We start from the raw sequence: 115,343 nt of genomic DNA on the forward strand, positions 1-115,343 counted from the left end.
ACGGCATCGACACCGTCGCCTTCTACATGGGAGTGGCCAACCTGCCGCTGATTCGCTCGCAGTTGATCCTGCACGGCCGCGATCCGCAGACCCCCGTGGCGGTCATCGCCTGGGGTACGCTTCCGCAGCAGACGACCGTGACGGGGACGCTGTCCGATATCGAGGAGCGGTTGGCGGAAAACAGTCAGATCACGAACCCGGCCATCATTTTGGTAGGAGACGTGGTACAATTGCGGGAGCGGATCAACTGGTTTGAATCGGCGCTTACGCCAGGCGGCACCGCTGTCAATCAATAGCTGCTGCGCCTCGTCTGGCGGCGAGAGGAGCGAATCGCGATGGGACACTACCCGATGATGGTCAATTTGACGCAAAAGCAATGCCTCGTCGTGGGAGGCGGTCAGGTAGCGGAGAGGAAAATCCGCAGCCTGCTGGGGGCCGGAGCGGATGTGGCCGTCGTCGCTCCCGCGTGCACTCCGCAGATCGAAGAATGGGCGCACGCTGGAAGGGTGCGATGGCTGTGTCGTCCGTTTGCCAAAGAGGATGTGACGGCAGAGACGGTGCTGATCATCGCTGCGACCAGCGATACCGCCGTCAATTTGTCAGTGCATGAGGCGTGTAGGCCGCATCAGTGGATCAACGTCGTCGATCGGCCCGACCTGTGTACGTTTACAGTCCCCGCCGTTGTGCAGCGAGGCGAACTGCAAATCGCGATTTCTACGGGCGGACACAATCCCGGCCTGGCGAAAAAGCTGCGCCGGCAGCTGGAGGATTGGGTGGGCCTGGAGTACGGAGAGTACACCCGGTTTCTCGGCGACATGCGGCAGCGAATTCTCCGCATGGATGTGGGAGAACGGGAAAAGCGCGCCCTGCTTGCCGAGCTGCTGGACGACCGCTTCCTGCTTTGGACGAGAAACGGCGAACTCGAGCGAAGGGATATGGAGGCGGAGCGCCTGCTGCAAAACGATGACAGAAGAAAAGAATAAAACTGCTCCTGCATTTGGCGGGAGTTTTCTTTTGCCCGGAACCCCGGGCAGCATCCATGGAGGTGAGAGCGCTATGACGACAACAGCATCCGGCGTCCCCAGATTGGGAGTGGGAGCGGTCATCTTGAACGATCGGCAGGAGATCCTGCTGGTCTTGCGGAATAGAAACCCGGAAAAAGGAACATGGAGCATTCCCGGAGGAAAAGTCGATCCGTATGAGCGGCTGGAGACCAGTGTCATCCGCGAAATCAAGGAAGAGGTCGATCTGGATGTAGAGATCAAGCAATTGCTCTGCATCGCCGAGACCATCCGGCCAGAAAGCGAGGAGCATTGGGTTTCGGCCATTTACGAAGTGGCCGTCAAGGGCGGTGAAGCGCGTAATATGGAGGAAGGCGGTGCCATTGGGGAGGTCCGATGGTTTTCCCTGCACGAGCTTCCCTCACGTCTGGCGAGCTTTACTGTGCCTGCCATCGATCAATTGCGGAAGCGGGAGCGTTCGTAAGGCGGTATCGTTTCTGTTGGCAATCTCGGCTCTTCGAGGCAGGGGAGGGGTGGGGCGCCGTCGAAACGAAAGAAGCCCCTTCGCCTCCAGCAATTTTCTTTTGGATTCTCGAAAGGATGGATTCAGATGACCCAAGCAAATGGGCGAACGATCGACGTCACTCTCGTGCAGCGACTGATTGAAGCGCAATTTCCGCAATGGGCTGACGATCTCATCTCACCGGTCGAGACATCAGGGACGGACAACGCGATATTTCGGCTGGGGGAGGATTTGGCCGTGCGGCTGCCACGCGTAGAATGGGCAATCGGGCAAGTGGAGAAGGAGCAACAGTGGCTCCCCCGACTGGCCCCGCATTTGCCGCTTCCCATTCCTGCCCCGATCGCAATCGGGCAGCCCGGTGAAGGCTATCCCTGGCACTGGTCCGTGTATCGGTGGCTGGAAGGCGAGAACGCCATCACCGGACGAATCGACAATCCGGACCAAGCGGCGACCTCCCTGGCCCAATTCGTAGCTGCCATGCAGCGGATCGATACCGCCGGGGGGCCGGCTCCCGGACCTCATAACTCCGGCCGGGGCGTGCCGCTGGCGATGCGGGACCAGGCTGTTCGGAGCGCGATCTCCTCCACAAGAAACCTGCTCGATACGGACAAAGCCGCTGCAGTTTGGGAAGCCGCCCTGCAGGCTCCGGTGTGGGAAGGCGCGGGCGTCTGGCTGCACGGCGATCTCCATCCGGGGAACTTGCTGGTCGCACAAGGGGAACTGAGTGCGGTCATCGACTTTGGCACATTGGGAGTAGGGGATCCGGCCTGTGACTTGATGGTCGCCTGGACACTTCTGCCTGCGGAAAGCCGCAGCGTCTTTCGTGCGGCGCTGCCTGCAGACGACGCCACCTGGGCTCGGGGGCGCGGCTGGGCTCTTTCCTTCGGGCTGCTCGCGTACGCCTATTACCACGATAAGAATCCCGTTCTCGCCCACATATCCCGGCGCACGATCGATGAAGTTCTTGCCGAACACGGAGGGGACAGATGAAACGGCATGTGGCAAAAAGCCGGAACACGTATAAGCCGCTCCAAACCTGATTGTCGAGTTTGGGCCGGCTTTTTTTGCATGAAAGTATCGCGCGAAAAAATGTAAATAATCAAAATAGATAGACAAATCAAATTGGATACAATATCCTAAAAGAGAGGACAAGAGGTAGGAGAGAAGCAGATGTCGACGATCAGGAATAGTAATCCGCAGGTAAAGACAGAGAACCACGGGGAGCAGTCTGGTCAAAAGGGCAGAAGCGTGTGGCTCGCGCTGAAACGGCCACTCTCGTTCGGTTTGGCCGCGGCGGCCTTTCTTTTGCTGTTTTTCGGGCTGCAGGGATACGTGGAGTACGCGCCGCGAGTGACCTTGGCGATTACGATTGGCGTCATTATCCTGTGGGTGCTCGAGCCCATTCCGTTTTCCATGACGGCCGTGCTGGTCTTGTTTGCTTTGCCCATCTCAGGAGCGGTATCGACGGAGCTCGTCCTGTCCGGGTTCGCTTCCCCTGCCATTTTTTTGATTGTAGCCGGGATGATGATCGCAAGCGCCGTAGAGCAGACATCCCTCGGCAAGCGCCTGGCCTATCAGCTCCTGTACTGGTTTGGTGAGAAGAAAGGTGGCGTGCTGGCCGGCATTATCCTGATTCCCCAGGTGATGGCTTTCTTTATCCCCGCGGCTGCCGTCCGAACGGCTATGCTGCTGCCGATCGTATTCTCGATTACCTCGATTTTGGGGGTGACGGAAAGGGACGTGCAGGGGAAAAAGCTGATGATGGGCGTGGTCGTCGGCTGCGGAGTGAGCGGCACCGCCATTTTGCCCGCCGCGATCGGCAACGTGATCACGGTCGATCTGATCCACACTTACTTGAAGCAGCAAGTGACGTATTTGGACTGGCTGGTGCTCGCCCTGCCGATGTGGCTGATCCTGATTCCCGCTTCCTGGTGGGTGCTCCATCGCTGCTTTCCCGTGCCGGACGAGATTCCGGTGGGGCTCAAGCGGAAGATGAAAGCGATGATCCGTGAGCTGGGACCCATCACCACACAAGAAAAGCGGCTGCTGGCAATCCTTTTGGCCGTTTGCGGCATGTGGGCGCTCGAGGGGGTGCACGGCTTGCCGCCGGTGATTCCGGCTTTGATCGGGGCGGTGCTGATGGCGTGGCCAGGCATCAAGGTGGCGGATTGGGACAAAATTCTCGACATCAAATTCGCGCCGCTGATCATGCTGGGCGTTACGCTGTCGCTGGGCAGAGCGCTCTACGAAACGGGCGTCACCGATTATTTGTCCAAATGGATGGAAAATGATCTCACGCTGTACCTTTTCTCCAATCCCGCGCTGGCGGTGCTGACAGTGGCGATTCTTACGCAGCTCATCCACAAGGTGACTTCCAACGTTTCCACGGCAGTCATCGCTACCGTCCCGGTCGTGATGGCGCTCTCCGCCCACGCAGAGGGTGCTCCGGCCCTGCTGCTGGCATTTGTCACAGGCGTGACGTGCCTGTTCGGCTTTTTGCTCGTGGTCGAGACGATCCCGGGCGTCATGGTGCATGGCACGGGGTGGGTGACGCAGCAAGACTTTTTTAAGCCCGGTTTTTGGTTGACCCTGCTGACGACAGCCGTTACTTTTTTGATGGCGATGACATGGTGGACTTGGCTTGGGTACATGTAATTGACCTTGTGGGGAGGCGATCACTTTGTTCATGATTTTTAATGGATCCAATATCCGGTATCCGATTTCGATTGAAAAAAACAGCGAAAGTCTCATCGAGGGGGACCCATGAAGAGAGGGAATGCCGAAGATGGTCTCAATCCATTGGCTATCTCGAGACCAAAATGACCAAAAAGACCAATATGACCATAACGAAAAATAGTCGAAAAATTCTATACAATACTTTTTGCAAGCGCTTTCAGTCAAAGTCTGGGAAATCCTGTGGGAAAGGGGGGATACGCGTTCCGATCAAGGCCGGTTTACAGGGAAGGAAGGTCCATCTAAAAAAATAGCTGGGGGTGCTTCACCTTGAAAAAAGGAAGAAAAGGTTTTTGGGCAGTATGTATTTCCCTTTCGCTGCTTGCTCTCGCGGGCTGCGGCAGCAGCTCGACGCAAGGGAACGCAGCCGCGTACACGAAAGAAAATCCGCTGATCGTCAAATTTTCTCACGTCACCACGGCTGACAGCCCGAAAGGAAAGGCATCCACCAAATTTGCCGAGCTGCTCGCGGAAAAGACCGGGGGCAAGGTAAAGGTGGAGGTGTATCCCTCTTCCCAATTGTACGGAGACAAAGACGAGCTGGAGGCGCTCCAGGCCGGAAACGTTCAGGTCATCGCGCCCTCCGCGACCAAGCTGGTCGGCTTCAACCCCGCTTTCCAGGTCGTGGACATGCCGTTTTTGTTCAAAAACCACGAAGCGGTGCTGAAATTTTGGGACGGCGACCTGGGCAAAAAGCTGATGAGCTCGTTGGAGAGCAAAAATCTGAAGGGACTTGCCATGTGGGAAAACGGGTTTAAAGTTTTCACCTCGAACAAGCCGATCAGCAAGCCGGAGGAGTTCGCGGGACAAAAATTCCGGACGCAGGCCGGAAAAGTGCTGGAAGCCCAGTTCAAGGCGCTGGGAGCTGGCGCGGCCACCATTCCGTTCGGGGAGACCTACACCGCCTTGCAGCAAGGAACGGTCGATGGGCAGGAGAACACGTGGAACAACATCGACACGCAAAAGTACGAGGAAGTGCAAAAGAATCTGCTCATCTCCAACCACGGCCGAATCGACTACATCGTGCTGACCAACAAAAAATGGTACGACGGTTTGCCGGAAGACATCCGCAAGGCTTTTGACGAATCGATGGCGGAAGCGACCAAATACGAGCGGGAGCTGTCCACGGAGCTCGACAAAGGCTCCGAGGAAAAGCTGAGGCAATCCGGGAAGTTCAACATTATCGAGCTGAGTGACGCCGAGCGCGAAGGCTTCGTCAAGCTGATGGAGTCTGTATACAGCGAATTTGAAAAGACGGTCGGGAAAGACATCATCGATGGCGCCAGACAATTGTAGGCAAACGGGAGGACAATGACGATGTCAAAATGGCGGGAAAGGTATGCCGCATTCGAAGATTGCTTCGCCGGTACACTGATCGTGATTGGAGTCGGTCTGATCTTTTACGGAGTGGTTTGCCGCTATGTCTTTAACAGTCCGAAGGCGTGGATCGATGAAATCTCTACGTACTTCGTCGTGTGGGGAACGCTGGTCGGCATGGCGGTAGCGCTGCGGGAAGGTCACCACATTCAGGTGGATATCCTGTACGACCGCGTACCTCCTTCCGTCAAAAAGGCGTTTAACATTTTCTCAAACGCACTTGGCGTATTGTTCTGCTTTTTCTTCATCTTTTTCGGCGGAAAATTGCTGTCGCTGTACTGGGATACCCAGCAGCAATCCACCGACACGGGGATCTATCTCTGGATTGTGTACCTGGTCATTCCGCTCAGCGGATTGATGCTGGGCTACCGCTTTCTTGACAACCTGCTGTCCAACCTGAGAAAAGAGGTGAAGCTCGAGTGGAATGGATAGTCTTTCTCATCTTCTTCCTGCTGCTCCTGTTGCGCGTGCCGGTAGCGATTTCGCTCGTCGTCGCATCTGCGCTCGCCCTGCTGGACAGCGGCTTCAACCTGGACGTGCTGCCGCAAAAGATCTTCTCCTCGCTGAACGTCGCCACGTTGATGGCCATACCGGGCTTCATTCTCGCCGGTGTGCTGATGTCGCGCGGAGGCATTTCCAAAGCGCTGATTGATGCACTGAGAGCATGGGTAGGTCACTTTGCCGGGGGGCTCTCGGTTGTGACGATTCTTGCCTGTGCGGTGTTCGCGGCCATCTCCGGCTCCAGTCCGGCGACGGCCGCAGCCATCGGCGCCATCATGATACCGGGAATGATCGAGGCGGGGTACAGCAGGCGTTATGCCATGGGTCTGGTCGCCGCCTCAGGGACGCTCGGGATCCTGATTCCTCCATCCATTCCGCTGATCGTTTACGGGACTGTGGCGGAGGAATCCATCGGCAAGCTGTTTATGGCCGGTTTCCTGCCTGGACTGTTTTTGACGGCGGTCCTCGTCGTCGTCGCTGTCTTTTACGCCCGTTGGAAAAAATTCGGCCGCCTCCCGAAAGCGGGCTGGAACGATCGGCTGAAGCTGAGTATACGGGCATTGCCCGCCGCGTTTCTGCCCGTTCTGATTCTCGGCTCCATTTACCTCGGAGTCGCGACGCCGACCGAAGCGTCCGTGATCGCCTGTGTCTACTCGCTGCTAGTCGCCGTGTTCGTCTACCGTCAGATCGGGTGGAAGGATACGCGCACCATTTTGCGCGAGACTGTGAACACCAGCTCGATGATCTTTTTCATCATCGCAGGTGCTACCGTTTTCGGGCTGTACCTGACCAATGAGCAGGTGCCGCAGAACATCGCGAGCTGGATCATGGAAGGCGACGTTAACAAGTGGACCTTCCTGATCGCCTGCAATTTGCTGTTCTTTGTCATGGGCATGTTCCTGGAGCCGACGTCCATCATCCTGATCACCCTGCCGATCTTCCTGCCGATCCTGAAGCTGCTGGGGATCGATGTCATCCACTTCGCGATCATCATGACGGTCAACATGGAGCTAGGGATGGTGACGCCGCCCGTCGGTCTGAACCTGTTCGTCGTCAGCGGAATCGCCAAAGCGAAGCTGGAGGAAGTCGTCAGGGGAGTCATGCCGTTCATCGGATTGATGATCATCGTCTTGATCATTATCGTCATCTGGCCGCAGCTGTCGCTTTGGCTGCCGGTAAACATGTCGAATTGAGAGATGGGAGATATAGGGCTGTTGCCGCAATTGATCGTGTCCGGTGAAAGTAAAGTATTTGACTGGAGTCGTTGATCTAACGCGGTTTTGTATGGAATCGCCGGCTTTTGAAAAATAGGTTTTAGATTTGATGCGTTAAAAGAATCAGTGGCAGACCAAGACTAGAAAATAAGTCTTCGGTCTGCCGCTGTTGTCATTCAACTAACGTTCCCGGGAACTTCTGCAACCGCCAGCTCCCGACCCGAGAACACTACCAACATGGACTCGCCGCGCGACGGGCAGGAAGGCTGTCCGTTATGGCCTGCCGCTGAACCGCTCAAGCGCTTCCTCGGTAACGGGAGCGAAGAGGTTGACGAGGTTGCCGTCGGGGTCGCGAAACAGTGCAGAGCGGTTCCCCCAAGGCATCGTGGCCGGTTCCTGTACCCACTCGTCGACAAGCGGTTTCAAGCGCGTATACTCGGCATCGACGTCGTGGACGCGAAACTCGATGATGACGCTGTGGTTGTCGGCCGCGCGCGCGGAACCCGCGCCGAACAGTTGCACCGTCTGGGAATGGCCGATAGCCAGTGTACACGATGGGAGAACAATTTCAGCGAAGACAGGTGCGGGGCGCTTCGCCAAAACACCAGTGACTTTCTCATAGAACTCGACGAGTCGATCCAAGTCGTCAGTAATTATGCGTACAGAAGCGAAATTCACGAGATATCATCCTTTCAATAATTTAATGATACGATACCGTATCGTATCGTAACATAATGACCTGGAGAATACAAGTGACCGTACGGCACCAAGGATGCTCTCATGGTATAATGTGAAGGAATTTTTTTAAGGCAACGAATTCAAGTCTACGTAATTTTATGTTGGAGGGAAGATGGTGACTTCGTCCAAGAAATCTGAACGTGTGCCGTCGGCCAAATCGAATAGACGCGTCGAGCGTTCACGACAAGCCGTCCTGACCACTGCGTTTGAGCTGCTCAGCGAAGGCGGTGTGGCTAGCTTCTCCGTCGACGAGGTGGTGCGTCGTTCCGGGGTCGCGAAGACGACCATCTACCGCCACTGGCCGACGCGTGAAGCACTGGTGATCGACGCCTGCTCACGGATGATTGCCGAGCAGGAAACGCCCGACACCGGCTCACTCGAAGGTGACGTCACGGCTATCCTGATGGAAATCGCGCGCCTGCTACCGACGGCGAATTGGTCCTTCGTCCTGCCGTCAATCATCGACACAGCCGAGCGCAATCCGGAGTTCGCGGAAATCCACAGCCGGATTCAGCGCGGACACGCCGCCCCCCTGCGAGAGGTCCTACAGCGCGCGGTAGGCAAAGGCGAGCTGTCAGCACACGCCGACGTGTCAACGATCGTCGCAGCCCTGCTGGGGCCGCTCTTCTACCGCCGCTGGTTCTCACGAGAACCGATCGACAACCAGTTCGTAAAGGCGATCATCAAACGCGTACTCGCTTCACTTTAATAGCCGCTGCGCGGATACTTTGCTGACGGTGCTTCGCGAGCAATTGGACCTCACCGGGGCGAAACCGGGCTGCGAGAACGGGGATTGTGGAGCATGCACCATCATTATCGATCAGATGCCGCAAAAATCGTGCCTGGTGTTGGCCGTGGAGTGCGAAGGCAAAAAGATCACGACGGTGGAAGGACTTCAAAATGCTCCGATTCAACAAGCTTTTCTTAAGAAGTGGGCGTTTCAGTGTGGCTACTGCACACCCGGCTTCATCATGAACTGTCACGCTTTGATCGAAACACATCCTCATGCAAACGAGCTAGAGGTGGAAAATTGGCTGCAATCCAATATTTGCCGATGCACCAGCTACCAGGAAATGAAGGAAGCTGTACGGTCTGTCCTTTCGGGGGAGCAGCTTTGAAAATTTGCCCAACATGCAGACGAGGTGACATTCTTTGCTCAGAATTGTGTATGTGAATGAACAGGGAGAACAGGTGGTAGAAAACGTACAAGAGTCAGGCGTGTACTTTAAAGAAAAGCTGGGGGAATATTCTTCAGAAAGATTTCCCGTCGGAAACTGCCGTATCATCAAGCAAGCCGATACGACGTGCAAGACCATTCAAGAACTCCTGAAAAATGGCGAGAAGTTTATCGTCACCAAAATAGATACAGATGGAGATGGTGACGAAGGAGTCTATACATCGTTATCAAATGAAGACATCATGAGGATTCAAGAGGCTGTCGCGCATGCAAAATAAGCAGTCGAGCCCATTCTCGACTGCTTTCTTTTTTGATTCGCCAGGATGGGTAATTGTGGAAATGTCTTTCTGCGGTAGCTTATGATAAAGAAAAGGCGGTATGTTTCGCCTGTATGGTTGGGGGGAAACGGGTAGTGGACGATCTCTTGAATACCGCTGTCGGAATATTCTTTTTCATGGTCGTGAAGTACACCTTCTCCCATGAAAAAAACTCCTGGAAATACAAAGTGGTCGAGTACGCGTCCATCAATCTGCTTGTGTTCGTTTTTCGCTCGATCGGGCGATTATTGGGGCTATGAATCACTTCATCTCCCGTGGAGGAGGAGACGGCTTTGCCTGATGTTATCCAGCTTGGACCCGTTTTGGTCAAAATGAGCGTGCTCGCGGTTGCAGTGGCGATCGTACTCGCCTTTGCAGCCGTTTCTCTGCGGCTGCGCCGCCAACCAATGCGCAGAAGGACGGTACTGGAGACGGCAAGCAGCAGTCTCTTGGTCGCCTTTTTGGTTTGGAAATTCAGCTACGCCCTGTTTTATCCTGCGAAAGTGATCGCACAGCCTGTCGTATTGCTTTATTTCAACGGTGGAGATCGCGGGTTTTGGCTGGCTCTGCTGGCGGCGCTCGCCTACTTGAGGGTCCGGGCAAGAAAAGGGGAAGTGCCCGCCCTGGTCTGGACAGACGCCATCGCGATCGGAGGTTTGACTGGCTGGGGGGCATGGCACGCGTTCACATGGGGGGTGGAAGGGCAAGAGGGAGCGTACTATCTTCAGCAGACTGCGATCGCCATTGTTTTCCTGCTGCCTGTGATTCGGAAAGGGAATCGCACAGCAGATGCAGCTTCCTGGCTGCAGCTGGTGGCCTGGTTTGGCGTCAGCCAGATGTATGCGGGATTCTTTTCACCCGACTACTTGCCGGTGGCGGCAGGGTTGTCCAAAGCGCAGGTGCTGTACGCTTTCGTTTCGCTCCTCATGGTGATCCTGGCGGGCCGCTCTCAATCCGTGCAGGAAAGGGAAAAACATGGCATCGACGAACCACTTGAAAGGACGCCGCCGGCCCGATCATGGAGATGGAGACAAAGAAATGCTATCCTTGCCGTAGCGGCTCTCGCCTGCTTGCTCGGCTGGGGAGCTTTCACGCAAGGAACCATACCCGTCCGGCCGGCAACGCAGACAGTGGGCATCCAAAAAGGGGACCTCGCCCCGGAAATCGACTTGCAGACGCTGGAGGGGAAACCGCTGAAGCTCTCCGACCTGCGTGGCAAGATCGTGATTCTCAACCTGTGGGCGACGTGGTGCCCGCCGTGCCGGGCCGAGATGCCGGATATGCAGGACTTTTACGAAGCAAACAAAGAAAAGGGCGTCGCGATTCTCTCGGTAAATCTGACTTCAACGGAAAAAAGCGCGCAGGATGTGGCCGCATTCGTACGGGATCACGGAATCGCGTTTCCTGTCGTGCTGGATGTCGACAAACAGGCGGCGAGGCAGTACCTGGCGATCTCCATTCCAACCAGCTACGTGATCGACAGCAGCGGCGTGATCCGGGAGAAATGGATCGGCCCGATGGATCTGGCGCAAATGGAAAAGCTGGTTTCCGCAGCGGAGTAGCGGAAGAGGGCATTCCGTCGGCATATTCCCCCTCCTTTTCCGCATACTAACACGGAAAAGGAGGAGGGAAATGGTGGAATTCCATTACACGGTGCAGTCGAACAAGTCGGTGGAGGAAGTCATCCAGGCGCTGGATACCCAGCTGAAGCGCGAGCAGTTCGGCATCCTGTGGCAATTGGATCTGACTCAAAAGCTGAGGGATAAGGGGATCGAGGACTACACGCGGCCTTTTCACATATTGGAGGTATGCAATCCGCACCAGGCGGCGAAGGTTCTGAGCCGCAATGAGCTGGTCGGTTACTTTTTGCCCTGCAAGATCGTAGTCTACGCGGATCAAAGCCACGTGCACATCGGATTGCCCAGGCCGACCGCGCTCATCGGGTTTTTAAACAGCACCGAGCTGTCCGAGATCGCGGAGGAAATCGAAAAAACGCTGATTCGCGTCATCGAACAGTCCAAATGAACACCGGGACGAACAAGAAACAACCGACAGCCATCGATCCACGCGGGCTGTCGGTTGTTTTCCAGTCGCAAGCGAAGGCCTCACCTGTTTACAGTGGTGGTAAGCACAAAGCGGAAGCTCTGTTTCGCTGTCCCGCTGTCAGCCGTTCGGGCTCCCCTCGGGCTGCTTGGCGCCGTTCTTTTTCTCCAGCGGGAGAAATTTGTTCATGATTCCAAAGATTCGTTTGGACTCTTTGGTCATCAGCGGTCCCAAAATAGCCAGGATGAGCACGTAAAGCGCTGCGAAAGGCTGGAGAATTTCCATGAGTGCCCCGGCTTTTCCCAGATTGGCCATGATGATGGAAAACTCACCGCGAGAGACAATCGTCAGTCCGATGTTGGTGGAGGCTTTGGCTGGCAGTCCTGCGCTTCTTCCGGCGAGCAGTCCGGCGACGACGTTGCCGAAGATGGTGACGATCACCGCTGCGATGGAGAGCCACACAGCACCTCCCAGCGACAGAGGGTCGATGGTCAGGCCGAAGCTGAAGAAGAACATGGCGCCGAAGAAATCACGAAACGGCAGGATCATGTGCTCGATTCGTTTCATGTGCTGGGTTTCCGCCAGCACGAGCCCCACCAGCAAGGCACCGATTGCTTCCGCGACATGGATCGTCTCGGAAAAGCCCGCAATCAGGAACAGGGCGGAAAAGACAGTGATCATAAATACTTCATTCGACTTGATATTCAAGACGCGATTGAGGAGAGGTACGGCTTTGCGCCCCACGATGATGATGAGCAGCATGTAGCCGAGTGCGATCAAGGCAGAGCTGAGGACACCCATGAGGGAGGTTGCTCCGCTCAGGACGAGGCCTGACACGATGGAGATGTAGACGGCCAGAAATATGTCTTCGAACATGATGATCCCCAGGATCATCTCTGTTTCGCGATTGGCTGTACGTTTGAGGTCGACCAGCACTTTGGCGACGATGGCGCTGGAGGAAATGGTGGTGATGCCTGCAATGATCAGGACTTCTTTCAGAGGAAAGCCTGCGGCAAAGCCGAACAACAGACCCAGGGTAAAGTTGATGACGATGTAAATCGTGCCGCCGATGGCAATGGATCGGCCGGCTTTGATCAGACGGCCGACGGAGAATTCGAGACCCAGATAAAACAAGAGGAAAAGCACGCCGACACGGCCCATGAACTCAATGAGTGGTTGGCTTTGGATAAAACGCAGATCAAACAGCCCAATGTCGGGAGCATGGGGCCCCACGACCATCCCGACAAGGATGTAGAAGGGAACAATGGAGAATTTCAATTTCACGGAGAGGAAGCCGGCAAGCGCGATCAACGCGAGAGCGAGACCGACTTCGAAGACGATGTGCTCCAATTCACTCACCCCCTGTGCTAAGTGTGGATTTTAGCGCTTTCACCTGCTTTCGTTCGCCGGCAACGACCAGCGTAGCCCCTGCCGAGAGAACATAGTCCGGACCTGGATTGATGGTTTGCCGATGGTCCTTTTCGATGATGGCGATGATTGTCGCGCCCGTTTCCTGACGGATGTTCAACTCGCCGATGGTTTTGCCGATGCAGCTGGATGTGGAATCGAGTTTGTACCATTCGATGATCAGCTTATCCAAGGCCACTTCCACTGTTTCCAGCGCCGACGGCTTATACGTGAGGCCGCCCACAATCGCGGAGATTTGCCTGGCTTCGTCGTCGTCGAGGGTCACCATGGAAATGGTCTCGTCCGGATCATCCTTGTCAAAGTGGAAAAGCTCTCTTCGTCCGTCATCGTGAATGATGATGACCAGTTTGTCTCCACCCCTTGTTTCTACCTGGTACTTTCTGCCGATTCCCGGCAAATCTGATTCTCTGATCGAGAACATGCGAAACCTCCTTTAGCCGTGTGTCTGTCCACAGTCCGGAAAATTTGGAATGATCTCCATTCCGATGTTATTTTCGGAATGTCCTCCTCATCAAAGATTTACTTCCTGACAGAAGTATTACGATATAATTATATACTAATGACGACATAAAAGCTCGAAAATGAAACATTTATATAAAAAATTGACACAAGTTTAAGGTGAGAAAACGATGGCAAACAAACAATATCGCCTGAACGAAGCAGAATGGCGTTTTATTCAGGAAATGCGCGGAATGGATATGGAGGGAATTCTGGACATAGTGATCGCCCTCCGCTCCGAGGCCAGGGAGCTGGAAAAGAAGGCGGAGCTCGTCCGACAGATGAAGAGGGACAACTGGGAGAAGGAACAGGAAGGGCTGCAAAAACGGGTGGACCAGCTCCGGCTGTTTGAGGAGGAGCTGCGCAATACGTGGCCGCAGGAGTAAGTAGGAGGGAGTGGAAGCCTCAAATGCTGGAGGCTTCCTTTCGTTTGCCGACCCGTACGGAAAAAATATCTTCATGGAGCAGACTTTCTGGACGCTCTTCTGATGAAATTTCAGGAAATGACATATTTCCTGTCACGGATCCCGCCTCAGCCGGATCATCCTTAGTGAGAACAGATTGATGAGGTGAATGGTTTGAATGACATCGAAATACTCCCGACCACGCTTGCCAAGAGCCGGGAAGCCACCTGGAAGTGGCTGATGCAGCAGTACGGGGAGAATGTCTTCCATCTGCTCTGTCTGACTGTCAAGGATCGGGCAGCGGCAGAGGATCTGACGCAGGAAGTGTTTATCAAGGCGTATCGCAGCCTGCACACCTATCGCGGAGAAGGAGAGATCAAGCATTGGCTGTTTAAAATTGCCATGAACGAAGCCAAAAAGCACTTCCGTTCCTGGTCGTTCCGCCACATGTGGACCACGGTGGACGAGCGTTTGTCCAGCCTCTTGGACCGGCACGCAAAAGACAGCGTGGAAGAGGAAGTGGAAAACAGGCTGAATCGCGAAGACACGTTGCAAATGATCATGACCCTGATGCCCATGTATCGCCAGGTGCTGATGCTGCATTACTACGAGGATTTTTCAATCAAGGAAATCGCTGAAATCCTCTCGGTGTCCCAGGAAGTCGTACGGACCAGATTGCATCGGGCGAGACAGCAGCTGAGGAAGATCATGACGAGGGAGGAAGGACGATGAGGGAGGAGCGCCAGATGAAGGAGTTCATGGAATCAGTCAAGGGGCACATCCGGGAAAGCTATCCGTTTGACCTGGCTGCGCTGGAGGAAAAAACGACGAAGAAGCTGCATAGGCGGGCTCGAAGGCCGAAATGGGGCAAAATGGCGTGGCCGGCCGCCATGGCCGTTTCCATTGCCGTCTTGTTTTGCATCGGAGATCCGCTCCACCTGCGCGGCGGACTGGTCGATAAGAGTGGCTCCGCCCAGGCGTCTGCAGCATTCGAATGGGTGCAGCCTGACATGGGTTTTTCCCAAGCCCTGCGAAGCGGATACCCGATTCTTCCCGCTGTGAAGATGGAGCAAAACGGCTACGTGGTCGAAATCAAGGATGCAATGGTGGATCCGAAGCGAATCACGTACACCATGCTGGTATCGGGAGAAAGAATGGAGGAGATCGCCAGGGAAAAGGATGGAGAGAAGCAAGCTGACTTCCTGTACGGGCAGCTCTCTACCTCTCTCGGCGGCATCAGCAAAACGGGACGCGTATCACCGGATTGGAGGCTGATCGACGGCTCCCACTATCTCATACTCAAGGCGGAGTTCAGGCTGGGCAGCGGGATGGAAACGGCTTTGCAGCAACCGAACCCGGTTCTTCCGGTGCAACTCGTGAAGCGATCGAACCAGGGAACGGAAGTGCTTGCGGAAATACCCCTGACGCTTCCGGAGGATCTGGCCTCCGCAAGAAAAAGCATACAGCCGGCAGCCAAAAACGAGGCTGAGCTGGGGGGGCAGGACCTCCTTCGGGGCCTCGAAGTGAACCGGATCGACCTGTACCCGACCATGATGAGTGTGCAGCTGCAGGCGCAAACAAAGAACGGCTATGTGCTTCGCAGTCTGTCCAATCCCCGCCTGGTCGATCAGGATGGAAAGGAGTACTCGCCGTCAAGCCTTGACCCTTCCTTGCAACGAAAAGGGAGCGATTCGGCGGAGTACCAGCTGGATTTGATTCCTTCCTTGTACTTTGAAGCCCCTCCAAAAAAGCTGGCGCTGAAGTTCGATGGCGCTACTGTTTCTACGGTGAAAACGGGGAGCTTTTCGTTGAAGCGGGAGGGGACATTTCCGATGGAGGCACCGTTTGGAAACAAAATGGGCAAAATCCTCCGGGTGTACTATGAAAACCAAAAGCTGCATGTAGCGATGCCTGGTGAGGCGTTGACCGAGGAGACCGAGCTTACAGTAGACGGAGTAGTAGCCGACAGCGAGGTCTTTGAAAATGGTGCCTTTATCCGCACCTTTCCCGTCCCGCCAAAAGAGGTATATCTCATCGACACGAAAAGAAACGACGAACAGGAAATCAGGATGGATGGGCTTGTCCCTATACTTGACGGGAACTAAACGAAAAAGGAGACTCTTCGTAGCGCCGAAAGGGACCTCGATCAAGGTCATCGTGGAGAACAAAGAGCTTTCGGATGAACTGGTTATCACGGTGAAGTAGCAAAAAAGACTGTTGGCAGCCTTAGGTTGCCAGCAGTCTTTTCTTTGTACAGATAGGAATTATAAAATTCCTATCCAGTATAAGGGCAACATAGCGAGACTTCGAACACAGTGAGAGAGCGAGACTTGTGCCCTTTGGGTACCGCGGCTCCGCCAAAAGGCATGGCGTAGCCAGGTTTTCTAAGATGGTGAATCAAGAATCAAGCCGTAATCGGCTCGGAATCCGCTTTCGCTTTTTCGGGATGGAACTCGTCCTCCTGCTTGGCGATCACGACGGCTGCGACGCCGTTTCCGATCAGGTTGGTGATCGCGCGCGCTTCCGACATGAAGCGGTCTACGCCCAGCAGCAGCGCGATGCCCTCGACCGGAATCATCGGGAACGCCGCCAGCGTCGCTGCCAGTGTGATGAATCCGGAACCGGTCACGCCCGCTGCGCCTTTGGATGTGATCATCAAAATGCCGAGCAGCGTCAGCTGTTGCCAGATGCTCAGATCGACCCCGTAGGCTTGGGCGATAAACATCGCGGCCATGGAGAGGTAGATCGAGGTGCCGTCGAGGTTGAACGAGTAGCCGGTCGGTACGACCAGACCGACGACAGATTTGGAGCAGCCGTACTTCTCCAGGCGAGCCATCATGCGAGGCAGGGCGGACTCGGATGACGAGGTGCCCAGAACCAGCAGGATTTCTTCGCGGATGTACGAAATGAACGAGAAAATGCTGAATTTGTAGTAGCGGGCGATGCTGCCCAATACGAGAACGATAAACAGGAACATCGTGATGTACACGGCGGTCATCAGCAGGCCGAGCCTGGAGAGCGAGCCGATCCCGAATTTGCCGATCGTGTAGGACATCGCGCCAAACGCGGCGATCGGGGATACTTTCATGATCATGTTCACGACGCCGAAGAAACCGTGGGCCAGCTTGTCAAACAGCTTGATGACGGGCTGGGACGCTTGCCCCATCGCTGCGAGCGAGAGGCCGAACAGGACAGCGAAGAACAGAATCGGCAGCAGCTCGCCTTTGGCCATTGCGCCGACCACGTTGTCCGGAATGATGCCGACGACGAAGTCGATGAAGCCGTGATTGCTCTCTGCGGCAGCCTTTGTGTATTGCGTGACGTCGCCGCCGGTCAGGCCGGTCTTGTCGAAGCCCGACCCGGGTTTGATCAGGTTGACGACCAAGAGGCCGATCGCCAAGGCAATCGTGGTAACGATTTCAAAATAGAGCAGAGCCTTTCCGCCGATTTTCCCTACCTTTTTCATGTCGCCCATCCCGGCTATGCCGTTCACGACAGTAAAGAAGACGATCGGCGGGATGACCATCTTGATCAGTTTGACAAACACATCCGCCAACACTTTCAGTTCTGCCCCGAATTTGGGAGCGAAATGTCCGACGATAATCCCCAGAATAATGGCAATGACCACTTGCACGGTCAAATTCTTGAAGTTGATCCGCATGTGACCTCGTCCTTTCTCTTTTTATGTGAAAGCGCTTCACCTGTCATAGTTGGCATTGTATAGAATGGACGGGCTCTTTGATAGAATACGGTCATATTGGTTGTTTTGGTCGTTTTGGTCTTGCCAAAAATGGGAGGATTGTCCCACGGATTTCCAAGAGAAAAATGTCCGCATTGACATACTCTCGACATGAACCTTAGGTAAAGTAATACATGTACATAGCACGTACGTAAGCAAAATGACAACCGGGAGAATGGAGGATTTAGCGTGTTGAAAAAACAGTATCTGGCGATTGCATCTGCTCTGGTCCTGACAGTTGGTCTGCTTCCGTCAACAACCGATGCGAAAGTAGGCAGCCAAAATCTGAAAGCAAGCTACAACAATATCAAAGTACTTTATAACGGCAGCCAGGTTTCCACTACGATCGAGCCATTCATCGTAAACGGAACCACCTACATCCCTCTTCGCATGATGGCGGATGTTTTCAACAAAAACATCGCGTGGAACGGCACGACCTACACGATCAACGTCAGCGACAAGGCTGACACCAACTACGAATCCCAGCTGGCAGCGAAAGATGCGCAAATCAAGACGCTCCAGGACAAAATCGACAGTCTGAATGCGAAAATCGACGATCTGAACGACGAGCTGGATGATGCGGATAAAGACAATGACGACGTCGATGACGATCTGGCGGATCTCGAGGATTACCTGAATGACGAGTTCAGCGATTATGACGATTTCGAAGATCTGGACTTCACTGTAGATGGCGATGAGGACGAAGTGGAAGTCGAAATTGCTATCGATGTGGAAGCTTACGAAGACGAGTACGACGATCTTTCCAAGAGCGACCTCGAAGATTTGGTCATTGACGTAGTGGAAGCCGTTTGGGATGAATTCGGTGATGATGTAGATGTAAAAGGCACGATCGTTGACAGTAGCGACGACGATGATGAGATCTACGATTTCGAAGGCGATCCAGACGACGAAGCAATCTACCTGGACGACAAAGAAATCAACTAACACCTGCCAAAAAAGCCTTGCTCCCTATCAAACGGGAAAGCAAGGCTTTTTTCCTATTTCCAAAAAGAGCAAATCCAAATATAAAAAGAAAGAGGTAAACTGATAGTATAGAATGAGAGAAGAGCGATGCGAGAGAAGTGATCGCGAATGGGGAAATGATGATATGTCTATTAGTCGGAGACGTCTTCCATGAAAAGAATCCTATTAGTAGAAGATGAGCTCGTAATTTCGCGGGTACTCAAGGCCTATTTGCAAAAAGAGAATTACGAAGTCTGGCAGGCGGCGGATGGACGCGAGGCGCTGCAGATGTTCGATGAAAAAAAGCCGGATCTGGTGCTGCTGGATGTCATGCTGCCGGAGCACAACGGTTGGGAAGTGCTGCAGTACATACGGGAAAAGAGCGCCTGTCCCGTCATCATGATCACGGCCCTGGGGCAGACGAATCAAAAGCTGCAAGGATTGAATCAAGGGGCCGACGACTACATTACCAAGCCGTTCGAGGCGGAAGAGGTCGTCGCGCGGGTGAATGCCGTATTGAGGAGGTCCGCCATCCTCATTAAAGACCAGGAGACGCGTATCTACGGCAGCCTGAAAATCAACTTTCAGTCGCACAATGTTACCCTGCATGGCCTCGAGCTGCTGTTCCATCCGCGAGACTTGTCCTTGCTGCTGTTTCTGGCGCAAAACCCGAACCAGACCTTCACCCGGGATCAGCTGATCGACCAAGTGTGGGGAATGGACTACGGAGGCAGTGATCGGGCAGTCGACCTGGCGATCAAGCGAATCCGCAAAACGCTGGAAAACTGGCCACCGTCCGAAGGGGAAATCAAGACGCTGCGAGGGGTGGGGTATCAGTTCTGTGTTTACAAAAAATAGCGAACCCGTCTCTCTTCTCCGCTACTGGACCGTCCGTTACCTGATCACGCTCTGCTGTGGCCTGATCATTATCGGGGTCGTGTCGGCTTACTGGATCAAATACGCGGCGACCGAAAAGCAGCTGGAAGTAACCAGGCTGTTTGCTGAAGAGGTGGCGGATCGAGTCGTCGACGACAACGGGCATGTGCTCGTGGGCGACACGCTGCGCCAGGTGTTGGACAATCGGCGCAAATTCATGGGCGTCGACCGGAATCTGCTGCTGTTCGTGCAAAACCAGCATGGCGAGCTGATCTACAGCAGACCGGGACAGCTGCCGCCTTTGCTCCAGCAGGACCTGCCTCAGCTTTTGCGAAATGCCGAGCAGGCAGACAAGCTGAAGCAGCGGAACGGCGACGTGCTGTATGTAGTCAAAAAAGATTTGGAGTATGGGGACAAGGTGTTGGGTAAGGTGATCCTGCTCTTCCCGGAAACGGACATCAAGGTCGGGAAGGAAGAGCTGCAGTACCTCGTGATCATGCTCGGGAGCCTGGGCGTGCTGGGCTGGGCGGTCATTTACTACCATTCCCGCAAGCTGTCCGAGCCGATTCAGGATGTCGTGACAGCAGCCAGACAGATCGTGGAGGGCAATTACGACGTAGCCGTGAACAAACAGATCAAGGAGCGGGAAATCCACGAATTGGTCTACACCTTCAAAGAGATGGCGGATCGGCTGCGCCAACTGGAAAGCATCCGCACAGAGCTGCTGGCCGGGGTGACGCATGAATTGAAAACGCCGGTGACTTCGATCAGCGCACTCGTTCAGGCGATCAATGACGAGGTCGTATCCGGGGAGGAAGCTCGGGAGTTCCTGGAGATTTGTCTGAAGGAAACCAAGCGCTTGCAAAAAATGGTAGAAGATTTGCTCGATTTCAACTCATTTGCAGTCGGGGCCATCGCGGTTGCCTCCGAAGAGCAAAATTTGAACAAGCTCGTCCGGGAAATCGCCTCTCAATGGAAAATCGTGCAGGACTCCGATGGGGCTACGCTCTACACCAATATTCCGGAGAAACAGACGACCATTCTGGTGGACCCGGGGCGCGTCCAGCAAATCTTGATCAACCTGCTCAACAATGCCCGCCAGGCGATCGGCGAAGGGGGCAAAATCGAGCTCGAGCTTTACGAAACGGCTTCCGATTTGAGAATCGATGTGAAGGATAATGGGCAGGGCATTCCGGAGGAGGAGCAGTCGCTGATCTTTGAGCGTTTCTTTCGGGGCAGCAACAAGAAGGATAAAGTGCGGGGCTTGGGGCTGGGTCTGTCCTATTCCAGGATGATCGCCAAAACGCTGGGAGGGGACTTGATTCTCAAGGAAAGCTCGACAGCAGGGTCCACATTCACTTTTATCTTGCCGAAATCGATAGCCGAACAGAAGGCCTGCTCCTGACAGCTAAACTGTCGGGGAGCAGGCCTTTTGTATGCGTGGATGCGAGGCTGGATCGGCTTAGCTCTCGCTGCTGGCGGAGGCTTGCGCGCTGGTTTGCCCGCACGCGGAAAGCCATTGGTGGAACTTATTAAGCGCCAGCTTCTCATCCAGCGCCTGCCGTGCCAGGGAAATGCCGTCTTCCAGCGAGCCGGCATTTCGGGTGACCCACAGCCGCAGGCCGCTGTTCAGAATCACCATGTTGCGATAAGCGGGATCCGCTTCGCCTTGCAGGACTGCTTCCGCCGTTTGCCACTGCAGCTCGGGAGTCCAGGAAGTCTCGGGCACGTCCGTTTGCAGATCCAACGAAGCGGGATCGATCAGGAAGGAGTGAAAATCCCCGTTTTCCACGATCAAGGCCCGGGTAGGCTTGGCCACGGTCACATCTTCCGAGCCTTCCATTCCCTGCACGACGATCCCTTTCTCGACGCCCAGACGCAGAAGGAGCTGGGCGACTTTTTCAAATACCGTGCCGTGGTAGACTCCGACAGCCATGTACGGCGCGTCGGTGGGGCGCATCAGCTTCTCCACGGTGTTGAACAGCGTCCGGACACCGATTTCCAGCCGCAGCGGACGCATCTTTTGCAAAGCCGGGCAGCGTTCTTCCGTAGGGACGAACATGACCCCGGATTGCGCTGCGGCAAACTGCAGCCGTTCGCTGGCGGAGCGGTGCACGGCGATTCCCTTCACCTGCAGCACATCATAGAGAGTGTTCCCCCACTTGGGCGGCAAGCTGGGGCTGCTGTGAAGCGTGACGGGAAGTCCGCAAGCGGCCAGCACGAAGGCAGAGGGGAAGGTGGCCATGAAAGAGGCGCGTCTTCCATCGTAGGGTCCGGCGCAGTCGATGCTGTTCGGAAAAGACAGGGAAGCGGCCGTTTCCCGATAGACATCGACGAATGCGACGATCTCGTCGGCAGATTCCATTTTGATCCGCTCGGCCATGAGGAAGGCCCCCATCTGGGCCGGAGTGGCCGTGCCATCGCGGAACATTTCGGCGGCCTGAACCGCTTGCTCATACTCAAGGTCCTTCGCTCCGCGTTTGCCGCGGCCCACTTCTTTTAACAATTCAAACATTTTGCTCTTCACCTCTCCCGGATCAGTCGGTAGACCTGGACGATGGATCTGGCTACTTCCGCCATTATTTTTTCGTTCATCCTGATTCCATTATATAGGCGAGTCCTTCGTTCTGGAAAGTGTGCGTGACGGATGGCCGGGTGCAGGCGCCTGATTTCGGATGCGTGCGGACATACGATGTGGAGGTCGTCGGGGGGGAAGTGTTCATCCTCATCCCGACGACGTGCTGGTTGGCAGGTAGAAACCCGCCTGCGGGTGTTCCGCGAGAGCTTCACTGTCCTTGGTGGAGCTCTTTGATTTTCTCCATGAGCGCCTGCCCGATGCTGGGGGCGAATTTGTCGTAGACAGGCTGCAGCGCCTTGCGCCAGGCTTCCCGTTGTTCCTCGGTCTGCTCGTGAATCTGCATGGTCCCGAGCTCCTTCAGCTTTTCAAACTGGCTTTGGTTCATGGACACGGCAAGCTCGTTGTTGAATTTGGTCGCCTCTGCTAGCGCCTCCTCGATCGCCTTTTGGATGTCGGCGGGAAGCTGGTTCCAAAAGGTTTGATTCATGATGACGACATAGCCCAAATAGTTGTGGTTGCTGACCGTCATGTGCGACTGGACCTGATACAGCCGTTTGGTGTAGACGTTGGAAATGGTGTTTTCCTCGCCGTCGACCTCGCCGGACTCGAGCATCCGGTACAGGTCGTTGAAGTAGGAGCCGACGGGCAGGGCACGGAGCGTCCGAAACTGCTCGTCCAGCACTTTGCTCGGGATAATGCGGATCCGCTGTCCTTTGAAATCTTCCGGCATGATAATGGGGCGGTTGGAGGTGATCTGCTTGAAGCCGTTTGCCCAAAATGCCATTCCTTTCATGTTGGACTGATCCAGGGTAGCGAACAGCATTTTCCCGATATCCCCGTAAAAGACGCGCTCCACGTCTTGCTGATCGCGAAAGACGTAAGGCAGCTCCAATACGGCCCACTGTGGAATCGTGTCGGACAGGTATGAATAGGCGGGCGCGATCATCTGGATTTCCCCGTTCACCAGGGCGGGAATTTCCGTTTTTTCGCTGTGCAGGATGCCGTTTGGAAACACCTGAACCTCGACGCGGTCGTTCGTCTTTTCCTTTACGAGCTGGGCGAATCGGTTGACCGCGAGCCCCTTCGGCGTATTTTCCGCGACGACGTGGCTGAATTTGATGATGATGCGCTCGGAAAGATGCTCCTGTTCTTCGTCGTAACCCCATTTCGCGAACGACAGATCTTGCCCGAAGCCGATCGCCAAGGCACTGACGAGGCCGAGCAGCACGAACAGGGCGATGCTCGCAAAAGATTTCATTCGGGACACCCGCCTGTCATCAGTTGATTTGCTGGGAGTACTGTAACAAAATATAGAATAGCAAGCAATCATCGTTGGAAGGAAGAGCCTGTTGTTTAAACGCCTGAAAATTAAGTGGAAGATCATGCTGCTGTCCGTTGGCATCGTCCTGTTTTCCCTGCTGATCGGCGGTTTGATCATCGTAGGCGGGATCATTCGCATGACAGAGACGCAGCTGGGCCAACGCCTGATGACCACCGCCCGCACCGTGGCGGAAATTCCGCTCGTCCAAAAAAGCATCCAGGAGCCCGATGGCTGGACGACGATCAATCAGACGGCCCGCAGGCTGCGTATCGTCAACGATGTGACGTACATCGTGGTGCTGAACAAAGACCGCGTCCGGTACTCCGATCCCCTGGACGAGCGTATCGGCACGGTTTTTCGTGATCAGGCGGTAGAGGCGGCGTACGGGGAGCATTCGTACCTGCAAAAAGTGAAGGGCGAGCTGGGTACCGCTCTGCGTGCCTATGTCCCGATCATGGACGACCAGCATCAGCAGGTGGGAGTCGTGGTCGTCGGGAGGGTCATGCCCGGTATTTGGGAGATCATGAAGGGGGAGCGCGGCAATATTGCCATTACGTTCTTTCTCTCCCTGCTGTTTGGAGTATGGGGCTCCTATCAGCTGGCCCGCCACATGAAGAAGCAGATGTTCGATCTGGAGCCGGAGGAGATCGCCCGGATCCTCGTGGAGCGGACGGCCACCTTTCACGCGATGCACGAAGGGGTCATCGCCATCGACAACCAGGAGCGGATCACCATTTTCAACGACCGGGCCAAGCAAATTTTCGGCATCGACGAGGATGTGGAGGTGCTCGGAAAACCGATCCGCTCGGTGCTTCGCGATACGAGACTGCCGGAAGTATTGGAGCAGCAAAAAAACTTCACAAACACCGAGATTCACGTCGGGAATACGCTGCTCTGGTCCAACCGTTTTTTGATCAAGGTCGAAAACAAGGTCGTAGGGGCCTTGGCCATATTCCAGGACCGCACCGAGGTGACCCGGATGGCCGAGGAGCTCACGGGGGTCAAGGAATTCGTAGGGGCGCTGCGCGTGCAAAACCATGAGCACATGAACAAGCTGCACACGATCGCGGGGCTGCTCCAGCTCCAGCAGCATGAAAAGGCCCTCGCCTATCTGTTTGAGGTAAACGATCAGCAGGAAGAGCTGACGTCCTTTTTGACGGCCCGGATCGCCGACGAAAACGTGTCCGGCCTGCTGCTTGGCAAAGTAAGCCGCGGAAGGGAGCTGGGCATCCGTGTGACCATTGACCGGATGAGCCATCTGGAGCGGTTTCCTCCCTATATGGATCACCACAGCTTCGTGCTCATACTCGGCAATCTGATCGAAAACGCTTTCGACTCGCTGGAAAAAAGCGGTCGGCCCGACAAGGAAGTCACGATCAGCATCGAGCAGGACAGCGAGATCTGTTCGCTTCTGGTCGAAGACAACGGGATCGGGATGGACGAAGAGACGCGGTCACGCATGCTGGAGCGCGGCTTCTCGACCAAGGAAAGGGAGCATCGGGGCATTGGGCTGTACCTCGTCAACCAACAGGTCAAAAAGGGAAGAGGCGAGCTGGTCTGCCGTTCCCGTCCCGAGGAGGGAGCCAGCTTTCTGATCTCGTTTTCCATGAAGGAGGTGGATGAATAATGGACAAGGAGCTCATCCGGGTCGTCGTCATCGAGGACGATCCGATGGTGCAGGAAATCAACACGCAGTTTATCGAACGCATCCCGGGCTTCCAGGTCGTGGGGGTGGCAGCGAACGGCGCCGAAGGGGTCAAGCTGGTCCGAACGCTCGCGCCCGACCTGGTGGTGATGGACGTATTCATGCCCGTGCAGGACGGGATCCAGGCGCTGATCGATCTGCGCTCCACCGATCAGGCCGTTGATGTCCTCGTGATCACTGCCGCCAAGGACAAGCCGACGATCCAGGCCATGCTGCGCAACGGAGCGGTGGATTACATCATCAAGCCGTTCCAGTTCGACCGGATCAAGCAATCGCTGGAGTCGTACCGCCTTTATCGGCAGCAGCTCGCTATGGGCGAGGAAGCGTCGCAGGAAGAGGTGGACCGACTGCTGTTCCGCAGGTCTCAAGATCACGCAGGAGGGACTGGAGGCCAAAGCCGGGAAATGGAGCCGTTGCCGAAAGGGCTGCATGCGGTTACACTGGAGCAAATCGAGCGGCATCTGGAAAATGAAAAACAGTCGCTGTCGGCTGAGGAAGTGGCGGAACGCGTCGGGATCGCCCGCGTGACAGCCAGACGCTATCTGGATTACCTGGAGAAGGTAGGAAAGGTGCGGCTCGATATCAGCTACGGCGGGATCGGGAGACCGACCAACCGCTACATGCGAGTTTCTCAAAAATAATCGGGAGGTGGGCATCCGGATGATCGACTATGAAGCCATTCTCGGCTCGCTGTTCGATATCGTCCATGTCACGGACGCCGAGGGCAGGACGCTTTATTGCTCGAGCGGGTACAGGGAATACTTCGGGATCGACCCCGAGGAGATGATCGGCAAGCCCATCGAGGATTTTTACCATCGTGGCTATTTTTCCCCCACGATCACGATGCGGGTCATCCGCGACAAGAAAAAGGTGCAGACGATTCAGACGACCGGGCAAAGCCGCAAGCTGTTCGTGGAAGGGACCCCGATCTGGGACAAGGATGGAAACTTCAGCGGGGTCGTCAACACCTCGATCGATATCACCGATCAGGAAAAGCTGCACCAGGAGCTGAATGAAATCAAGTACATCGGGACACTTTACCAAAGTGAAATCACCAAGGAAAGGGGCAGGCAAAAGGGAAGCGCTACCCTCGTCTACCGGAGCCCTTCCATGCAGCAAGTCGCGGCCATGGCGGAAAAGCTGGCGCAGGTGGAATCGTCCATGATCCTCCTCGGGGAGTCCGGAGTCGGCAAGGGCGTGCTCGCCAAGTACATTCACGAGTGCAGCCCGCGGACGGACAAGCCGTTTGTGCATATCAACTGCGGGGCGATCCCGGAAACGCTCCTGGAGTCGGAGCTGTTCGGCTATGAAAAAGGGGCCTTCACGGGAGCGGACAAAGACGGCAAGTCCGGGCTGATCGAAAAGGCGAATGGAGGCACGCTGTTTTTGGACGAGATCGGGGAGATGCCCCCGGGACTGCAGGTGAAGCTCCTGACCGTGCTGCAGGAAAAGACGATCACGCCTGTCGGCAGCTCCGTTCCGCGAAAAGTGGACGTGAAGCTGATTACGGCAACGAACAAAAACCTGCGGCAGATGGTAAAGGAAGGGAAATTTCGCGAAGACCTGTATTACCGGATTCACGTCGTGCCGCTGGAAATCCCTCCGCTTCGCGAACGCAGGGAGGAGATCCCGCTGCTCGTTCACTACTTTCTGGAGGTCTTCTGCGAGAGATACAGCCTGCGGCGCCAGCTCAGCGAATCCTGTTACCGCATCCTTGAGGAGTACGATTGGCCGGGCAATGTCCGCGAGCTGGAAAACGTAGTGGAGCGTCTCGTCGTGACTTCGCACGAGGAGCTGATCACTCCCGCCCAGATCCCGCGCTACATTCACAGTCAAGAGAGCAGCGAAACAAGCGGGGTAAAGGTAGAGAGGGTCATGCAGATGCAGGAAGCGATGGAAGAAGTGGAGCGGCAGCTTTTGCAGCGTGCCTTCGAACTCCACAAGACCACCACCAAAGTAGCGGAAGTACTCGGGATCAGCCAGCCTTCCGCGAGCCGAAAGCTGCGCAAATGGGTATTCTCTCGTGAATAAGTTGTATTCATGGAGGAATAGCGGAGAGTCTCGGGGACGCCGGGATCGTTGCGAATGTTTATGCAAAGCTGAATAACACGGGTCGCCCAGTTCACCGTATGCCAGTTGGCATCGTTTTTGCAAAATTGGAACAGGAAACAGAAACTGAAAACTCGTACAGGGGGCACACATCATGAAAAAGCGGGTCACCGTCCTGATTGGTTCCTTGCTCGTCGCGGCAGGCTTGCTTACGGTCGGCAGCGAAACGGCAAGCGGCTTCTCTCCGGTGAATTCCGGCTCACAACAGGCCAAGCCGGCCACCTTTTCTCCCGCATTGTCCGGGAAGACAGTCAACAGCCAGCAAGTACTTCGTCTGAACATGGAGGAACCGGCCACACTGGACCCGACCTTTGCAGAAGACACGGTGTCGGGTACTGTCATTCGGGCGATCTACGACGGACTCACCCGTCTGGATGAAAACGGGAACCCGGTAGGCTCGCTCGCATCCGATATGAAGCTCTCCGCGGACAAACTCACTTATACCTTTACCCTGCGCGACGCCAAGTGGTCGAATGGCGATCCGGTCACGGCGCACGACTTCGAATTCGCCTGGAAGCACGCTCTGGACCCGAAGACGGGCTCTCCGGTCTCGTACCAATACTACGTGATCAAAAACGGGCAGGCCTTCACGTCAGGCAAGGCCAAAGAGGAGGAGGTCGGGGTGAAGGCGCTTGACGACAAGACACTGCGGGTCACCCTGGAGCACCCGACGCCGTTTTTTCCGACGTTGGCCTCTTTCCTCCCTCCCATCAACAAAAGGGTGGCAATGGCCAATCCGAAATGGGCGAGCGATCCGAAGACGCTGGTCAGCAACGGTCCGTTCAAATTGGAGACGTGGGAGCATAAAAATAAAATCGTCCTGGCGAAGAGCGAGTCGTATTGGGATAAAGAGGCTGTCAAGCTGGACCGCATCGAGTTTTCGATGATCGCAGATACCAACACCGAGCTGTCCATGTTCCAGCACGGTGATCTGGATTGGGCGGGCGGGCCGATCAGCGGGCTGCCGGTAGATGCAGTCGTCCCGTTGAAAGAAGAGGGCAAGCTGATGACCAAGCCGAAAGCCACATCCTACTACATTCGGTTCAACACTGAGCGGCCGCCGTTCACGAACGTCAAAATCCGCAAAGCGTTTGCCTACGCCATCAACCGCCGGGAGATCGCGGACCATATCGGGCAAGCAGGACAGACTCCCTTGATGGGAATCACACCGATCACCGCAAGTCTGCGGCCGGAAGGCTTTTTCGCCGACAACCAGCCGCAGGAGGCCAAGAGGCTGCTGGCGGAAGGCATGAAAGAGCTGGGGATCACGAAAATGCCGGAGATCACGTACCTGTACAACACGTCGGATCGCAACAGGGCGATCGCGGAGACTCTCCAGGCGAAGTGGAAAAACGTGCTGGGCGTCGATGTCAAGCTGGTCAACAAGGAAACCAAAGTGTATCTGGCCGACCAGGAACAGGGCAATTTCTCTATCACCCGTTCGAGCTGGACCGCCGATTACAACGATCCGGTCAACTTTCTGCAGAAGTTCGTCGAGAAGTACAGCTCTTCCAACATTACACGTTGGCACCATCCAAGATACGCCGAGCTGATCCGGCGTTCCTGCGCGGAGCCGGATCCGGAAAAAAGAAAACAACTCCTGTTGGAAGCCGAGACGCTATTGATGGAGGAAATGCCCCTTACCGGGATATTCAGCGACGTGAATGCCTGGGTGCAAAACGACAAGCTAAAAGGCGTGCGGATCGATCCGCTCAGCAAAATCGATTTCAAGTGGGCCTACAAGGAATAAGAGGAGAAATGCGGGATGAACAAAGGAAAAGCATTGCGCGCTGGAGATACGATCGGGGTGGTGGCCACCTCGAGTCCGGCGACGGAGGAAGTGCTTGTCAAATCGATTGCCGTCTTGGAATCGTGGGGATACAAAGTAAAGGTAAGCGGCACTTGCCGGGAGACGTATGGGGGGTATCTTGCAGGAACGCCTGAGCAGCGGGCGTTTGAGCTCAATGCGATGTTCGCGGATGACGAGGTGGACGGCATCATGTGCATGCGCGGGGGTTACGGGGCCCCACAAATTCTCTCGCTGCTCGACTACGACTGCATCGCCCAAAATCCGAAGCTGTTCATCGGATACAGCGACATCACGGCGCTGCACGCGGCATTTGGACAACAGGCAGGCTTGGCTACGCTGCACGGACCGATGGCGACCTCCGATATCGCCCACGGGCTGAACGACTGGTCCAAGCAGTATTTGATGCGGGCGATGACCCGTCCGGAGCCGCTCGGCCAAATCCTCAATCCGCCGGGAGAAGAGCTCGTCTGCCTGGTCGAGGGAGTGGCCAGCGGACCGATCGTCGGAGGAAACCTGGCGCTTGTCGCAGCCTTGATGGGGACTCCTTTTCAGCTAGACACCCGGGGAAAGCTGTTGTTCCTGGAAGACATCGACGAAGAACCGTACCGCATCGACCGCATGCTGACCCAACTTGCGCTGGGAGGGCTGTTTGACGATTGCGCGGGCGTCATCATCGGGACGTGGACCGACTGCGAGCCGAAAAAACGGGAAGGCTTCACCGTCTGGGACGTCTTCCAGAACATCGTGATCCCTTTTCAAAAGCCAACGATCTGGAATGTTCAGATCGGTCACGGCACGACCAACATGGCACTGCCGCTCGGGGTGGAGGCGACCCTTGATGCATCGGGCTGCAGGCTGACCATCGAGGAGAGTGTGACGGTATGAGCGCGATCCAGGCAGAGCAAATCCAGCAGCGGGCCCAGGAAATGTTGCCGTGGCTCACCAGTGTGCGCCGCGATTTTCACCAGTATCCCGAGCTTGGCATGGAGGAGTTCCGGACCCAGGAGAAGATCATCGGCTATTTGGAGGAGATAGGCATCCCTTTTTACAAAGCGGCAGGCACTGGCGTGGTTGGACTGATTCAGGGCGGATTGCCGGGAGCTGCGGTAGCCTTGCGAGGGGATATGGACGCTTTGCCGATCGATGAGGTCAACGATACGGCTTACCGTTCGAAAATCGGAGGGAAGATGCACGCGTGCGGACACGATGCCCACATGACCTGCCTCTTGGGCGCCGCGCGTATCCTAAGCGAACACAAAGAGCTGCTGCCCGGCACGGTAAAGCTGTTCTTCCAGCCTGCGGAGGAGACGGTAGGCGGGGCTTTGCCGATGATTCGCGAAGGGGTGCTGGAAAACCCTCGGGTAGAAGCGTGTTTCGGCCTGCATGTCTCTCCGGAATTGCCCGTCGGGAAAATTGCCGTGAAGTACGGCCAGATGAATGCTTCTTCGGACGATCTGCACATCACGGTGCGCGGGGAAAACGGTCACGGAGCCTACCCGCACAAAGGCAGGGACGCCATCGTCATTGCGGCGCATGTGATCACGGCGCTGCAAACCATCGTCAGCCGCAATGTCGATCCACGGGAGGCGGCTGTCATCACGCTCGGGGTCATTTCCGGCGGAACGGCGGGAAACATTTTGGCGCGGGAAGTGAAGCTGACAGGGACGATTCGCACGCTGGACAAACTCGTTCGCGCATCTGTCAAACAGCGGGTCCGCGAAGTCGCCGAGCTGACCGCGAAAAGCCTCGGGGGCGAAGCGACGGTCGAGCTGGAGGAAGGCTACACCTCGCTGATCAACAACAAGGCGATGGTCGACCTCGTGAAGCGGTGCGGAGAAACCATGCTCGGAGCAGAACAAGTCCGCGTAAACGATTTCCCCATGATGGGGGTCGAGGATTTCGCTTTCTTCGCGGAGCATGTTCCGAGCGCTTTTTACCATTTGGGCGTACGGAATGAAGCGGCGGGGTGCACATATCCGGTCCATCACCCGCTCTTTGATCTGGACGAGAGCAGTCTTGCTGTCGGAGCAGCCATGCAGGCGTTCAATGCGTGGACCTTTTTGCAGGAGCGTGCGGAAAAGTAAGGACGAAAACCCGCTCATCGGGTATAGCAATCAGCTCGCGGCGGCACACTACGAACGATCTTTCATGAAAGGATGTTGTGTCGATTATGAGCATAACGATGAGCCGTCCTGTCACTGAAGTGCTGAACAAGCAGGTAGCGAACTGGTCCGTGATGTATATAAAGCTCCACCACTTTCACTGGTATGTCCAAGGGCCGAACTTCTTCACCCTGCACGCCAAGTTCGAGGAGCTGTACAACGAGGCAGCCAAGTACGTGGATGATTTGGCGGAACGCCTGCTGACGGTAGGCGGCAAGCCGGTGTCCACCATGCAGGCCTGTATCGGGCAAGCCTCCATCAAAGAGGCGGCTGGCGGCGAGACTGCCGAGCAGATGGTGCAGGAGGTAATCAGCGATTTTTCCACGCTCGTCGGCGAGCTGAAGGAAGGGATCGCTGCAGCCGAGGCGGGGAATGACGAAGCCACCGGCGACATGTTCCTCGAAATGACGGAGAGCCTGGAAAAGCACATGTGGATGCTGAAGGCGTTTTTGGGAAAATAAGGTGAAAGTACGACAAGCTGATGCCGGATAGAGACGGGCGTCAGCTTGTTTTTTTGTTCCGGCAAAAGGCGTTGCCAGGTTTTCGGAAGACGGGAAGTGCTTTTCTTGGCCGGTTTGGGACAACCCTCTTGTTCCCAAGACTGGCCCGCTGGTGTAAACTAGCTGTGTGATGAAGTAAAGAAAGCACTTTCATGATGGAAAGGATGTACATTCCTATGGCATCACCTTACGTGACGTTCAATCGCGAGCAGTGGAGAGCGCTTCGGGCTTCCACTCCGCTGACGATATCCGATGAAGAACTCGCCTGTCTGCAGGGCGTCAACGAAAACGTATCGATGACAGAGGTAGCGGATATATACCTTCCGCTGTCACGCCTTCTCAATCTGTATGTAGGGGCGACACAGGAGCTGTATCAGGCTACCCACACGTTTCTCGGCAACAAGGACGGCAAGGTGCCGTTCATTATCGGGATTGCCGGGAGCGTCGCGGTAGGAAAGAGCACGACGGCGCGGATTTTGCAGACACTCTTGTCCCGCTGGCCGAACCATCCCAAGGTCGACCTGGTGACCACAGACGGTTTTCTTTATCCCAACCGCATCCTGGAGGAGCGGGGCATCATGAAGCGCAAAGGCTTTCCGGAGAGCTACAACCTGCGGCGCTTCATTCGCTTTTTGTCTGATGTGAAATCAGGGCTGCCGGAAGTAAAAGCACCCGTCTATTCCCACTTGGTCTACGACATCGTCCCGGAAGAGTGGCAGACGGTGCGTCAGCCGGACATCCTGATCGTGGAAGGGCTGAACGTGCTGCAGCCGCCACGGGAGGCTGCTGCCGAGCAGCGCATTTCCGAAGTCATCGTGTCCGACTTTTTTGATTTCACGATTTACGTGCACGCAGACGAACACGATATTTTGCAATGGTACGTAGAGCGATTCAAGCTGCTCAGGCAGACGGCCTTTTCCAATCCATCCTCGTATTTCCGCCGCTATGCCAGTCTGTCGGATGAGGAGGCGGTGGAAGTCGCCACAGGCATCTGGAATGAAATCAACGGAGCCAACCTCCGCCAGAACATTTTGCCGACCCGCGTCCGCGCGCAGCTGATCCTCAACAAGGGCGAGGATCACATGGTGCAAAGCGTAAACTTGCGCAAGCTGTAACGAAAGGGATGGGAGGGATCATCATGAAAGTAGTCAGTGCCTGTTTAATCGGCTGCGAATGTCGGTATGACCAGAAATCTTGCCTGGATGCCCAGCTCGAGGAGCTGCTCCGGGAAGGCAAGGCAATTCCTGTTTGTCCGGAGCAGCTGGGGGGCTTGCCGACACCGCGGCCGCCTGCGGAAATCATCGGTGGCGACGGCTATGATGTGTTGGACGGGAAAGCACGGATCGTGGATCAGACGGGAGCCGACGTGACGGAGGAGTTTTTGATGGGGGCCCGCCAAGCCTTGAAGCTGGCGCAAACGGTCGGGGCTACGTCCGCCATCCTGAAGGAAAACAGCCCGTCGTGCGGGAGCTCGTTCGTCTATGACGGCACGTTTTCCGGCAAAAAGGTGACGGGGGTCGGCCTGACCGCAGCGCTGTTTCGCCGCAATGGAATTGACGTTCGTTCCGAGCAAAGCAACGATGAGTAGATGGGCAAGAGCAGAGTGGATAGGGTGTTCAGACGATTTCTGAACACCCTATCCTTTTTATTTTTCAGATAGGAATTGATCAAATTCCATTCACGGCTCCGCCATAAGGGTTGGCGTACCAGGTTTTCTAATGGGAGAAGGGCACTACCGCACGGAGAGGTTGCGAGGTACGCCTTATATCTGCTTCCCATCTGGTAAAAAAATGCGGAGCGATTCAATCAAGCTTTTAAACCGGTCAGGCTTGAGGAGATAGTAGATCCGTTTTCCCTCCCTGCACTCCTGAATGAAGCCTTCGTCCTTCAATTCCTTCAAATGATACGACAGCTTCGACGACGAGATGCCACCCAATCCGAGCTTCAAATCCTCTGGACAGATGGCATGAGCAAAAGCCGAACAGACTGGCGACTGATAATCCTCTTGTCTGCCCTCTTTCAGAAGCATCAATACTTTTAGCCGGATTGGATCGCTGAGTACTTTAGCCGCTTGGGCTACTGAAAGTTCATCATTATGTCCCATGGAAAAAATTATAGCATTCCCTTCTTGACGTTTCAACTTTTCTTGAAATATAATCACTTCGAAACGTTTCAAAAAAAATTGAAATGTAGGAGTGATCGATTCATGTCTACCGGTCCACAAACTCGGCTTCATGCTGCCGCGCCGGAAAAGGCGGCCGTCAAGCAGCGAGCCTTGGGATGGAGCTTGGCTCTGCTCGCCTTGGCCCAACTTATTTACGGTCTTGACATCAATATTGTCTACGTGGCTCTCCCGGAAATTGGCCAGGGACTCGGATTTACGAAGCAGTCGTTGCAATGGGTGGTCAGCGCCTATATGATTTTCTGCGGAGGTTTTCTGCTTCTCGGGGGACGTGCCGCAGATTTGCTGGGACATAAACGAATGTTTATTTTCGCTTTGCTCCTCTACGCGGTTTCGTCCTTGCTCGGTGGACTCGCTTGGAACGTGCTGGTCATTATCATCGCCCGCGCGATCCAGGGCATTGGTGCGGCGTTTCTTTTTCCGGCCACTTTGTCTCTGCTCAACCGATTGTTTGAAGAAGGGCCGCTCCGTAACCGCGCACTTGCCGTATGGGGCGGAGCCGGCGCCAGCGGACTGACGATCGGTTCGCTACTGGGCGGATTGCTGACCAATGCTTTTGGCTGGGAAGCCGTCTTTTACGTCAATGTGCCGCTCGCAGGGATCGTCGCTCTGGTCGCCATATTTCTCATTCCCCGCGACGAGCCCGTGGAAAGGAAGCGCCGCTTTGATATACCGGGAGCCGTCACCGTGACGGCAGGCGCCACACTCCTGGTTTATGTTCTCGTGCAGGGGCCCGAATTCGGTTGGACTTCCCCGTATATCATGGCATGCGCCGCTCTTTCCTTGATACTCCTGGCGGTCTTCGCTTTTATCCAGGCACGAAGCGTCGATCCGTTAATGCCGCTGCATCTATTTCGCAATCGCAGCCTGGTTGCAGGCTCCGTCATTACATTCATTTTTATGGGAACGTTCGGTGCGCTGCCGTATTTCCTTACGATCCTTTTTCAAAACGTGCATGGATACAGTGCGCTGAAGACCGGACTTGCCTTTCTCATCCCTGCTCTGGCCATTGCAGCGGGCACTCAGCTCGGCGAACGGCTGGCCACCCGTTGGGAGGCACGCAGTACGCTGCTGATCGGCATGCTCGTCGGAGTAGTCGGTACGCTGCTGATGCCGGTTGGCGCGCATGTCGGCAGCAGTTACCTCATCATCGTTCCGGGACTCATCCTATCGGGTATCGGCCAAGGGATTACATGGACCGGCATGTGGGTCGCCGCCTCCAGCGGTGTAGCCAAGGAAGAGCAGGGCGTAGCATCCGGTATTGCGTCGACTGCGCTTAATATCGGCAACGCCGTAGGTCTTGCCATTCTGATCGCCGTTGCCAACACCGGTATCCAAGGAAAAACCGGCGAGGCTCTGCTCGAAGCCATCTCGGCAGGTGAGCGGACAGCCATTTATCTGGCGGCGCTCGGCATCCTTCTCGGCGCGATTGTCGCCTTGTTTTTGCCTCGAAAGCGGTAAATTGTCATTCCGCGGCCAAGACCGTAAGAGGTAAGAACGCGGTTTTGGCCGGCACTCGCAAAAAAGCAAGCAAGCGGCCCTATCGCAGACGATGCGAATTGAGCCGCTTGCATTTCCTGCTGCATGCAGGGACGAGGCGAGGTGGCAGATCACTGGCGCCCTTTTGCGAGGATCCGGAAGGTGACGCCGAATTGATCCGTTACATTGCCGTAAGCGGGGCTGAAGAAACTTGCCTGCATCGGATCATTCACTTGACCGCCCTCTTTCAGTGCTTCAAAATATTGGATAGCTTTGTCTTTGTCAGGAGTTTGGACAACGATGGTCACTTGGGTCCCCTTCTGGTAGCTGCCGCCGGTAAAATGGTCGGTGAGATGAAGCTCCGATTCGCCGATTTTCAGGATGGCAAAACTGATCCATTCTTTCTTTTCCAAAGGCAGCGGAGATTCCGGATTTTCCGGCATATCGCCAAATCGCAGCGTGTAAACCACCTTGGCATCCAGCGCTTTCACGTACAAATCAATTGCCTCATTCGCGTTGCCGTTCATCTCAAGAAATGGGATCAAACTCGTACTCACAACAATCCTCTCCTTTTTCACCATGGTTTTGGCCGGGATACCGGCAGAGTATTTTCATATTGGCCGATTTCCCTTGTCACTCACTATGTCGGGTGTCAGCGAGGAAACGTGACCGGATCGGGAAAAAATTTTTCAGGTAGGCACATGTACATCTCCGGTCACATCTGTGGAGTTTCGTACGACATAGGTAGTAAAGAGGATGAAAAGGAAGGAATGGCGCGCATGAACGATCACAACTGGCTTGTAGAACAATTCGAGGCCCATCGGAATCACCTGCAGGCCGTGGCTTACCGGATGCTCGGATCTCTGAGCGAAGCGGATGATGCGTTGCAGGAGTCATGGATACGCCTGAGCCGCTCCGATACCAGCCGAGTTGAAAACATGGGGGGATGGCTGACAACCATCGTCTCGAGAGTGTGTCTGGATATGCTGCGATCTCGTAAATCCCGGCGGGAGGATCTTGCGATGGGAAGTGTTCCGGAACCGGTTGCCGGCCCCCAAGACGGAAGCCACCCCGAGCACGAAGCGCTGATGGCCGATTCTGTCGGTCTTGCGATGCTTGTGGTCCTCGGGAAATTGACCCCCGCCGAACGCATTGCGTTCGTATTGCACGATGTTTTCGCATTGTCTTTCACGGAGATCGCTCCCATTATCGGGCGGAACGAGGTCGCAGCCCGACAGCTTGCGAGCCGAGCGCGCCGGCGTGTTCAGGGGGCCGAGCCCGCATCGAAGACAGAGGAGCACATGCGAAAACAGGAGCTTGTCGATGCGTTTCTGGTCGCTTCGCGTACCGGAGACTTTGAAAAGCTTCTTTCGGTATTAGATCCAAATGTCGTACTCCGAAACGACACGGCTTTCGCGCCCGTCGCCAACTCGCCGGTCGTACATGGTTCGCAAGCGGTGGCCAAGCAATTTGCCGGTCGTGCCCAGGGCGCGCGGGCGGTGCTCGTGAACGGGTCTGTGGGCGTCATCGTGGCTCCTCGCGGTCGACTGCTCTTCGCACTCGAACTCAAGGTAGTGGATGACAAGATCACCGAGATTGAGATGATTGCCGATGAGTCACGCCTTCGTGAACTTGACATAGCTGTTTTGAGCCACGACTAGAGACTAGACGAACGAAACAAAGAGCTGCAATCGCACAAAAAAAGGATCGGATAGCACAAAGCGCATTGTCGTGTTCACAGACAGTGCGTTTTTTAGATTATCGTCCCTGGGCTAGATACAAAGAACTAGGGAACCGGCTATCTTCAGATTGACTTTTTAGAAAATTTGGTAAATGGTTCCCGTGAAAAATCAGTTTGAAAGCTTTATTATCAGTGGTAGATACTTCCAAAAATCTGCGGGAGACAGCCATATCCGACCAGGTGGAAAGGAGGACCGTTTTTATCCCTTTTGCAATCTAGCAATCTGGAGGTGATGTTGCAGTGAAGAAGACTCGTTGGATTCGCACTCTGTCGATCCTAGTTTTGCTCTGTACGTTGACCGCAGCAGGAGCAGCCGATCTCGGTTTGGCCAAAGAAAAGAAGAGGGGCAGCGTTGTCCAGACCGGCATCGAAAGGCTGCTTGAGAATCCGAAAATGCTGAATGGGAAAAAAGTGGGGCTCATTACAAACCCGACCGGGGTTACGGCAGACCTGACGCACGATGTGGACGCCCTGCTGGAAAAAAACATCGATCTGGTGGCGGTGTATGGTCCGGAGCACGGGATTCGGGGAACGGAGCAGGCGGGATCAGCTCCCGGCACCTACGAAGATCCAAAGACAGGACTGCCGTTTTACAATCTGTACGGGAAGACGCCGGAGGAAATCGCTCCGATGTTCCGCGATGCGGATGTCATCCTGTTCGATATCCAGGATGTCGGCTCGCGCTTCTACACGTATATTTCCACGATGGCGTACGCCATGAAAGCGGCAGCCTTGGAGGACAAGCCTTTTATTGTGCTGGATCGGCCCAATCCTATCGGGGGAGAAAAGGTGGAGGGACCTGTGCTCGACCCCGATTACCAGTCGTTCGTAGGCATCTATCCGATACCGGTCCGTCACGGCATGACAGTGGGAGAGCTAGCCACGCTTTTCAATGAGCAATTCTTTGAAAAAGAGCTGGGGAAAAAGGTCGATCTGCAAGTCGTCCAGATGAAGGGCTGGAAGCGGGACATGCTGTTTGACGAGACGGGACTCCCGTGGGTGCTGCCGTCTCCCAACATGCCGACTCCCGATACGGCCCTGGTATATCCGGGCAACTGCCTGTTCGAAGGCACCAATCTGTCCGAGGGACGCGGAACCACCCGGCCGTTCGAGCTGATCGGGGCCCCCTATATAAAAGGATGGGAGATCGCGGACCGAATGAATCGCCTTGATTTGCCGGGCGTGTCCTTCCGGGAGGCATACTTCAATCCTACGTTCTCCAAGCATGCCGGACAAAACGTCGGCGGGCTGCAGCTCTACGTGACCGATCCCGACAAATACGACCCGATACGCACAGCTCTTTCCATCATGGTGGAATTGAAAAAGCTGTACCCGAACGATTTTGCCTGGCGCAACGACAACTGGATCGACAAGCTGATGGGAACGGACGAGGTCCGCAAAGCCATCGATGACGGGGCATCCGTGGACAAAATCATCGCGAAATGGCAAAAAGAGTTGAAGGCATTCAGGCAGCTGCGCGAGTCGTATCTGCTCTACCGTTAGGAGTGATTCCCATGAAAAAACGGGCCGCCATTGTCGGTCTATGTGTCAGTTTGGCGTGGGGGGCCATGGCTTTTCCGGCCATTGCCGCCAAGCGTGGGGACGGGGAAGCGCCGGCCATCGAAAAGAAGGAGAAGAAGACCAAGCCTGTCAAGCATCCGCTTTCCCATCCGTGGGACAAGCCCGGCCAATCCAGCGGCAAGCTGCATCCGGGGAAGCCTTCGGCGGCAGGCATGTCAGCTGCACCGCTGGAGGAGATCGATTCGCTTATCGAATCGTCGATTGACCAAGGCGTGATGCCTGGCGCGGTCGTGCTCGTCGCCCGACGCGGTGTGATCGTCAAAGAACAGGCGTACGGCTTCTCCGCGAAATACGCCGATGACGAAAAAACGCCGTTGGATCAGCCTGTTCGGATGAAAACGGACACCATTTTCGACCTGGCTTCGGTAAGCAAGCTGTTTACTTCCACGGCCGTCATGCAGCTGTACGAGAAGGGACGGTTCGACCTGGACGATCCGGTCGCCGACTACCTTCCCGAGTTTGCGGAAAACGGCAAGGAAAAGGTCACTATCCGCCAGCTGTTGACTCATACCTCCGGCTTTGAGCCGTTCATTCCGCTGTATACAATGGGAAGCAGCCGGGAAGAAAGAATGGAGATCGTCTTGCGCCATCCCCTCGTCAACCGTCCAGGTACCGAATACGTATACAGCGATCTCAATTTGATCACGCTGGGGGCACTGGTGGAAAAGCTGACGGGCCAACGCCTGGATGAGTACGTCCGCAAGCACATCACGGAGCCTCTGGGCATGTCCGATACGATGTACAATCCGAATGAACGCCTGAAAAAGCGGATCGCGGCTACGGAATACCAGCCGTGGACAGACAGGGAATTGGTTTGGGGCGAAGTGCATGACGAGAATGCCTGGTCGCTGGACGGCGTGGCGGGTCATGCGGGAGTGTTCAGCTCCGCCCGCGACCTGGCTGTCTTTGCGCAAATGATGCTGAATGGCGGGAAATACGGCGGGAAGCGGATTCTGTCCGAGGAATCGATCAAACTGATGACGGAAAACCAGATTCCGGAGTTTCCGGGAGATGACCACGGTCTCGGCTGGGAGCTGAACCAGGGCTGGTACATGGATGCCTTGAGCGACTCCAAGACGCTGGGGCATACCGGTTATACCGGCACCTCGATCGTGGTCAGTCCGAACAATGAAACCATTTGCATCGTCCTCACCAATCGCGTACACCCTACGCGCAATACCGTCTCTACCAATCCGGTCCGGAGGGGAGTCGCCCGCCTGGCAGCGCTGGCGATCCCGGTCGAGATCCCTTGGAAGGACGGAGCCTGGTTTGCGGGTGTCGGCGACGAACAGCAAAATACGCTGACCGCCGAGGTAGACCTTGCCGATGGGGGGACGATCACGTACGATACCTGGTACCGGCTGGAAAACGAGTCGGATTTCGGCTATGTCGAAGCGTCCGCGGACGGCGAGAACTGGACAGAGGTCGGTCCCGCCGCAACGGGTGAAAGCGACTGGGAAAGCATCTCGTGGGAGCTTCCTTCCGGGACCAAGGAAATCCGTTTTCGCTATGCCACAGACAAGACCGTGAACGGACGGGGATGGTTTGTCCATGCTCCGAAAGTGACGGATGAAGCAGGCGATGAGGTGGATGTCGAGTGGATGGCGGATGGCTGGTCGCAAGAGACAAATAAAAGGAGATGAGGCCATGAGTGTCGGGAGAAAAAAAGTCAGCGCCGCTTTGTTGGCGCTTTCCATGCTGCTGAGCCAAGCCTTTTTTTCGCAGGGCGTACAGAATACAAACGCACAGGAACAGGGTGAGGTTGTGGATCTGGTCATCAGTCTGAACGCTCCCGAGGTAGATACGGGCGTAGAAGAGGACACGGTCCAGCTGCAGGCGCTTCATGTTTACCGGGACGGTCATTTTGAAAAAGCATCCAAAGACTTGGAATGGAAAACATCCAACAAGAATGTGGCGGCTGTCGATAAAGAGGGTACCGTACGCTTTGCCAAGCACCCGGGAAGAACTTTCATCTCCGTGACCGACGGCACGTTCGAAGACCGTATCGCCTTCGACTATAAGGATCGCGGGGAGCAGAAGGTATCGGTCGTCAAGCAGAAAGGGGAGCGCTACCGGATCATCGACAAAGCGATTGCGGGCATGACATTGGAAGAAAAAGTGGGGCAGATGATGATGCCCGATTTTCGCAAATGGAACGGCAAAGACGTCACGAGCATGCTGCCGGAAATCGAGGCTCTGGTCAAGAAATACAAGGTCGGCGGTGTGATCTTGTTCCGGGAGAATGTGGTGAACACGGAGCAGACGGTACGCCTCGTCCATGACTATCAGCTGGCGGCTGAAAAATACGGGCTCATGGTGACGATTGACCAGGAGGGCGGGATCGTCACCCGATTGCAGCAGGGGACGGACATGCCGGGCAACATGGCGCTGGGCGCTACCCGCTCGAAGGAGCTCGCCTTTCAGGTAGGGGACGTCATCGGCAAGGAACTGGCTGCCCTTGGGATCAACACCAACTTCGCTCCTGACATGGATGTGAACAATAACCCGGACAACCCGGTGATCGGTGTCAGGTCGTTCGGGGAGGACCCGCAGCTGGTCAGCGATTTGGGGGTCGCTTATATAAAAGGGCTGCAGCAAAACGGCATCGCCGCTACGGCCAAGCACTTTCCCGGCCATGGCGATACCGCCGTCGATTCCCATCTGGGCTTGCCGGAAGTTCCCCACGACAAAGACCGTCTGTCAAAAGTCGAGCTGTATCCGTTCAAAAAAGCGATGGAGGCGGGAGTGGATGCGATCATGACCGCCCATGTCACTTTCCCGAAAATCGACGACACCAAGGTGATCTCGAAGAAGGACGGGACGGAAATTGCGCTGCCTGCCACGCTGTCGCCCAAAGTCATCACTGGGCTAATCCGCGACGAGCTGGGCTTCGACGGCGTCGTATCCACCGATGCCATGAACATGCAGGCGATCGCTGACCACTTCGGTCCGGTAGACGCGGCAGTCCGGGCCGTGAAGGCGGGCGTGGATATCGTGCTGATGCCGGTCGGTTTGGAAGAGGTGACGGGCGGTATCCTCCAGGCCGTGAAAAATGGAGAGATCAGCGAAGCGCGGATTGAACAGTCCGTCAAACGGATCCTGACGTTGAAGGTGAAGCGGGGTATCTTCAAAGCGGAAGAGCCGGAGGGAGTGGACGCGCAAATCAAGCGTGCGCAGGCGATAGTCGGCTCTGCGGAAAACAAGCAGGTGGAAGCTGAAGCGGCCGCCCGCTCGGTGACCCTGGTCAAAAACAGCGGCGTGCTGCCGCTTGCGCTCGAAGATGACAAAAAGATTGTCGTAGTCGGGACGACGTATGCCGACAGCCTGGCTGACGCGGTGAAAAAACACCATGCCCATACATCGGTGGTCCAAATCGCCAACGGGGCGCTCAGCGCCGAGCAGAAGAAGCTGGTAGACGAGGCAGACGCCGTGATCATCGGCTCCTATACGTTTGATGTAAAAGGACGGTCGCCGGACAACGCTCTGATGAGCATTTACAACGGAATCATCCAGGAAACCGATAAGCCCGTAATCGGTATCGGCATTCGCAATCCGTACGACATCATGGCTTATCCGGAAGTGGATGCTTATCTCGCCCAGTACGGTTTTCGCAATGCCAGCTTTGCGGCCGCGGCAGCCACCATTTTCGGCAAAAACAACCCTACGGGAAAACTGCCGGTCACGATTCCGGACGGCAAGGGCGGGGATCTTTACGAGTTCGGCCACGGCTTATCCTACGAGCGATGAGCATCTGATTGGGGAAAAAGATGGGAGCGCTTTGGCGCAAAGGAGATCCGGTCGAATGGCCGGGTCTTCTTTTTTTGCCGATAAACAAAAAAAATCCAAAAGGCGGCAGCCATATTTTTATTTTTTCCTCACCTTGTCACGATTTGTGCTTTTTGGAGCGTTTTAGTTATGTATCATTCAACAAGACAAGCAAGGAGGTGAACAGCTTGGAACGACCCGCCCTATTAACAGGCCAAACGGAGCCTCCCTCTTCGGATATCGAATCCGCCATCCGGCAAGTGAAGTCCGGCGACTCCGAGACGTACACCGTGATCATTCGCGCCTTCGAAAAGAAAATCTATACGTATTGCTTCTGTATCTTGAAGAGTCGCGAAGAAGCGGAGGATGCGGTGCAGGACATTTTTATCAAGGCTTATCAAGAGCTGGACCGATACGAAAAACGGGTGTCTTTCTCCGCATGGCTCTACAAGATCGCCTATCATCACTGTCTGGATCAAATCCGCAAGCAGAATCGCTGGCAGCGGCTTGTATCGCGCTATCAGGAGCAGGTGTCTTCTTCTTCCTATATGAGACGTCCGAACGATGCGGTTCAGGAGCTGCTTCAGCATTTGAATCAGGAAGAAACCAACCTGCTTCTGTTGAAGGCGGTCGAACAGTATTCTTTTGAAGAAATCGGACAAATCACAGGATGCAAACCGACAACGCTGCGCAAAAAGTACGAACGGCTACGCAAAAAACTGATCGAACATCACAATCTTGGAGGAGGAATCGTCTATGGAGAAATGGCCGGAACTACATAAGGAGCAAGATATTGAGAACAACATTCGGCGCGCGATTCAACAAGTAGAGATGCCTGTAGACAGCTTTAGCGACCATATCATGAGACGGATTGGAGAGAAACGGATGAAACATAACAACAGCAAACTGATGAAAAAAGCAATGGTGGCGACATCCGCCGCAGCCGTACTGGGACTCGCTGCGATCGGCAGTGCCTCTGTATCCCCAGCCATGGCCGAATCGCTCAAAGGCATTCCACTCGTGAGCAATCTGGTCGCAGAGCTCACCGGAAAGACGTATACGTACGGCGATGAGGAAGCCTGGAGCATGGGAGAGGATTCGGGCTTGGCATACAAGGTGGACGGCTCGGACAGAAGCCAGGTCATGGTCAATGCGAATGGCCAGCCTCAAAACATCCAAATGGAAGTTCAGTGGAACGACCTGAAGGATGCCTATAAACAACAAATGGAAGCCGCCCTGCAGAAAGTATTTCAGGGAGAACCGGTTCAGGCCAAAACAGTGGACATCACGATCCAGTACGGAGATTTCCCCGAGGGATCTTCCATAAAAAGCGGTGCGGTCTATCTAAGCACGAGAGTGAAGAATACGACGGTCGTTTTGGAGGACGGCAAGCTGCACAGAGTCGTCAAGAGCCTTGCCAATGGGGAGGTCGATCCCGCCGCTCTCAAGACGGCAGAAACCGTCTTTGACGGCACGGCGTTAGACGGCTTGAAGAAAGGGCCTTTGGATCATCTTTCCTTTATCATGGAAAACGGAAAAGAAATGTACGAACTGTTGTTTGACAACTCGCAATTCAAACCGGTATTTGTGGTGGTAGAAAAAGGGACAAACCGCATTTTGAAGGTCGCGGCCAGCGATCTGGAAGATCAGCCGAACGAAATGGCGAAATATGCCGCCGTGATGGAAGGATACACCGAGGACCAGTTGCTGGCCAATGCGGCGATTCAGGCCAAGCAATTGCTGAAGCTCGATCTGACGGGCTACAAAGCGGCCAAGGATCCGAAAAGCTTCTCTGTAGTCCGATTCACCAAAGAAGGCGCCCCAGCAGTGCTCGGCAAATACAACCACAAGGGACAGTTTTACGCTCTACAATTGGAGGAGTACAGCATCGGCATCTAATGAAATATGCACGATGGGGTGAGCAAGGCCGAAGAAAGAAAGCGTGGCGAGTGTGCGCGGATGCGCAGCACTCGTCTTTTTTTTTTTGCGGTTGTAGTGGCAAATCGAACCCGTTTTTCACTCCGGCCAGTTACAATCTCGCAAGCAGCACCGATACATCCTCCGCGCTTTGCTGGATGTCGTGCCAGTCATGCCAGACAGAGACGACAAAATAGTAGGAAAGCATGGCGGGGAGGAATCGGAGGTAAGCCTCCAACGGGTACTTGCGCAGGATGGACCAGCAAAGCCAGATGTACACCAGCATGATGACCGAAAAAACAATCTGATTCCCTTTTTGCACAATCGAGTGGATTTCCTGTTGAACGGCGAGAAGCTCCCGATGATTTCCTTCCTCTCGTGCGAGTGTTCTTTTGAGGCTCCCTTGTGAAGTGAGGAAGGTGAATTCGTCTGTCTCTTCCCCATCGACAACCTTGTCGTTTTCGACTCGATACATGATTCCGGTAAGGATCGATCTCTCTGATGAAGACTCCAGGGTAAACTGGCTAAGTTCATCCCGATACCCATGCCAAAGGGCCAGTGTACAGAATAGACCAATGACGATGGCGATCAACTGCCAGTACGTTTTCGATTCGACGTGGATTTGAGGGAGTGAGTACATGCTATCATACCTTTTTGAATGTTTCCCATATAATACCATATGGTAATTCTTTCCTGTAACCTTTTTTTGGCAGGCAAAAAAGAAGGCCGCCCTATTCAGGCAGCCTGTCGCCATTCCCCTCACGACTCGTTCAGCAGCTTTTCGAGCTTTCTTTGCTGCTCTCTTCGCTTCAGCCGCACTTCGTGGGCTTCGGCATCCAGTGCTTTCAAGAGCGAGTAGCACATTAGCACCATGATGATGGCAAAAGGAAGGGCAGCGACGATCGATGCGGTCTGCAGTCCCTCCAGGCCGCCGCTCAGCAGGAGGACTACCGCGGTGGCCGACTGGAGAAGGCCCCACGTAATTTTCACCCGGGTAGACGGATGGAGGTCGCCATCGGACGTAAGCATGCCGAGGACGAAAGTCGCGGAGTCGGCTGACGTGATGAAGAAAACGACGATCAGGAAGAGCGCGACGAAGCTCAATATCTGTCCAAGTGGAAGCTGCTCCAGGGTCAGGAACAAGGCGGTGGAAATGTCCTGCTGCACGGCGGCGCCGATCGGGGCACGGTCGAATATTTCCAGGTGCAGGGCTGTACCGCCGAACACGGAAAACCAGATAAAGCTGAGCAAACTGGGGACGAGCATGACGCAAACCACAAACTCCTTGATGGTCCTCCCTCTGGACACTCGTGCGATGAACATGCCGACGAAAGGCGCCCACGAGATCCACCAGGCCCAGTAAAACAGCGTCCAGTTGGCGACCCAGTTGCCATGCGTAAACGGGGTGAGGCGCAAGCTCATGGAGACGAGGTTGTTCAGATAGCTGCCAAGTGTGCTCGTGAACGTATCGAACAAAAACGCAGTCGGTCCAAAAAGGAGCGTCAGCACGAGCAGGCAGAGAGCCAGGACGAGGTTGGTGTTGCTCAGCAGCTTGATCCCTTTGTCGAGCCCGGACACGGACGAGACTAGGTACAGCACCGTGATAATCGCGATGATGACGATCTGGACGAGAGGGGTCGAGGGAAGTCCAAAGATGTGGGACAATCCTCCGTTGATTTGCAGCGTGCCCAGTCCCAGGGAGGTGGCGACGCCAAAGGCGGTAGCGATTACCGCGAGGACGTCGATCGTCTTGCCGATCGGTCCGTTCACCTTCTCTCCCAACAGGGGGGTAAACGTCGAGGAGATCAATCCCTTTGCGCCTTTGCGAAATTGAAAATAGGCGAGGCACAGTGCGATGATCGCGTAGATGCCCCAGGGATGCAGGCCCCAGTGAAAAAAGGCGAAGCGCATGGCGGTTTGGGCGGCCTCCGGGGTCTGTCCGGTCACGCCAGCAGGCGGCGCGAAGTAGTGGGAGACCGGTTCGGCTACTCCCCAAAAAACAAGGCCGATCCCCATGCCGGCGCTAAACAGCATGGCGAACCAGGTAGGGAGGGAGAATTCGGGCTCGTCGTCATCATCCCCCAGGGTGATTTGCCCGTATTTGCTGAACGCCAAAAAAATGCAGAAGATCAGGAAGCCCAGTGTCACAATCAGGTAAAACCAGCCGAAATTGGTCGTGGTCAGGTCAAGGATTCGGGTAGCGGCTCGGGCGAACAGCTCGGGACTGATGACGCCAAAGAGGACGATGATGAGGACGATGATCAAGGAAATGGTGAATGTCATGAAGTGCCTCCTGATTGCCGGAAGTTGACTCGGATAGTTTAGGGTCCCGCATCGTCTGCATTATTATTCCAATTTGGAAAAGCTTCTTGGTCCAGCTGTTGCGTCGGGGGCGGAAAAAGGGGAAAACGCTGCGGCTCTTGGGCCACTTGCAAGGAAGCTTGGACTGACCAGCTCCATTCCAAAAGAGGAACGGCGTCCAAAAGCAGCGGTTTCGAAGAGGTTTCTCATGGTTGGACGCTCAGGCGTGTTCCTCTTTTTCCATTCCGCTTGAGCGGTGCCCCAAAGGTCTTCGCTTTTTTCCCCTTTTTCCGGGAGCGGCACTACTTGGGAAAAAATGCCCTTCCCGCTATTGTTTGGCGAACTGCGCAGCTTTGGCCAGCTTGCTGTTTTGCACTTCCACAACGGCCGCTTTCAGCAACTCGCCTTTGCCAAAGCGGGACGCATAGTTTTCCGTGATCAGCTTGAACGCGTACCGGTGCACGTACATGTTCTCCAGCTCTGGATCGTAGACAGCGTCGTCTTGATTAAACCGATTCGCAAAGCTTCTTCAGGACCGAACCGAGCCTGTCTAGATTTTGTTCATTTGCTTCTTCGCAGATGGGTTTGAGCTTGTGGAAATCTTCTTCGGTTTCGAAAGTCTGCCGGAACGTCATCGCGGTTCCGCCGTCCACGTCCTCAAAGGTGGATGCAAGCAGAAAGTGAGGCTTGGACTCGTGCTGCACCACAATGCGAGCAGGCCCGATTTCACGAAAGACGTTTCGGTTTGGAAAGCTGGCTCCGTTGGGGGCGTGCATCGTCAACTCCCAGACGCCGCCGGGTCTTGGATCGAAAGTATGGATCGTATTGGTGAAACCGTTGGGGCCCCACCATTGGGAGAGGAGCTCCGGATCGGTCCAAGCCCGGTATACCAAATCGCGCGGGACATCGAACTTCCGCTCTGACAGGAGCTCGAAAGTATCGGGGTTGCTTTTGCCGAGAGACTTGCCGAGAAGATCCAGCATGTCCTTCGTTCCTTGTTCACGCATTTCCGGTGTATCGGATCCCTCCAAAAACGCTCCCTGCTCGGTATAGATCAGTTTGACGCCGTCGCTGACCGGGATGAGTTCGATGGTCGCGACGGAAACCGACAGCCGGGTTTCCCCTTTGTCCAGACTGTACGTGTATACAAGTCGTTCGCTATGCACGATTTCCTGGTAATGGGCCTCGAATGTATAGACAGGTCCACCTGAAGGCCCCCCGCGGCTGATTTCACGTCCATCGACGCGAAAGTCGAATTCCTCAGACGGCTGGAACCAGCGTGCTTTGGCGGTCCGGTCCGACCATGCCGCAAACACGCGCTCTAGCGATGCCTGATAAACTCGTTCGATTTGAAAGGTAGCGTGAGTCGTAAGTCGTTGATTCATAAAGAAACCCTCCCTTTAGAGACCTCATGTACAATTTTGGGGAAACAATGGGAACGTCACTCTCCCATTCAACCGATTAATGAAGATGCTTTTGGAAGCGGCCACGGGCTCGGGTGCGACTTGAAGCTTCCGCTGAGGTACACGATTTTCGTGGCCATATCCTTGCAGGTGGATCACCCACTCCATTCTTTGTCGCTAGCTGTTTACCGGTGCCTTCAGTTTAAAACCTGACGTCGCGTCAGGTGCAAGAGGAAAAAAGAAAAAAGCCTTGGGTGGGCTTCGGAACGGGGAAGCAGTGTACAAAAGCGTAGGGCTCTCGAGGGAGGTAGCTCATCGAGATGGTCCGTAACGGCAATGAAAAGGCCATCCCATAAGGAATGGCCCGTAGACTATGGACGAACAGCCGTTTTTTTGAAGATGTCAATCAGGCTTGTAAAACTATCGCCTGCGTGACCATTTTCCATGCCTCGTTGGAAGACTTTCAGAACAGCAGCTGGCAAGGCAATGTCAATACCGGCGTCTTCGGTCGTATGAACGACGTGCTCGACGCTCGCAAAGCCCATGGCAAGTCTGTCCACGTCGCCAGGGTGCTTGCCAGCGTCGAGTCGAGAAGTGTAAAACTCGACAAACCCAGGAAGCGAGGAAAGCGTAGCGGAAGCATACGGCAGGAACTGCTCCGCTGTAATCCCGTTCGCGTTGGCCACCGCAAGAGCATGCAGGTAGCTAAGCATCGAGGTCCAGAATATGTCCATCTGGATCTGGTAGTACAGCATGGCAAGCCCAGGGTCTTCCCCCCGATAGTCGGTGCTTGTGATCACCTCCAGAGTATTTCGATGGGCATCGAAAACCTCCCTTGAACCGCTGTAATAGGTGGAAGACTCGGGCTTGCCGATGCCTGATGGCGGCACCTGCACACCGCCAGTGAGATGACGGGCTCCGCGTTCGGCCAGCCACTTCGCCGCTTGACGGGCTTTCTGGGGGGTATCAGAACTTAGGTTGACGAAAACCTTGCCGGACAGTTGTTCCGCAGCCGGCTCGAGTATCGCGTACATCACATCGTAATCGGTCAGGCTGAGGATCACCAGCTCGTTTGCGGCTAACGCCTTGTTGACTGTGGATGCTCTGACGGCACCTTTCGCAACAAGCTCGTCAGCTTTGCCGGGGGTCCGATTCCATACGGTTACCATATAGCCGCGTTCCAGGAAGGCGCCTGCCATTGCCTGGCCCATCGGACCTAACCCGATGACGGTCACGGATTGGCGGGTCCCTCCTGCGGGTGCGTTGCCGATAGCATGGTTTTCTTTTGGCTGATTGATGTTCAATGAAAAAACTCCTTTCTGGAATGAAGTAAGACGATCATAAAGGATTCCATTAGTGTCAATGTCAAGAGACTGGCGCAGTTTTTCTATGGCGATAGCAGTTTAGGCTTTGGAATGGATACGAGTCGCAGTGGATCGGGGAAGTCAGTCTGGGAGACCTGAAAGGTACGGGTGGGCTGCTGGAGGAAATCAACGAGGTCGAAAATAAAAAATAATGGGCGGCTCATCGTGGAGTCCGCCCATCACAGCGAAGTGTTTGAACAACCCAAATCTGACCACTTGCGTCAATTCCTTTTCGCGGTATTCCCAGGTGAGGTGAGCGGATCGCCTCAAGAGAAGCTCTGTTTGTGGCCCAGCCCTCCCTTTGGCGGGCTATCGGTGTGTTCTTCCTTACATCTCTACTTCGCTTTGCATTTTCGTATAGATCTCTATTTTGCGTTCGATCATCGACTGATAGGTTAGGAGTTGATCCATCTTCGCTGCGACGATCTCCTTTTGCCTCTCCAAAATGCGAAGGCGTTGGTCAATGGTTGTACTGGTCTGAACGAAATGCTTGATATCTTTGATCGTCATCCCCAGCGCTCGGAGACAACCGATAAATTCCAGGGCTTCCAGGTCCTTTGTTTCATAGATGCGCAACCCGCTCTCGTTGCGCGAAACAGACGGCAAAATGCCTTCCTTTTCATAGTACCGTAACGTATGAATCGATAGTCCTGTCAAATCCGATACTTGACCGATCGTATAGCTCACAGCTGTTTCCTCCAAAGCGACGCATCCATAATGGCCTAAATTATAATTCCTGACTGGTAGGCCGGACAATGATTTCGTTTACCGCCGTATTCTCCGGCTGGGAAATCGCATATAGAATGGAGCTGGCTATGGCCTCTGCGGGCAATCCCGCTTGCAACGATTCCTCGATGTTCTGCCGAATCTCTTTATTTGATACCGTGTGGACGAGCTCGGTGACAACACCTCCGGGACAAATAATCGTCGTCCGAATGTTGTTCTCAGCTTCCTCTTGCCGAAGGGCTTCTGTTATCGCCCGAACGGCAAATTTGGTTCCCGAATAGACCGCCCATGATTTTCTGACGATATGCCCGGTGACAGAGGAAACGTTGACGATGTGTCCCTGTCTTCGTTCCCGCATATGCGGTAGAACTGCGCCGATCCCGTACAGCACACCTTTCACGTTGATATCGATCATTGCATCCCATTCCGCCACCTTTTTCTCATGAAGGTAAGACAGAGGCATGATCCCTGCGTTATTCACCAGCACATCGATCTGACCAAAGGTGTCGATTGCAAATTGCGCCAGTTCTTCTACCTCCTCGTGGGAAGAGACATCCGTTGCTTTGTACGCGGCCATTCCCCCTTGTTCTTTAATGGCGGCTGCCAATGCCTTTAGCCGCTCCTCACGCCTTGCCGCCAGCACGAGCTTTGCTCCATGCCGGGCAAGCAGCTTGGCGGTTGCTTCCCCGATTCCGCTCGATGCTCCTGTGATGATCACGACTTTTCCTTCCACGTTCCCCATGTGAATCCATCCCTTCTCAACCAAGATGGACTCAGTGTAGGTTCTAGAGTTTACTCTAGGTCAAGGGCCTGCCGGCATTTCTCTGACAAATTTCAAGAAGATCGTTCGATCGCAAACAGCCCTTACGTAAACGTCTCGATAAACCGCGTGGCTGCCTTGGACAGATGGCGCCCGGTTTGCCAGACGACCGCGGCGGAGGAGGAAATGGCCGTGCCCTCGATCTCGATGCCTTTGATCTGGTCGCTGCGGTGCGTCTCCCAAGCCGATCGCGGGACGATGGACGCGCCGACTTTGGCTGCGACAAGACTGACGATCAGGGAGATGTCGGGGCATTCGCAAATGACGTGCGGACTTGTGCCCAGCCGCGAGAATTCCTTGTGAATCAGATCGTAAATGCCGAGGCCCGGGATGCTGGGCATGATGAGCGGAAGGGCGGCGATGTCCCGCATATGGATCCGCGGTCGCGAAGCATGGACGGTATCGGCGGGCACGATCAGGACGAACGACTCTTCCTCCAGCGGGATCGTGGTGCAATTCGTGAGGGAATGCGGCAGCCGCACGATCGCGACCTCGATGGTGCGCCGCTCCAGCCATTGGCTGAGGAGCTGGGTGTCCCCTTTCCAGACCTTATAGGTGATCAACGGGTATTGCTGTTGAAACTGGCGAATATGCTCGGGGAGATAGTAGGCGGACAACGCGCTGACGCCGATGGACAGGCTGCCCCGAAGGCCTTCCCCTGTTTCCTTTACCTCCGAAAGCGCCTCTTCCATTTGATGGACGATGCTCAGCGCCTGGCGATACAGGGTGTGACCTGCTTCCGTCAACTCCATGCGCTTCCCGGACCGTTCGATGAGCGTGACCCCGAGCTCGTCCTCCATCTGCTTCAGCTGCTGGCTCAAGGGAGGCTGTGCCATGTTCAGCCGCTTGGCCGCGCTCGTGATCTGTCCCTCCTCGGCGATGGCGATAAAGTAACGAAGCTGGCGAATATCCATCCGATGACTCCTTCTTTCTGCGGTCGAAATTGAACCATATGAAATCGATATGAAAAGCAGATTTACTTGATATTTTTCATATTGATGCCGCTATGATAGCATAACATTCATGATTGTACATGGAACTGAAACAAAAGAAAGTAGGGAAATTCACGTGCGTATGTGGATGGAGAAGTTGTTTCACCTGCGCGCTTGCGACACGACGATCAGACGAGAACTCTTGGCTGGCTTTATCAGCTTTGTTACCATTGTCTACATTGTTGCCGTAAACGCTTCGATCTTGCAGGATGCCGGCATTCCGATGGAGGCGGGCATCCTCGCGACCGTGCTGACGGCGTTCGCCGGCGCGCTGCTCATGGCTTTTTGGGCCAATGCGCCGCTTGTGCTGGTGCCCGGAATGGGGATCAATGCCCTGTTTACGTATACGTTGTGCCACACGATGGGCCTGTCCTGGCAGGAAGCGCTGGGCGCAGTGTTTGTGTCGGGCCTGATTTTCGCCGCCATCGCCTTTACCCGTGCGGCAGAAGTGCTCTCCAGGGCCATTCCGGCTTCGCTCAAAGAAGCGATTACGGTGGGGATCGGCCTGTTTCTGACGTTTATCGGCCTGCAAAAGGGCGGACTGATCGTGACAAGTCCGTCCACCTTCGTGGCTTTGGGAAATCTGGCCAGCCCGCAGGTCATCGTCACGCTGGCGACGCTGGTCATCACGCTGATCTTGTTTATCCGCAACGTCCCCGGCAACTTCCTGATCGGGATCGCCGCCGGGACGGGGCTAGGCTTTTTGTTCGGGATCGTGGAGCCCGGCAGCGGCACAGCGATTTCGTTTGCCGAGTACGGCCATGTCTTTGCGGGACTATCGTTTGACGGCATCTGGACACTGCCGTTTTGGATCGCGACGTTTTCTTTGGCGATGGTCATTGTCTTTGAAAATATCGGCTTGATCCACGGGCATACCGCCATGGCTGGTCAGCCGCACAAATTTCGCCGCTCGCTTCAGGCCAACGCTTTGGCTGCGGCCCTCTCGGGAATCTTCGGCACGAGTCCGACCGTATCGACGGTAGAGAGCGCGGCGGGCATCGCCGCTGGGGGACGTACCGGTCTTACGGCGCTCGTCACCGGGACGCTGCTGCTTGGCTCGCTTGGACTCATTCCGCTCGTGAAAATGATTCCGAATGGCGCGATCGCCCCGGTGCTGATCATCATCGGCGGGCTCATGCTGCAAAATGTGCAGAACATCAACTTGAAAGACTTCTCGGAAGGCTTCCCCGCCTTTTTGATCATCGCGATCATCCCGCTGTCGTACAGCATCGTGGACGGCATCGCGTTCGGCTTCGTCGCGTATCCGCTCCTGAAGCTGGCTTTGGGCAAAAGGAAGGAAGTGCCTGCGCTCCTCTATGTAATCGCCGGATTGTTCCTGCTGAATCTGGTGCTGCCTGCGTTGACCTAAAGAAGAAAGAAGCAAATGCCCTGACCAAGTGGTTGGGGTATTTTTTTTGTGCAAGGAATGAATCAGTGGGTTAACCCCATGAACGTTTACGAAATGACCATCCAGCTCCGCGTCACGGACATGAAGAAGGGACAAGCCTGGTACGAAACGCTTTTGCGCCGACAGCCCGACTTCGTCCCGCACGATGGCTTTGCCTAATGGGAGCTGCTTCCCGGCTGCTGGCTTCAGGTGGCGGAAGGCGAACCCGCTGCGGGAAGCGGACCGCTTCGGCTTGGGGTGGAGGATCTGGAAGGGGAGCGGCAGCGACTGGCGAGCGAGCTAGCGGTAGAGTGGTTCGAGATCTACCAGCGCGAGGAAGTGCCGGTGAAATGGGGGACGTTCGCCGATCCCTGGGGCAATCGCATCGGGTTTTTCCGGTACCTGGACGAATCAGAGCTAAAGGAGAAGATCAAAGGCATCACGAGAGGACAAACGAATGAACGATGACAGAAGAAGGTCACCCCTTGCAGATTGCCGGCGAGGGGTTTTGTTCGTGCTGACCAAGCTCCCAAACGAAGGTAGGTGAATACCCTGTAAAAAAAGAGAGGAGTTGCATCATGAACGGATATTGGTACGGCCCTTACGCGTACGCCTCCTATCAGCCGTACGCGCAGCCGGCTGCCCATGGAGAGACGGACCAGCGCATGCAGCTCGTCCTGCGGTTAATCCTCGAAGCGATCTCGGACGAGCGGCACGACGAGCTGTTCTACGATTACTTGCTGAGTGTCGCCCCTACGGAAAAAGAGCAGCAGGTCATCACCGGAATACGCGACGACGAACGAAAACACCGCAGATTGTTCCGGCAAATGTACACACAGCTGACAGGCCAGCGACCACCGATGACAGGCGAGGGAGAGGCGTTTCAAAAACCGGCCAGCTACCTGGACGGGATCGAACAGGCGCTGATGGGCGAGCTCAAGGCGTTTGAAAAATACCGCGTGATTTACAAATACATCCCAACGCAGTACCGAGACACCATCTTTGAGATCATGACCGATGAGATGAAGCATGCCAGCTATTACAACTGGCTGTACGCGAAAAATAAATGACCCCCGAAGAAGCCCTCACTGGCCTTGTGCCACTGGGGGCTTTCCTCCTGTTTCTGCCAAAGTGCGGGCGAGGATTGCACCGTATTGTGAAAAAACGTACAATGAGGAAATGCCCAAAGAGGGCCGCGGTTCGAAAAACTCCCGCGTTATCAAAACTAGGAGGCATTTTTTATGTTTAATCTCGCTTTGGGAGTGGGATTCGCCCTTGTCAACTTCGGGTTGTTCCTGCTCTGCTACCGCCTGTTCGGCAGGATGGGCCTGTACGCGTGGCTCGGAATGGCTACCGTGCTGGCAAATATCCAGGTCGTCAAGACCATCGAGATGTTCGGGCTGGTCATGACGCTCGGCAACACCATTTACGCGTCCATTTACTTGACGAGCGACCTGCTGAATGAAAAATACGGGGAAAAGGCCGCCAAGAAAGCCGTCTGGTTTGGCTTTTTCACCTTGATTGCCACGACGATCATCATGCAGCTGGTGCTGCTGTTCGAACCGGCGGAGACGGACATCGCGCAGGAGTCGCTGGAAAAGTTGTTCGGCCTGATGCCGCGGCTCGCGCTTGGCAGTCTGTGCGCCTACTTTATCAGCCAGTTCGTCGACGTGAAAATCTACACCTGGCTAAAGAAGAAGTGCCCGCGTCCGAATCAGCTGTGGATCCGCAACAACGGCAGCACGCTGTTCAGCCAGTTGCTGGACTCGGTAACGTTCTGCTCGATCGCGTTTTTGGGCGAGTACCCGATGGGCGTCTGGTGGGAGATCCTGTTGACGACCTACCTGCTCAAATTCGTCGTATCGGCGGCATCGACGCCGGTGCTGTACATCGCCCGCAGCATGAAGGTGCCGGAGGAATAAAACAAGCCTGCCAAAAAGAGAGACACGCGATTTTGCCCGTAGAAGGCAGCGTGTCTCTTTTCTTTTCCCTTAGAAGGCGGCGGAATCCTCTTGTCCATCCAATGCATAGAAGGCCTTCATGTAATTCACGAATGTTTTGACCACCGACGATTGGATCGAGGACTCCCGGTAATGCATCCACGTATTTCGGGAAAGCTCGCTCCCGTTCTGATAAGACAAGTCGATCGTGTGGAAATTGTCTTGTTCCTTCAGGCAGGTACGCGGGATGATCGCATATCCAAAGCCGTATCGGACCATCTCTTTGCAGGACTCGGCGTTGTCGACCTGCATGGAAAGGCGGGGCGGTTGCGTGTACCGTTCTTGCCACCAGTCTTCGATCGCTTTCGGCAAGAGCAGATCGGTTTTGTACTTGATATTGGCAGAATGATGGGGCGTTCGGTAGTGAATTCTCGGCAGGCTTGGAAGGTCGTCCAGACTTATTTTTTCTTTGGAAATAACCGTGATGCGATTTCGATAGATTAAACATTTTTGATCAAACCATTGGTAGTTTCCACTGATGATGCCCACGTCCACACTTTCTTCATTTAGCAGTTGATGAATCATGGAGCTGTAGCCGGTCTCCAGCGTGATCGTCACATCCGGGTAGTCTTCCAAAAAGCTTTTGAGGATCGGAGGGAGCTTGTAGTGGGCAAAATGATTGGAAACCCCGAGTCTCAGCGTGCCTTTCACCTCATTGGCCATATTGGAGAGGTGGTCTTTTGCTTTCCGCATCTCGAGCACCAGTTTTCTGGCAAAGCTGACCAAGTATTCCCCTTCCGTCGTGAACTTTACGCCTTTTCCATGCTTGGTGAAAATCGTGATGCCGAATTCGGCTTCCAATTGCTGCAGGCGATAGCTGAGCGCCGGCTGGGAAATGTGCATGCGTTCCGCCGCGCGGGTAATGTTTTTTTCCTCGTATACGTGCAAGAGCAACTTGCAGTCTTTGTCGTCCATCCTACATACCCCTTGTCCCAAAGGTAAACAGCCTGATGAAAAAAGAATGAAAATTCTTTCATATAAAAATTTTATCACATTTTAAGAAAATGTGAATTTTACTTATTTTTTCAGACAACTTATATTTTTAAATAAGCAAGGCAGACAGTATTTTTTCTGCCAGCAGAAAAATTTAGAGGAGGAAAACCCCGAATGCAACAAGGACAGCCATTTGAGCAGGCAAGCCGATCCACCCAATCATTTCCCTACTACCGATTTAGCGGGACGCATCGCGAGATTGGAAGACAATACGGGGAAGCATGCGCACCGCTGATTCGAAAGCATCGTGACTACGCGCTGGAGCGGTTGCGCTCGAAAGTAGTGGTCCCCTCCCTGCAAGCTCTGGAGGAGGAGGCTTTGAAATACAGGCCTTACGTGCAGCAATATGCGCCGTTTTTTGATGAGGAGATCCAAGGCATTGCGCAAGGAGCGGGGATTTCCCTGGGAGAGGCGTATTTCCTCCAGTTGCGTGCGGAAATTTATCAGCATTTCGATGCGACGGATGAATGTACGACGTTCGCCGTATCGCCGGAAGCGACTCTCGACGGCACTCCGCTCATTGGGCAAAATGCGGATTTGCCCGCTTTTTATGGAGAGGTGGGCATCGTGGCGGAGTATGTTCCGGATGCTGGACCGGCTTGCCTGATGCTGACGCCGGCCGGACAAGTGTCCTACATCGGGATCAACGACTGTGGGATGGGAGTTTTCGCCAACTTCCTCGTAAGCGATGGCTGGCGGGTGGGATTTCCCCGATACCTGCTTTCACGGCTGGCATTGACGAAAAATTCTGTAGATGAGGCGGCGGCGCAGGTCAAGAGCGTGTACCGAGCCTCTTCCCGAAACCTGATCATGATGGACAAGACGGGGAGAAGCCTGGATCTGGAGACGGTTCCCGCCCGGGCTGCGGCGCTTGAGGCGACAAACGGCATCCTGGCCCACTCGAATCACTTCGTTTCCGAAAGCATGCTGGAGGAAGAGCGCAAAACCGGAGAGGACCTGGAGAATTCCCGTGTCCGCCTGGGTCGAATGCGGGCCCTGCTGGAGAGCAAACGCGGCCTGCTTGATGTCGCAGCGATGCAAGAGCTGTTGCGGGACCGCGAGACAGCACCGCATACCCTGTGCCGGATGCCGGGAGATTTCGGGGAGTCGATCACCTTTGCGTCCGTGATCGCGGAGCCGACCAAAGGAAACCTGTGGATTGCGATCGGGCCGCCGCACCAGTACGAGTATAAACGCTACACGTTTTCTTCATGAGTCAGTGTGACGGATATCGCGAAGGCCATTATTGCAGAGATGAGGGGGAAAACAAATGAAAAGATGGTTATCTACCATGCTGTTGTCGCTTACCTTGGTTGTTTCGGCATGCGGCGGCACTTCCGGCACGTCAGGTGCCGGTACCGAGGGAGGCGCACAGGAGCTCGTGGTGGCATTTAGCACGGAGCCGGTGACTCTGGACCCGCAGGACACGAGCGATGGCATTTCCAACAATGCCAACGAGCTGCTTTTCGACAAGCTGGTCACGCTCGATAAAAACAATGAAATCGTTCCGCAGCTGGCAAAGGAATGGAGTACCTCGGAGGACGGCAAGAAAATGACGTTCAAGCTTCGCGAGGATGCCAAGTTCCAGGACGGTACGCCGGTCAATGCGGAAGCGGTCAAGTATACGTTTGACCGCGTCCTCAACAAGGAGAACAAGCTCGCCCGCTATTCCTTGTACGCCGAGTTCATCGACAAGGTGACGGTGGACAGCGAGTATCAGGTCAGTTTTCAGCTGAAATTCCCGTTTGGACCTGCACTGATTTCCTTCGCCCATACGAACGGAGGGATACACAGTCCGAAAAACCTGCAGGAAAAAGGGAAAGACGTCGGAAAATCGCCGGTGGGTTCCGGCCCCTATAAGCTGAAGGAATGGATTCCGGGGACGAAGATGGTGTTTGAAGCCAATGAAGCGTATTGGGGCGGGGCTCCCAAAATCAAGACGATCGTGTTCAAGCCGGTGACGGAAAATTCGGCCCGGTCGATCATGCTGGAGACTGGTGAGGCCGATGTGATTGTGCCGGTCGTCACATCGGACGTCGAACGCCTCAAAGGAAACGACAAGCTGAAGGTGCAAACCGAGCCGAGCTCCCGCAACCTGTATATTTCCATCAACACATCGAAGGCTCCGTTCGACAATGCGAAAGTACGCCAGGCACTCAACTACGCGGTGGACAAAGAGACCATCGCCAGCAAAATCATGGCCGGACAAGCGAAAGTGCTGGATGCGGCCTTCGGCGAAAAAATTTGGGGTCACACCTCGGTAGGCGCGTATCCGTACGATCCGGAAAAGGCCAAGCAGCTGCTTGCGGAGGCGGGCATCCAGCCGGGCACGACGATCAGGCTGTGGACGCCGGAGGGTCGCTACCTCATGGACCGCCAGATCGCCGAGTTCATCCAGGGCAACCTGCAAGCCGTAGGATTCAACGTGGTCTTTCAAAAATGGGAATGGGGTGCTTTCCAGGAGGCGATCAAGAGTCCGAATGCCGAATTCGATCTGGCGGTAAACAGCTGGGGCGCTTCCACCAATGACGCCGACTGGGCGCTGCGTCCCATCCTGAAGACGGGCGGCGCAAGCAATTACGCCAAGTATTCCAATCCCAAGCTGGACGAGCTGATCGACAAGGGGATGAAGGCTTCCGACCCGGATGAGCGGAAAAAGCTGTACAGCGAGGCACTCGCTCTGATCAAGGAAGAGGCTCCGTGGATTTTCCTGCTGGAGTACAAGCAGACCTCAGGGGTGCGAAGCAATGTAGAGGGCGTATACTCCTGGAGCAACGAGCGGCTGATCCTGCGGGACGCCGTGAAGAAGTAAACTGCGAACAGAAGAGGAAGGGGAGGGGACAGGAGCCTATCCCCTCGCTTTTCCTGGCAAAGGAGGCAGCCACTTGCTCAGTTATATCCTCAAGCGCTTGTTGCAAATGATTCCTACTCTGATCGGCGTATCGATCGCGACCTTCGTGCTGATTCACTCCGTTCCGGGAGACCCGGCCCGCATGATCGCCGGAAACGAGGCGAGCGAAGAAGAAGTCGCGCTGGTTCGGGATCGCCTGGGTCTAAACGAACCGCTGCACGTCCAGTACGGGCAGTATGTCATGGGTCTGGCCAAGGGCGATCTGGGTACCTCGCTGCGTTCGGACCGTCCGGTTCTGGACGAGATCGTCTCCCGTTTCCCGACTACGCTTATGCTGACCTGTGTTTCCATGATTGTCATGGTCGGTGTCGGGCTGTTGGCCGGAATCCTGTCCGCCACGAAACCGAACAGCAAAAGGGACAACGCCACCATGATGTTTTCGCTGTTCGGCATCTCCATGCCGATTTTCTGGCTGGGGCTCATGCTGATCCTACTCTTTTCGTACTACTTGCAATGGCTGCCGTCCGGCGGAAGCGACGGCTTCCGATCTTTCATTCTTCCGGCATTGGCCCTCGGACTGTCCTCTTCTGCCATTTTGGCCAGGCTGTCCCGCTCCAGCATTCTCGAGGTGATCCATCAAGACTTCGTCCGGACGGCAAGAGCCAAGGGCGTCAAGGAAAAATGGGTGATCTACAAGCATACGCTGAAAAACGCGCTTATCCCGATCATAACGATCGTGGGGCTGGAATTCGGCCATCTGCTGGGGGGAGCTGTCCTGACGGAAACGGTATTTTCCATGAACGGAATTGGTCGATTCATCATTCAGTCCATCCAGTTTCGCGACTATCCGGCCATACAAGGCAGCATCCTTTTTGTTGCCGCAATCTTCGTCATCGTCAATTTAATTGTGGATCTTTGCTACAGCCTCGTAGATCCCCGAGTCAGATACGAGTAGGGAGGAGCAAACTCATGAGTCAGACAGAAGCAGCAGTCCCACAAGCGGACAGCCTTTCCATCGGACCGGCGTATACTGCTCGGTCCCCCTGGAAAATGATTGTCCTGCGCTTCAAGAAAAACAGACGGGCGATGGCAGGATTGTGGATGGTGCTGGTGTTTCTCATCGTGGCCATCTTTGCCCCGTGGATCGCTCCTCATGACCCGTACGCGCAAAACATGCAGGTGATGCTGCAATCGCCTTCGCTGGACCATTTGTTTGGTACGGATGAATTCGGACGCGATATTTTTTCGCGAATCATCTACGGAGCGCAAATCTCCCTCATGATCGGAATCGTCGGGGTTTTGATTTCCATCGTGTTTGGCGTGGCGCTCGGGACCGTCTCGGGCTACTTTGGCGGGATCGTGGATTCGGTAGTGATGCGGGTGATGGATATTTTCATGGCGTTTCCCAGCTTTCTGCTGGCCTTGGCCATCGTCAGCGTGCTCGGACCGGGCATGGTCAACGTCATGATCGCCATCGGAATCTTTTCGGTTCCGACCTTTGCCCGCCTTTCGCGCAGCGCTGTCATCTCCGTCAAAAACAAAGAGTACATCGAGGCTGCCAGAGCGATGGGAGGCACCCATCTGTTCATCATTTGGAAGCACATCCTGCCGAACAGCATCGCGCCGATCATCGTGCTGTCCACCATGCGGATCGCTACAGCCATTCTCACGGCAGCCGGCCTCAGCTTTCTGGGCATGGGAGCGCAGCCCCCCACTCCGGAATGGGGCGCGATGCTGAGCACGGGAAGGGAGTATTTGCGAACAGCCCCGCATGTGAGCACGATCCCGGGTCTGGCGATCATGTTCATGGTACTGGCTTTCAACATGCTCGGGGATGGCTTGCGCGATGCACTCGATCCCAAGATGAAGCTCTGACGAAAGGGAGGCGGCGACTTGAAGAACAAATTGCTTGAGATCAAAGGCTTGAAAACCTATTTCGATACGGAGGATGGCCTCGTTCCTGCAGTGGACGGAGTGGACATCACCATTTGCGAAGGGGAAACGGTAGGAATCGTAGGGGAGTCCGGCTGCGGCAAAAGCGTCACATCCCTGACCGCCATGCGCCTGACGTCTGGAAAAGTGGTGGCGGGGTCCATCGCCTTTCAGGGAAAGGATCTTTTGGCGCTGAGCGACGAAGAGATGCGGCTTTTGCGCGGCCACGAAATGGCAATGATCTTTCAGGAGCCGATGACATCACTCAATCCGGTATTCACCATCGGGCAGCAAATCGGGGAAGCCGTGGAAATCCACCTCAAGCTGGGCAAGCAGAAGGCCAGGGAGCGCTCCGTCGAAATGCTCAAGCTCGTTGGAATTCCGAGGCCGGAGCAAATCGTGGACGAATACCCCCACCAGCTGTCGGGTGGAATGAGGCAGCGGGTCATGATCGCCATGGCGATGGCCTGCAATCCCAAGCTGTTGATCGCCGACGAGCCGACGACGGCTTTGGACGTGACGATCCAGGCGCAGATCCTGGACTTGATGAGGGAATTGAAGGAGAAGCAGGGCACGGCGATTATGATGATTACGCACGACCTGGGTGTGGTCGCGGAAATGTGCGATCGGGTCATCGTGATGTACGCGGGGAAAGTCGTGGAAGAGGCTGACGTGGTCACCCTGTTTACCAATCCGCAGCATCCGTATACGAAGGGCTTGATGAACTCGATCCCCAGCCTGGAAGGCCAAGCGAGGAGGCTGTACTCCATTAAAGGAAACGTTCCCGTGCCCGGGACGATCCGGGATGGATGCAGCTTCGCTCCGCGCTGTGAATTCGCCATGGATTACTGCCGGCAGCATGCGCCCCGGCTGGTGGAAGTGGAGAGCGGGCATTTGAGCAGGTGCTGGCTCCATACGGAAGAGAGGGAGGGGAAGGGACATGATGAGACAGCCGCTGGTTGAGATCAAAAACTTGAAGAAGTACTTCCCTGTGAGGAAAGGCATTTTCAAACGGACAGTCGGCCATGTGAAGGCTGTGGACGGGCTGGACTTCTCCATCTTTCAGGGGGAGACGCTCGGATTGGTAGGCGAGAGCGGCTGCGGGAAATCCACGACGGGACGGACGATTCTGCAGCTGCTGGCACCGACGGAGGGCGAAGTGCTGTACGAAGGGAAAAACCTGACGCAGATGAAGGCAAACGAGCTGCGCAAGCTTCGCCGCGATTTGCAGATGGTGTTTCAAGACCCGTACGCCTCTCTCGACCCGCGCCTGACGGTCGGAGAGCTGATCGCGGAGCCGCTGCAGATCCATCAGCTCTACTCGGGAAAAGAAAAGGACCGGCGGGTGGACGAGCTTCTCCACGTGGTAGGCTTGAACAGCTACCACGCCAAACGCTACGCCCATGAATTCAGCGGCGGCCAGCGTCAGCGAATCGGGATCGCCAGGGCGTTGGCGCTAAGCCCCAAGCTGATTGTGGCGGATGAGCCGGTCTCAGCGCTGGACGTTTCGATTCAGTCCCAGGTGATCAATCTCTTGCAGGATTTGCAGGAGCAGTATCAGCTGACGTACTTGTTCATCGCGCATGATTTGAGCGTGGTGAAGCATATCAGCGATCGCGTGGGCGTGATGTACCTGGGCAGAATCGTGGAGCTGGCCGACAAGCAGGATCTCTACGATTCTCCTCTGCACCCGTATACCAAGGCATTGCTCTCGGCCGTTCCGGTTCCCAATCCGTTGGTCAAAAAAGAGCGGATCGTTCTGCAGGGAGATGTCCCCAGTCCGGCCAATCCGCCGTCAGGCTGCACGTTTCATCCGCGCTGCAGCGCATGTATGGACATTTGCCGGACGGAAAAGCCTGCCTTTCAAAAAGTCGATGGACGCTATGTCGCATGCCACTTGTACAAGTAATCGAAGATCAGATGGAGGTAGGAAAGTGTGAATCCGACGAAAGAACAGATCTACAGGGACGTTGACGCGCTGAGAGGAACCATTCTCTCTATCAACGATTTTATTCACGACAACCCTGAATTGGGGAACGAGGAATTCAAGGCTGTCGAGCTTTTGACCCGGACACTGGCTGAGCACGGCTTTCAAGTAGAAACGGGGGTAGCCGGACTTGCCACTGCCTTTTCCGCGATCTATCAAAACAAGCAAGGGGGGCCGGTCATCGGATTGCTGTGCGAATACGATGCGCTGGAAGGATTGGGGCACGGCTGCGGCCACAACCTGCAAGGGGCATCCATCGTCGGGGCGGCGATCGCGCTGGCTCGCAATCTGGGAGATTTGCCTGCAACGGTCGCTGTCTACGGTACTCCTGCCGAAGAGACGACGAGCGGAAAGCTGCCGATGATTCGGGCAGGCGTATTCGACCAACTGGATGTAGCGCTGATGATGCACGGTGGCGACCGGACGACGGTGGATGGAAAATCGCTGGCGATGAACATGGTCGAGTTCGTGTTTACAGGCAAGGCGGCCCATGCGGCAGTTGCTCCGGAAAAAGGCATCAGCGCGTTGGACGGCCTGCTCCTGATGTTTCACGCCATCGAATATATGCGCGAGCACGTGCGCACGGATGTCCGCATTCACGGCGTGATCACCGATGGCGGCGTGGTGCCGAATATCGTTCCCGACCGCGCAGCGGCCCAGTTTTACATTCGCGCTGCCGACCGCCCGTATCTGGATACGGTGGTAGAGCGTGTGTACAATGCGGCGAGAGGAGCCGCCCTGGCTACAGGCACGCAGGTCGAGATCCACGAAATGAAAACATGCGAAAACAAGATCAACGTGGAGAGCTTGAACCAATTGCTGCTCCAAAACGCGAGAGAGGCAGGGATCCAGGACATTTCGCCTCCCCGTTCGAGCACGGGCTCTACCGATTTTGCCAATGTCACCTATCGGATTCCTGGAGCATGCTTGCGCGTCGCATTTGTCCCTTTCGGCACTTCGAGCCATTCCACGGAATGGGTGGAGGCCGGAGTGAGCGAGGCAGGCCACACAGCCGTGATCCTCGCGGCAAAGGCGTTGGCCGGAGCCGGATTTGATCTGGCAGCCGATCCTGCGACGCTTTCCCGCATCAAAGAAGATTTCCGCCAGGCAAAGGATGCTTCGTACCTTTTGTGATAAACTGAGCAGAGAGAAACACAGTCCCCCATGCTGCCACTATTCAGAGAGGAGGTGAACCCGATGAGCTGGAAAAGAAATGCACGCATCCTCTGGATCTGCAACTTTATCATTTCGGGTTCGATGAGCATGATCATGCCATTTCTCCCGCTGTTTTTGATGGACATGGGCGTGCCTCACGGAAAAGAAGTCAGTATGTGGACCGGGATGATCTTCTCGGCCACTTTTTTGTCTGCTGCCGTCATGGCCCCTCTTTGGGGAGCGTTTGCGGACCGGTATGGGCAGAAAGCGAACCTCGTGCGGGCTGGGATCGGGATGGGGATCGTCAATATCCTGATGTACTTTAGCGCGACGCCGCTGTACCTGCTGGTCCTGCGCTTCGTGTACGGATTTTTTTCCGGCTTCATCACGGTGTCTTACTCCTACCTCTCGAAGACGACGCCGCGAGACGAGCTGGGAAAAGCCCTGGGGTTTTTGTACACCGGGGGAATGAGCGGGGGCATCATCGGGCCGTTGATCGGGGGAGCGCTGTCTGACTGGTTTGGCTATCATACCGTGTTTGCCGTGACTGGGGGCATGATGATCGTGACGGTGCTGCTGGTCAAATGGTTTTTGCCGCCGGATCAGATCGAGACGGCAAGCCAGGCAAAACAGGGCTCGTTTCGCGACGTGTTTGCCAATCCGAATCTGACCATCCTGTTTTTCGCGACCTTCGCCGTCCAGATGGCGACGATGAGCACGAATTCGATGATGTCCATCTTCGTCAAGTCGATCGTGGGTGAGGTCAACAATCTCGCCTTTCTCTCCGGCCTCGTCACCTCCATTACGGGGATCGCCAACATTATCGGCTCTCCTGTGCTCGGCCGCATGGGCGATCATTTCGGGCAAAGCAAGGTACTGCCGATCATCATGGTATGCACGGGGCTGGTCATCATCCCCCAGGTGTTCACGCATTCCATCTATCCGCTGTACGCCTGGCGGTTTTGTCACGGGCTCTTGCTCGGCGGGATGCTCCCGGCGATCCAGACGCTGATCAAAAAACGGTCCCCCGACATGATCCAGGGCAGAGCGTATGGCGTCAACTCCAGCTTTCAATTTCTGGGCAACCTGATCGGGCCGCTCGTCGGCGGCTTCATCGCCGGCCATTTTTCCGTCTCGTACGTGTTCGTGTTTGCCGGCGCTGTCCTCATCATCGGGGCGGCGGTCGTGAAGTGGAGAATCCCGCTCCGGGAAGCCAAAAAAGCAGGATAAAAGCCTCAAAGCTCCTTGCGAGGCCTGCCACTCGAAAGTGAGAGAAGCAGGGGAAATGGCGGTCTCGGAAACGGCGAAGTGTCGAAACGCAAAAAAGACGGGCAGGAGTGATTCCTGCCCGTCTTTTCCATTACAATAAATTTTTCTCGCAAAGCGGAGGGGAAATCGGCTTTTTATCCCAGCCGTGCCATGCCCATCGCCTTTTCCACGCGGTGGAGGACTTGGTTTGCCACATCGCTCGCCTTTTTCGCTCCGGCGGAGAGAATGTCGTCCAGCTCGGAAGTCTGGACCAGCTGCTCGTAGCGAGCTTGGATCGGGCGCAGCGTCTCCACGACGACCTCGGCCAGATCGCCCTTGAATGCGCCGTAGCCCTTGCCCTCGTACATCGCCTCGATCTCATCCAGCGTTTTGCCGGAGCAGAGGGAGTAGATGGTCATCAGGTTGGAGACAGCCGGCTTCTCCGCCTTGTCGTAGCGGACGGCGCTGTCGGAGTCGGTTTGGGCGCGCTTGATCTTTTTGGTGATCGTATCCGGATCGTCCAGCATGGAGATGAAGCCGCCCTGGTTCGGGTCAGACTTGCTCATCTTCTTGGTGCCGTCCTGCAGCGACATGATGCGCGCGCCAGTCTCGGGCAGGCGAATTTCCGGGATCCGGAACACGTCGCCGTAGCGGTTGTTGAAGCGAACGGCCAGGTCGCGGGTCAGCTCCATGTGCTGCTTCTGGTCTTCGCCGACCGGCACGAAGTCCGTATCGTACAAGAGGATGTCGGCCGCCATCAGCGGCGGGTAGGCGAGCAGGCCGGCCGGGATGGATTCGCCGCGGCCATCGGCTTTGTCCTTGAATTGGGTCATGCGCTCCAGCTCGCCGAGATAGGCGGTGCAGAGCATGATCCAGCCGAGCTTGGCGTGCGCCGGCACTTCGGATTGGATGAACAGGGTCACCTTTTCCGGATCAAGGCCGACCGCCAGATAGAGCGCAGCCAGACGGCGGATGTTTTCCTTCAGGACCGCCGGATCTTGCGGGACCGTGATCGCGTGCTGGTCGACGATGCAGTAGAAGCAGTTGAACTCGTCCTGCAGCGGGACGAAATGCTTCATGGCGCCCAAATAGTTGCCCAGGGTCAGGATGCCGCTGGGCTGGATACCGGAAAAAATGGTTTTCATGGGAGAATCTCCTTTCGACGAGTAAATAAAAAAGGTCCATCCGCCCTGGACAGGGACGAATGAACCGTGGTGCCACCCTTGTTATTTCGCGCATGAGTGACCACGCGCAAAATCGCTTTTTCCGTACCGATGATACGGTGTCCGCTGGTAACGTACGGACGCGACGCCAGAGCCTACTGCCGCTCGAAATCAGCGGGTTCGGTCCGGAGCTCGGAAGCCCATTCAACATCCGCAGGGCGCTGATTTGCACCAACCATCAGCTCTCTGAAGCCTCGCAAAATGCCTACTCTTCTTCCTCATTGCCATCAAATGATACCCTTTGAGCAACCATTTTACAGAGAGCGCGCAAAAAATGCAAGCGGCACTTGACTGGACAAACCAGGAAATGTAAAACTAACTTCATAGTTATATAACTTTTGAGTTAGTTTTGGGGTGGAACCGATGAACCAAGACAAAATGGGCAAAGGAGAACAGAGCCGGGCCCGTCTGCTGCAAGCCGCAGCCGTACAATTCGCCGCCGTCGGCTACCATCGCACGCGCGTCAGCGACATTGTACGCCAGGCAGGATTGACCCAGGCTGCCTTTTACCTGTACTTCCCCAGCAAGGAGTCGCTTTACCAGGAGCTGATGGACGGGTTTTTCCAAAAGCTGTGGGAGCTCTCCGACGCAGGCGGCAAAGTCACGCCTTTGGCGAGGCATGAGGTGCGGGACAGGATGAAGGAGAATTTGCTGGAGCTGTTCCGTTTCTTTGCCCGGATGCCGGAGCAGACGAGGATCGTCCTGACCGGGGCAGAGGAGAGGGAGGAGCTGCATCGCAAGCTGACATCGATCGTTTCGGCCAATTTGCGGAAGAACCAGGAGGCAGGCCATGTCCGGCCGGAGCTGTCGGTGGAAGTCGCCGCGGAGTCGATGCTGGCGGTGGTGCAGCGGCTCACGGTACGCTTTCTGCTTTCCGGCGAGAGGACGGCGGAGCAGCTCGCAGAAGACGCAGCCGCCTTGCTTGCGAAAGGAATCCTGCAGGCGGACCGTACAAAGGAGGAATGAGCCATGTTGGATCTGACCGGGCTTATCTGGCTGTTGTTGGTCGTATTTGTCCTGCATGACCTTGAAGAGCTGATAGCCGTGGAAAATTGGCTAGTGAAAAACAAGGGGCGTGTCATGCAGGCAGCTCCCCCAAGGCTCCGAAAGATGATTGGGCCGTCCCTTGCGATGAGCACCGCGCAGTTTGCCGTAGCGGTCGCCTGTATGTTCGCCATCCTGTCGTCGGCTGTGCTTCTGACGGTGACGACACTGGAGCAAAGGACGTTTCTGCCCTTTTTCCTGGTTTGTCTGCACGTGCTTTTTCTACACGTATTCACCCATGTCGGACAGAGTCTGGCGCTGCGGATGTACACGCCGGGCGTGCTGACGGCGGTGGCGGTAGTGCTGCCCTACAGCTTGTATACCTACTTCCGTCTGTTTGCCGAAGGGGCGGTGACGTGGACGCTTGTGATCAGAACGCTGCCGTTCGTTGTTTTGATCGTGCCGATCTTGCTGGGAGCGCATCGCCTCGGACAGATCGTGAGCAAACCCGCAGGCAGGTGAGGCTGCCCTTCGTTTCCACATACGCGGAAATTTGCTATCGTAGGAGATACATTGGAGGAAAGAGGGACGCTCATTGAAGCTGCGATTGGGAATATTGGGCGCGGACGACTCGCTCGCGATCATCGGGTCGGTCACGCGGGAATTTGCGGAATTGGAATGCTTGCCAATCGTCTACGGGAAAGAAGAAGACATTTTCGATTTGATAGAGCCGCACATACACGACGCGGACATGTGGCTGTTTTCCGGAAAAGTGCCGTACACCATGGTGAGGGAGTGGGGCAAAATCAAAGCGCCGATGGCGTACGTCCCGCATATGGGAGCGAGCCTGTACAGGACGCTTTTCCATCTCTCCCACGAGTGCGGCATCCAGGTCCGGGAGATCAGCTTCGATACGTTCTCAGGGGAAGAGCTGAACCACTTTCTGGAGGAAGCGCATATCGCGGACGGATACGCCTGGCTCAAGCATTACGACGGCGCCATCACGGCTGGCGAGCTCGCAGATTTCCACGAAGAGCTGTGGAGGGCCGGCAAGACCAAGGCCGCTGTGACCTGCCTGCGGACTGCCGATCTGGAGCTGCAAAAGCGCGGGGTGCCCGTATATCGGGTCCTGCCGACGCGCGCCGGCGTGCTGCCCGTCATCCACATGCTCCTGCGGACCCACGAGATGCTTCATTTCAAGGACACGCAGATCGCCGTACAGATGCTGGAAGTCGATCTGTTCCGGGAGCTGGCCGGGGGGACGTTCGCCACGGACGAGTGGCAAAATGCGGAGATCCGGACGACGGAAAAACTGCTGCGATATGCGCGGCACCTCCACGGTTCGCTGAAGGCGGCGGGACCCGGACGCTTCGCCATCATCACGACCCGCGGCATCTTGCAGAGCGTGACGAGCGACTACACCGCCATGCCCGATCTGCAGGATGCTTTCGGGATCCAGGCGGAATGGGTCACCTGCGGGATCGGCATCGGCAAGACGGCATCCGAGGCGGAGATCCATGCGAGCACCGCCTTGCTGCACGCCAAGGAGCGAGGCCCGGGGAGCTGGATGGTTTTCTTCGATGACAAAAACATCGTGGGACCGCTCGGCACCGGCGAGCAAATTTCGTACAGCGGCGCGTCCACCCGACTGCAAAAGCTGAGCGAGCAGACGTCCTTGAGCGTGCTGACGCTGTCCAAGCTCGACTCCATCCTGAAAAAACGGGGAACAAAGGAAATCAACGCCCACGAGCTGGGCCAGTACATGCAAATCCTGCCGCGCAGCGCCCGGCGCATCCTGATGGAGCTCGAAGCCAAGGGACTGGCGCAGGTCGTCGGTGAAGAAAGCCCGAATCCAAGGGGACGGCCGAGGAAGGTGTACCGAGTCTTGCTGTAAATCGCCCGCTTTGCTGGTGCTCTCCATCTGGAAACCACGCCTGGCCGCTTGCGCCCGGCGTTTTTCCTTTTCAAAATAGACAGACTACTATACAATTAAAGGACATAACCGAAAATCAACCGTTAATGGTTCGAAGTGTGAATGCGAACAAGGAGGTGGCTATCCATGATCAATGCGGATCGATTGTGGGACCGGCTGATGCAGCTCAGCGAAATTGGCCCACAGGAGGCAGGAGGGGTGACGAGGCTGTCCTTTTCCCCGGAAGAGCGGGCGGCCAAGAATCTGGTCGCGGGCTTCATGAAAGAAGCGGGGCTCGCGGTGAGGGAAGACGAGGTAGGCAACCTGATCGGGCGCAAGGAAGGGAAAAACCCGGAGGCTCCTGTCGTGCTGGTCGGCTCCCATCTGGATTCCGTGCCGAACGGCGGCAACTTCGACGGACCGCTTGGCGTGCTGTCTGGCGTGGAGATTTTGCAAGCCATGCACGAGCAAGGGATCGAGACCGAGCATCCGATCGAGGTCATCGCGTTTACCGACGAGGAAGGGACCCGCTTCGGCTACGGCATGATCGGCAGTCGCGGCATCGCCGGTTTGCTTCGGCGAAGCGAGCTCGAGATGCGCGATGAGGCTGGGATCTCCATTGCGGAAGCGATGGAAAAAAGCGGACTGGACCCGGCGCACATCGAAGGGGCCGCGAGAGAGCCCGGCAGCGTGAAAGCTTATGTCGAGCTGCACATCGAGCAAGGGAAAGTGCTGGAGAGCCGCGGCCTGTCCGTGGGAGTGGTGAGCGGCGTAGCCGGACCGCTCTGGCTGAAGTTCGTGCTGGAGGGCGAAGCGGGCCATGCGGGCGCGACCCCGATGAGCATGCGGCGCGACCCGCTTGCAGCTGCGGCACAGGTCATGCTCGCCATCGAGCGGGAAGCGGCCCGAGAGGAAATCAGCGTGGGAACGGTCGGCAAGCTGCAAGTGTTCCCGGGCGGCGTGAACATCATTCCGGGACGGGTGGAATTCACACTCGACCTGCGTGACGTGGATGTGGCCGTGCGCGATAAAGTCGAACAGGCGATCATGCAGGAGGCGGAGGCGATCTGCGAAAGACGCGGCGTCCGTCTGCAAGTGGAGCTGCTGCAGCGGATCGATCCGGCCGTATGCTCGACAGAGATACAGTCTGCGATCCGCGAGGCGTGCGCGGCAGAGGGGCTGGAGACGATCACACTGCCGAGCGGTGCCGGTCACGACTGCATGCAGCTAACAGGGCTGTGCCCGGTGGGAATGATCTTCGCCCGCTCGAAAGATGGCATCAGCCACAATCCGGCGGAATACACCAGCAAGGAAGACTGCGCAAACGGCGCCAAGGTACTGTATCGTACCGTATTGTCGCTGGCGAATGGACGATAAACGAGAGGCTTTTGGAGGAGGAGAACGGGAAGATGGATACGACAGCAACACTCAACCAAGCGGTGCAAGATATCAAACAGCAAGTCATTGAATGGAGACGCTATTTGCATCAGCATCCCGAGCTTTCGTTTCACGAGGAGAAAACAGCGCAGTACATTTATGACACGCTCGTGTCCTTCGGCAATCTGGAGGTCACGCGCCCTACTAAAAACAGCGTCATGGCCCGCCTGATCGGACGTGAGCCGGGCAAGGTGCTGGCGATGCGGGCTGACATCGATGCCCTCGCTATCACGGAGGAAAACGACTTCGAATTTATCTCGAAAAACCCGGGCGTCATGCACGCCTGCGGCCACGACGGCCATACGGCGATGCTCCTTGGCACGGCGAAAATCTTGTCCGGGATGAAAGACAAGATCAAAGGCGAAATCCGCTTTTTCTTCCAGCATGCAGAGGAAATCTATCCGGGCGGCGCTGAGGAAATGGTGCAGGCAGGAGTCATGGATGGCGTCGATCTGGTCATCGGTACCCACCTGTGGTCGACCATGGAGTTCGGCAAGGTCGGGATCTGCCCCGGACCGATGATGGCGGCACCGGACACGTTCTGGATCCATGTATACGGGAAAGGAGGCCACGCCGCGCTGCCGCATCAGACGATCGACAGTATCGCGATCGCCTCGCAGGTGGTGACCAACCTGCAGCACATCGTCTCCCGCAACACCGATCCGCTGGACAATCTCGTCCTTTCCGTGACGAAATTCGTGGGGGGAACCACGCACAACGTCATTCCGGGCTCTGTTGAAATTTGCGGAACGGTACGAAGCTTCGACAAAGATCTGCGCGAATCCGTCCCGAAATTGATGGAGCGAGTGATCAAAGGAATTACCGAGGCGCACGGCGCCACGTACGAGTTCACCTACGAATTCGGCTATCGCCCGGTCATCAATGACGCCGAAGTCACACAGCTGATGGAAGACGTCGTCGTCGAAGCGCTGGGAGAAAAGTGGGTCGAGCGCATGCGCCCGACGATGGGCGGGGAAGATTTCTCTGCCTACCAGCAAAAGGCTCCGGGCTGCTTCTTCTTCGTCGGGGCGGGCAACCAGGCAAAAGGCATCACGTATCCGCACCACCATCCCCGTTTCACCATCGACGAGGATGCGCTGGAAGTCGGCGTAAAACTGTTCGTCCATGCGGCAAGCAAAGTCGTCCTGGCCGGCGAATAAAAACGAAAACCTTGCAGCCTCCTGTTCATCGCAACGGGAGGTTTTTTCGTACAGACAGGAATTGGTAAAATTCCGATCCAGCATAAGGGCTGCCGCCGCTCCGCCAAAAGGCACAGCGCAGCCAGGTTTTCCAATCTCGCCAGTCAGTTCAATCGAAGGAGCTTGTGCCAGATAGACGTTTTGCGCTTCTCCTCCTTCATTTTGGCGATCTGGGCTTTGGCGTCCATGATGTCGCTCATCGCTTTGGTCAGACGGCGGTCCCGCTCCTTGAGGCTGCTGCGAATGTACGCTTCCTGCTTTTCGATCCGCTCCAGCAGGGCCTCGTGCGCAGCGTCCTGCCGCTTGACATGGGCAGCCAGCTCGCGAACCTGCAGTTCCAGCGGGCTGGTTTGCGGCTGGATCCGGGGAGCGGGGGCCGTGGCTGTCTCCAAGCTCGCAGACACGGTGGCAGGCGAGGGGGCTTCGCTCTCTTCCTGATTGACAAGCAGGAGCGCCGCTTCTTCCTGGGACAGCAGCTCATCCTTGGTCAGTTGATAAAAGCGTTGCAGAACCGCAATATCGGCCCGGCGGTACTCTCGCCAGTTCTGATTGTCCCGTAGAAACCAGTAACCGTGCTGCTCCAGCAGCATGCTCCACTTGCGCAGGGTGCTGGCGCCGATCCCCAGTAGCTCGGCGACCTCCCTGCCGGTATACGTACGCTCCCTCGAGACCAGTTCGATGACATTGCCCATGAGGAATCCCTCCTGTCTATTTGCTTTGCTCTCACTGCTTTGCCCAAAGCTATCGCTGCAAGCAAATCCATTTGGTTTACGGTTTCTGTGCAGCCCGCGCTTTTCCTGTCCGGAATCGTGCGACAAATTCCTGCAGTGTTCGCTTCAAAGGCGCTTCCTTGTCGATAGAAGGTACGGATGACAGCAGGGTACAAGCACATTTTCGTAGCTTATCCGCTTTTGCTTTAGGAGGGCGATGCCAAACGTACATAGGATGGAGTAGAAGGAGGGATTGACCATGGCATTTAAAGACCAAGTGAAAAAGCTCGAAGGCAAAAACGTAAGAGTAGAAACGGTGCGCGGGACGTTTTTTGGTCGACTGGTAGAGGTAAAATCGACGACACTGATCCTCCGCGAGCGCGACTCCAACCGCCGTATCATCATTCGCGATTCCAAAGTCATTGCTGTAACGGAAGACAACGACTGTTGAGTGGCTAGGCACCTTGTCGCTCTCTTCAGAGTTCAGCAGGGTGCCTTGGGCTGTCGAGAGAATCGGCAGCTTTTTTCTTACAGATAAGAATTTATGGGATTCTTATCCAGGATAAGTGCAACTACGGCTCCGCCAAAAAGCTTGGTGGGGCCAAGTTTGCCGATGGGATTTTATTCCCTCTCGTCTTCGTGGTAACATGATAGAGAAAATGCAAGAATACGAAGAAGGTAGGGGAAACGATGCTGGAAATCAAGTTTCACGGACATTCTTCCGTACAATTGACCGCAGACGGCCATTCCATCATGATCGACCCGTTCATCTCGGGCAATCCGCAGGCCGCGACCAAGCTGGCTGACATCAAGGTGCAGTACATCCTGCTGACGCACGGTCATCAGGACCACATTCTGGACGCAGTCGAACTGGCTTTGGCCAACGACGCGACCATCGTGGCGACGCACGAGCTGGCTACATACCTCGGCTGGCAAGGCGCGAAAACCATCGGAATCAATCTGGGCGGATCGCTCAAGCTGCCGTTTGGCAAAGTGAAAATGACCCAGGCGTTCCACAGTTCCGCTGTGGTGCTTGACGATCAAAAACAGATTGTGTACATGGGAATGCCGGGCGGATTCATTATCGAGATCGGTGGAAAAACGGTCTATCACGCCGGCGATACAGGATTGTTCGGCGATATGAAGCTGATTGGCGAGCGACATGACATCGACCTCGCTTTCCTGCCGATCGGCGACCATTTCACCATGGGACCGGAAGACGCGGTGACAGCGGCGGAATGGGTGGGAGCCGATTACGTCGTTCCGATCCACTACGATACGTTCCCGCCGATTCAGCAGGACGGAGATGCGTTTGTAGCAGTTTTGGCAGAAAAGGACATCCGGGGCAAGGCATTGAAGCCGGGAGAATCCGTACGCTTGTAGCAAGGCGCCAAGCCTGCCGGAAAAGCCGTCTTTCCTTTTGCGAGGAAGAGACGGCTTTTTTTGTACAGATAGGAATAAGGGCAGCCGCGGCTCCGCCAAAAGGCATGGCGTAGCCAGATTTTCCAACGCAAACCTTGCGTGCGACTCCTACAGGCCCTCTACCAGCCTGGAGGCGCGCTGTGCGGCTTCGCGCTGCACATCTTCCCAGGACATGGTCGTCAATCGGCGTTTGTGCATGAGGACGCGGCCGCCTACGATGGTCGTATCTACATCCGCTCCCGTGGCGCTGTAAGCGATCAGCGAATGCAGGTCGTGGACGGGCTGCAGATGCGGTTTGTCCAGGTCGATCAGGATGAGATCGGCCTGTTTTCCCACCTCGAGAGTGCCGACTTCCCCGTCGATGCCGAGCAGTTTGGCGCTCTCGATTGTCGCCATGCGCAGCACCTGCTCGGCAGGAAGCACGGTCGGGTCAGTCGACGCCAGCTTTTGCAGCCAGGTCGCTGCCTTGATTTCTGCGAACATGTCGAGCGTCGTGGCACTGCCCGGCCCGTCCGTGCCCAGGCCGACCGTGATGCCGTGAGCCAGCATCTCCCGGACAGGGGCGATGCCGCACGCGAGCTTGAGATTGCTGACCGGGTTGTGGGAGACGCCTCCGCGCATGCCTGCCAATCGCTTCACATCCTCGCTCGTCAAGTGGACAGCATGGGCGAGCAGGACGTGATTGTCTTGAAAGAGGCCGAGCTCGTGCAAGTATTCGGTAGGAGTCCGATGATAGCGGGCGCGGATTTTTTCCATTTCCTCTAGCGTCTCTGCGAGATGGATGTGCAGCGGAATGCCCCGGCTGCGGGCGAGAGCGATGATCTCCGCCAGCGGCTCGGGTGGGCACGTATAGGGAGCGTGCGGCCCAAGCATCGTGGTGATGCGTCCTTCTGCCGCTCCGGTCCAGTTCTCGACCAGATCCAGCGCCTCCGTCAGGCGCCGTCCGCCATCGTCCTCCAAAAAGACGAGCCCCCGCGTCAGAGAGGCGCGCATCCCGCTGTCCACCACGGCTTGCGCGACGGCATCCATATGGACGTACATATCCGCGAAGGCCGTGGTCCCGGATGCGATCATCTCCGCGGCCCCGAGCATGGTTCCCCAGTAGATGTCTTCTTTGGTCATGCGGGCTTCTGCGGGCAGCATCTTTTTCTCGAGCCAGTCCATCAGTCGAAGATCGTCGGAGAACGACCGCAGCAAGGACATGCTCGCATGGTTGTGCGCGTTGACGAGTCCGGGCATGGCTGCCATGCCTTTGCCGTCGATCACGGTGTCAGCCTGTTTCTCGATGGCGGGTGCGATGGCGGCGATCCTCCCGTCCTCGATCAGCAGGTCTCCGAGGAACGGTTTGTCTCTGCCTGTCATCGTCAGAATCGAGCTGTTTTTGATCAGCAAGCTTTTCATGTTCAAGTACCCTCCTGTATCCAATCTGTTTGCGTACCAAGCGTAAGGGTTGACGCGACGGAAAAGTCAAGGGTACGCGTCCATTCAATCGGGAAAAGAATCGCAGGAGTTGTCATTATCTTTGCTCTTTTGAAATATTGTTTATTAGATAACAATTGACGAGAGAAATAATGCTTCATACAATGAAGGTAAGATTCGGGGAAAGCGGTGTCATGAATGCTAAATGGAGGTCTTGTCAGTCTGCAAGAGATTTTGGACGAGTTGAAGCCGTCCGAGCGTAAAGTAGCCCAGTTCATACTGGCTCATCCCGAAGATGTGGTAAAGCTGTCCGTACAGAAATTGGCGGAGCTGAGCGGTGTGTCCGAAGCGACGATCATCCGCCTGGCCCGTTCCTTGAATATGAAAGGCTATCAGGAGTTGAAGCTGCGCATCGCCGGTGATCTGAACAAACAGACGGCGGCGGTCGGCAGCTATCAGGAAATCATGATGGAGGGCTCAGTCGAGTCGATCATGCAGGCGGTCAGCTGGAATAATGTCCAGTCGATTCAGGATACGCTGTCCGTCTTGTCCAGCGAGGAAGTGAAGCACGCCGCCGCCGCCCTGTCAAGGGCACGGAAGATCGACGTGTACGGAGTAGGGGCTTCCGCCGTGATCGCGGACGACCTGAAGCAAAAGCTTTCGCGCATCAATTTGTGGTGCGAAGCGTACTCCGACTTTCACGCGCAATTGACATCCGCTGTCAACTTGACGTCGCAGGATGTCGCGTTTGGCATCTCCTACTCGGGACAGACGGAGGACATCATCCAGTCGCTGACGGAAGCGAAGCAGCAAGGAGCGACGATCATCAGCCTGACGAAGTTCGGCTCATCGCCGGTAGCCGATCTGGCGAACATCCGCCTGTTTACCAGCTCGGTGGAAAAAAGCGTGCGAAGCGGTGCGATGGCGTCGCGGATCGCTCAATTGAACGTAATCGACATCTTGTTCATCACGATGGTCAGCCGAAAGCAGGAAGAAGTGATCCCGCTGCTGGAAAAAACGAGAGTGGCAGTGAGCCGGACCAAGCGCTCATCCACTTGAGGAGGAGAAGGGCATGGACGATGTGCGTGAACTTTTGCAAGGATGGGTCAAAAAAGGCCTGTTGACTGGTGTCTCGTTGCGGGTGGTGGCGGGAAGCGATATTTGCTTCTCCTGCGACGCGGGAACGACGAGCGTAGACGGTGGCCTGCCGGTTACGCGGGACACGATGTTCGACCTGGCTTCCCTGACAAAAGTGACCGCGACATTGCCAGCCCTTTTACTGCTTTTGCAGGAGGGGAAAATCAGGTCGGACGATCCGATCGGGGTCTACTTTCCGGGCTGCCCCTCTGACAAGCAGTCCCTTACAATTGCCCAGCTGCTGACCCACACGTCCGGACTTCCGGCCGACCTGGCGGAACGCAGGCGCGACCAGACACTCGCCTTGCCTGATCTGCTGTATGAGCAGAAGCTGCTGCACGAGCCTGGCACACAGGTGGTGTATAGCGATCTCGGAATGATCTGGCTGGGAATGTTGGTGGAAGCAGTGACGGGAGAACGGCTGGACGAATTCGCCTGTCGGCGGATATTCGCCCCGTTAGGGATGAATCAAACCTGTTATTGTCCGAATAATCGCGGTTTTCAAAACATAGCGCAAACCGAGTTTTGTGCCCTCACCGGCCGCTACATCTCAGGGGAAGTCCACGACGAGAAGGCTTTTGCCATGGGGGGAGTCGCCGGTCACGCCGGACTGTTCGCGACTGCCGATGATTTGTGCACCTACGCGCTGAGCTGGATGCACGACGATCGCGCTATTATTGAAAAGGAATGGCGGCAGCGGGCATCTGGCTGCAGGACGGGTCCGGGAATCGAGCGGAGAGGATACGGGTGGCAGTGCAACGATGTCAGCGGCCAACTGAGCTGCGGCACTGGCTTTCACCCGGACAGCTACGGCCATACCGGCTTTACAGGCACGAGCATCTGGATCGATCCCGTTCACCAGTGGGCCGTCGTATTCCTCACCAACGCCGTGCATCTGGGACGCGACCATCGATTGCGGCAGCTGCGGCCACTGATTCACGACGCAGTCACAGCTCATCTTTACCAGAGCTTGACTTCATAGAGCAAGAATCACAACCAGACACAAAAAATGGGGGAGGGTTTGGTATGAGAAAGTTTCGGTTTCATGCAGTGGCTTCCGTCCTGTTGACGGCGGCCTTGGCGTTGGCCGGATGCAGTGGAGGAGGGGGAGAGACCGCGAGTCCGTCCGGCGATGCGGGGAAAAGCCCAAGCGGCGGCCAGGGCGGAGGCGAGCAGCAGGTCACATTGTCCATGCACAGCTGGCGCGTGGAAGACACGGAGGGGTACAAAAAGCTCATCGCAGCATTCGAGGCGAAAAATCCGAACATCAAGATCGAATTCAAGCCGTTCAAGGCCACGGAGTACAACACCATTCTGAGCACGGCCCTGCAGAGCGACAGCGGACCGGACCTCTTGCAGCTGCGCCCGTACGCTCCCGGCATCTCCCTGGCGACAGCAGGCTATCTGGAGCCGCTCGACAACGTTCCTGGTATTCAGAACTTTCCGAAAAACGTGACTGCCGCATCGACCGGCAAAGACGGCAAGGTGTACGGCATGCCGCTTTCGCTCAGCACCACGCAGTTTTACTACAACAAAAAAATCTTCGAAGAAAATGGCTTGAAGGAGCCGAAAAGCTGGGATGAATTGATTGCTACTGCAAAGGCATTGAAAGAGAAAGGCATCGTGCCCATCTCCTTCGGGGCAAAAGAAGGCTGGCTGCTCTCCCTGAGCAACGGTGTGATCGCGCCGGCGAGCTTTGGGGACGGGTATGTCGAAAAGCTCCTGAAGGGTGAGAGCGACCTGAAGAGCCCTGAATATCTGAAATCCGTCCAGCGCATGCAAGAACTCATCCCTTATTTCCCGGAAAATTATGTGGGCCTGGATCAGAACGACATGAGGACGTTGTTCGCGACGGAAAAGGCCGCGATGTACATCAACGGAAGCTTTGAGCTGGAAGGGATCCGGAAGCTGAATCCGAACTTGCAGCTCGATTTCTTCCCGATGCCGACGGACGACGGCAAGCAGGTCATCACGACATGGGTAGACGGCTCGTACGCGGTAAACGCCAAATCGAAGCACAAGCAGGAGGCACTGAAGTTCCTCGAATTCATGGCGACCAAGGAGTTTGCCGAGACGTTTGCCAAGCAGTTTCACAGCATCAGCGCCATGCCGGGTGTGAAAACAGACGATCCGCTCGTGGATAAAATGGCGGAGCTGTCCCAATCCAGCTCGGTTCCTTACCTCATGGTCATTCACTTCGCACAGGGGAACCCGACGACCAAGCAAGTGCTGGAGAATTCGCTGCAAGGCATGTACCTGGGCAAGCTGACGCCCGAGCAGGTCGTGGAGGAAGTGCAGAAATCGGCGGCGACGTGGTTCGAGCCATTCAAAAAGTAGAGGCTGCACAAGGACGGAGGTGAAGGGGAAATCCCGCCTCCGCCTTTTGCAAAAGGGAGGTGGGCAACATCGCGGCAGACAGGCAAGGGATAAGGCCAAAGGGGAGAGCGAGCTGGCTCATCCACCTGTTCCCCCTTCCGGCTTTGGTCATATACACGCTTTTTGTGATCTATCCGATTTTTTCGGCCTTTACGTACAGCCTGTATGAATGGGAAGGGCTCAAGCGCGGCGTTTTTGCCGGATGGAAGAACTTTGCGACCTTGTTTACAGTCGAGCCCTTTCAGGAAATGTTCTGGAATTCCTTCGGCCACAATCTCTTGTACTTCGTCGTGGAGATGGTTGTACAAAACGGCACCGCATTCGGGCTGGCGTTTCTCATTTACCGCAAGATACGCGGCGCGGGCTTTTTGAAGATGGCGTACTTCATGCCCCGGCTCCTCTCCGTGATTGTAGTTGGGATTTTATGGAAATTAATCCTTCATCCGAACTTCGGTCCCCTGAACACCCTGTTGACCAAGATCGGACTGGGGGAGTGGGCCAAGCCGTGGCTGGGAGACCCGGATACGGCTCTGCTCGCCATTATCCTGGTCAATTGCTGGTTTGGCGCCGGATTTGCCATGCTGATCTTCCTCGCGGGCCTGCAGTCGATCCCCGAGGAACTGATCGAAGCGGCGAGACTGGATGGAGCACGCGGCCTGGGCATGCTGTGGAAAATCATCCTGCCGCTGTGCATGCCGTCGATTACGATCATGACGATCTTTACGTTCATTCAGGCGTTCGAAGCATTCGAGCTGGTGTACGCCATGCAGGGATCGATGGGCGAACCGTTCCATTCGACCGATACGCTGGCGGTGTACTTCTACCGGCTGGCGTTCAGCAGCGCGGGCGGCGGAGACGTGGCAATCGGACTTGGCTCGGCTCTGGCTGTGGTGCTGTTTGTCATCGTGGCGTCTGTATCGGCGGTATCGTTGCGTCTCATGCTGAAACGGGAAGTGCGGCACTAGTGCCTGGCAGATGACGACAATCGGGAAGCAGGCGGCTTCCTTTCAGGAAAGGAGGAAGGCGGTGTGAAGACGAGCATTGGCGGCAGGGCGGCGCAGTACGTCATCGCGTATCTTTTTATGCTGGTCGCGCTTTATCCGATCGTATTGATGATCGCCTCGTCGTTCAAAACGAACATGGAGATTTTCTCAAACCCACTCTCGCTTCCGAGCTCATTCAGCTTTGAGACGTACAAGAAGCTGTGGGAAACGGTGCCTTTTGCCGACTTTTTGTGGAACAGCATCTTCGTCAGCGGGGTGTCCGTCCTCTTGATCACCGTTTTTTCCGCGCTGGCCGCATTTTACTTGGCTCGCTTTTCATTCAAATGGTCAGGGCTGCTCTACTTCTTCTTTCTCATCGGGCTGATGATTCCGATCAAGCTGGGGATCGTGCCTTTGTTTTTGCTGATGAAAAGTCTGGGGCTGCTGGGAACGCTCTGGTCGCTCATCCTGGTCTACACGGCGAGCGGGATTCCGATAGCGGTATTCATTTTGACGGGATTTTTCCGGACGTTGCCGGTCGAACTGGAGGAAGCGGCGAGGATCGATGGCTGCAGCCATTTCCAGGTGTTTTGGCGGGTGCTGCTGCCGCTCATTCGCCCGGCGTTGGCTACGGTGGTCATCATCAATTTCATCTCGGCCTGGAATGACTTTTTCTTTCCGCTCATTTTCATTCAGAAAGAGACGCTCAAAACGATTCCGGTCGGGATGATGATGCTGTTCGGCGAGTACGAGACGGACTGGAGCCTTCTGTTCGCAGGGCTCACGCTTTCGGCCTTGCCGATGATCGTCGTGTTTTTGCTGGCGTCCAGGCAGTTCATGGAGGGGTTGACGGCGGGTGCAGTCAAATAAGCGGCGGCAATGGTTCATCGCATTGGACGGCGGGGGAAGCAGGACGAGAGCGGCGATTTGCGACTGTACGGGCCGGATCGCGGGAATGTCGGTCGGAGATGCCACCAATCCACTCTCCCGGCAGTGGGAGGATGTGGAGCGCACCATTCGCCAGCTGATCCGGGAAGTGTGCGAGCAGGCAGGGGCAAGCGAGAGGGACGTATCTGCGCTCTATTTGGGGCTGGCCGGCGCTGATCGCACCGAAGTCAAAGCAAGGCTGCAGTCGGCCTTCGCCGCGGAATGGGGAGAGCGGCTGCAGCTCGACAACGACGCGGTCGCTGCTCTCTACGCAGGCACTTGGGGTGCTCCCGGAATCGTGTTGATCGCGGGCACAGGCTCGATCGCCTACGCGGTCACTGCTGATGGCGGACGGCAGCGAACGGGTGGATGGGGCTACCTGATCGGTGACGAAGGCAGCGGCTTCGACCTGGGGCGCGGAGGAGCGGCAGCCGTGCTTCGCGCGCATGACGGAAGAGGAGGAGCAACTGTACTTACAAGGCTGTATCTCGAGCGTTTCGGGCTGAGCTGTCCGGCTGAGCTGATCTCCCGTCTCTACGGGGGAGCCAACCCGCGCAAGGAGCTGGCGGACACGAGCACGCTGGTGGAACAGGGCGCGCGGCTGGGGGACGAAGTGGCGGCAGAACTCATCAGTCGAGCCGCGGAGCACCTGGTAGAGCTGGCCGACGTCAGTCTCCGGAAGGCGGGCAGCGAGCTGCCTGTCGTGCTGTCAGGGGGACTATTCGCAGCGGACACCTTGCTGCGCCGGGAGGTCCTGAGACGGGCTGGCTTTTCTGCTGCGATCCCGGCCGTGCCCACGGTTGTCGGCGCGCTGGTCGCCGCTATGAAGGGGGCCGGTCTGAGCGTGGATGAGGAGATCCGACAGCGGCTTATGCGAAGGAAAACGGGAACTTAAAAAGGAGTGAGGCGAAGTGGGAGAAAACTTGCACCAGCTCCAGACGGAAATGCGCAATGCCGCGAGCGAGCAGCTGGATCAGATGTCTGCGTTGGAAATCGTGACGTTGATGAATCGGGAGGATCACAAGGTGGCGCAAGCAGTGGAAAGAGTGCTGCCTGAGGTGGCCCGGGCAGCCGAGCTGATCGCGCAATCGCTGGACGGCGGGGGACGACTGTTTTATATCGGTGCAGGCACAAGCGGACGGCTCGGAGTGCTGGACGCCGCTGAATGCCCGCCGACGTTTGGGACGGATCCCGCGAAGGTGCGGGCGATCATCGCCGGAGGAGCAGCGGCGATGACGGTAGCCGTGGAAGGGGCCGAGGATTCGCCGGAGCTGGGGCAAAAAGACATCCGCGAGGCAGGGGTCCGGGCGGGAGACGTCGTCGTCGGCATCGCGGCGAGCGGCCGGACACCTTACGTAATCGGAGCCCTTGCGGAAGCCAGGGCCCGCCAGGCCGTGACTGTTTCGCTGTCGTGCAATCCCGGTTCCGCTATCAACCAGAACGCGGATGTGTCGATCGATCTGGCCGTCGGACCCGAAGTCGTGACCGGCTCCACGCGCCTCAAGGCGGGCAGCGCCACCAAAATGGTGCTGAACATGCTGACGACGGCGAGCATGGTGCGGATCGGAAAGGTATACGGCAACTGGATGGTCAACGTGCAGGCGACCAATCGAAAGCTAAGGGAGAGAGCCAAGAGAATCGTGAGCCAGGTCACGGGAGTCGACTATCAGACGGCAGAGAAACTGATCGCCGAGGCACAAGGGGATGTCAAGCTGGCGATTGTCCTCCAGCAAACAGGCTTGCCACTCGTCGAAGCGGCGGAGAAGCTGCGGATTGCCGGAGGAAAAATCCGCCAGGCGATCGAGGGGAAGCAAGCGACATAGAGCAGCAGCGGGAATTTGATCAGACAAAAATAGTGGAACAATCCATCCTTTTTGCAGTATCATTGGCAACATGATTGTCTCTTGCAGACAAAAAGGAAGTGGAACGAATTGTGGCTTCATTGGTTTGTGCAGAGGCAGAGCTGACTGCCCGTAAACAGATCGGACTGATCCTGTCGTTGGCGATTCCAGCGATGATGGAGCAGATCCTGCATACGCTGGTCGGCTTTGTCGACCTGCTGTTCGTCTCCAGTCTGGGCTCGACGGCGATTGCCGCGGTAGGCGTGGCGAACGCGATGATCCTGGTAAGCATGGCGATTTTTATGGCCGTCGGGGTCTCGGCATCCTCCTATATTACACAAAGCATCGGCGCCGGAAAGACAAAAGCTGCCTCCGCCTATGCCCGTCAGGCCATCACGCTGGCGGCGGGCCTTGGCGTTTTGTTTGGACTGGCGGCTTTCTTTTTTGCAGAGCCGATCATGCTGGTCATGGGCGCAGAGCCGCAGGTGATGGGAGAGGCTGTCGTCTATTTTCGCATCGCAGGCGGGCCCTCCGTTTTCTTCGCCATGATGGTCATCCTGGGAAGCATCCTGCGCTCGACCGGCGACACACGCACGCCGATGAAAGTCAGCTTGTACATCAACCTCGTGCACATTGCGTTGGACTACGTCTTTATCTTCGGGCTGGGACCGTTTGCAGGGTGGGGGATTGCGGGAGCTGCTTGGGCGACGGTCACGGTGCGCATAGTGGGGGCGTTTGCCTTGCTTGGCGCTGTTCACCGCTCCCCCCTGACGATTTGGACAGGCCTCAGGCGACGGGACTGGATTGGCGCCCGAGCCCGGCAGATCATTCAGCGCTCTCTCCCGGTCATCGCGGAAAAAATGATCATGCGCTTCGGCGTGCTGCTTTACTACGGGGCGATCATCCGCATCGGGACGAAGGCGTATGCAGCCCATATGATCGCCTCCAATCTCGAATCGCTGATGATTCTCGCGGGGGCAGGCTTCGAGGTAGCAGCCACCGTTCTGGTCGGGCAGTATTTGGGCGCCAAGCGGACGCGTGACGCCTATTCGTTCGGACTGTTGAACATGTGGCTGGGGCTGGGACTCATGTCGGTATTCGGAGCGGGCTTGTACGTGTGCGCCCCGATGGTCGCGGGCATTTTCACCCAGGATCCCGAGATCGTGCGCTACGTCGTCATCGCGCTGACATTCATGGCGATGTACCAGCCGCCTCTCGCTCTGCTGATCGTGCTGCGGGGAGCTCTGCAAGGGGCGGGAGACACGAAGGCACCGATGTACGCGACAGCAGTCGGGATGTGGCTGGTAAGGCTGGTCGGGGTCTACTTCTTCGGCTTTCAGTTGGAAATGGGACTCGCAGGGGTGTGGTTGTCCATCTTCTTCGATGTGACGGTTCGAGGAATCTTCCTGCTCTATCTGTTCCGGAAAAGATTTGCGAATATTTCCCGCCTAGAGGGATGGAAACAACAGAACGAATAGGGTAATATTGGGTATGAATCGCATCTTTTTGAGAACAGTGAAGGCTATTTCCGGCATCAGGAGTAGCCGTTTTCTTGTCGGATCGGACCATACGTATTCCACAGGCTGATACTATACGCGTAACATAGCGAGACCTGTGCCATATTGGGTCGAACAGGCCTCGATAGAGGTTTTCAAAATCCCGGGAGGGGGATACGATGAAAGACTTGTTGGATAATGGAGTCAGGAGCGGTCTTTTCTATCGCTCCTTCTTTGACCAACTGGGCCAGGCTGCTTTCTTGCTGGACAGGACAGGCACTGTGTTCACAGGAAATCCAGCTTGCGAGGAATTGACAGGGTATCCGGCAAAGGAGTGGGAAGGACTCCCCTTCTGGCTGCTGGCTGTTCCGGAAGAACAAGAGATGGTGAGGATGCAGACCCAGTTTGCCATTGAGGGCAATCCGAAGCAGTTTTATACCGTCCTGGCGCACAGGGATATGTATCCGGTCCCCGTACATATTGCGTTTGACACGTTTTCGGCAGAGGGGACCCCGATCGGCTACTACGCGATCGTCCACGAGCTTCCGAAAGCCATGCCGGAGCTGGGAAGGAAAACGTGCAAGTTTGTGGACATTGCCACGGAAGGGGTGTTCATCTACGGGGAAGGCAAGCTGCGGTACGCCAACCAGGTAGGAGTCCAGCTCGCAGGAGCAGGCAGTTTGTCCGAGCTGCTCCGCATCCCGTTCGCCGCGTTGTTCCAACCGCAGGACTTGCCCAAAATAGAGGACATGATGTTCCGGCTGGAATGCGGAGAGACGGTGACCCCACTCGAAGTGGAGATCGTTCGGCTGGATGGTGCGCGTATCGATGCGGAATTATACGGAACGGCTGCCGTCATTTCGGGCCGGCCTTCCTGTTACGTGCTCATTCGCGATGTCACGGAAAGAAAAAAGGCTCAGGAATTTTTGCAAAACTCGGAAAAACTGGCATTAGTCGGTCAGCTGGCCGCCGGCATCGCCCACGAAATTCGCAATCCGCTGACCTCCTTGAAAGGATTTGTCCAGCTGATGCAGAAAGATGGGATGCGCAAGCCGGAATACTTCTCGATCATGAGTTCCGAGCTTGCCCGCATCGAGCTGATCGTGAACGAATTGTTGGTTTTGGCAAAGCCGCACGCAGCCTCCTTTGAGACACGAGACTTGTCCAAGCTGATCAGCCATGTGGTGACGCTGCTGGAGACGGAAGCGATTTTGCGAAAAGTAATGATTCAGGTCGTGTTCGAGACGGAAGTGCCTTTGATCCGCTGCGACGAGAATCACCTCAAGCAGGCGTTTATCAATTTTCTGAAGAATGGGATCGAGGCGATGGAAGGCAGCGGAGAGATCGTGATCCGGATACGGGTAGAGGACAACTGGGTCCGCATTCGTTTTGAGGACAATGGGGTGGGCATTCCCCCCGAGCAGCTGGCGAGACTGGGCGAAGCCTTTTTTACCACCAAACCGTCGGGAACGGGTCTGGGCTTGATGGTAAGCAGGAGAATCATCGAAAACCACAGAGGGACGCTGCGGCTGGCAAGCAGCCCCGGCAAAGGGACCACGGTCGAGGTCTCCTTGCCGATCCATGGATAGAGGACAAGCTCTGCGCTGGGAGGAATCAGGATGGCGGATCATTCGGGCAAAAACACGGTTCTTACGGCGGGCTTTGCCCAGATTCCAAAAGGAACCACCCTGTATGATGTATCGACGATGATAGGATGCGTCCTTATCATTGATGCGGATCGCGATGTGATTTGCGATGCCAGCTTTACCTTTGTGATGGACAAAACGAGCGAATTTTTGGCAAGCTTGCTCTTGGGAAAATCGGTAGCGGACGGTATACAGGAGATTACGCAGGTCGTGCAGGAACGCTTCCTGGCTCCGGGACAGGGGGCCGTGCTGCAGGCGATCCGTGCAGCTGTCGAGCGCTATCATGAGAAAAAATTGTAAGCTACTGAGGTGGCCGGAGGGGTGTACATGGATGAAGACTTCGCGGTAAAAGAAGCATATGCGCGGCAGCTGCTGGAACGATACAGCCAATGGCTGAGCCGTATCGAACAAGTGGATCGCCAGGAAATAGACGGGGTGGCACGCGAGCTTTCGGCCATGCTGTCCGAGGAAGACAGCGCGCTTCATGGCAATGTGATGAGGAGCATCGGAGAGCTTCACGAGAAAGTGACGGAAATGCTGTGGATTTCGGAGCATATGAAGATTTTGCACGATCTGAGCCATATTTTCGCGAAGACGTTTGAAGAAAGCCAGATCCTGTGGAAGGCGTTCGAGCTCGTTTCCCGGGTCATGCGTGCCGATGCCTTCTTCATCGCCTTTTATGACGAGGGAGACAGCGAAATCCGCATCCCGATCAGCATCGACAGCGGGATCAATTACGGACCGATCACCGTACCGTACGGGCAGGGCATGATTTCCCGCGTGATCGATACGCGTCAGACCATACACATTCGGACGATGCGGGATGAGCCGAGCGAGCCGGAGATGATCCGGTGGGGCAGCCCGGAGATCGACACGAACACCTGTATCTTCGTTCCGCTGATGCTGGGCAATCAGGTGAAAGGCGTCATCTCGGCCCAATCGTATCGGGAATTTGCCTATAAAAAAGAACATGAAGAGCTGCTCAAGATCATCGGGTTTCAGGTAGCCAGCGCGATTGAGACTGCCCGGCTGTACAAGCGGGTATACCAGATGTCGTTTCAGGATGAGCTGACGGGAATCTGCAACTACCGCGCCTTTCACAATGACCTGGAGAAGCTGATGAGCGAGGGACGGTCTCCCATCGTTTTGATCATGCTCGATTCGGATAATCTGAAAGCGGTGAACGATCAGTACGGCCACCATTCCGGAGATGAATTGATCAGGCGGATAGCGGAGGCGCTCAAAGCGTGCGCGACGGGCGATGATACGGTGTACCGCTATGCGGGGGACGAGTTCATGCTGCTCTCGCCGGGGGCTACGCTGGAGGAAGCGGAGGAAAAGGTACGGGCGATTCGCGAGCATTTGCGGAAACGTCCGCTCGTTCAGGACGATTGCCACATCCCTGTGGCGGTGAGCGTCGGAATCGCCGGATACCCGGGGGATGCTTCGACAGCGGATGGCTTGAAGCGGGCAGCGGACGAGGCGCTGTACCGCTCCAAGCGCAAGGGGAAAAATTGTACGACCGTCTACGGGACGGCTTAAGCTTTTTGGCGACGCCACGCGAAAAGAAACGTAAAGACGGGCGACAGCCACAAGTAGGTGACGTACGGCAAATAGTCGATGGTGGACACGTGCAAGGCAGAGGTGAAAAATGCGCCGCTGACGCCCCACGGAATGAGCGGATTCACGAGCGTGCCACAGTCTTCCAAGGTCCGGGACAGCCGCTGCCCGGCTATTCGCCGTTCGTCGAAAGCATCGCGGAACATTTGGCCGGGAAGCAGGATCGACAAGTACTGCTCGCCAGTCAAGACGTTGACCAGGATGGAGGAGGAGCCCGCGAGGCTCACCAGTGCGGCGTCCCGCTTGATTCGCTGGATCAGGCCGGAAAAAAGGCCGTGGAACACCCCGCAGGACTGCAGCAATCCTCCAAGGGACAGGGCGATGAGAATCAGTGCGAGCGACCAGGTCATGGACAGCAGACCGCCGCGGTCGACAATCGCTTTTACGGCTTCGTTTGGGATTTCACTGACGAAGCCGTTTTGCATGACATTCATCCACTCTGTCGGCGAATGGACGCCTTGGACAAGAGCTGCCGTCAGCACTCCGCTGACGATCCCGAACACGAGCGTAGGCAAGATCGGTTTGCGCAAGGCGGAACAGACGAGGACGACGAAGGCCGGAATCAAGGTAAGGACTCCCAGATGGAAATGCTGCTCCAAAGACAGGCGGATCTCTTCAATGGCATCCAGATTCACCTGTACGGTCTGGCCCTGTAGTCCGAAGAACAAAGCGGTCACGGCGAGTGCTGGAACGGCCGTAAACGTCATGAACTTGACGTGCGTCATCAGGGGGATGCCGGCGACTGCAGCCGCGAAGTTGGTCGTATCGGACAGCGGAGACATCTTGTCCCCAAAGCAGGCGCCGGAGATGATGGCCCCGGCCGTCATCAGCGGGTCGAGTCCGAGCGCTGTCGAGACGCCCATCAAAGCGACTCCGACCGTACTGATGGTCGTAAAGGAACTGCCTGTTACGGTAGAGACGATGATCGTCAGAAAAAGGGCGCTGACCGTGAAATACTCGGGACGGATCACGGAGATTCCCAGGTGCAGAATGGTAGGGACCGTCCCGCTCATCATCCAGACGCCGATCAAAATCCCGATCAGGCACAGGATGAGCATGGGGGCGATGGCGGACTGGATGCCTTTGACGATGCCTTCTTCCATCCGCTTCCAGGGAATGCCGTACAGTCTCAGCAGCGTGGCTGCGACAACGGTAGCGAGCAGGAGCGGCATGTGCGGCTCGACTTTTCCCCAGAAAAGGGCGGGAAACAGGATAGCGAAAACAGCGACCAGCACCCAGACACTTTGTGAAAAAGATAAAGACTTGTTCATCATGGCAACTCCTTGCTGAATGTGTACAACCCACAAGAGCAATGGCGTTTTCGTGCTTTTATGCTTTTGTGCGTTCAAGTGAGATAGAGGTACTTTATCTCGAACTGATTGATTCGTCAATGAAATAGACTGAATTTGGAATCGCAAAATAATAAGGAGTAGTAAGCAATTTCCCACAACTCCTCGTGGCCTGTTCTGCCTCCTTATCTATTGAAGAATCAACAGAAATGCAAGTTATTTAAAATCATTACAAAAAGATATTGACTTTTAATTGGGATCTAGTAAAATGAGAAATGTTCCTAGTTGATAATAATTTTAATTAGATAGCGAGAAAGGGGGAGCTGTCATGTATGATGTCATCATCATTGGCGGAGGGCCGGCAGGAGCATCTGCAGCCATTTATACCGCGCGGGGAAATCTGAAGACGCTCGTCATCGACAAGGCGCCAGGCACAGGTGCGCTTGCCTTGACTCATAAAATCGCCAACTATCCCGGTGTCGAGGGAGAGCTCTCGGGGAAAGAATTGCTCGAAAAAATGCGCAGACAAGCGGAGAGCTTTGGTGCTGAATTCATCCAGACGACCATCTCTGCGGTTGACGTGGAAGATGAGGTCAAAAGCATCTTTACAGCAAATGGCACCTTCGAGGCCAAAGCGGTCATCGTCGCTACGGGCTCCAAAGGACGCAACCGCATGCTCCCGGGCGAAGAACAGCTGCTCGGCCGCGGCGTGAGCACTTGCGCCACATGCGACGGCGCCTTTTACGAAGGCAAGCACGTGGCAGTCATCGGAGACACCGAGGAAGCGGTGGAAGAAGCACATGCGCTGACCAAATTTGCCGACCGCATTACGTTTCTCGTTCCGCGGGCCGATCTGCAAGGCGTGGATGAGACTCCGGAGCTTCCGAAGACAGAGATGCTTTTCCGCACGCGTCCGCTCGAGATCGTCGGAAAAAATTCGGTCGAAGGACTTCGCATCCGTACAGCAGAGGGAGAGGAAGAAGTGCTCGATGTCGATGGCGTCTTCGTGTTCCTCTCCGGCAGCAAGCCAGGGACCGACTTCCTGGATGGACAAGTTCCCCTTGATGAGGAAGGCTTCATGATTTTGGACGAGTACATGCAGTCTGCGGTTCCCGGCGTATTCGGCGCCGGTGAGGTACGCAAGACCCCCGTCAAGCAAGCCGTTGTGGCTGCGGCAGACGGAGCCATCGCGGCCATGGCCGTAGACCGTTACATCAATAAGCGGTCCAAGATCGTCCCCCAATACAAATAATCCCAACTTAAAAAGGAGAGAACCTCTCATGGCACAAGCAATCGTATACTCCAGCACCAACTGCGCATTTTGCAAGCAACTGAAAACATACCTGACGGAACAGAATATCTCTTTCGAAGAGCGCAATATCGATGAAAACGACGCATACGGCGAAGAGCTGAGCCGCCTTGGCGTGATGTCCGTTCCGCTGACGCTCATCGGTGAAAAGCAAATTCTCGGCTTCAACCCGAACCGGATCAAAAAGGCGCTCGCTGCACTGGAAGAAGCAGCGCAGTAAGAGCTTATCCGACACTCCTGAAACCAACATAGAGCAACCACCAAGAAAAGGAGACTGTACATGAGCCTTCAACCAAACACCTACCTGCAAGTAGGCAAACCCGCACCCGACTTTTCCATGCTGACGACAAAGAACATCGAGACGCTGGATGAGCGCGTGACCCTCGCCGATTACCGGGGAAAATGGCTGATTCTGTTTTTCTGGCCCAATGATTTCACCTATGTATGCCCGACGGAGGTCACTTCCTTCAGCGAGCATGTGGAGGAGTTCCGCGAGCTGGACTGCGAAGTGCTCGGAGTATCGACAGACAGCGTGCACACGCACCGCGCCTGGATCCATACCCCTCGCGAGCAAAATGGCATAGGTCCCGTGAACTTCCCGCTGGCGAGCGATTACAACAAGGAAACGGCGCATGCTTACGGCATTCTCGATGAAGAGACGGGCGCAGCCTATCGCGGCTTGTTCATCATCGATCCGGAGGGAATCCTTCGCTACCAGGTCGTGACGGACATGAACGTAGGACGCAGCGTAGACGAAACATCACGGGTTCTGCAAGCATTGCAGGCTGGAGGTCTGTGCCCTGCGAACTGGAAGCCTGGCATGAAGACTTTGTAAAGGACTAGGAAATCACGCACAAAAGAAAAAATCCGTTGCCGGATCAGGCAGCGGATTTTTTTGCGTTTCCTGAAAGTCGTTTAGGTGTGGTTTACGAAAGTGGTAATCAAATCTTTACATAACGATTTCCAGTTGGTAGCAACCTCCCATTTTCGATCGGGAAGAGCAAAAAAATGGCTCACGCACTTGGACCCATTTTCCGAAATCGGTGGGACAGATGTCAGGGTGGGTTGCAGGACTTCCCACCAAAAAAAGTAGGACAATTTGTGCTTTTGCGGCAGATTATTACATTTTGATTACAATGGCCACAAATCCATAATAGTGATTTCAGTCTATGGGAAGGCCTTCGTCCCTATGTTTACAATGACATGGACGGGAGACCTGCTGGTTGGATCTAAACGGGGTTGGCGACGAATCGGAGGTTGACGTGAATTGAAACCAAGAAAAAACAGTCGCGTGAGATGGGCGAGTCTCACACTAGTAATGGTCGCAGGAATCAGCTGTCTCTGGTGGTTTTGGGACAGCAGCCGCGTAGAGAGCATGGAGACGGCGAGCGGATACCAAATGAAATTCCGCACGGCGGGCGACCGGATTGAAATGTATCAAGACCAGAAATGGCAGCCGTTTTTCGTGAAAGGGGTAAACCTGGGAGCATCTTTGCCCGGGCATTATCCCGGCGAGCTGCCAATTACGAAAGAGGATTACTTGCGCTGGTTCGCCATGATCGATGAGATGGGGGCCAACGTCATCCGCGTGTATACCATTCATCCGCCCGCTTTTTACGAAGCGCTGGTGGAATACAACCGCAAGAACGCGGGGTCCCCTCTCTATTTGCTGCAAGGGATCTGGAGCCCCGAAGAGCAGCTCATCGAAAAGAAAGACGCGTACTTGCCGGAAATCCGGGAAGAATTTCGCCAGGAAATCCGGGACGCCGTAGGGGCGGTATACGGAGATATCACACTGCCCGAGAAGTCAGGCAAGGCAAGCGGGACGTACCGGGCAAACGCAGGACCGTATTTGCTCGGATGGCATACCGGGACGGAATGGGATCCGGTGATGGTGGAAAACACCAATAAACGGCATGCGAAAGCGGCGTCCTACCTGGGGACGCACTTTCAAACGACCGCCAAGGCGACGGCATTCGAAGCATGGCTTGCCGAGATGGTAGACACCGTGGCTCAGGAGGAGGGCAAGCACGGGTGGCAGCATCCGATGACGTTCACAAACTGGGTCACGACCGACCCGTTGTCCCATCCGGGCGAGCCGATCTATCAGGAGGACATGGTCAGCGTCGATCCCACGCATATCCGCGCAGCATCGTGGGATGCGGGATACTTCGCTTCGTATCATGTGTACCCGTACTATCCGGACTTCTTCCGCTTCGATCCCGCGCTGCAGCAGGTGAAGAACGACGAAGGAGAAATCGACACGTACAAGTCGTATTTGCGTCAGCTGAAAGCCTACCACAAAGACATGCCGATCATGGTGACAGAATACGGGGTCCCCGCCTCCTGGGGGATGGCGCATCTCGGGAACCTCGGGCGCGACCAGGGGGGACACACGGAAAAGGAGCAAGGGGAAATCGACGCCGCGCTGATGCGCGAGATCGCCGAGGAAGGCTATGCCGGAGGGATTGTCTTCGCCTGGCAGGACGAGTGGTTCAAAAAAACGTGGAACACGATGCGCTTCGAGCTGCCGGAGGACCGCCGCTCGCTGTGGATCAACGTGCTGACGAACGAGTCGCTGTTCGGCCTGCTGGGAATGTATCCGAACAAGGACGGCGTGCTGAATATGGATGGGGATCGTTCCGATTGGGACAATCTCCCGGCCGAGGAAAAGAAGCGGCTCGATCTCGGCGTACCCGGGTTTCAGGAGGTCTGGATGGCGCATGACGAAGGCTATGTCTATATCATGGCGCAGCTCGACCACGCGTTCGATCCGCAAAAAGAAAAGCTGAACTTCGGCGTGGATACGACCCCCGGCGGAAACCGGCACGCGTCTGAGCTGGGGAAGGTCACGCTGGACGAAGGGCTGGAGACGCTTGTGACGTTGGGAAAAGACGAGGAAAGCGAAATACGAATCGCAGCAGGCTACGACCCACACACCCGGCTGTACGGAAAAGCGTACGGAATGCTGCCGGTGAAGGAAGAGGAGCTGCGTGACGATTCCGGCGTCTTCAAGCCGTGGAAGCTCGCGGTGGGGCTGGAGATGGAACCGCCGGACAGCAAAGAGTACCACCCGCTGGAAGAAGTGGCGGTGGGCAAGCTCGCAAGGGGGACGACGGACCCCGCGTCCGCCGACTACGATTCGCTGGCGGCGTGGCAAGCGAAAGGGAACATCGTGGAGCTGCGCCTCCCGTGGATGCTGCTTGGCTTTACCGATCCGAGCTCGCTCACGGTGATGGGCTATGCAGGAGAAGGGAAAACGCTCCAGACTGTGAAGACCCAAGGAATCCGGCTGCTGCCGTGGATCGCACAGCGGGCGGATGGAAAGCCGGAAAGCCTGGCCCAAGCAATCTCCCTTTATCCGGTGACGAAGCTCCCTCGCTACACGTGGCAGCCATGGGAAGAAGTCCGCTACCACGAACGAAAGAAACAGAGCTACGCGATCTTGCAAAAAGCGTATCGCGAAATCAGACCGGCCCTTTTGCAGAAGTGACAGGGAAGCGTGTCAAGGAGTGTGAGAGGAAGTGCAAACACCACTTGCGGCGGCGATCTTGTTTCTGTACGCGCTGTGCGGAGTGACTGCTTTGGGCCTGCTCGTCCTGTTCGGGCTCAAGCTGAGGAATATCGCCGCGGAAAAACAAGCGAAACGCTGCCTAGAAAAGTACCGGGACTATTTCTTCTACCTGCAGGCACACGGGGAGGACGAGGAGCAACTGCGGCTTCCCCCTGGCGATGTGACGCAGCGCGAGAAGCAGATCATCCAAAAAAAGCTGTTTGAATTGATGGAACGATTTACAGGCATCCATCGGCAAAAGCTCGAGAGGTTGTGCGAGGATATGGGGCTTGTCGATCTCGACCTCAAGCGGTTGAACGGCGGCTGGAAGTGGACGAGAGTCGACGCGGCCTACAACCTCGGGGCGATGCGCTCCTCGCGTGCGGTGCCAGAATTACTGGGGCTGCTGGGGAAGCTAGGATACGATCCCAGCCTGTTCATCGTCGCCCGGGCAGTGGCCAAGTGCGCGCGTGACGCGGAGGATCTGGCAGGCATGGTCCGGGAGCTGGTTCGCCATCGCAAAAACTTCCACCAGTTAATCGTCGACATTCTCAGCGAATCAGAAGTAGAACTGCAGCCGCTATACGCTTCCTTTTTGCAGGACGCGGATCACGACCTGGTCAAGATCGGGCTGATCGGCCTTGCACAAAGCAATCCTGCCGGCGTGGGCGAGCGGCTTGACAAGCTCGTGCGTTCTGCGGACAAGGAAGTGCGGATCAAGGCCGTCAAGCTGCTGTGCAGCGACGCTCGCCAGCTGACGGAAAAGAGGGTGCGCGAATTCATGGCGCACCCCGATTGGGAGATTCGGGCAGCAGTAGCCAAGGCAGCAGGAACGCTCGGACTTTCGTCCAGCATTCCGCTGCTGAAAAAGGCGGTGGGCGACGACAACTGGTGGGTCAGCCATCACAGCGCTCGCAGCCTGGCGCAGCTCGACGTCGAAGGCTTCCAGGCACTTTGCGAGATTCTGCAGGAGGGTGGCCTCGGCAGAGCTGTGCAAATGGCCCAGCAGATCGTGCTGGAGGAGCTGGAAAAGGGCAGACTGCAGTCGGCCGATCCGACCAATCCATCGCCGTACAATCAAAAGCTGTATCTCTACCAGAATTCGCGCAAAAGGACCATTTCGACTGCGCAGGCATGATCATGAATACAGGGAGGGGAGGAAGCTATGAGAGACTTTTTGCTCTATTACGGAATATTCGCGGTCTACTATGTGATTGCGATCAATTCGTTGTACTTCATCATCATGATGTTCTCCTTCAAGAACATCATCGGGATCCTGAAGAGCTCCGTCTATTCCAGATTCCAGGCGCTGTCAGGCTCGAAGCACGTTCCGCCCATATCCATCCTGGTGCCGGCGTACAACGAGGAGCTGACCATCATCGAAAACGTCAGGTCGCTGCTCTCGCTGAACTACCCCCGCTACGAGGTAATCGTGGTCAACGATGGCTCCAAAGACGAGACGCTGCAGGTGCTCATCCGCGAATTCGAGCTGGAAGCATCGACTTACACGCCTGTCCAGCCGCTCTTGCAGACATCGGAAATTCGGGGGATCTACCACAATCCGGCGTTTCCGAACCTGTATCTGATCGACAAGGAAAACGGCGGGAAGGCGGACTCGCTCAACGCCGGCATCAATGTGTCGCACTATCCGCTGATCGCTTCTATCGATGCCGATTCGCTGCTGGAAAAAGACGCTCTGATCCGGATCGCCAAGGTCTATATGGAAAATCCGGATGAGACGGTAGCCATCGGCGGTGACATCCGGATCGCAAACGGCTGCAAGATCGAAGACGGAGTGGTCCGGAACATTCGGCTGCCCGACAAGTTTTTGCCGATGATGCAGTCGGTCGAATACCTCAAGGCGTTTTTGGGAGGAAGGATCGGCTGGGCTGCGATCAACGGACTGATCATCGTGTCGGGAGCCTTCGGAGTTTTCCGCAAAGACTACGTGATCAAGGTCGGCGGGTACCGGGAAGGCTACCCCGGCGAGGACATGAACATCATTATCAAGCTGCACAAGTACATGCTGGAAAACAAACTCCCTTATCGCGTCGCCTTCTGCCCGGACGCGGTCTGCTGGACGCAAGCCCCGGACACGTTCAAGATCCTGGGCAGTCAGCGGCGCAGATGGGGGCGCGGCAATTTGAAAAACATGATCGAGTACGGAAAGCATATGGTGCTGCGACCCAAATACAAGTTATTCGGGATGCTTACTTTGCCTTTCAATATCTTGTTTGAAACGCTCAACCCGTACTTCCGGATCACAGGACTCCTGGCTTTGATCGGCTACACGCTCCTGGACATGACCAACTCCCAGGTGCTCCTGTTGTACGGACTGCTCAATGTGATCTACGGCGTGCTGCTGGGAGTCGGCGCGCTGCTGCTGGAGGAAATCGCGTTTCGGCGCTATCCCCGCATTCGGGATATCGTCAAAATGCTTTTCTATACCATTCTGATGTTTTTCGGCTATCGCCAGCTCGGTGTCATCTGGAGATTCCTCGGACACATTGAATACTTGCGCAAGAACAACTCGTGGGGCACGATGACCCGCAAGAGCTGGCAAGCGGAAGGCAGCAAAAATATTTCGAGTTTGGAGGCAAGAGGATGAGTAATCTCAGAGCAGCTTTTCAACAGCGATTGAGCCAGCTTGAAGCGAATCGAACGTCGTGTGGGGTTATTTTGGCAGCTTGCAGCAATTTCTCGAAAGAAGAGCTGGAAGCGATGCGGAAACATTTTGAGCAGTCAGCCCCTGCAATAACAACCCACTACGCATTCGACGGGACGGGCATCGTAGGAGTGCTTTTGGAGCAGCAAAAGCTGGGCGATACCCATTTTCACGCCCTTTTGGTCAAAGAGTACCTGCTCGACCGCAGGCTCCTGTCCGGCAGCCTGCTGATCGCCAGCTTTCCCGACGGCGCACGAGACACAGGCCAGACCCTCATGAAGATGACTCAGGACATCCGGCAACTGGAAAGGCTGGGGGAGATCCACATTTATGATCGGGAGCGTGAACAGGCGAGCATCCTGCTCGTCAACCCGGACGAAACCGTCAACGAGTTTTTGAGCATATACCTCCAAAGGAAAGGATACCGCGTCATCGTCGCGAGCGACGGAATGGAAGGCGTGCAAAAGTATCAGGAGGTAGGGCCGGACCTGGTCATTACGGACTTGAATCTGCCCGTGATCAACGGCTACCAGCTGATGGAGCGAATCAAGCACGCAGGGAGTGAGCGTTACAGCAAGATCGTCGTGCTGACTGACAAACGCCTGGAGGAGGACGTTCAAAAATCATTCGCGCTGGGGGCGTCCGACTACATTACCAAGCCGTTTTCCCCGGTGGAGCTCGAAGCCAGGGTCAAACGCCTGATTTCCTGACAGTTGATCGAGGCGATAGAAAAAAAGGAGTGGAACGAACGATGGGAAGATACGAGGAACTCAAACAAAGCATTCAACTGAAAACAGCGAAGGTCGGCATTATCGGATTGGGCTATGTCGGCCTTCCGCTCGCGGTGGAAACACTGAAAGCCGGGTACACGGTGATCGGGATCGACTTGCATGCGGGCAAGGTTGAAAATCTCAAGGCGGGCATCTCTCACATCCAGGATATTTCCCACGAGACGATCCGGGGCTGCATGGAGAGCGGGCGCTTTTTCCCCACGACGGATTACAACGTGCTCGCCGAGCTGGACGCGATCAGCATTTGCGTTCCCACTCCGCTCAGCCCCAATCAGGATCCCGATACGTCCTACATCATTCACGTCGTCGAGCAAATCAAGACGCACATGCGCCAAGGGCTGCTGATCACGCTGGAGAGCACTACGTATCCCGGCACGACAGAGGAATTGATCCAGCAGGAATTCGAAAAGCTCGGCTATGAGGCGGGGGTAGACTTCTTTCTCTGCTATTCTCCAGAGCGCGTGGACCCGGGCAACCGGCTGTACACCACCTACAACACGCCGAAAGTCATCGGCGGTACGACGGAAAAATGCCTGGAGCTGGGCTCGCTCTTGTACGGCAACCTGGTCAAAACAGTCGTACCGGTCACATCGCCGAAAGTGGCGGAGATGTCCAAGCTATTGGAAAACACGTTTCGCAGCGTCAACATCGCCTTTATGAACGAAATGGCGATGATGTGCGACAGAATGGGCATCAACGTATGGGAAGTCATCAAGGCCGCCTCTACCAAGCCGTTCGGCTTCATGCCGTTCTATCCGGGGCCGGGAATCGGCGGGCATTGCATTCCGCTGGATCCGATGTACCTGTCGTGGAAGGCCAAAGGCTACCGCTTCCACAGCCAATTCATCGAGATCGCCCAATCGATCAACGACAATATGCCTGATTACGTCCTGAACAAGACCGGCCAGGTGCTCAACATCTACGCCAAAGCGATCAACAGCTCGCGCATCCTGATCCTGGGCATGGCCTACAAGCCAGACGTGGACGACCTGCGGGAATCCCCCGGACTGGAAATTTACGAGCTGTTCGCCAAAAGCGGCGCCAAGGTCGACTACTACGATCCGTATGCGCAAAGCTTTGTGGACAAAGAAGGGCGTGTGGTGCATTCCATCGCGGGCGACCTGGAAGCGTTCAAAGACTATGACTGCATGGTGCTGGTCACCAATCACCGCTGCTTCGACTATCAGCAGCTGGCAGAGCTGGGCGTGGCGATCATTGACACGCGCAACGCCTTTGACGGCATCGTGAGCAAGAACATCTACAAGCTCGGCAATCCGGTCGCGATTCCCCAGGAAAAGGAAATGGTCAGCCTGCTCGCGTAAGGGCTGGCTGTTCATTCGATCGACTGAGCAAGGGAGGACTTCGTACATGTGTGGAATTATGGGATATATCGGAAACAAGGAAGCCAAGTCTATTCTGATCGACGGACTTCGCAAGCTGGAATACCGCGGCTACGATTCGGCCGGGATCGCGGTGTGCGACGGATCATCGATCGCCATTTGCAAGGCGAAGGGGCGCATAGACGTATTGGAGCGGCAAGCAGAGACCACCAGCCTGCCGGGAGCGGTCGGCATCGGCCATACGCGCTGGGCGACCCACGGGCGTCCGTCGGATGAAAACTCTCATCCCCACAATGATCAGTCGGGTAAATTTGTGGTCGTGCACAATGGCATCATCGAAAATTACCTGGAGCTGAGGCAAGCCCTGGAAGAGCGAGGAGTCGTATTTACCTCGCAAACAGACACCGAAGTCATCGTCCATCTGCTGGCGGAAGAGTACGACGGTGATATCGTGTCGGCTGTCCAGCGCGTCACCCGCAAGATTCGCGGGGCGTACGCCCTGGGCGTCATGACGGAATACGAACCGGACAAGCTGATTGCCGTCCGGCTCGCCAGCCCGCTGATCGTCGGAGTGGGAAAAGGTGAAAATTTCATTGGATCCGACATTCCGGCTGTCCTGGAGCATACACGCGATGTCTACGTCCTGGAAGATGGCGATCTGGCCGTTTTGACGAAAGATTCGGTCACCGTTCTGGACATCCGGACGAATCAGCAGATCGAGCGCGACCTGATGCGGATCGAGTGGGACAAAGAGCAAGCGGAAAAGGACGGCTTCGACCACTACATGCTGAAAGAAATTTACGAGCAGCCGCGTGCTTTGCAAAGCACGATGACCGGACGGATCGACGAAGCGGGAGAGCACATTCTGTTGTCCGATCTAAAGCTGACGCCCGAAGATGTGCGGGGGATCGACAAAATTTACATCGTGGCATGCGGGACAGCCTACCATGCAGGGTTGATCGGCAAGCACGTGATTGAAAGCCTGGCCCACATCCCCGTGGAAATCGACGTGGCTTCGGAGTTTCGCTACCGTCGTCCCCTTTTCAAAGGAAAGACGCTCACCATCGTCGTCAGCCAGTCCGGCGAAACGGCCGATACGCTGGCGGCCCTGCGCGAAGCCAAGCGCCATGGCTCGGCTGTCCTGGCCATTACGAATGTCGTGGGCAGCTCCATCGCCCGGGAGGCCGACCACTTGCTCACGACGAATGCGGGCCCGGAAATCGCCGTCGCCTCCACCAAGGCATACACGTCCCAGCTCGTTGCCTTTTATCTGCTGGGGCTGTATTTGGCAGAGGGAAGGGAGACGGTTTCCTCGCAGGAGAGAGCTGCCTTGATCGCAGACCTGCGCAAGCTGCCGGAGCAGGTCGAAGCGATTCTGGCTCATGCCGAAGAGATTCACGCATTCGCCCGCTCTATTCAGGACGAGGGGCATCTGTTCTTCATCGGACGCGGCCTTGACTACGCCGTCGCGCTGGAAGGTTCGCTGAAGCTAAAGGAAATCTCCTACATCCATTCCGAGGCGTATGCTGCCGGGGAGCTCAAGCACGGCACGCTTGCGCTCATCGAAGAGGGGACGCGGGTCATTGCGCTGTCCACCCAGGAGCAGCTGCACGAGAAAATGGTCAGCAACATCACAGAGGTGAAGGCGAGGGGAGCGGTCGTTCTCGGCATCGCCCTCGAGGACAACGTGGAGCTGCACCGCTCGGTCGACGAAGTATGCCTGATCCCGAGCACCCATTCGCTTTTGACCCCGATTTTGAGCGTCATTCCGCTGCAGCTGATCGCTTATTACACTTCGGTAGCGTTGGGGAATGACGTGGATCGTCCCCGCAATCTGGCGAAAAGTGTAACAGTCGAGTAGCGATGCTCGTCCTTACTCACTAAGAAGATCGAAACAGGGAGGATGAGGACATGAACGCCTCGAAGCGAGAGTTGAATCAGGAAATTTTGCTGGAGATCATGCTCCAGGCCTATCAGCTGGGCGTGCAGAGGAAGGACATCGACTTGGGAATGATGATTGACACGTTGACTTACGAATTGAAGCCTTACTTCGAACATGAATTCCAGCATCGGCCGTACAGGCGGGCCGAGCTGGACGGGACGGAGGGAATTGGATGAATATCTATGCGGTAATACTGGCCGCCGGAAAAGGGACGCGAATGAAATCCAGACTGTACAAGGTCATGCATCCCGTTTGCGGCAAGACAATGATCGAACACGTTGTAGACGCGGTGGAAGAGCTGTCGCCGCATCAGCTGTTCGTGGTGGTCGGCCATGGCGCCGAAGCCGTCACGCTCAAGCTGGGCGACCGCGTCCGCTACGCCAGGCAGGACGAGCAGTTGGGAACCGCCCATGCCGTCTGGATGTGCCAGGACGTCTTGGGTGACAGGGAAGGTGTCACGCTGGTTCTGAACGGCGATACGCCGCTGGTGCAAGGGGAAACGCTTCGCCAGCTGCTGGCCTATCACCGGGAGCGGGAGGCGGCCGCGACCGTACTGACCGCAATCGTGGATGACCCGACGGGCTACGGGCGGATTGTCCGCGACGAGAACGGCAACGTCAGACGGATCGTGGAGGAGAAGGATGCGACGCTGGGACAGAAGAAGGTGTGCGAAATCAGCACAGGCATTTTCTGCTTCGACAACCGCAAGCTGTTTGAAGCCATTCCGCTCGTTTCCAATGAAAATGCCCAAGGGGAGTACTACCTGCCGGACGTCCTGGCGATCCTTCAGGAACAAGGCTGCCTGATTAGCGCCTACGCCGCGGACAATCCGGACGAAGGCGCGGGAGTGAACGACCGCATCCAGCTCGCGCAGCTCGAACAAAAAATGCGGAAACGAATCAATGAGCGCCACATGAAGAACGGCGTGACGATCATTGATCCGGCTTCTACCTATATAGATGCGGACGTCGCGATCGGCACCGATACGGTGATTTATCCGGGCTCCTATTTGAGCGGACATACCCGGATCGGGGAAGGGTGCGCGATCGGTCCTCACGCCCATGTACTCGGCAGCGTGATCGAAAACCGAGTGCAGGTGAGCTCGTCGACCGTCGTCGGGAGCAGGATCCCCGAGGGGGCAATCGTCGGTCCTTACGCCTACATAGGCGGAGAAGGGGACCAGACCAGTCCGCAGGCTGTCTCGCGTCAGTGGCTCGGCGACACGCTGTCGCCGGATGCGGCGCTGACGGGAGGACGATGCTGACTTTGCGGTGGGCCCGGTCCGGCTTTCACCCGATATGGGGCTGGCTGGCGGGTGCCGTCTGCGTCACGATCGTCGTGCTGCTCTTGCTCGGCAATCGGCCGTCCCCGGTTCGGGCGACCTGGATTTGGGATGCCCGTCTCATATCCTCGCAAGCGGAGGAAATTGTCAGCTTCGCAAGGCAAAACGACATCAATCTGATTTACCTGCACATCGAGCCCACCCGCGTATCTCCGCAGCAGTATCGGTCCTTTATTCAGGCGGCGAGCCGCGCTTCCGTACGGGTCGAGGCGTTGGGCGGCGACCCGGGCTGGGCCTTGGCTGCGAACCGGGAGAGCATCGGCGAGCTGGTTGCCTGGGTAAAGGCGTACAACCGGACTGCGGGAGCGGACGAGCGATTTTCCGGAATTCATGTGGACATCGAGCCCTATCTCTTACAGGAATGGAAGGAAAACCAGAAGGACGTCGCTTCCGAATGGATGAGAAATATCGTCTATCTGGTGGCGGAAACGAAAAAGGACTCCGCCCTGTCGGTCAGCGCCGATCTTCCTTTCTGGATCGATTCCGTCACCGTTCCGGACGGTTCGGAAAAGCTGAGCAACTGGATGCTGGAGAGGCTGGACAGCATCACGCTGATGGCCTACCGGAATCACGCACAAGGACCGAATGGCATTGTCGACATCGTGCAAAAGATTGTGGCTGATGCCGATACGCTGGGGAAGGGTTCGGTGGTGGTGGGCGTCAACATACTGGAATCCCAGGAGGGCGAAAACGTCAGCTTTCATCAGATGGGGACGCAAGAGATGGAGAGCGAGCTGGCGATCTTGCAGGAGGAGCTGGGCGACCGCCCTTCTTTTGCAGGCAGCGCCGTCCACGATTATGAAAGCTGGTTTCATGCGAGCAGGCGAGAGGAGCAACGAAGATGAAAGCCGCGCCAATCTACCTTAGTGTGCTCTGCCTCACGCTCGGTTTTCTGTTCGGCTTTTCCCCAGCGGAAAAAAAGAGTAAAGCCACATGGATTTGGCAGTCCGAGACGATCGGGGAGGACAAGCAGCACGTTCTGGATTTCTGCAAGCAAAGCGAGATCACGCTGATTTACTTGCGCGTCGATATGAACAAGCCTTACGACTACTACCGCTCTTTCATTCGGGACGCGGCCGCCCAGGGCATCGAGGTGCATGCTGTGGCCGGCCATCCGGCTTGGGCTCTGGCAAGCAATCAGCAGCGGATGCTAAAGATCGTGCAATGGGTAAAAAAGTACAACGAAGCTGTTACGTCGGCTGGGGAAAGATTCAAGGGCATCCAGTTGGACATCGAGCCTTATCTGCTGCCGCAATGGGAGACGGAGCGGGAGAGGGTCATTCGGGAGTGGCAATCGAACATCAAGGTGTTCACAGCGGAGCTGCAAAAGGATGGCCAGCTCCATTCCAGCCTCGCGATGCCATTTTGGCTGGATGATATTCCGACGCCAGGCGATCCCTCCGTGCCGCTTTCCAAATGGCTCATGTCACGCTTCGATACGATCTGCATCATGGCGTACCGCGACAAGCTGGACGGTCCGAACGGGCTCCTGGCACTGGTCGAGCAGGAAATGGAGCAGGCGGATGAGCTGGAGCGAAGAGTACTGATCGCTGTCAATTTGAAAGAGCTCGGCGACGACCACGCTTCCTTCGCAGAAGAGGGCGTCGATGAGATGAACCGGGTGCTGCAGCAATTGCCTGACCGCCTGGCGCAGCACCCGTCCTATGCGGGTCAAGCGGTTCACGACTATCGTCGCTGGAAGGAGGGGGTGCAAGTGCTGCCGGAAAAACCCGAGCCCGCCACGCTCTATCGCGGCACCTACATCTGGCGTGCCGAGACCCTGGAGACGGAAGGAGACGAAATTCTGTCATTCGCCCGCGAGAACGGAGTCAACCTGCTGTACGTGCGAATCGACCGCGAGAGGCCGTTTTCCATGTACCGGGATTTTGTCAGGAAGGCGCAGGGGGAGGGCATCGAGGTCCATGCGATGGGAGGCCATCCGGTTTGGGCGCTCGCCCCCAGCAAAGGCAAGATTCTGGCTTTGGTCGATTGGGTGAAAGCGTACAACGAAGAGGCCGCGGCAGCCGAGAAGTTCCGCGGCGTGCACCTGGACATCGAGCCGTATGTCATGCCGCAGTGGAGGGAAAACCGGGAGAGCGTGCTGCGCCAATGGATGGGAAATATGCAGGCGTTTATCTCCGAGGCGAAGGCAGGCGGTCTGGAAGCGAGCATCGATATGGCTGCTTGGCTGGACAACACGCCTACGCCGGGACAGCCGGACACGCCCATTTCCCACTGGATGATTGAACGGCTGGACCACACGACGCTGATGGCGTTTCGCGATCATGCCGACAGCATCGTCGGACTTGTGGAAAACCAGTTGAAATACGCCGACAGCATCGGGAAAAAGCTGGTCGTCGCCGTAGAGACAAAAGAAAGCCATGAAGGGAAGTTCGTCAGCTTTTATGAAGAAGGCATGGGCGAGATGAATCGCCAGCTCAAACAGGTGACGGAGCTTCTGAAGGGCTATTCCTCCTACATGGGACAGGCGATCCATGCTTACGAATATTGGAAGAACGGAAAAGAGTAAGCGACATTCCCGCATGCGCCCCGGTTTCCTGTACAATAGAAGAAAACGAGTGCAAGGAAAGAGGCGAACAGCATGCGGGATGTACAGAGCGCACCCAACGGGCTGCCACCGCGCACGCCTGAGATGTTGCATAATATCGTGCGCAAGTTTTACCGGGGCGCTGTCAGTCATTACGATCTGATTCAGGCGAAAAAGGCAGAAGCGGCGGCCGCCCGCCAGGAGTGCCGTGCGGGCGGAGACGATGCAGCGCTTAAGCGTGCGCTGCACACGCTGTTCTTGGAATTCCACTTTTACGTGACCTGCTGGCTGAAGATCGAGCAGGCACTGGTGAGGCTGGCGAGCCAGGATGGCAGGCAGGCCGCCGTGCTGGAGAGGTTTCGTCCCGAGCTGGAGCGGCATCTCGGCGTGCGCGAACAGCTCGACAAGACGGAGGCCTGCGTCGAGGCGCAGCTAGCACATGGCGGACCGGATTGGCCCTGTGTTCAACAGGATGAATACTGGTTTGCGGGAATAGCGTTTACGGTGGATGAGTACAGCCTTCAGGCGCTGCACGATTTATACGAGGCGATCCAGCGGGCGAGGAACGAAGTCGAATGAAAAAAGCGTGGCTGTCGAAGGTAGACAGCCACGCTTTTTTTGGGGTTTACAGAATTCCAGGGAAGATCGCGCCGGTATTGGCAGCACCGCCATGGTTCAAGCTGCGAACTTCTTGAGCGTTGGTGCCGGCGAAGCCTGGGGAGAACATGGATTGAGCGCTACCCCCGAAACCGCCTCCGAAGTTTTGGAAGGACTGCTGTGCTTGTTGTTGCTGTTGTTGCAAGCCGAACTCGGCGCCTGTGATTCCGGCGGATGCGGAACCTTGGTTGAGCTGGCGAACTTCTTGCGTGTTGGTGCCGGCGAAGCCTGGGGAGAACATGGATTGAGCGCCACCCCCGAAACCGCCTCCGAAGTTTTGGAAGGATTGCTGTGCTTGTTGTTGCAAGCCGAACTCGGCGCCTGTGATTCCGGCGGATGCGGAACCTTGGTTGAGCTGGCGAACTTCCTGCGTGTTGGTGCCAGCGAAGCCCGGGGAGAAGATGCTGCCGCCTTGCTGAGCGGAGAATCCTGCGTTACCGGCAAAGCCGGATAGTCCGGTGTATCCTGCTTGATTGCGGGCTTGCACTTCCTGAACATTGGTTCCGGCGAAACCTGGGGAGAAGATGCTGCCGCCTTGCTGAGCGGAGAATCCCGCGTTACCGGCAAAGCCGGATTGCCCGGTGTACCCTGCTTGATTGCGGGCTTGCACTTCCTGAACATTGGTTCCGGCGAAACCTGGAGAGAAGACCGAGGATGCAGAAGCACCAAAGGCAGGCTGATACGTCGATTGGGCGGACGTGTAGCCAAAAGGCTGGTATTGCTGGAAGCTGTTGAGATTGGACTGCTGGGATCCGAACTGCTGCGGCGATGCGAAACCGGAGTTGAGCTGTCTTACTTCTTGCACATTGGTGCCCGCAAATCCTGGCTGGAATACCGCCTGAGCGCCGCCGAACCCGCCGCCGAAAGAGCCGTATGTAGCTTGTGTTGCTTGGCCGCCATGGTTCAATTGCTGTACTTCCTGAGCGTTGGTACCTGCAAACCCTGGCTGAAAAATAGCGCCGGCTTGTCCAAAGGCGCCGGACATTTGTGGTTGAAATTGTGATTGCATGATATTGTTGTAGGTCATCTGAAGACCACCTCCTGAACCATATCTTTTTCCAAGGATGGCCAGTCCATGCATGAAGTAACAAAACAAGAGAATTCGCATTTTTGCTGAAATGCACGAAAACATGCCGGATGGTCAGCCGGCATGCTCCTGCAAATCGTTCGGATGCCAACAGCCGTAAGCTAGCCACAGCGTTGGCTTTCCCGTTGGTCCGATACTGGCTTTCACAGGCTCAAACCCCATGCCGCGAAACAGCGCCAGGCTTGCTTCATTATCCAGTGCGACGCGCACGTACAGTTTGGGCAGGCGCTGGCACAAATGCGTAGTCAGTGCCTTGCCGATGCCCCGATTGCGATACCGTTTATCTACGACCAGAAAGGATTGGTCGAGGCCGCAGCGTGAGACGGCAAACAATCCGACTACCCGTTTGCCGTTCATCGCGAGAGCCACTGTCGCTTTCTGCTGAGCCATCTTTTTCGGAGTGAGGCGCGTCAGCCAGTCGATGGCGTGCTTGGTGATCCGCCGCTCCCCTTCCTGGCGGGCAAAGCGGATCAATGTCATTTGGGATTCCGCCAAAGCTTGCGGCGGCAAAATCAAAACCTTCCATTTCATATTCCTACCCCGCTACTACTCCTCGCCCGCTTGGCAGGCGGGATACGTACTGTGCGTAATGGATGAGATTGGACAGAGAAAGCCTACGGATCGAGGGTTCGTCAAATTTTTCAGGTTTGGCATTCGCTTCGAAAAACCAGAGCTTGCCGTCTACCGTCAATCCCAGGTCCATTGACATTTCCGCCAGATCCTTGATTTCTTCGTTGAGTGCGCCAGCGATCATAAGCGCCGTCTGGTGGATCATTTCCTCGATCCTTTCCGGTTCGGACGGGAACAGCGAATGCAGGACGGTGGCCAATGAGTGGATCGATCCCCCGCGGGGGACGTGGGTGGTGATGCTTTGCGATCCGGACCGCCTGATTCCGACACCGGTCACGCTCCATTCGCCATGTCCGTTTTTTTGTACGAGGACACGTACGTCAAACGGCTTGCCGAGATAGCGCGCTCGCTTGATCCCCTGCTGCATGATGTACCGCTTTTGCCGAATATGGCCTTTGACGTGCCTCCACAGGTCATCCAGATTGGAAAAACGGCGGATGATCGCTTTTTGCTCCTTGAGCCGCTCGAGCCGCCACATGTCGTTTTTGTAATCAATCCGCATGATCCCTTCGCCGGCCTTGCCGCGCACCGGTTTTAAGTAAACGAACTGGTGGGCGGTGCAGAAGCTGCGGAAGCGGGCAAGCGTATCGAGTTTTTTCGTTTCAGGCAAAAAGGAATGCACACTTGGATAGTTGGCAAGCATTTGGAACAATTCCTGCTTATCAAAGAAACAGCGGTTGAACAGAGTGACGTTCGGCAAATCGTTGATCCGCGATAGCGTTTTGCGCACCTCTGGGCGTTGCTCGGCCTTCCGGGAGGGAATGCGGTTGTAGACGACATGGGGAAACGGTAGAACGACTTCCTGCCAACTGCTCTGCTTCTCGTTGTACAAGTAGCCGCGTACCTTCTTCTTCTCCCAGTTGATTCCTTTCGTTGTAAACACGTACACAAGGGCACCCCATTTTTTCCCGGAAAGAGCGATATCCTTGAAATTTTCCCGGTTTCCGAAAAATGCCGATCCTTCGCCGACCGTCAGGATGCCGATTAACGGTCCGAGCCTGAGCGTGTCATTGACCATCTTCCAGTTGATCCGGGTACGAATGCGGCCAGGCTGCTGACTGGGCAAGCCGGTATGCACGCGCTTGTGATGGGAAAAAGGTCCAAGGCTGGCGTAAAGCGGCTTGCGTGCCTTGGCCAACGCTTGTCGCGGAAGCTGCAGAAACCATTTGCCGCTTGGGAGGATGGTCAACCACCCGGAGCGCTGCCTCTGCATGGTGTTCCCCCTTCCTGAAAAAACGGTGCTATTCTCATCGTTAGAAATTTGCCAGATAACAGCTGTAATCGACGAGCAGCTTGCGAGATTCGTAGTCGGCCTGCTTGAGGCGGGCGTGCTTGAAGATGGAACGGCCCGGCTTGGAGTTTGCTTCGAACATCCAGACGTGGCCGTGCGTGTCGATGCCCATGTCGAGACCAAGTTCGCCAAGATCGACTCCTTTTGCCAGCTCGATCGCGGTCGCCAGCCGGATTGCGGCGTTTGCGATGCGCTCGGACATCAGCGCTTTTTGCCGGCCAAACAGATGCTGGAGCAGCTCATCCCCGGGAATGACGGTTCCGCCTGTGCGGACGTGGGTAGTGACGCTGCCGGATCCGGCGACTTTGGCTGCGGTGCAGGAGACGACCCACTCGTTCAGCTGGTTTTTATGAAGATGGACGCGGAAGTCAAAAGGTCGTCCGTGGAACGTCATGAGCGGAATGCCTTGCTGTGCGAGATAGGAGCCGACACGCCTGGTGCGAAATACGTGCTGGTACAGGGAGGATAGTTTGGAAAAATGCCGTTTGACGTTTCCGCTTCCGTTGTGGTACGAAGCATCAAAGCCTCCACCCGACCGCACGACTTTCACGATTCCGTATCCGAGGCTTCCGTTTTTCGGCTTCAAATAGACGATGGGATATTTGCGAATCAGGTTGCGGACCGTTTGCAAGGACGGAGAAGTGTACGTTTCGGGAATATGCTCGTTTACTTCCGGATTCGGATACAGGAGCTGATGCACGCCCCACTTGTTGAAGAATCCCTGGTTGAACATTGGGGTATTCGGATAATTTGCGAGCTTGTATTTGAAGTCCCGGACGGCCTCGTGTTTTTCTGCGGATCGGGAAGGGATCCTGTCGTAGATGACATCGGGCATGGCGGTCGTCATCTTTCTCCAGACGTAGCCTCCCTTTTTTCCTTTGCGCAAAAACCAGGCGCTGACTTCGTTTTTCGTCCAGTCTACATCGTGGGGGGAGAAAATGTAGTAGAAGACGCCTTTGCCTTCCTGCGCCTGCAGCAGCTTATGGAAGAACGAGGTGCGCGGGCCTATCGGATTTCGCGGATCTCTGCGAATGCCGGTCGTGACGATGCCGATTGCCGGACCGATCCGAAGCGTATCTCCTTCCCGCTTGATGTTGACCAGGCCGGCGTGGGGAATGCACAGGTCTGCTTGCAGGGAACTGGTGATTTTGACGACATTCCCCTCAGGGTTCCGTTTATCCTGCAGGACAGTTGCGATGGCTTCCTTTTTCCCCAGCGTGATCGTGATACGTTGGCGAGGTGTGAGCTCCAGCTTTTGGATGAGATTGTTCGGCAGGATGATCCCGTACACATGGGGATGGGGAAGGAAGCGAAGTCGCACTCGGGTTGTTTCCATGCTTAGTAACCTCCTACACGCTCTTTCATGAGATAGTGAGCATAGCGAACAGGCTGGGTAATCGAATGAAACTTCGCATCTGGGTCGTTAATCATGGAAAATACGGTTCGTCCCGGTCTGCTGTTTACTTCGATAATCCAGACGTTGCCTGCCGTGTCGATGCCGACGTCGATCCCGAGCTCAACCAGTCTGCCGTGGGACTGCTCCAAAAAGCGGGGCAGCTCCACCGCCAGTCGATCGATCGTCTGCGTGATCCGCGCCCGTACAGCAGGCTTGTAGTGGCGCGAGAGAAAGGGAGTGAGCGAAACAGCCCTGCCTCCTCCATGGAGGTTGGAGGTGATGCTTCGCTTGTCGCCGATGCGGACAGCCTTGCCTGTCGTTTCCCATTCGCCCTTGCCGTTTTTTTGGACCAGGACGCGGACATCGTACGGCGAGCCGTCCGGAGTATGCAGGTGGAGATAGGGCTGCACCAGAAATTTGCGGCCGGCGGTAAACGACGTGACGAACTGCTTCAAGCCGCCTTCTTTCAGGACGCGGCGAAACGGCTGGTTCTCCCGGTTGCGCCCCGATACTTCGTAGCCGCCGCGGCACTCCTTGATCCGAACCACCCCGATTCCATGCGTTCCCGCCATGGGTTTGATGACAGCTGCTCCGTGAGTGGCCAGGGTCTCCTGTAGGGACGAAAAGGAAAAAAGCTCAGTCGGAGGCAGCAGAGGAGCGAGCTGGGGAGACTGGATGAGCATCTGGTGCACCTGCCATTTTCCGGACAGGCCGTACCCCAAAAACGTAATGTTGCGATCGTTTTGCAACTTTTCTACGAATGGTTTATAGTGACGGTAAGCTGGGCCTACGAAACAGCGGTCGTAAATGAATGCAGGCAATGGGAAAGTGTCCGATTGCCAAGCGCCGTTCCTGTATTCAAAGCCGGCTACCGTTCTGGCAGCAAAATTGACTTGGCGAGGCGAAAACACGAAGACGCGGATGCCTCGCTTGCGCCCGAAAAGCGTCAGTTTTTTGTAATATCCTTTGTCAACAAAGCGGGAGCCTTGGCAGCGAGTCATAATGCCCAGGCTTCTCTGATTATCCTTCATGAGGGTCACCTTCGCCTGTTTTTCTTGGCTGCTGGTTTTGGCTTCGCTGCCCGAGGAAAGCCGCAGACAAAAGCGGAGTAATCAAGCATGCGCAAAACAGAAGGGCGTGCGCGCCGCGGAGGTTCTTCCACGCCTTCGGGCAACGGAATGGTATTGGCCGCTTTCGACGGTTTGCTATTCACTTCAAGCAGCCACACATGGCCGCGGACATCCACTCCGAGGTCGACCCCGAATTCCGCATAATGCCCGGGCAAGCCGTCCTCGAGCAGGACAGACAGCTTTAAAGCGATGGCTTTCAGCGTCTCGGGAGAAGGTTTCGTCCCTCCCAGCCACGGGCCGCAAAGGCGCAGAGCCTGGAGGGGCGAGAGCATGGAACCGCCTCTGGAAATGTTGGAGACGATCCGGTTCTGGCCGAGGCGTGCCACCATCGATGTGACTGCCCACTCCCCCTTCCGGTCTTTTTGCACCAAGACGCGGAAATCGGACGGTCGATTTTGGAGCCCAATCAGTGTCAATCCTTGCTGGAGCAAATAGGCTTTGCCTTTTGTCTGTTTGGAAAGGTACTGGTGCAGTCCTTGAAGAGTGGAAAATGTCTTCTTGAGGCCGCCTGGACGCGCGACCTGATAACCGTTTTCCATTCTGCGCAACCGGATGATCCCGCGTCCCATGCTGCCGTTGGCGGGTTTGGCGTAAACGGTCCGATGAGAGGCCAGCATTTGCCTCAGATCCTCCTGGCTCTGATAGCGAACCATGGCGGGGAGGTAGGGGGCCGCCGCCTCTTTGCTCTCCAGCGCTGCATGCACATCCCATTTATTCAAGAATTGCTCGTTGAAAAACGGAATGCTGGCGTCCTTGCATCGCTCAATCCATTGGGTCATTTGTTCGCTTCGTTCCCGTTGCCGGGAAACGAGGCGGTTGTAAATACATTGTGGAAGAGGAAGCACTTTTTGCTTCCAGACGCCGCCCCTTTTGACGAGGCCGCGGACGATACCCGCGTCCCAGTTGACATCCTGGAGCCGAAATGCGCAGACGATGCCGCCGCGTCTGCGGCAAATATCGGCTGCCTCGTTGAAAAACGATGTCAGCGGGCCGAAAGGATATTGCGGATACTGTGCGTTGTAGGTGGAGACCAGTATTCCTACATACGGTCCGAACACAAGAGTCTGCTGGTCAGCCTTGTATTTGGCCAAGATGGGGACTCCCGTAGGCAGATGCAACTCTTGGGCGACTGCAGGACGAATCAGCGCACGCCTGCTGCGCTCCATGCCGCTTACGCGGGCGCGAACCTGCTTGCTGCCGAACTGGACGGTGAGGGTGGGCGCCTGTAGATTCCATTTGCGCATATGCGCCTGGGGCAGGTAAAGGTCTACTTCCGACTTTGGCTCGTATGGGTAAGCGATGGTTGGAACGTATGACATGGTTATCCCCTTCCCATCAGGCATAAAGTTAGTCTATGGTATGAGACGGGAAATGGTTTGGTTCCATGCCGAGAAGAGAGGTTGTTAGTATTTATGAACTTTTGGATGATAATAGTGAACATTGTAGTGGGCTCCGTTATCGGCGGAGTGACAAACGAACTTGCGATCCGGATGCTTTTCCGGCCTTTGAAGCCTTGGTATATCGGGGGGTGGCGCATTCCCTTCACGCCGGGTCTGATCCCTCGCAGACGGGACGACATTGCCATACAAATGGGCAGATTGGTGGAAGAGCATCTGCTGACGACGGAAGGAGTAAAGCGGGCGTTGACCCAGGGAGGGCTTACGGGTACGCTTGAGGGCTGGATGAATCGGGTGGCGACCGACTGGATGACGAACGACGAGCGAAGTCTCCGCCAGGTCGTGCAAAAGGCGCTGCCGCACGTCTTTCTCGAAGACGGTACGTGGAGCGATTCCGTTCGAGAGCCAATCTGGCAGCATTGGCAGGCATTTGTGGACCGTACGTTGACACATTATGAAGAAAAGCCGTTGCGAGAGCTGATTCCAGCTGCCGGACGGGAGCGTCTGGACGAGGCATTGGACAAGGCCAGCGAGCTGCTTCGGCTGAGGCTGCGCGAGTATTTGCATTCTCCCGAGGGACAGCAGTCCCTGCAAGCGATGATCCGCGGGATGCTTGGAGGAGGCGGGGGGATGTTCGGCGGCCTGGTGGGCATGTTCCTCGGAGATGACAAGATTCTGGGCAAGCTGCTGCCGCATTTCGATGAGCTGCTGCAAAACCCGGAGCTGTCCCGGAAGCTCCGGCAGATGCTGGGTGCGGAGGCGGACAAGCTGCTCGGCAAAAATGTAGGCGAAATCGTGGCCTGGATCGGGCGGGAGCAGGTCGACGAATGGTCTCGGGCGATGTTTGCGAGAATCGAGGAGCACAGCCTGCGAATGATCGACGAGCCGTTGTCCCACTTCACCGCTCCCCTTCAGGCGACCCTTTCAGGCAATCTCATCCCTCGCCTCGCCAGCTGGATGGTAGAGTCGCTGGAGAAAAATGTGGAGCGCATTTTTGAAAGGCTGGCCATTCGCGACATAGTGACGCGGCAAGTAGAAGGTTTCCCGATTGAGAGGATCGAGGAGATGGTGGTGGGCATTTCCGGCCGGGAGTTCCGCATGATCACCGTTCTCGGCTTTATTCTGGGGGGCTTGATCGGACTCGTTCAAGGCTTTCTGTCTAGCATGCTGGGTTAGCAAAAACTGAAACGAAACTGTAAACCATCTGTAATATTCCTGTAATATTAAAAGGATAAGATAAAAGCACGATGAAAACCCCCTTAATGATATACTTTCTGATTGGGTAGCTTGAAAAAGCTACCCTTTTTTTTTGCTGCTCCTTCGGGTATATTGTTCCAAGGAGCCAGTATATTGAACGGATGGGAGATTAGGAAGGAGGAAGAGCGACTTGGCAACGAAACACGAACAAATCTTGCAATATATCGATCGCCTTCCGATCGGCTCAAAAATCTCGGTACGGCAAATCGCCAAGGACCTGGACGTGAGCGAGGGAACAGCCTACCGTGCGATCAAGGAAGCAGAGACGCAAGGATACGTCAGCACGATCGAGCGTGTCGGAACCGTGCGGATCGAGAAAAAGCAAAAGGAAAACATCGAACGGCTTACTTTTGCGGAAGTAGTCAACATCGTCGACGGGCATGTGCTGGGCGGCCGGGAAGGACTGCACAAGACGCTGAACAAATTCGTCATCGGCGCCATGCAGCTGGAAGCGATGATGCGCTACATCGATGCGGGCAGCCTGCTGATTGTGGGGAACCGCTATCAGGCCCACAAGATCGCCTTGCAGCAAGGAGCCGCCGTCCTGATCACCGGTGGCTTCGATACGAGCGAAGAGATCAAGCAGCTGGCGGATCGCCTCGCATTGCCGATCATCTCGTCCAGCTATGATACGTTTACAGTAGCTTCGATGATCAACCGGGCGATTTACGACCGCCTGATCAAAAAGGAAATCGTCATGGTGGAGGATGTGCTCAAGCCGCTTGCAGAAACGCCGGTCTTGCTGCCGTCCGACCCGGTGGCAAAATGGCACCAGTATACGGAGCTGTATCAGGATACGCGGTTTCCCGTCGTGGATGAGCAGATGCGCCTGATCGGCATCGTTACTTCCAAGGACATCATCGGTCACGACGAAACGGCTACCATCGACAAGGTCATGACCAAAAATCCGATTACCACATCGCCACGAGTCTCGGTAGCGTCTTCTGCGCACATGATGGTGTGGGAAGGGATCGAGCTGCTGCCTGTCGTGGACAATTACCGCAAGCTGGTAGGGGTCCTCAGCCGCAACGACGTCCTCAAGGCGCTGCAGTATACGGCGAAGCAGCCGCAGATGAGCGAGACGTTCCCGAACTTGATCATGTCCCATTTCCGCGAAGAGCGGCAGGCAGACGACCTGGTCTACCTGGGCGACGTGACTCCGCAGATGACCAACCATCTCGGGACCATCGCCAGCGGGATCATGACGACCGTCATGGTCGAGGCTGCCTGCAATCTCTTGCGCCATCATCGGCGCGGGGATATGGTGCCGGAAAACATCACGGTGTATTTTCTGAAGCCGGTGCAGATGGAGAGCCAGATCGAAGTTCAGCCTCGTCTGCTCGACATCAGCCGCCGCTTCGGGAAAGTGGAAGTGTCCGTCTATACAGGAGAGCAGCTGGTCGGTCAGGCGATGGTGACTGCGCAAATCATCGAACGATAAGCTCCCCAAAAAGGCAAAAGGCCGCTTCGGTGCGACAGAGCATCGAGGCGGCTTTTTTCAAGTGTTACGATTCGACCCAGTTGCCTTTGCGAAAGAGCGGCTCCCATGTGCCGTCGGCCAGTTCGCCGTCAATGTCGAGCTGGTCCGAACCGATCATGAAGTCTTCATGCACCATGCTGACGTTTGCACCGCGCGCAAGCAGCTCATCGGTCGACAGCTCCGAGCCGCCCTCGATGTTGAACGGATAAGCGCTGCCGAGCGCGAAATGGCAGGAGGCGTTTTCGTCCACGCCGGTGTTGTAGAAGACCCGATTCAATCGGGAAATGGGAGAGTCGTGAGGGACGAGCGCCACTTCTCCGAGGTAGCGCGCGCCATCGTCGGTCTCCAGGAAAGCCTTGAGGGCCT

General features: G+C 55.9%; 108 protein-coding genes, 2 pseudogenes and 1 other annotated feature (2 of these 111 cut by a window edge). Of the genes and pseudogenes, 82 read left to right on the forward strand and 28 right to left on the reverse strand.

Translation table 11 applies throughout. The features are described from left to right. The 8 genes from cobA to RGB73_RS07350 form a co-directional block, all read left to right on the forward strand. On the forward strand, positions 1-296 hold the 3' end of the coding sequence (gene cobA / locus RGB73_RS07315) for a uroporphyrinogen-III C-methyltransferase (RefSeq protein WP_310770513.1). Its footprint begins 496 nt before the window's first position; 296 of the gene's 792 nt are visible here — the last part of the coding sequence; the start codon falls outside the window, past its left edge; it ends in the stop codon at positions 294-296. 39 nt (positions 297-335) lie between these two features. Beyond that, positions 336-983 carry a precorrin-2 dehydrogenase/sirohydrochlorin ferrochelatase family protein gene (locus tag RGB73_RS07320; protein ID WP_310770514.1) on the forward strand — a complete coding sequence of 216 codons (648 nt, stop codon included), beginning with the start codon at positions 336-338 and terminating at the stop codon, positions 981-983. 73 nt (positions 984-1,056) lie between these two features. Further along, complete coding sequence (locus tag RGB73_RS07325) at positions 1,057-1,485, forward strand: NUDIX domain-containing protein (protein WP_310770516.1); 429 nt, start codon at positions 1,057-1,059, stop codon at positions 1,483-1,485. Between the two features lie 126 nt (positions 1,486-1,611). After that, complete coding sequence (locus RGB73_RS07330) at positions 1,612-2,514, forward strand: aminoglycoside phosphotransferase family protein (protein WP_310770518.1); 903 nt, start codon at positions 1,612-1,614, stop codon at positions 2,512-2,514. Positions 2,515-2,694: 180 nt separating this feature from the next. Continuing rightward, positions 2,695-4,179 carry an SLC13 family permease gene (locus RGB73_RS07335; RefSeq protein ID WP_310770520.1) on the forward strand — a complete coding sequence of 495 codons (1,485 nt, stop codon included), beginning with the start codon at positions 2,695-2,697 and terminating at the stop codon, positions 4,177-4,179. Between the two features lie 348 nt (positions 4,180-4,527). Beyond that, entirely contained in the window at positions 4,528-5,553 is a 1,026-nt protein-coding gene (locus RGB73_RS07340; protein WP_310770522.1) for a TRAP transporter substrate-binding protein, read from the forward strand. A 21-nt stretch (positions 5,554-5,574) separates the two neighbouring features. Then, on the forward strand, positions 5,575-6,066 hold the full coding sequence (locus tag RGB73_RS07345; protein ID WP_310770524.1) for a TRAP transporter small permease: 492 nt from the start codon (positions 5,575-5,577) through the stop codon (positions 6,064-6,066). Further along, positions 6,054-7,328 (forward strand): TRAP transporter large permease, encoded by a 1,275-nt coding sequence (locus RGB73_RS07350; protein WP_310770526.1) that lies wholly within the window; start codon positions 6,054-6,056, stop codon positions 7,326-7,328. Before RGB73_RS07345 ends, RGB73_RS07350 begins: the two co-directional genes overlap by 13 nt. A 294-nt stretch (positions 7,329-7,622) precedes the next feature. On the opposite strand, the gene RGB73_RS07355 is transcribed toward RGB73_RS07350, so the two are convergent. Then, entirely contained in the window at positions 7,623-8,027 is a 405-nt protein-coding gene (locus RGB73_RS07355; RefSeq protein ID WP_310770528.1) for a VOC family protein, read from the reverse strand. A 172-nt stretch (positions 8,028-8,199) separates the two neighbouring features. Between RGB73_RS07355 and RGB73_RS07360 the strand changes: the two genes are divergently transcribed. The 6 genes and pseudogenes from RGB73_RS07360 (at position 8,200) to RGB73_RS07385 (ending at position 11,606) form a co-directional block, all read left to right on the forward strand. Then, positions 8,200-8,796: a TetR/AcrR family transcriptional regulator gene (locus tag RGB73_RS07360; RefSeq protein WP_310770530.1), complete on the forward strand. Its 597-nt coding sequence runs from the start codon at positions 8,200-8,202 to the stop codon at positions 8,794-8,796. A gap of 4 nt (positions 8,797-8,800) precedes the next feature. Beyond that, positions 8,801-9,205 (forward strand): annotated as a pseudogene (locus tag RGB73_RS07365) ((2Fe-2S)-binding protein); the annotation flags it as partial. A 34-nt stretch (positions 9,206-9,239) separates the two neighbouring features. After that, positions 9,240-9,542 carry a hypothetical protein gene (locus tag RGB73_RS07370; RefSeq protein ID WP_310770533.1) on the forward strand — a complete coding sequence of 101 codons (303 nt, stop codon included), beginning with the start codon at positions 9,240-9,242 and terminating at the stop codon, positions 9,540-9,542. Between the two features lie 134 nt (positions 9,543-9,676). Further along, positions 9,677-9,841: a hypothetical protein gene (locus tag RGB73_RS07375; RefSeq protein WP_310770535.1), complete on the forward strand. Its 165-nt coding sequence runs from the start codon at positions 9,677-9,679 to the stop codon at positions 9,839-9,841. Positions 9,842-9,874: 33 nt separating this feature from the next. After that, entirely contained in the window at positions 9,875-11,143 is a 1,269-nt protein-coding gene (locus tag RGB73_RS07380; protein WP_310770537.1) for a peroxiredoxin family protein, read from the forward strand. Between the two features lie 70 nt (positions 11,144-11,213). Next, a complete protein-coding gene (locus RGB73_RS07385) occupies positions 11,214-11,606 on the forward strand; it encodes a DUF302 domain-containing protein (protein ID WP_310770539.1) in 393 nt (130 codons plus the stop codon). Between the two features lie 138 nt (positions 11,607-11,744). On the opposite strand, the gene RGB73_RS07390 is transcribed toward RGB73_RS07385, so the two are convergent. Both RGB73_RS07390 and RGB73_RS07395 read right to left on the reverse strand, forming a co-directional pair. Beyond that, entirely contained in the window at positions 11,745-12,974 is a 1,230-nt protein-coding gene (locus RGB73_RS07390; protein ID WP_310770541.1) for a cation:proton antiporter, read from the reverse strand. Between the two features lies 1 nt (position 12,975). Further along, entirely contained in the window at positions 12,976-13,473 is a 498-nt protein-coding gene (locus tag RGB73_RS07395) for a cation:proton antiporter regulatory subunit (protein WP_310770543.1), read from the reverse strand. A gap of 208 nt (positions 13,474-13,681) precedes the next feature. Here RGB73_RS07395 and RGB73_RS07400 point away from each other — a divergent pair, with 208 nt between their 5' ends. The 3 genes from RGB73_RS07400 to RGB73_RS07410 all read left to right on the forward strand — a co-directional run bounded on the left by RGB73_RS07400 (position 13,682) and on the right by RGB73_RS07410 (position 16,059). Then, the gene (locus tag RGB73_RS07400; protein ID WP_310770545.1) at positions 13,682-13,936 is read left to right on the forward strand and encodes a hypothetical protein; all 255 of its coding nucleotides are present in this window, start codon (positions 13,682-13,684) and stop codon (positions 13,934-13,936) included. 183 nt (positions 13,937-14,119) lie between these two features. Further along, a complete protein-coding gene (locus RGB73_RS07405; RefSeq protein WP_310770547.1) occupies positions 14,120-14,686 on the forward strand; it encodes a sigma-70 family RNA polymerase sigma factor in 567 nt (188 codons plus the stop codon). Positions 14,687-14,700: 14 nt separating this feature from the next. Continuing rightward, positions 14,701-16,059: a hypothetical protein gene (locus RGB73_RS07410; RefSeq protein WP_310770549.1), complete on the forward strand. Its 1,359-nt coding sequence runs from the start codon at positions 14,701-14,703 to the stop codon at positions 16,057-16,059. A gap of 299 nt (positions 16,060-16,358) precedes the next feature. Here RGB73_RS07410 and RGB73_RS07415 read toward each other — a convergent pair whose 3' ends face one another. Then, positions 16,359-17,615 carry a dicarboxylate/amino acid:cation symporter gene (locus RGB73_RS07415; protein ID WP_310770550.1) on the reverse strand — a complete coding sequence of 419 codons (1,257 nt, stop codon included), beginning with the start codon at positions 17,613-17,615 and terminating at the stop codon, positions 16,359-16,361. A gap of 267 nt (positions 17,616-17,882) precedes the next feature. On the opposite strand from RGB73_RS07415, the gene RGB73_RS07420 reads away from it, so the two are divergent. From RGB73_RS07420 to RGB73_RS07430, 3 genes are all read left to right on the forward strand, one after another. Beyond that, positions 17,883-18,638: a stalk domain-containing protein gene (locus RGB73_RS07420; RefSeq protein WP_310770552.1), complete on the forward strand. Its 756-nt coding sequence runs from the start codon at positions 17,883-17,885 to the stop codon at positions 18,636-18,638. Positions 18,639-18,827: 189 nt separating this feature from the next. Continuing rightward, positions 18,828-19,514 (forward strand): response regulator transcription factor, encoded by a 687-nt coding sequence (locus tag RGB73_RS07425; protein WP_310770554.1) that lies wholly within the window; start codon positions 18,828-18,830, stop codon positions 19,512-19,514. After that, entirely contained in the window at positions 19,498-20,937 is a 1,440-nt protein-coding gene (locus RGB73_RS07430) for a HAMP domain-containing sensor histidine kinase (RefSeq protein WP_310770557.1), read from the forward strand. Before RGB73_RS07425 ends, RGB73_RS07430 begins: the two co-directional genes overlap by 17 nt. Before the next feature lie 57 nt (positions 20,938-20,994). On the opposite strand, the gene RGB73_RS07435 is transcribed toward RGB73_RS07430, so the two are convergent. Both RGB73_RS07435 and RGB73_RS07440 read right to left on the reverse strand, forming a co-directional pair. Continuing rightward, a complete protein-coding gene (locus tag RGB73_RS07435) occupies positions 20,995-22,047 on the reverse strand; it encodes an anthranilate phosphoribosyltransferase (protein WP_310770559.1) in 1,053 nt (350 codons plus the stop codon). 271 nt (positions 22,048-22,318) lie between these two features. Then, a complete protein-coding gene (locus tag RGB73_RS07440; RefSeq protein WP_310770560.1) occupies positions 22,319-23,368 on the reverse strand; it encodes a DctP family TRAP transporter solute-binding subunit in 1,050 nt (349 codons plus the stop codon). A 124-nt stretch (positions 23,369-23,492) separates the two neighbouring features. Between RGB73_RS07440 and RGB73_RS07445 the strand changes: the two genes are divergently transcribed. From RGB73_RS07445 to RGB73_RS07485, 9 genes are all read left to right on the forward strand, one after another. Further along, positions 23,493-25,058 carry an ATP-binding protein gene (locus RGB73_RS07445; protein ID WP_310774177.1) on the forward strand — a complete coding sequence of 522 codons (1,566 nt, stop codon included), beginning with the start codon at positions 23,493-23,495 and terminating at the stop codon, positions 25,056-25,058. Then, positions 25,058-25,777: a response regulator gene (locus RGB73_RS07450; protein WP_310770562.1), complete on the forward strand. Its 720-nt coding sequence runs from the start codon at positions 25,058-25,060 to the stop codon at positions 25,775-25,777. Before RGB73_RS07445 ends, RGB73_RS07450 begins: the two co-directional genes overlap by 1 nt. A gap of 19 nt (positions 25,778-25,796) precedes the next feature. Next, positions 25,797-27,167 (forward strand): sigma-54 interaction domain-containing protein, encoded by a 1,371-nt coding sequence (locus RGB73_RS07455; protein WP_310770564.1) that lies wholly within the window; start codon positions 25,797-25,799, stop codon positions 27,165-27,167. Positions 27,168-27,339: 172 nt separating this feature from the next. Further along, positions 27,340-28,995 carry a peptide ABC transporter substrate-binding protein gene (locus tag RGB73_RS07460; protein ID WP_310770566.1) on the forward strand — a complete coding sequence of 552 codons (1,656 nt, stop codon included), beginning with the start codon at positions 27,340-27,342 and terminating at the stop codon, positions 28,993-28,995. A gap of 15 nt (positions 28,996-29,010) precedes the next feature. Further along, positions 29,011-29,940: a S66 peptidase family protein gene (locus RGB73_RS07465; RefSeq protein ID WP_310770568.1), complete on the forward strand. Its 930-nt coding sequence runs from the start codon at positions 29,011-29,013 to the stop codon at positions 29,938-29,940. Next, on the forward strand, positions 29,937-31,139 hold the full coding sequence (locus tag RGB73_RS07470) for a M20 metallopeptidase family protein (RefSeq protein WP_310770570.1): 1,203 nt from the start codon (positions 29,937-29,939) through the stop codon (positions 31,137-31,139). Before RGB73_RS07465 ends, RGB73_RS07470 begins: the two co-directional genes overlap by 4 nt. Positions 31,140-31,225: 86 nt before the next feature. Next, complete coding sequence (locus tag RGB73_RS07475; protein ID WP_310770572.1) at positions 31,226-31,678, forward strand: Dps family protein; 453 nt, start codon at positions 31,226-31,228, stop codon at positions 31,676-31,678. A 215-nt stretch (positions 31,679-31,893) separates the two neighbouring features. Next, positions 31,894-32,832: a type I pantothenate kinase gene (coaA, locus tag RGB73_RS07480; protein WP_310770574.1), complete on the forward strand. Its 939-nt coding sequence runs from the start codon at positions 31,894-31,896 to the stop codon at positions 32,830-32,832. 23 nt (positions 32,833-32,855) lie between these two features. After that, positions 32,856-33,305, forward strand: coding sequence for a 2-thiouracil desulfurase family protein (locus tag RGB73_RS07485; RefSeq protein ID WP_310770576.1), 450 nt, complete (start codon positions 32,856-32,858; stop codon positions 33,303-33,305). Between the two features lie 174 nt (positions 33,306-33,479). Here the strand turns inward: RGB73_RS07485 and RGB73_RS07490 are convergent, their stop codons facing one another. Continuing rightward, positions 33,480-33,857: an ArsR/SmtB family transcription factor gene (locus RGB73_RS07490; protein WP_310770577.1), complete on the reverse strand. Its 378-nt coding sequence runs from the start codon at positions 33,855-33,857 to the stop codon at positions 33,480-33,482. Between the two features lie 66 nt (positions 33,858-33,923). Here RGB73_RS07490 and RGB73_RS07495 point away from each other — a divergent pair, with 66 nt between their 5' ends. Continuing rightward, complete coding sequence (locus RGB73_RS07495; protein ID WP_310770578.1) at positions 33,924-35,360, forward strand: MFS transporter; 1,437 nt, start codon at positions 33,924-33,926, stop codon at positions 35,358-35,360. A 149-nt stretch (positions 35,361-35,509) separates the two neighbouring features. Here the strand turns inward: RGB73_RS07495 and RGB73_RS07500 are convergent, their stop codons facing one another. After that, positions 35,510-35,935, reverse strand: a complete 426-nt coding sequence (locus RGB73_RS07500) for a VOC family protein (protein WP_310770579.1) — start codon at positions 35,933-35,935, stop codon at positions 35,510-35,512. Positions 35,936-36,157: 222 nt separating this feature from the next. Between RGB73_RS07500 and RGB73_RS07505 the strand changes: the two genes are divergently transcribed. From RGB73_RS07505 to RGB73_RS07530, 6 genes are all read left to right on the forward strand, one after another. Further along, a complete protein-coding gene (locus RGB73_RS07505; protein ID WP_310770580.1) occupies positions 36,158-37,039 on the forward strand; it encodes a sigma-70 family RNA polymerase sigma factor in 882 nt (293 codons plus the stop codon). A 320-nt stretch (positions 37,040-37,359) separates the two neighbouring features. Next, positions 37,360-38,622 (forward strand): exo-beta-N-acetylmuramidase NamZ family protein, encoded by a 1,263-nt coding sequence (locus tag RGB73_RS07510; RefSeq protein WP_310770581.1) that lies wholly within the window; start codon positions 37,360-37,362, stop codon positions 38,620-38,622. 11 nt (positions 38,623-38,633) lie between these two features. After that, positions 38,634-40,343: a serine hydrolase domain-containing protein gene (locus tag RGB73_RS07515; RefSeq protein WP_310770582.1), complete on the forward strand. Its 1,710-nt coding sequence runs from the start codon at positions 38,634-38,636 to the stop codon at positions 40,341-40,343. 4 nt (positions 40,344-40,347) lie between these two features. Then, positions 40,348-42,447, forward strand: coding sequence for a glycoside hydrolase family 3 protein (locus tag RGB73_RS07520; RefSeq protein ID WP_396136178.1), 2,100 nt, complete (start codon positions 40,348-40,350; stop codon positions 42,445-42,447). Positions 42,448-42,653: 206 nt separating this feature from the next. After that, complete coding sequence (locus RGB73_RS07525) at positions 42,654-43,247, forward strand: RNA polymerase sigma factor (protein ID WP_310770583.1); 594 nt, start codon at positions 42,654-42,656, stop codon at positions 43,245-43,247. Further along, a complete protein-coding gene (locus RGB73_RS07530) occupies positions 43,222-44,364 on the forward strand; it encodes a DUF4179 domain-containing protein (protein WP_310770584.1) in 1,143 nt (380 codons plus the stop codon). Before RGB73_RS07525 ends, RGB73_RS07530 begins: the two co-directional genes overlap by 26 nt. A 130-nt stretch (positions 44,365-44,494) precedes the next feature. Here the strand turns inward: RGB73_RS07530 and RGB73_RS07535 are convergent, their stop codons facing one another. The 8 genes from RGB73_RS07535 to RGB73_RS07570 all read right to left on the reverse strand — a co-directional run bounded on the left by RGB73_RS07535 (position 44,495) and on the right by RGB73_RS07570 (position 51,910). Further along, the gene (locus tag RGB73_RS07535) at positions 44,495-45,022 is read right to left on the reverse strand and encodes a hypothetical protein (protein ID WP_310770585.1); all 528 of its coding nucleotides are present in this window, start codon (positions 45,020-45,022) and stop codon (positions 44,495-44,497) included. Positions 45,023-45,141: 119 nt separating this feature from the next. Beyond that, positions 45,142-46,665 (reverse strand): glycine betaine uptake BCCT transporter, encoded by a 1,524-nt coding sequence (locus tag RGB73_RS07540; protein WP_310770586.1) that lies wholly within the window; start codon positions 46,663-46,665, stop codon positions 45,142-45,144. 346 nt (positions 46,666-47,011) lie between these two features. Next, positions 47,012-47,146, reverse strand: coding sequence for a hypothetical protein (locus RGB73_RS07545; RefSeq protein ID WP_310770587.1), 135 nt, complete (start codon positions 47,144-47,146; stop codon positions 47,012-47,014). A 43-nt stretch (positions 47,147-47,189) separates the two neighbouring features. After that, a complete protein-coding gene (locus RGB73_RS07550; RefSeq protein WP_310770588.1) occupies positions 47,190-48,068 on the reverse strand; it encodes an SRPBCC family protein in 879 nt (292 codons plus the stop codon). A 389-nt stretch (positions 48,069-48,457) separates the two neighbouring features. Beyond that, positions 48,458-49,297, reverse strand: a complete 840-nt coding sequence (locus RGB73_RS07555) for an NAD(P)-dependent oxidoreductase (RefSeq protein ID WP_396136202.1) — start codon at positions 49,295-49,297, stop codon at positions 48,458-48,460. A gap of 480 nt (positions 49,298-49,777) precedes the next feature. Further along, entirely contained in the window at positions 49,778-50,137 is a 360-nt protein-coding gene (locus RGB73_RS07560) for a MerR family transcriptional regulator (protein ID WP_310770589.1), read from the reverse strand. A 40-nt stretch (positions 50,138-50,177) separates the two neighbouring features. Then, on the reverse strand, positions 50,178-50,918 hold the full coding sequence (locus tag RGB73_RS07565) for an SDR family oxidoreductase (protein ID WP_310770590.1): 741 nt from the start codon (positions 50,916-50,918) through the stop codon (positions 50,178-50,180). Positions 50,919-51,040: 122 nt separating this feature from the next. Further along, positions 51,041-51,910 carry a LysR family transcriptional regulator gene (locus RGB73_RS07570; protein WP_310770591.1) on the reverse strand — a complete coding sequence of 290 codons (870 nt, stop codon included), beginning with the start codon at positions 51,908-51,910 and terminating at the stop codon, positions 51,041-51,043. A 160-nt stretch (positions 51,911-52,070) separates the two neighbouring features. Between RGB73_RS07570 and RGB73_RS07575 the strand changes: the two genes are divergently transcribed. The 4 genes and pseudogenes from RGB73_RS07575 (at position 52,071) to RGB73_RS07590 (ending at position 55,297) form a co-directional block, all read left to right on the forward strand. Beyond that, positions 52,071-53,357, forward strand: a complete 1,287-nt coding sequence (locus RGB73_RS07575) for an NCS2 family permease (RefSeq protein WP_310774183.1) — start codon at positions 52,071-52,073, stop codon at positions 53,355-53,357. Between the two features lie 78 nt (positions 53,358-53,435). Further along, positions 53,436-53,843: pseudogene (locus tag RGB73_RS07580) on the forward strand (VOC family protein). Between the two features lie 110 nt (positions 53,844-53,953). After that, a complete protein-coding gene (locus RGB73_RS07585; RefSeq protein WP_310770592.1) occupies positions 53,954-54,445 on the forward strand; it encodes a ferritin family protein in 492 nt (163 codons plus the stop codon). A 171-nt stretch (positions 54,446-54,616) separates the two neighbouring features. Next, the gene (locus RGB73_RS07590) at positions 54,617-55,297 is read left to right on the forward strand and encodes a queuosine precursor transporter (protein ID WP_310770593.1); all 681 of its coding nucleotides are present in this window, start codon (positions 54,617-54,619) and stop codon (positions 55,295-55,297) included. 69 nt (positions 55,298-55,366) lie between these two features. On the opposite strand, the gene RGB73_RS07595 is transcribed toward RGB73_RS07590, so the two are convergent. Next, the gene (locus tag RGB73_RS07595; RefSeq protein WP_310770594.1) at positions 55,367-56,290 is read right to left on the reverse strand and encodes a LysR family transcriptional regulator; all 924 of its coding nucleotides are present in this window, start codon (positions 56,288-56,290) and stop codon (positions 55,367-55,369) included. A gap of 192 nt (positions 56,291-56,482) precedes the next feature. Between RGB73_RS07595 and RGB73_RS07600 the strand changes: the two genes are divergently transcribed. The 8 genes from RGB73_RS07600 (at position 56,483) to RGB73_RS07635 (ending at position 65,523) form a co-directional block, all read left to right on the forward strand. Then, on the forward strand, positions 56,483-57,583 hold the full coding sequence (locus tag RGB73_RS07600) for a C45 family autoproteolytic acyltransferase/hydrolase (RefSeq protein ID WP_310770595.1): 1,101 nt from the start codon (positions 56,483-56,485) through the stop codon (positions 57,581-57,583). A gap of 55 nt (positions 57,584-57,638) precedes the next feature. After that, positions 57,639-59,180 (forward strand): glutathione ABC transporter substrate-binding protein, encoded by a 1,542-nt coding sequence (locus RGB73_RS07605; protein WP_310770596.1) that lies wholly within the window; start codon positions 57,639-57,641, stop codon positions 59,178-59,180. A gap of 73 nt (positions 59,181-59,253) precedes the next feature. Next, on the forward strand, positions 59,254-60,174 hold the full coding sequence (gene nikB / locus RGB73_RS07610; protein ID WP_310770597.1) for a nickel ABC transporter permease: 921 nt from the start codon (positions 59,254-59,256) through the stop codon (positions 60,172-60,174). A 14-nt stretch (positions 60,175-60,188) separates the two neighbouring features. Next, a complete protein-coding gene (gene nikC / locus RGB73_RS07615; RefSeq protein WP_310770598.1) occupies positions 60,189-61,094 on the forward strand; it encodes a nickel transporter permease in 906 nt (301 codons plus the stop codon). Between the two features lie 18 nt (positions 61,095-61,112). After that, positions 61,113-62,114, forward strand: a complete 1,002-nt coding sequence (locus RGB73_RS07620) for an ABC transporter ATP-binding protein (RefSeq protein WP_310770599.1) — start codon at positions 61,113-61,115, stop codon at positions 62,112-62,114. Beyond that, a complete protein-coding gene (locus RGB73_RS07625) occupies positions 62,095-63,060 on the forward strand; it encodes an ABC transporter ATP-binding protein (protein WP_310774184.1) in 966 nt (321 codons plus the stop codon). Before RGB73_RS07620 ends, RGB73_RS07625 begins: the two co-directional genes overlap by 20 nt. A 27-nt stretch (positions 63,061-63,087) precedes the next feature. Beyond that, entirely contained in the window at positions 63,088-64,272 is a 1,185-nt protein-coding gene (locus RGB73_RS07630; RefSeq protein WP_310770600.1) for a M20 family metallopeptidase, read from the forward strand. A 63-nt stretch (positions 64,273-64,335) separates the two neighbouring features. Next, the gene (locus RGB73_RS07635; protein WP_310770601.1) at positions 64,336-65,523 is read left to right on the forward strand and encodes an MFS transporter; all 1,188 of its coding nucleotides are present in this window, start codon (positions 64,336-64,338) and stop codon (positions 65,521-65,523) included. 173 nt (positions 65,524-65,696) lie between these two features. Here RGB73_RS07635 and trpS read toward each other — a convergent pair whose 3' ends face one another. Then, positions 65,697-66,686 carry a tryptophan--tRNA ligase gene (gene trpS, locus RGB73_RS07640; RefSeq protein WP_310770602.1) on the reverse strand — a complete coding sequence of 330 codons (990 nt, stop codon included), beginning with the start codon at positions 66,684-66,686 and terminating at the stop codon, positions 65,697-65,699. Between the two features lie 48 nt (positions 66,687-66,734). Beyond that, positions 66,735-66,995 (reverse strand) — a binding site (T-box leader). 132 nt (positions 66,996-67,127) lie between these two features. On the opposite strand from trpS, the gene RGB73_RS07645 reads away from it, so the two are divergent. The 5 genes from RGB73_RS07645 (at position 67,128) to RGB73_RS07665 (ending at position 72,257) form a co-directional block, all read left to right on the forward strand. Next, a complete protein-coding gene (locus RGB73_RS07645) occupies positions 67,128-67,730 on the forward strand; it encodes a TetR/AcrR family transcriptional regulator (protein ID WP_310770603.1) in 603 nt (200 codons plus the stop codon). A gap of 3 nt (positions 67,731-67,733) precedes the next feature. Next, the gene (locus RGB73_RS07650) at positions 67,734-68,270 is read left to right on the forward strand and encodes an HXXEE domain-containing protein (RefSeq protein ID WP_310770604.1); all 537 of its coding nucleotides are present in this window, start codon (positions 67,734-67,736) and stop codon (positions 68,268-68,270) included. Between the two features lie 73 nt (positions 68,271-68,343). Continuing rightward, on the forward strand, positions 68,344-69,642 hold the full coding sequence (locus RGB73_RS07655; RefSeq protein ID WP_310770605.1) for an ArsR family transcriptional regulator: 1,299 nt from the start codon (positions 68,344-68,346) through the stop codon (positions 69,640-69,642). A gap of 165 nt (positions 69,643-69,807) precedes the next feature. Continuing rightward, on the forward strand, positions 69,808-71,037 hold the full coding sequence (locus tag RGB73_RS07660) for a Zn-dependent hydrolase (RefSeq protein ID WP_310770606.1): 1,230 nt from the start codon (positions 69,808-69,810) through the stop codon (positions 71,035-71,037). A 32-nt stretch (positions 71,038-71,069) separates the two neighbouring features. Further along, a complete protein-coding gene (locus RGB73_RS07665) occupies positions 71,070-72,257 on the forward strand; it encodes a M20 family metallopeptidase (RefSeq protein WP_310770607.1) in 1,188 nt (395 codons plus the stop codon). Between the two features lie 143 nt (positions 72,258-72,400). Here the strand turns inward: RGB73_RS07665 and RGB73_RS07670 are convergent, their stop codons facing one another. Beyond that, complete coding sequence (locus RGB73_RS07670; protein ID WP_310770608.1) at positions 72,401-72,988, reverse strand: MerR family transcriptional regulator; 588 nt, start codon at positions 72,986-72,988, stop codon at positions 72,401-72,403. Positions 72,989-73,265: 277 nt separating this feature from the next. Between RGB73_RS07670 and RGB73_RS07675 the strand changes: the two genes are divergently transcribed. Together RGB73_RS07675 and RGB73_RS07680 are read left to right on the forward strand one after the other, a co-directional pair. After that, on the forward strand, positions 73,266-73,457 hold the full coding sequence (locus tag RGB73_RS07675; protein ID WP_310770609.1) for a hypothetical protein: 192 nt from the start codon (positions 73,266-73,268) through the stop codon (positions 73,455-73,457). 239 nt (positions 73,458-73,696) lie between these two features. Then, positions 73,697-74,389, forward strand: coding sequence for a metal-dependent hydrolase (locus RGB73_RS07680; protein WP_310770610.1), 693 nt, complete (start codon positions 73,697-73,699; stop codon positions 74,387-74,389). 147 nt (positions 74,390-74,536) lie between these two features. Here RGB73_RS07680 and RGB73_RS07685 read toward each other — a convergent pair whose 3' ends face one another. Beyond that, positions 74,537-75,829, reverse strand: coding sequence for an amidohydrolase (locus tag RGB73_RS07685; RefSeq protein ID WP_310770611.1), 1,293 nt, complete (start codon positions 75,827-75,829; stop codon positions 74,537-74,539). A gap of 216 nt (positions 75,830-76,045) precedes the next feature. Here RGB73_RS07685 and RGB73_RS07690 point away from each other — a divergent pair, with 216 nt between their 5' ends. From RGB73_RS07690 to RGB73_RS07740, 11 genes are all read left to right on the forward strand, one after another. After that, complete coding sequence (locus RGB73_RS07690) at positions 76,046-76,906, forward strand: MurR/RpiR family transcriptional regulator (protein WP_310770612.1); 861 nt, start codon at positions 76,046-76,048, stop codon at positions 76,904-76,906. Between the two features lie 13 nt (positions 76,907-76,919). Continuing rightward, positions 76,920-77,966, forward strand: coding sequence for a serine hydrolase domain-containing protein (locus tag RGB73_RS07695; protein ID WP_310770613.1), 1,047 nt, complete (start codon positions 76,920-76,922; stop codon positions 77,964-77,966). A gap of 44 nt (positions 77,967-78,010) precedes the next feature. Further along, on the forward strand, positions 78,011-79,321 hold the full coding sequence (locus RGB73_RS07700) for an ABC transporter substrate-binding protein (protein ID WP_310770614.1): 1,311 nt from the start codon (positions 78,011-78,013) through the stop codon (positions 79,319-79,321). Between the two features lie 59 nt (positions 79,322-79,380). Beyond that, complete coding sequence (locus RGB73_RS07705) at positions 79,381-80,325, forward strand: carbohydrate ABC transporter permease (RefSeq protein ID WP_310770616.1); 945 nt, start codon at positions 79,381-79,383, stop codon at positions 80,323-80,325. Positions 80,326-80,388: 63 nt separating this feature from the next. Next, positions 80,389-81,213, forward strand: a complete 825-nt coding sequence (locus tag RGB73_RS07710) for a carbohydrate ABC transporter permease (RefSeq protein ID WP_310770618.1) — start codon at positions 80,389-80,391, stop codon at positions 81,211-81,213. Then, entirely contained in the window at positions 81,200-82,165 is a 966-nt protein-coding gene (locus tag RGB73_RS07715; RefSeq protein WP_310770620.1) for an N-acetylglucosamine kinase, read from the forward strand. Before RGB73_RS07710 ends, RGB73_RS07715 begins: the two co-directional genes overlap by 14 nt. 49 nt (positions 82,166-82,214) lie before the next feature. Beyond that, complete coding sequence (gene murQ / locus RGB73_RS07720) at positions 82,215-83,093, forward strand: N-acetylmuramic acid 6-phosphate etherase (RefSeq protein ID WP_396136203.1); 879 nt, start codon at positions 82,215-82,217, stop codon at positions 83,091-83,093. A gap of 110 nt (positions 83,094-83,203) precedes the next feature. Continuing rightward, positions 83,204-84,589 carry an MATE family efflux transporter gene (locus RGB73_RS07725; RefSeq protein ID WP_310770624.1) on the forward strand — a complete coding sequence of 462 codons (1,386 nt, stop codon included), beginning with the start codon at positions 83,204-83,206 and terminating at the stop codon, positions 84,587-84,589. Positions 84,590-84,786: 197 nt separating this feature from the next. Next, positions 84,787-86,196, forward strand: a complete 1,410-nt coding sequence (locus RGB73_RS07730) for an ATP-binding protein (RefSeq protein ID WP_310770626.1) — start codon at positions 84,787-84,789, stop codon at positions 86,194-86,196. Positions 86,197-86,226: 30 nt separating this feature from the next. Further along, entirely contained in the window at positions 86,227-86,553 is a 327-nt protein-coding gene (locus RGB73_RS07735) for a DUF3870 domain-containing protein (protein ID WP_310770628.1), read from the forward strand. Positions 86,554-86,580: 27 nt separating this feature from the next. Continuing rightward, positions 86,581-87,795, forward strand: coding sequence for a sensor domain-containing diguanylate cyclase (locus tag RGB73_RS07740; RefSeq protein WP_310770630.1), 1,215 nt, complete (start codon positions 86,581-86,583; stop codon positions 87,793-87,795). On the opposite strand, the gene nhaC is transcribed toward RGB73_RS07740, so the two are convergent. Continuing rightward, complete coding sequence (gene nhaC / locus RGB73_RS07745) at positions 87,792-89,144, reverse strand: Na+/H+ antiporter NhaC (protein ID WP_396136204.1); 1,353 nt, start codon at positions 89,142-89,144, stop codon at positions 87,792-87,794. The two genes, RGB73_RS07740 and nhaC, sit on opposite strands and share 4 nt — an antisense overlap. 346 nt (positions 89,145-89,490) lie before the next feature. Between nhaC and RGB73_RS07750 the strand changes: the two genes are divergently transcribed. The 14 genes from RGB73_RS07750 (at position 89,491) to RGB73_RS07815 (ending at position 105,231) form a co-directional block, all read left to right on the forward strand. Beyond that, positions 89,491-90,414: an NAD(P)/FAD-dependent oxidoreductase gene (locus tag RGB73_RS07750; RefSeq protein ID WP_310770634.1), complete on the forward strand. Its 924-nt coding sequence runs from the start codon at positions 89,491-89,493 to the stop codon at positions 90,412-90,414. 28 nt (positions 90,415-90,442) lie between these two features. Then, entirely contained in the window at positions 90,443-90,691 is a 249-nt protein-coding gene (locus RGB73_RS07755; RefSeq protein ID WP_310770636.1) for a glutaredoxin family protein, read from the forward strand. Between the two features lie 60 nt (positions 90,692-90,751). Continuing rightward, positions 90,752-91,306 (forward strand): peroxiredoxin, encoded by a 555-nt coding sequence (locus RGB73_RS07760; RefSeq protein ID WP_310770639.1) that lies wholly within the window; start codon positions 90,752-90,754, stop codon positions 91,304-91,306. A 483-nt stretch (positions 91,307-91,789) separates the two neighbouring features. Further along, complete coding sequence (locus tag RGB73_RS07765; RefSeq protein WP_396136205.1) at positions 91,790-93,964, forward strand: hypothetical protein; 2,175 nt, start codon at positions 91,790-91,792, stop codon at positions 93,962-93,964. Between the two features lie 31 nt (positions 93,965-93,995). Then, entirely contained in the window at positions 93,996-95,162 is a 1,167-nt protein-coding gene (locus RGB73_RS07770; RefSeq protein ID WP_310770645.1) for a HEAT repeat domain-containing protein, read from the forward strand. A 27-nt stretch (positions 95,163-95,189) separates the two neighbouring features. After that, positions 95,190-96,632: a glycosyltransferase family 2 protein gene (locus RGB73_RS07775; protein ID WP_310770647.1), complete on the forward strand. Its 1,443-nt coding sequence runs from the start codon at positions 95,190-95,192 to the stop codon at positions 96,630-96,632. After that, the gene (locus tag RGB73_RS07780; protein ID WP_310770649.1) at positions 96,629-97,399 is read left to right on the forward strand and encodes a response regulator transcription factor; all 771 of its coding nucleotides are present in this window, start codon (positions 96,629-96,631) and stop codon (positions 97,397-97,399) included. The genes RGB73_RS07775 and RGB73_RS07780 overlap by 4 nt, the downstream gene beginning before the upstream one ends. A gap of 41 nt (positions 97,400-97,440) precedes the next feature. Then, positions 97,441-98,802, forward strand: a complete 1,362-nt coding sequence (locus tag RGB73_RS07785; RefSeq protein ID WP_310770651.1) for a nucleotide sugar dehydrogenase — start codon at positions 97,441-97,443, stop codon at positions 98,800-98,802. A 46-nt stretch (positions 98,803-98,848) separates the two neighbouring features. Further along, complete coding sequence (glmS, locus tag RGB73_RS07790; protein ID WP_310770653.1) at positions 98,849-100,681, forward strand: glutamine--fructose-6-phosphate transaminase (isomerizing); 1,833 nt, start codon at positions 98,849-98,851, stop codon at positions 100,679-100,681. A 50-nt stretch (positions 100,682-100,731) separates the two neighbouring features. Continuing rightward, positions 100,732-100,938 (forward strand): hypothetical protein, encoded by a 207-nt coding sequence (locus RGB73_RS07795; protein ID WP_310770654.1) that lies wholly within the window; start codon positions 100,732-100,734, stop codon positions 100,936-100,938. Then, on the forward strand, positions 100,935-102,026 hold the full coding sequence (gene glmU / locus RGB73_RS07800; protein WP_310770656.1) for a bifunctional UDP-N-acetylglucosamine diphosphorylase/glucosamine-1-phosphate N-acetyltransferase GlmU: 1,092 nt from the start codon (positions 100,935-100,937) through the stop codon (positions 102,024-102,026). The genes RGB73_RS07795 and glmU overlap by 4 nt, the downstream gene beginning before the upstream one ends. Beyond that, complete coding sequence (locus tag RGB73_RS07805) at positions 102,020-102,949, forward strand: hypothetical protein (protein ID WP_310770657.1); 930 nt, start codon at positions 102,020-102,022, stop codon at positions 102,947-102,949. The genes glmU and RGB73_RS07805 overlap by 7 nt, the downstream gene beginning before the upstream one ends. After that, positions 102,946-104,634 carry a hypothetical protein gene (locus RGB73_RS07810; RefSeq protein WP_310770659.1) on the forward strand — a complete coding sequence of 563 codons (1,689 nt, stop codon included), beginning with the start codon at positions 102,946-102,948 and terminating at the stop codon, positions 104,632-104,634. The genes RGB73_RS07805 and RGB73_RS07810 overlap by 4 nt, the downstream gene beginning before the upstream one ends. 72 nt (positions 104,635-104,706) lie before the next feature. Further along, complete coding sequence (locus RGB73_RS07815) at positions 104,707-105,231, forward strand: hypothetical protein (protein ID WP_310770661.1); 525 nt, start codon at positions 104,707-104,709, stop codon at positions 105,229-105,231. A gap of 46 nt (positions 105,232-105,277) precedes the next feature. On the opposite strand, the gene RGB73_RS07820 is transcribed toward RGB73_RS07815, so the two are convergent. The 6 genes from RGB73_RS07820 to RGB73_RS07845 form a co-directional block, all read right to left on the reverse strand. After that, on the reverse strand, positions 105,278-106,336 hold the full coding sequence (locus tag RGB73_RS07820) for a hypothetical protein (protein WP_310770663.1): 1,059 nt from the start codon (positions 106,334-106,336) through the stop codon (positions 105,278-105,280). Positions 106,337-106,450: 114 nt separating this feature from the next. Then, positions 106,451-106,927: a GNAT family N-acetyltransferase gene (locus tag RGB73_RS07825; RefSeq protein ID WP_310770665.1), complete on the reverse strand. Its 477-nt coding sequence runs from the start codon at positions 106,925-106,927 to the stop codon at positions 106,451-106,453. Between the two features lie 4 nt (positions 106,928-106,931). Continuing rightward, positions 106,932-108,239 carry a YheC/YheD family endospore coat-associated protein gene (locus tag RGB73_RS07830; RefSeq protein WP_310770667.1) on the reverse strand — a complete coding sequence of 436 codons (1,308 nt, stop codon included), beginning with the start codon at positions 108,237-108,239 and terminating at the stop codon, positions 106,932-106,934. A 40-nt stretch (positions 108,240-108,279) separates the two neighbouring features. Beyond that, positions 108,280-109,653, reverse strand: a complete 1,374-nt coding sequence (locus RGB73_RS07835) for a YheC/YheD family endospore coat-associated protein (RefSeq protein ID WP_310770669.1) — start codon at positions 109,651-109,653, stop codon at positions 108,280-108,282. 2 nt (positions 109,654-109,655) lie between these two features. Continuing rightward, on the reverse strand, positions 109,656-110,744 hold the full coding sequence (locus RGB73_RS07840) for a YheC/YheD family endospore coat-associated protein (RefSeq protein ID WP_310770672.1): 1,089 nt from the start codon (positions 110,742-110,744) through the stop codon (positions 109,656-109,658). 5 nt (positions 110,745-110,749) lie between these two features. Next, positions 110,750-112,162 carry a YheC/YheD family endospore coat-associated protein gene (locus tag RGB73_RS07845; RefSeq protein ID WP_310770674.1) on the reverse strand — a complete coding sequence of 471 codons (1,413 nt, stop codon included), beginning with the start codon at positions 112,160-112,162 and terminating at the stop codon, positions 110,750-110,752. 93 nt (positions 112,163-112,255) lie between these two features. Here RGB73_RS07845 and RGB73_RS07850 point away from each other — a divergent pair, with 93 nt between their 5' ends. Continuing rightward, entirely contained in the window at positions 112,256-113,416 is a 1,161-nt protein-coding gene (locus tag RGB73_RS07850) for a DUF445 domain-containing protein (protein ID WP_310770676.1), read from the forward strand. A 211-nt stretch (positions 113,417-113,627) separates the two neighbouring features. Further along, complete coding sequence (locus RGB73_RS07855; RefSeq protein ID WP_310770678.1) at positions 113,628-114,938, forward strand: DRTGG domain-containing protein; 1,311 nt, start codon at positions 113,628-113,630, stop codon at positions 114,936-114,938. Positions 114,939-115,002: 64 nt separating this feature from the next. Here RGB73_RS07855 and RGB73_RS07860 read toward each other — a convergent pair whose 3' ends face one another. Next, positions 115,003-115,343, reverse strand: the 3' end of a protein-coding gene (locus RGB73_RS07860) for an aminopeptidase (protein ID WP_310770680.1). The gene runs 895 nt beyond the window's last position; the window shows 341 of its 1,236 coding nt (coding positions 896-1,236); its start codon lies off the right edge, out of view; its stop codon occupies positions 115,003-115,005.

Origin of the sequence: Brevibacillus brevis (assembly GCF_031583145.1) — a bacterium.
GTDB lineage: Bacteria > Bacillota > Bacilli > Brevibacillales > Brevibacillaceae > Brevibacillus > Brevibacillus brevis_E.

What these genes read in the sequence shown, in the direction of transcription:
- RGB73_RS07735 (WP_310770628.1), top strand. Translation starts at nt 86,227, where the DNA reads ATGGCGGATCATTCGGGCAAAAACACGGTTCTTACGGCGGGCTTTGCC.
- RGB73_RS07845 (WP_310770674.1), bottom strand. Translation starts at nt 112,162, where the DNA reads ATGTCATACGTTCCAACCATCGCTTACCCATACGAGCCAAAGTCGGAA.
- RGB73_RS07575 (WP_310774183.1), top strand. Translation starts at nt 52,071, where the DNA reads ATGTGGATGGAGAAGTTGTTTCACCTGCGCGCTTGCGACACGACGATC.
- murQ (WP_396136203.1), top strand. Translation starts at nt 82,215, where the DNA reads ATGCGCAATGCCGCGAGCGAGCAGCTGGATCAGATGTCTGCGTTGGAA.
- RGB73_RS07695 (WP_310770613.1), top strand. Translation starts at nt 76,920, where the DNA reads ATGGACGATGTGCGTGAACTTTTGCAAGGATGGGTCAAAAAAGGCCTG.
- RGB73_RS07320 (WP_310770514.1), top strand. Translation starts at nt 336, where the DNA reads ATGGGACACTACCCGATGATGGTCAATTTGACGCAAAAGCAATGCCTC.
- RGB73_RS07460 (WP_310770566.1), top strand. Translation starts at nt 27,340, where the DNA reads ATGAAAAAGCGGGTCACCGTCCTGATTGGTTCCTTGCTCGTCGCGGCA.
- RGB73_RS07760 (WP_310770639.1), top strand. Translation starts at nt 90,752, where the DNA reads ATGAGCCTTCAACCAAACACCTACCTGCAAGTAGGCAAACCCGCACCC.
- RGB73_RS07385 (WP_310770539.1), top strand. Translation starts at nt 11,214, where the DNA reads ATGGTGGAATTCCATTACACGGTGCAGTCGAACAAGTCGGTGGAGGAA.
- RGB73_RS07330 (WP_310770518.1), top strand. Translation starts at nt 1,612, where the DNA reads ATGACCCAAGCAAATGGGCGAACGATCGACGTCACTCTCGTGCAGCGA.
- RGB73_RS07665 (WP_310770607.1), top strand. Translation starts at nt 71,070, where the DNA reads ATGGATACGACAGCAACACTCAACCAAGCGGTGCAAGATATCAAACAG.
- RGB73_RS07795 (WP_310770654.1), top strand. Translation starts at nt 100,732, where the DNA reads ATGAACGCCTCGAAGCGAGAGTTGAATCAGGAAATTTTGCTGGAGATC.
- glmU (WP_310770656.1), top strand. Translation starts at nt 100,935, where the DNA reads ATGAATATCTATGCGGTAATACTGGCCGCCGGAAAAGGGACGCGAATG.
- RGB73_RS07650 (WP_310770604.1), top strand. Translation starts at nt 67,734, where the DNA reads ATGTTGGATCTGACCGGGCTTATCTGGCTGTTGTTGGTCGTATTTGTC.
- RGB73_RS07410 (WP_310770549.1), top strand. Translation starts at nt 14,701, where the DNA reads ATGAAGGAGTTCATGGAATCAGTCAAGGGGCACATCCGGGAAAGCTAT.
- RGB73_RS07465 (WP_310770568.1), top strand. Translation starts at nt 29,011, where the DNA reads ATGAACAAAGGAAAAGCATTGCGCGCTGGAGATACGATCGGGGTGGTG.
- RGB73_RS07585 (WP_310770592.1), top strand. Translation starts at nt 53,954, where the DNA reads ATGAACGGATATTGGTACGGCCCTTACGCGTACGCCTCCTATCAGCCG.
- RGB73_RS07690 (WP_310770612.1), top strand. Translation starts at nt 76,046, where the DNA reads ATGCTAAATGGAGGTCTTGTCAGTCTGCAAGAGATTTTGGACGAGTTG.
- RGB73_RS07360 (WP_310770530.1), top strand. Translation starts at nt 8,200, where the DNA reads ATGGTGACTTCGTCCAAGAAATCTGAACGTGTGCCGTCGGCCAAATCG.
- RGB73_RS07765 (WP_396136205.1), top strand. Translation starts at nt 91,790, where the DNA reads ATGGTCGCAGGAATCAGCTGTCTCTGGTGGTTTTGGGACAGCAGCCGC.
- RGB73_RS07325 (WP_310770516.1), top strand. Translation starts at nt 1,057, where the DNA reads ATGACGACAACAGCATCCGGCGTCCCCAGATTGGGAGTGGGAGCGGTC.
- RGB73_RS07805 (WP_310770657.1), top strand. Translation starts at nt 102,020, where the DNA reads ATGCTGACTTTGCGGTGGGCCCGGTCCGGCTTTCACCCGATATGGGGC.
- RGB73_RS07755 (WP_310770636.1), top strand. Translation starts at nt 90,443, where the DNA reads ATGGCACAAGCAATCGTATACTCCAGCACCAACTGCGCATTTTGCAAG.
- RGB73_RS07660 (WP_310770606.1), top strand. Translation starts at nt 69,808, where the DNA reads ATGATCAATGCGGATCGATTGTGGGACCGGCTGATGCAGCTCAGCGAA.
- RGB73_RS07440 (WP_310770560.1), bottom strand. Translation starts at nt 23,368, where the DNA reads ATGAAATCTTTTGCGAGCATCGCCCTGTTCGTGCTGCTCGGCCTCGTC.
- RGB73_RS07495 (WP_310770578.1), top strand. Translation starts at nt 33,924, where the DNA reads ATGTCTACCGGTCCACAAACTCGGCTTCATGCTGCCGCGCCGGAAAAG.
- RGB73_RS07750 (WP_310770634.1), top strand. Translation starts at nt 89,491, where the DNA reads ATGTATGATGTCATCATCATTGGCGGAGGGCCGGCAGGAGCATCTGCA.
- RGB73_RS07815 (WP_310770661.1), top strand. Translation starts at nt 104,707, where the DNA reads ATGCGGGATGTACAGAGCGCACCCAACGGGCTGCCACCGCGCACGCCT.
- RGB73_RS07595 (WP_310770594.1), bottom strand. Translation starts at nt 56,290, where the DNA reads ATGGACGACAAAGACTGCAAGTTGCTCTTGCACGTATACGAGGAAAAA.
- RGB73_RS07565 (WP_310770590.1), bottom strand. Translation starts at nt 50,918, where the DNA reads ATGGGGAACGTGGAAGGAAAAGTCGTGATCATCACAGGAGCATCGAGC.
- RGB73_RS07590 (WP_310770593.1), top strand. Translation starts at nt 54,617, where the DNA reads ATGTTTAATCTCGCTTTGGGAGTGGGATTCGCCCTTGTCAACTTCGGG.
- RGB73_RS07605 (WP_310770596.1), top strand. Translation starts at nt 57,639, where the DNA reads ATGAAAAGATGGTTATCTACCATGCTGTTGTCGCTTACCTTGGTTGTT.
- RGB73_RS07540 (WP_310770586.1), bottom strand. Translation starts at nt 46,665, where the DNA reads ATGACATTCACCATTTCCTTGATCATCGTCCTCATCATCGTCCTCTTT.
- RGB73_RS07470 (WP_310770570.1), top strand. Translation starts at nt 29,937, where the DNA reads ATGAGCGCGATCCAGGCAGAGCAAATCCAGCAGCGGGCCCAGGAAATG.
- RGB73_RS07840 (WP_310770672.1), bottom strand. Translation starts at nt 110,744, where the DNA reads ATGAAGGATAATCAGAGAAGCCTGGGCATTATGACTCGCTGCCAAGGC.
- RGB73_RS07645 (WP_310770603.1), top strand. Translation starts at nt 67,128, where the DNA reads ATGAACCAAGACAAAATGGGCAAAGGAGAACAGAGCCGGGCCCGTCTG.
- RGB73_RS07835 (WP_310770669.1), bottom strand. Translation starts at nt 109,653, where the DNA reads ATGGAAACAACCCGAGTGCGACTTCGCTTCCTTCCCCATCCCCATGTG.
- RGB73_RS07700 (WP_310770614.1), top strand. Translation starts at nt 78,011, where the DNA reads ATGAGAAAGTTTCGGTTTCATGCAGTGGCTTCCGTCCTGTTGACGGCG.
- RGB73_RS07530 (WP_310770584.1), top strand. Translation starts at nt 43,222, where the DNA reads ATGGAGAAATGGCCGGAACTACATAAGGAGCAAGATATTGAGAACAAC.
- RGB73_RS07775 (WP_310770647.1), top strand. Translation starts at nt 95,190, where the DNA reads ATGAGAGACTTTTTGCTCTATTACGGAATATTCGCGGTCTACTATGTG.
- RGB73_RS07520 (WP_396136178.1), top strand. Translation starts at nt 40,348, where the DNA reads ATGAGTGTCGGGAGAAAAAAAGTCAGCGCCGCTTTGTTGGCGCTTTCC.
- RGB73_RS07685 (WP_310770611.1), bottom strand. Translation starts at nt 75,829, where the DNA reads ATGAAAAGCTTGCTGATCAAAAACAGCTCGATTCTGACGATGACAGGC.
- RGB73_RS07625 (WP_310774184.1), top strand. Translation starts at nt 62,095, where the DNA reads ATGAGACAGCCGCTGGTTGAGATCAAAAACTTGAAGAAGTACTTCCCT.
- RGB73_RS07535 (WP_310770585.1), bottom strand. Translation starts at nt 45,022, where the DNA reads ATGTACTCACTCCCTCAAATCCACGTCGAATCGAAAACGTACTGGCAG.
- RGB73_RS07740 (WP_310770630.1), top strand. Translation starts at nt 86,581, where the DNA reads ATGGATGAAGACTTCGCGGTAAAAGAAGCATATGCGCGGCAGCTGCTG.
- RGB73_RS07570 (WP_310770591.1), bottom strand. Translation starts at nt 51,910, where the DNA reads ATGGATATTCGCCAGCTTCGTTACTTTATCGCCATCGCCGAGGAGGGA.
- RGB73_RS07450 (WP_310770562.1), top strand. Translation starts at nt 25,058, where the DNA reads ATGGACAAGGAGCTCATCCGGGTCGTCGTCATCGAGGACGATCCGATG.
- RGB73_RS07810 (WP_310770659.1), top strand. Translation starts at nt 102,946, where the DNA reads ATGAAAGCCGCGCCAATCTACCTTAGTGTGCTCTGCCTCACGCTCGGT.
- glmS (WP_310770653.1), top strand. Translation starts at nt 98,849, where the DNA reads ATGTGTGGAATTATGGGATATATCGGAAACAAGGAAGCCAAGTCTATT.
- RGB73_RS07505 (WP_310770580.1), top strand. Translation starts at nt 36,158, where the DNA reads ATGAACGATCACAACTGGCTTGTAGAACAATTCGAGGCCCATCGGAAT.
- nhaC (WP_396136204.1), bottom strand. Translation starts at nt 89,144, where the DNA reads ATGAACAAGTCTTTATCTTTTTCACAAAGTGTCTGGGTGCTGGTCGCT.
- trpS (WP_310770602.1), bottom strand. Translation starts at nt 66,686, where the DNA reads ATGAAAACCATTTTTTCCGGTATCCAGCCCAGCGGCATCCTGACCCTG.
- RGB73_RS07850 (WP_310770676.1), top strand. Translation starts at nt 112,256, where the DNA reads ATGAACTTTTGGATGATAATAGTGAACATTGTAGTGGGCTCCGTTATC.
- RGB73_RS07785 (WP_310770651.1), top strand. Translation starts at nt 97,441, where the DNA reads ATGGGAAGATACGAGGAACTCAAACAAAGCATTCAACTGAAAACAGCG.
- nikC (WP_310770598.1), top strand. Translation starts at nt 60,189, where the DNA reads ATGAGTCAGACAGAAGCAGCAGTCCCACAAGCGGACAGCCTTTCCATC.
- RGB73_RS07820 (WP_310770663.1), bottom strand. Translation starts at nt 106,336, where the DNA reads ATGACCTACAACAATATCATGCAATCACAATTTCAACCACAAATGTCC.
- RGB73_RS07670 (WP_310770608.1), bottom strand. Translation starts at nt 72,988, where the DNA reads ATGGGCAATGTCATCGAACTGGTCTCGAGGGAGCGTACGTATACCGGC.
- RGB73_RS07395 (WP_310770543.1), bottom strand. Translation starts at nt 13,473, where the DNA reads ATGTTCTCGATCAGAGAATCAGATTTGCCGGGAATCGGCAGAAAGTAC.
- RGB73_RS07335 (WP_310770520.1), top strand. Translation starts at nt 2,695, where the DNA reads ATGTCGACGATCAGGAATAGTAATCCGCAGGTAAAGACAGAGAACCAC.
- RGB73_RS07475 (WP_310770572.1), top strand. Translation starts at nt 31,226, where the DNA reads ATGAGCATAACGATGAGCCGTCCTGTCACTGAAGTGCTGAACAAGCAG.
- RGB73_RS07600 (WP_310770595.1), top strand. Translation starts at nt 56,483, where the DNA reads ATGCAACAAGGACAGCCATTTGAGCAGGCAAGCCGATCCACCCAATCA.
- RGB73_RS07425 (WP_310770554.1), top strand. Translation starts at nt 18,828, where the DNA reads ATGAAAAGAATCCTATTAGTAGAAGATGAGCTCGTAATTTCGCGGGTA.
- RGB73_RS07780 (WP_310770649.1), top strand. Translation starts at nt 96,629, where the DNA reads ATGAGTAATCTCAGAGCAGCTTTTCAACAGCGATTGAGCCAGCTTGAA.
- RGB73_RS07830 (WP_310770667.1), bottom strand. Translation starts at nt 108,239, where the DNA reads ATGCAGAGGCAGCGCTCCGGGTGGTTGACCATCCTCCCAAGCGGCAAA.
- RGB73_RS07515 (WP_310770582.1), top strand. Translation starts at nt 38,634, where the DNA reads ATGAAAAAACGGGCCGCCATTGTCGGTCTATGTGTCAGTTTGGCGTGG.
- RGB73_RS07675 (WP_310770609.1), top strand. Translation starts at nt 73,266, where the DNA reads ATGGCATTTAAAGACCAAGTGAAAAAGCTCGAAGGCAAAAACGTAAGA.
- RGB73_RS07415 (WP_310770550.1), bottom strand. Translation starts at nt 17,615, where the DNA reads ATGCGGATCAACTTCAAGAATTTGACCGTGCAAGTGGTCATTGCCATT.
- RGB73_RS07555 (WP_396136202.1), bottom strand. Translation starts at nt 49,297, where the DNA reads ATGGGCCAGGCAATGGCAGGCGCCTTCCTGGAACGCGGCTATATGGTA.
- RGB73_RS07635 (WP_310770601.1), top strand. Translation starts at nt 64,336, where the DNA reads ATGAGCTGGAAAAGAAATGCACGCATCCTCTGGATCTGCAACTTTATC.
- RGB73_RS07550 (WP_310770588.1), bottom strand. Translation starts at nt 48,068, where the DNA reads ATGAATCAACGACTTACGACTCACGCTACCTTTCAAATCGAACGAGTT.
- RGB73_RS07435 (WP_310770559.1), bottom strand. Translation starts at nt 22,047, where the DNA reads ATGTTTGAATTGTTAAAAGAAGTGGGCCGCGGCAAACGCGGAGCGAAG.
- RGB73_RS07455 (WP_310770564.1), top strand. Translation starts at nt 25,797, where the DNA reads ATGATCGACTATGAAGCCATTCTCGGCTCGCTGTTCGATATCGTCCAT.
- RGB73_RS07680 (WP_310770610.1), top strand. Translation starts at nt 73,697, where the DNA reads ATGCTGGAAATCAAGTTTCACGGACATTCTTCCGTACAATTGACCGCA.
- coaA (WP_310770574.1), top strand. Translation starts at nt 31,894, where the DNA reads ATGGCATCACCTTACGTGACGTTCAATCGCGAGCAGTGGAGAGCGCTT.
- RGB73_RS07445 (WP_310774177.1), top strand. Translation starts at nt 23,493, where the DNA reads ATGCTGCTGTCCGTTGGCATCGTCCTGTTTTCCCTGCTGATCGGCGGT.
- RGB73_RS07485 (WP_310770576.1), top strand. Translation starts at nt 32,856, where the DNA reads ATGAAAGTAGTCAGTGCCTGTTTAATCGGCTGCGAATGTCGGTATGAC.
- RGB73_RS07825 (WP_310770665.1), bottom strand. Translation starts at nt 106,927, where the DNA reads ATGAAATGGAAGGTTTTGATTTTGCCGCCGCAAGCTTTGGCGGAATCC.
- RGB73_RS07730 (WP_310770626.1), top strand. Translation starts at nt 84,787, where the DNA reads ATGAAAGACTTGTTGGATAATGGAGTCAGGAGCGGTCTTTTCTATCGC.
- RGB73_RS07345 (WP_310770524.1), top strand. Translation starts at nt 5,575, where the DNA reads ATGTCAAAATGGCGGGAAAGGTATGCCGCATTCGAAGATTGCTTCGCC.
- RGB73_RS07400 (WP_310770545.1), top strand. Translation starts at nt 13,682, where the DNA reads ATGGCAAACAAACAATATCGCCTGAACGAAGCAGAATGGCGTTTTATT.